This window comes from Vibrio sp. 947 (assembly GCF_033339115.1).
GTDB lineage: Bacteria > Pseudomonadota > Gammaproteobacteria > Enterobacterales > Vibrionaceae > Vibrio > Vibrio alginolyticus.
The window spans coordinates 1-115,343 of the sequence record NZ_JAWOTX010000012.1; the positions used below are offsets into that span (position 1 = coordinate 1).

General features: G+C 44.8%; 104 protein-coding genes, 1 tRNA gene and 1 pseudogene (1 of these 106 running past the window's edge). 44 read left to right on the top strand and 62 right to left on the bottom strand.

The genetic code is table 11. From position 1 onward, the window contains the following. Positions 1–663 precede the first annotated feature (663 nt). Positions 664–1,536, bottom strand: coding sequence for a Tim44 domain-containing protein (locus tag R7Q39_RS15790; RefSeq protein WP_005384268.1), 873 nt, complete (start codon positions 1,534–1,536; stop codon positions 664–666). 392 nt (positions 1,537–1,928) lie between these two features. Between R7Q39_RS15790 and R7Q39_RS15795 the strand changes: the two genes are divergently transcribed. The 3 genes from R7Q39_RS15795 to R7Q39_RS15805 all read left to right on the top strand — a co-directional run bounded on the left by R7Q39_RS15795 (position 1,929) and on the right by R7Q39_RS15805 (position 5,452). Continuing rightward, a complete protein-coding gene (locus tag R7Q39_RS15795) occupies positions 1,929–2,519 on the top strand; it encodes a TetR/AcrR family transcriptional regulator (RefSeq protein ID WP_005382308.1) in 591 nt (196 codons plus the stop codon). Positions 2,520–2,532: 13 nt separating this feature from the next. After that, positions 2,533–4,407: an MFS transporter gene (locus tag R7Q39_RS15800; protein ID WP_005382310.1), complete on the top strand. Its 1,875-nt coding sequence runs from the start codon at positions 2,533–2,535 to the stop codon at positions 4,405–4,407. A gap of 115 nt (positions 4,408–4,522) precedes the next feature. After that, positions 4,523–5,452, top strand: coding sequence for a YeiH family protein (locus tag R7Q39_RS15805; RefSeq protein WP_086013920.1), 930 nt, complete (start codon positions 4,523–4,525; stop codon positions 5,450–5,452). Here R7Q39_RS15805 and R7Q39_RS15810 read toward each other — a convergent pair. The 7 genes from R7Q39_RS15810 to R7Q39_RS15840 all read right to left on the bottom strand — a co-directional run bounded on the left by R7Q39_RS15810 (position 5,449) and on the right by R7Q39_RS15840 (position 12,960). Further along, entirely contained in the window at positions 5,449–5,637 is a 189-nt protein-coding gene (locus R7Q39_RS15810; RefSeq protein ID WP_005382314.1) for a hypothetical protein, read from the bottom strand. The two genes, R7Q39_RS15805 and R7Q39_RS15810, sit on opposite strands and share 4 nt — an antisense overlap. Positions 5,638–5,737: 100 nt before the next feature. Continuing rightward, a complete protein-coding gene (gene menE / locus R7Q39_RS15815; RefSeq protein WP_005382316.1) occupies positions 5,738–7,165 on the bottom strand; it encodes an o-succinylbenzoate--CoA ligase in 1,428 nt (475 codons plus the stop codon). Next, positions 7,150–8,139: an o-succinylbenzoate synthase gene (gene menC / locus R7Q39_RS15820; protein WP_005382317.1), complete on the bottom strand. Its 990-nt coding sequence runs from the start codon at positions 8,137–8,139 to the stop codon at positions 7,150–7,152. Before menC ends, menE begins: the two co-directional genes overlap by 16 nt. Positions 8,140–8,264: 125 nt before the next feature. Beyond that, the gene (gene menB, locus R7Q39_RS15825; RefSeq protein ID WP_005382318.1) at positions 8,265–9,131 is read right to left on the bottom strand and encodes a 1,4-dihydroxy-2-naphthoyl-CoA synthase; all 867 of its coding nucleotides are present in this window, start codon (positions 9,129–9,131) and stop codon (positions 8,265–8,267) included. Continuing rightward, positions 9,124–9,951, bottom strand: a complete 828-nt coding sequence (gene menH / locus R7Q39_RS15830) for a 2-succinyl-6-hydroxy-2,4-cyclohexadiene-1-carboxylate synthase (protein WP_054576732.1) — start codon at positions 9,949–9,951, stop codon at positions 9,124–9,126. The genes menB and menH overlap by 8 nt, the downstream gene beginning before the upstream one ends. Further along, complete coding sequence (menD, locus tag R7Q39_RS15835; protein WP_025766952.1) at positions 9,938–11,656, bottom strand: 2-succinyl-5-enolpyruvyl-6-hydroxy-3-cyclohexene-1-carboxylic-acid synthase; 1,719 nt, start codon at positions 11,654–11,656, stop codon at positions 9,938–9,940. Before menD ends, menH begins: the two co-directional genes overlap by 14 nt. Further along, positions 11,653–12,960, bottom strand: a complete 1,308-nt coding sequence (locus tag R7Q39_RS15840; protein WP_318076436.1) for an isochorismate synthase — start codon at positions 12,958–12,960, stop codon at positions 11,653–11,655. Before R7Q39_RS15840 ends, menD begins: the two co-directional genes overlap by 4 nt. Before the next feature lie 217 nt (positions 12,961–13,177). Between R7Q39_RS15840 and R7Q39_RS15845 the strand changes: the two genes are divergently transcribed. From R7Q39_RS15845 to R7Q39_RS15855, 3 genes are all read left to right on the top strand, one after another. Next, complete coding sequence (locus R7Q39_RS15845; RefSeq protein ID WP_005384283.1) at positions 13,178–14,392, top strand: pyridoxal phosphate-dependent aminotransferase; 1,215 nt, start codon at positions 13,178–13,180, stop codon at positions 14,390–14,392. A 90-nt stretch (positions 14,393–14,482) separates the two neighbouring features. Then, positions 14,483–15,067 (top strand): 5'-deoxynucleotidase, encoded by a 585-nt coding sequence (gene yfbR, locus R7Q39_RS15850; protein ID WP_017634778.1) that lies wholly within the window; start codon positions 14,483–14,485, stop codon positions 15,065–15,067. 15 nt (positions 15,068–15,082) lie between these two features. Continuing rightward, positions 15,083–16,405 (top strand): anti-phage deoxyguanosine triphosphatase, encoded by a 1,323-nt coding sequence (locus R7Q39_RS15855; RefSeq protein WP_318076437.1) that lies wholly within the window; start codon positions 15,083–15,085, stop codon positions 16,403–16,405. A 6-nt stretch (positions 16,406–16,411) separates the two neighbouring features. Here the strand turns inward: R7Q39_RS15855 and R7Q39_RS15860 are convergent, their stop codons facing one another. Continuing rightward, complete coding sequence (locus R7Q39_RS15860) at positions 16,412–17,026, bottom strand: tRNA-uridine aminocarboxypropyltransferase (protein ID WP_318076438.1); 615 nt, start codon at positions 17,024–17,026, stop codon at positions 16,412–16,414. 3 nt (positions 17,027–17,029) lie between these two features. Here R7Q39_RS15860 and rrtA point away from each other — a divergent pair, with 3 nt between their 5' ends. Continuing rightward, the gene (rrtA, locus tag R7Q39_RS15865; RefSeq protein WP_005382331.1) at positions 17,030–17,581 is read left to right on the top strand and encodes a rhombosortase; all 552 of its coding nucleotides are present in this window, start codon (positions 17,030–17,032) and stop codon (positions 17,579–17,581) included. Between the two features lie 98 nt (positions 17,582–17,679). On the opposite strand, the gene R7Q39_RS15870 is transcribed toward rrtA, so the two are convergent. The 8 genes and pseudogenes from R7Q39_RS15870 to R7Q39_RS15905 all read right to left on the bottom strand — a co-directional run bounded on the left by R7Q39_RS15870 (position 17,680) and on the right by R7Q39_RS15905 (position 27,104). Then, on the bottom strand, positions 17,680–17,964 hold the full coding sequence (locus R7Q39_RS15870; RefSeq protein WP_031777211.1) for a ComEA family DNA-binding protein: 285 nt from the start codon (positions 17,962–17,964) through the stop codon (positions 17,680–17,682). 255 nt (positions 17,965–18,219) lie between these two features. After that, positions 18,220–20,079 (bottom strand): peptidylprolyl isomerase, encoded by a 1,860-nt coding sequence (gene ppiD / locus R7Q39_RS15875; RefSeq protein WP_318076439.1) that lies wholly within the window; start codon positions 20,077–20,079, stop codon positions 18,220–18,222. Between the two features lie 201 nt (positions 20,080–20,280). After that, entirely contained in the window at positions 20,281–20,553 is a 273-nt protein-coding gene (locus R7Q39_RS15880; protein WP_005382341.1) for an HU family DNA-binding protein, read from the bottom strand. A 191-nt stretch (positions 20,554–20,744) separates the two neighbouring features. Then, positions 20,745–23,096 (bottom strand): endopeptidase La, encoded by a 2,352-nt coding sequence (gene lon / locus R7Q39_RS15885; protein WP_318076440.1) that lies wholly within the window; start codon positions 23,094–23,096, stop codon positions 20,745–20,747. A 130-nt stretch (positions 23,097–23,226) separates the two neighbouring features. Next, complete coding sequence (gene clpX / locus R7Q39_RS15890) at positions 23,227–24,507, bottom strand: ATP-dependent protease ATP-binding subunit ClpX (RefSeq protein WP_005382345.1); 1,281 nt, start codon at positions 24,505–24,507, stop codon at positions 23,227–23,229. 70 nt (positions 24,508–24,577) lie between these two features. Next, positions 24,578–25,204, bottom strand: coding sequence for an ATP-dependent Clp endopeptidase proteolytic subunit ClpP (gene clpP / locus R7Q39_RS15895; RefSeq protein WP_005382347.1), 627 nt, complete (start codon positions 25,202–25,204; stop codon positions 24,578–24,580). A 105-nt stretch (positions 25,205–25,309) separates the two neighbouring features. Further along, the gene (tig, locus tag R7Q39_RS15900) at positions 25,310–26,617 is read right to left on the bottom strand and encodes a trigger factor (RefSeq protein WP_005382251.1); all 1,308 of its coding nucleotides are present in this window, start codon (positions 26,615–26,617) and stop codon (positions 25,310–25,312) included. A 274-nt stretch (positions 26,618–26,891) separates the two neighbouring features. Next, a pseudogene (locus R7Q39_RS15905) lies at positions 26,892–27,104 on the bottom strand (hypothetical protein). 39 nt (positions 27,105–27,143) lie between these two features. Here R7Q39_RS15905 and R7Q39_RS15910 point away from each other — a divergent pair. The 3 genes from R7Q39_RS15910 (at position 27,144) to R7Q39_RS15920 (ending at position 30,552) form a co-directional block, all read left to right on the top strand. Then, a complete protein-coding gene (locus R7Q39_RS15910; protein ID WP_137281803.1) occupies positions 27,144–28,949 on the top strand; it encodes a sensor histidine kinase in 1,806 nt (601 codons plus the stop codon). Positions 28,950–28,953: 4 nt separating this feature from the next. Beyond that, the gene (locus R7Q39_RS15915; RefSeq protein WP_318076441.1) at positions 28,954–30,291 is read left to right on the top strand and encodes a sigma-54 dependent transcriptional regulator; all 1,338 of its coding nucleotides are present in this window, start codon (positions 28,954–28,956) and stop codon (positions 30,289–30,291) included. Positions 30,292–30,369: 78 nt separating this feature from the next. Further along, a complete protein-coding gene (locus tag R7Q39_RS15920) occupies positions 30,370–30,552 on the top strand; it encodes a hypothetical protein (protein WP_021034161.1) in 183 nt (60 codons plus the stop codon). Positions 30,553–30,585: 33 nt separating this feature from the next. Here R7Q39_RS15920 and R7Q39_RS15925 read toward each other — a convergent pair whose 3' ends face one another. From R7Q39_RS15925 to R7Q39_RS15985, 13 genes are all read right to left on the bottom strand, one after another. Further along, the gene (locus tag R7Q39_RS15925; protein WP_005382255.1) at positions 30,586–31,947 is read right to left on the bottom strand and encodes a TRAP transporter large permease; all 1,362 of its coding nucleotides are present in this window, start codon (positions 31,945–31,947) and stop codon (positions 30,586–30,588) included. Between the two features lie 3 nt (positions 31,948–31,950). Further along, positions 31,951–32,625, bottom strand: coding sequence for a TRAP transporter small permease (locus R7Q39_RS15930; RefSeq protein WP_005384308.1), 675 nt, complete (start codon positions 32,623–32,625; stop codon positions 31,951–31,953). A 70-nt stretch (positions 32,626–32,695) separates the two neighbouring features. Beyond that, positions 32,696–33,694 (bottom strand): TRAP transporter substrate-binding protein, encoded by a 999-nt coding sequence (locus R7Q39_RS15935; protein ID WP_017634784.1) that lies wholly within the window; start codon positions 33,692–33,694, stop codon positions 32,696–32,698. Between the two features lie 212 nt (positions 33,695–33,906). Then, positions 33,907–35,376 (bottom strand): protein adenylyltransferase SelO, encoded by a 1,470-nt coding sequence (locus tag R7Q39_RS15940; protein WP_170897193.1) that lies wholly within the window; start codon positions 35,374–35,376, stop codon positions 33,907–33,909. Between the two features lie 176 nt (positions 35,377–35,552). After that, a complete protein-coding gene (locus R7Q39_RS15945; RefSeq protein ID WP_170897194.1) occupies positions 35,553–36,365 on the bottom strand; it encodes a sugar transporter in 813 nt (270 codons plus the stop codon). 172 nt (positions 36,366–36,537) lie between these two features. Next, complete coding sequence (locus tag R7Q39_RS15950) at positions 36,538–39,522, bottom strand: M6 family metalloprotease domain-containing protein (protein WP_205390766.1); 2,985 nt, start codon at positions 39,520–39,522, stop codon at positions 36,538–36,540. 360 nt (positions 39,523–39,882) lie between these two features. After that, entirely contained in the window at positions 39,883–41,250 is a 1,368-nt protein-coding gene (locus R7Q39_RS15955) for a TrkH family potassium uptake protein (protein ID WP_171344880.1), read from the bottom strand. After that, positions 41,247–41,909 carry a potassium channel family protein gene (locus tag R7Q39_RS15960; RefSeq protein ID WP_005388291.1) on the bottom strand — a complete coding sequence of 221 codons (663 nt, stop codon included), beginning with the start codon at positions 41,907–41,909 and terminating at the stop codon, positions 41,247–41,249. The genes R7Q39_RS15955 and R7Q39_RS15960 overlap by 4 nt, the downstream gene beginning before the upstream one ends. Before the next feature lie 250 nt (positions 41,910–42,159). Further along, positions 42,160–43,368 (bottom strand): DEAD/DEAH box helicase, encoded by a 1,209-nt coding sequence (locus R7Q39_RS15965; protein WP_005382264.1) that lies wholly within the window; start codon positions 43,366–43,368, stop codon positions 42,160–42,162. A gap of 99 nt (positions 43,369–43,467) precedes the next feature. After that, entirely contained in the window at positions 43,468–44,208 is a 741-nt protein-coding gene (locus R7Q39_RS15970) for a transglycosylase SLT domain-containing protein (protein ID WP_017634789.1), read from the bottom strand. A 210-nt stretch (positions 44,209–44,418) separates the two neighbouring features. Beyond that, positions 44,419–45,663: an NAD(P)/FAD-dependent oxidoreductase gene (locus tag R7Q39_RS15975; protein WP_318076442.1), complete on the bottom strand. Its 1,245-nt coding sequence runs from the start codon at positions 45,661–45,663 to the stop codon at positions 44,419–44,421. 7 nt (positions 45,664–45,670) lie between these two features. Further along, complete coding sequence (locus R7Q39_RS15980) at positions 45,671–46,738, bottom strand: class I SAM-dependent methyltransferase (protein WP_005388297.1); 1,068 nt, start codon at positions 46,736–46,738, stop codon at positions 45,671–45,673. 27 nt (positions 46,739–46,765) lie between these two features. Next, a complete protein-coding gene (locus R7Q39_RS15985) occupies positions 46,766–47,164 on the bottom strand; it encodes a hypothetical protein (protein WP_005382272.1) in 399 nt (132 codons plus the stop codon). Between the two features lie 76 nt (positions 47,165–47,240). Between R7Q39_RS15985 and R7Q39_RS15990 the strand changes: the two genes are divergently transcribed. The 17 genes from R7Q39_RS15990 to R7Q39_RS16070 are packed head-to-tail and all read left to right on the top strand — an operon-like array spanning position 47,241 to position 62,455. After that, positions 47,241–47,969, top strand: coding sequence for a beta-ketoacyl synthase chain length factor (locus tag R7Q39_RS15990; protein WP_137281802.1), 729 nt, complete (start codon positions 47,241–47,243; stop codon positions 47,967–47,969). Then, a complete protein-coding gene (locus R7Q39_RS15995; protein ID WP_258483719.1) occupies positions 47,966–48,733 on the top strand; it encodes a lysophospholipid acyltransferase family protein in 768 nt (255 codons plus the stop codon). Before R7Q39_RS15990 ends, R7Q39_RS15995 begins: the two co-directional genes overlap by 4 nt. A 13-nt stretch (positions 48,734–48,746) precedes the next feature. Continuing rightward, entirely contained in the window at positions 48,747–49,007 is a 261-nt protein-coding gene (locus R7Q39_RS16000) for a phosphopantetheine-binding protein (RefSeq protein ID WP_005382278.1), read from the top strand. Positions 49,008–49,022: 15 nt separating this feature from the next. Continuing rightward, positions 49,023–49,280, top strand: a complete 258-nt coding sequence (locus R7Q39_RS16005; protein ID WP_005382279.1) for an acyl carrier protein — start codon at positions 49,023–49,025, stop codon at positions 49,278–49,280. Continuing rightward, a complete protein-coding gene (locus tag R7Q39_RS16010) occupies positions 49,280–49,840 on the top strand; it encodes a hypothetical protein (protein WP_151514614.1) in 561 nt (186 codons plus the stop codon). The genes R7Q39_RS16005 and R7Q39_RS16010 overlap by 1 nt, the downstream gene beginning before the upstream one ends. Before the next feature lie 4 nt (positions 49,841–49,844). Next, positions 49,845–51,245 carry an AMP-binding protein gene (locus R7Q39_RS16015; protein ID WP_315956910.1) on the top strand — a complete coding sequence of 467 codons (1,401 nt, stop codon included), beginning with the start codon at positions 49,845–49,847 and terminating at the stop codon, positions 51,243–51,245. Positions 51,246–51,255: 10 nt separating this feature from the next. Next, positions 51,256–51,624 carry a 3-hydroxyacyl-ACP dehydratase gene (locus R7Q39_RS16020; protein WP_053315508.1) on the top strand — a complete coding sequence of 123 codons (369 nt, stop codon included), beginning with the start codon at positions 51,256–51,258 and terminating at the stop codon, positions 51,622–51,624. Next, positions 51,617–53,323: a glycosyltransferase family 2 protein gene (locus R7Q39_RS16025; RefSeq protein ID WP_318076443.1), complete on the top strand. Its 1,707-nt coding sequence runs from the start codon at positions 51,617–51,619 to the stop codon at positions 53,321–53,323. The genes R7Q39_RS16020 and R7Q39_RS16025 overlap by 8 nt, the downstream gene beginning before the upstream one ends. Continuing rightward, on the top strand, positions 53,307–54,860 hold the full coding sequence (gene hutH, locus R7Q39_RS16030; protein ID WP_318076444.1) for a histidine ammonia-lyase: 1,554 nt from the start codon (positions 53,307–53,309) through the stop codon (positions 54,858–54,860). Before R7Q39_RS16025 ends, hutH begins: the two co-directional genes overlap by 17 nt. Then, a complete protein-coding gene (locus R7Q39_RS16035; protein WP_005388315.1) occupies positions 54,860–55,306 on the top strand; it encodes an acyl-CoA thioesterase in 447 nt (148 codons plus the stop codon). Before hutH ends, R7Q39_RS16035 begins: the two co-directional genes overlap by 1 nt. Then, the gene (locus R7Q39_RS16040; protein ID WP_017634795.1) at positions 55,306–55,926 is read left to right on the top strand and encodes a LolA family protein; all 621 of its coding nucleotides are present in this window, start codon (positions 55,306–55,308) and stop codon (positions 55,924–55,926) included. The genes R7Q39_RS16035 and R7Q39_RS16040 overlap by 1 nt, the downstream gene beginning before the upstream one ends. Continuing rightward, positions 55,898–58,240 carry an MMPL family transporter gene (locus R7Q39_RS16045; RefSeq protein WP_318076445.1) on the top strand — a complete coding sequence of 781 codons (2,343 nt, stop codon included), beginning with the start codon at positions 55,898–55,900 and terminating at the stop codon, positions 58,238–58,240. The genes R7Q39_RS16040 and R7Q39_RS16045 overlap by 29 nt, the downstream gene beginning before the upstream one ends. Next, positions 58,237–58,848: a DUF3261 domain-containing protein gene (locus tag R7Q39_RS16050; protein WP_158173734.1), complete on the top strand. Its 612-nt coding sequence runs from the start codon at positions 58,237–58,239 to the stop codon at positions 58,846–58,848. The genes R7Q39_RS16045 and R7Q39_RS16050 overlap by 4 nt, the downstream gene beginning before the upstream one ends. Before the next feature lie 20 nt (positions 58,849–58,868). Further along, positions 58,869–60,056 (top strand): beta-ketoacyl-[acyl-carrier-protein] synthase family protein, encoded by a 1,188-nt coding sequence (locus tag R7Q39_RS16055; protein ID WP_262606281.1) that lies wholly within the window; start codon positions 58,869–58,871, stop codon positions 60,054–60,056. Next, on the top strand, positions 60,049–60,513 hold the full coding sequence (locus R7Q39_RS16060; protein WP_158173732.1) for a hotdog family protein: 465 nt from the start codon (positions 60,049–60,051) through the stop codon (positions 60,511–60,513). Before R7Q39_RS16055 ends, R7Q39_RS16060 begins: the two co-directional genes overlap by 8 nt. Beyond that, positions 60,510–61,235, top strand: a complete 726-nt coding sequence (gene fabG, locus R7Q39_RS16065) for a 3-oxoacyl-ACP reductase FabG (protein ID WP_262606280.1) — start codon at positions 60,510–60,512, stop codon at positions 61,233–61,235. Before R7Q39_RS16060 ends, fabG begins: the two co-directional genes overlap by 4 nt. Continuing rightward, complete coding sequence (locus R7Q39_RS16070; RefSeq protein ID WP_021452981.1) at positions 61,232–62,455, top strand: beta-ketoacyl-ACP synthase; 1,224 nt, start codon at positions 61,232–61,234, stop codon at positions 62,453–62,455. Before fabG ends, R7Q39_RS16070 begins: the two co-directional genes overlap by 4 nt. Positions 62,456–62,640: 185 nt before the next feature. Here R7Q39_RS16070 and R7Q39_RS16075 read toward each other — a convergent pair. Continuing rightward, a tRNA-Arg gene (locus R7Q39_RS16075) sits at positions 62,641–62,717 on the bottom strand. Between the two features lie 203 nt (positions 62,718–62,920). Here R7Q39_RS16075 and folD point away from each other — a divergent pair. Next, positions 62,921–63,781 (top strand): bifunctional methylenetetrahydrofolate dehydrogenase/methenyltetrahydrofolate cyclohydrolase FolD, encoded by an 861-nt coding sequence (folD, locus tag R7Q39_RS16080; protein ID WP_005382297.1) that lies wholly within the window; start codon positions 62,921–62,923, stop codon positions 63,779–63,781. Positions 63,782–63,848: 67 nt separating this feature from the next. On the opposite strand, the gene R7Q39_RS16085 is transcribed toward folD, so the two are convergent. The 4 genes from R7Q39_RS16085 to R7Q39_RS16100 all read right to left on the bottom strand — a co-directional run bounded on the left by R7Q39_RS16085 (position 63,849) and on the right by R7Q39_RS16100 (position 67,640). Next, the gene (locus tag R7Q39_RS16085; RefSeq protein ID WP_005382298.1) at positions 63,849–65,048 is read right to left on the bottom strand and encodes a NupC/NupG family nucleoside CNT transporter; all 1,200 of its coding nucleotides are present in this window, start codon (positions 65,046–65,048) and stop codon (positions 63,849–63,851) included. A gap of 257 nt (positions 65,049–65,305) precedes the next feature. After that, positions 65,306–66,250: a LysR family transcriptional regulator gene (locus R7Q39_RS16090; protein ID WP_017634801.1), complete on the bottom strand. Its 945-nt coding sequence runs from the start codon at positions 66,248–66,250 to the stop codon at positions 65,306–65,308. 88 nt (positions 66,251–66,338) lie between these two features. After that, positions 66,339–67,310, bottom strand: coding sequence for a lytic transglycosylase domain-containing protein (locus R7Q39_RS16095; protein ID WP_033906907.1), 972 nt, complete (start codon positions 67,308–67,310; stop codon positions 66,339–66,341). 48 nt (positions 67,311–67,358) lie between these two features. Next, positions 67,359–67,640 carry a YcgL domain-containing protein gene (locus R7Q39_RS16100; protein WP_005382303.1) on the bottom strand — a complete coding sequence of 94 codons (282 nt, stop codon included), beginning with the start codon at positions 67,638–67,640 and terminating at the stop codon, positions 67,359–67,361. Positions 67,641–67,837: 197 nt separating this feature from the next. Here R7Q39_RS16100 and minC point away from each other — a divergent pair, with 197 nt between their 5' ends. The 3 genes from minC to minE are packed head-to-tail and all read left to right on the top strand — an operon-like array spanning position 67,838 to position 69,596. Beyond that, entirely contained in the window at positions 67,838–68,500 is a 663-nt protein-coding gene (gene minC, locus R7Q39_RS16105) for a septum site-determining protein MinC (RefSeq protein WP_005382304.1), read from the top strand. 17 nt (positions 68,501–68,517) lie between these two features. Next, the gene (minD, locus tag R7Q39_RS16110; RefSeq protein WP_005388331.1) at positions 68,518–69,330 is read left to right on the top strand and encodes a septum site-determining protein MinD; all 813 of its coding nucleotides are present in this window, start codon (positions 68,518–68,520) and stop codon (positions 69,328–69,330) included. A 2-nt stretch (positions 69,331–69,332) separates the two neighbouring features. Continuing rightward, positions 69,333–69,596: a cell division topological specificity factor MinE gene (gene minE / locus R7Q39_RS16115; RefSeq protein WP_005388332.1), complete on the top strand. Its 264-nt coding sequence runs from the start codon at positions 69,333–69,335 to the stop codon at positions 69,594–69,596. Positions 69,597–69,673: 77 nt separating this feature from the next. Here minE and rnd read toward each other — a convergent pair whose 3' ends face one another. The 7 genes from rnd to R7Q39_RS16150 form a co-directional block, all read right to left on the bottom strand. Continuing rightward, positions 69,674–70,792 (bottom strand): ribonuclease D, encoded by a 1,119-nt coding sequence (gene rnd / locus R7Q39_RS16120; RefSeq protein ID WP_080960103.1) that lies wholly within the window; start codon positions 70,790–70,792, stop codon positions 69,674–69,676. A 79-nt stretch (positions 70,793–70,871) separates the two neighbouring features. Next, entirely contained in the window at positions 70,872–72,563 is a 1,692-nt protein-coding gene (gene fadD / locus R7Q39_RS16125; RefSeq protein ID WP_005382216.1) for a long-chain-fatty-acid--CoA ligase FadD, read from the bottom strand. 106 nt (positions 72,564–72,669) lie between these two features. Then, positions 72,670–73,524, bottom strand: a complete 855-nt coding sequence (locus tag R7Q39_RS16130; RefSeq protein WP_047102882.1) for an alpha/beta fold hydrolase — start codon at positions 73,522–73,524, stop codon at positions 72,670–72,672. 6 nt (positions 73,525–73,530) lie between these two features. Further along, complete coding sequence (locus tag R7Q39_RS16135) at positions 73,531–74,088, bottom strand: Slp family lipoprotein (protein WP_005382214.1); 558 nt, start codon at positions 74,086–74,088, stop codon at positions 73,531–73,533. A gap of 41 nt (positions 74,089–74,129) precedes the next feature. Beyond that, positions 74,130–74,435 carry a hypothetical protein gene (locus R7Q39_RS16140; protein ID WP_047102883.1) on the bottom strand — a complete coding sequence of 102 codons (306 nt, stop codon included), beginning with the start codon at positions 74,433–74,435 and terminating at the stop codon, positions 74,130–74,132. A gap of 60 nt (positions 74,436–74,495) precedes the next feature. Further along, entirely contained in the window at positions 74,496–75,197 is a 702-nt protein-coding gene (gene tsaB, locus R7Q39_RS16145) for a tRNA (adenosine(37)-N6)-threonylcarbamoyltransferase complex dimerization subunit type 1 TsaB (protein ID WP_033906910.1), read from the bottom strand. 29 nt (positions 75,198–75,226) lie between these two features. Continuing rightward, the gene (locus tag R7Q39_RS16150; RefSeq protein WP_005382210.1) at positions 75,227–77,167 is read right to left on the bottom strand and encodes an ATP-dependent DNA helicase; all 1,941 of its coding nucleotides are present in this window, start codon (positions 77,165–77,167) and stop codon (positions 75,227–75,229) included. Positions 77,168–77,385: 218 nt separating this feature from the next. Between R7Q39_RS16150 and purU the strand changes: the two genes are divergently transcribed. Then, positions 77,386–78,219 (top strand): formyltetrahydrofolate deformylase, encoded by an 834-nt coding sequence (purU, locus tag R7Q39_RS16155; RefSeq protein ID WP_005382206.1) that lies wholly within the window; start codon positions 77,386–77,388, stop codon positions 78,217–78,219. Between the two features lie 74 nt (positions 78,220–78,293). Here purU and R7Q39_RS16160 read toward each other — a convergent pair whose 3' ends face one another. Then, positions 78,294–78,893 carry a VOC family protein gene (locus R7Q39_RS16160; protein WP_318076446.1) on the bottom strand — a complete coding sequence of 200 codons (600 nt, stop codon included), beginning with the start codon at positions 78,891–78,893 and terminating at the stop codon, positions 78,294–78,296. 220 nt (positions 78,894–79,113) lie between these two features. Between R7Q39_RS16160 and argS the strand changes: the two genes are divergently transcribed. From argS to R7Q39_RS16175, 3 genes are all read left to right on the top strand, one after another. Beyond that, complete coding sequence (gene argS / locus R7Q39_RS16165; protein WP_025517318.1) at positions 79,114–80,847, top strand: arginine--tRNA ligase; 1,734 nt, start codon at positions 79,114–79,116, stop codon at positions 80,845–80,847. A gap of 104 nt (positions 80,848–80,951) precedes the next feature. Beyond that, a complete protein-coding gene (locus R7Q39_RS16170) occupies positions 80,952–81,380 on the top strand; it encodes an HIT family protein (RefSeq protein ID WP_005382194.1) in 429 nt (142 codons plus the stop codon). Between the two features lie 150 nt (positions 81,381–81,530). After that, a complete protein-coding gene (locus tag R7Q39_RS16175; RefSeq protein ID WP_047102885.1) occupies positions 81,531–82,052 on the top strand; it encodes a YqhA family protein in 522 nt (173 codons plus the stop codon). A gap of 108 nt (positions 82,053–82,160) precedes the next feature. On the opposite strand, the gene R7Q39_RS16180 is transcribed toward R7Q39_RS16175, so the two are convergent. The 5 genes from R7Q39_RS16180 to znuA form a co-directional block, all read right to left on the bottom strand. Beyond that, positions 82,161–82,391 (bottom strand): FeoC-like transcriptional regulator, encoded by a 231-nt coding sequence (locus R7Q39_RS16180; RefSeq protein WP_318076447.1) that lies wholly within the window; start codon positions 82,389–82,391, stop codon positions 82,161–82,163. Further along, complete coding sequence (gene feoB / locus R7Q39_RS16185; protein WP_047102886.1) at positions 82,388–84,664, bottom strand: Fe(2+) transporter permease subunit FeoB; 2,277 nt, start codon at positions 84,662–84,664, stop codon at positions 82,388–82,390. The genes R7Q39_RS16180 and feoB overlap by 4 nt, the downstream gene beginning before the upstream one ends. Next, positions 84,664–84,891: a FeoA family protein gene (locus R7Q39_RS16190; RefSeq protein WP_005382190.1), complete on the bottom strand. Its 228-nt coding sequence runs from the start codon at positions 84,889–84,891 to the stop codon at positions 84,664–84,666. The genes feoB and R7Q39_RS16190 overlap by 1 nt, the downstream gene beginning before the upstream one ends. 833 nt (positions 84,892–85,724) lie before the next feature. Beyond that, positions 85,725–89,102 carry a helix-turn-helix domain-containing protein gene (locus R7Q39_RS16195; protein WP_318076448.1) on the bottom strand — a complete coding sequence of 1,126 codons (3,378 nt, stop codon included), beginning with the start codon at positions 89,100–89,102 and terminating at the stop codon, positions 85,725–85,727. A 202-nt stretch (positions 89,103–89,304) separates the two neighbouring features. Continuing rightward, the gene (znuA, locus tag R7Q39_RS16200; protein WP_033906913.1) at positions 89,305–90,192 is read right to left on the bottom strand and encodes a zinc ABC transporter substrate-binding protein ZnuA; all 888 of its coding nucleotides are present in this window, start codon (positions 90,190–90,192) and stop codon (positions 89,305–89,307) included. A 78-nt stretch (positions 90,193–90,270) separates the two neighbouring features. Between znuA and znuC the strand changes: the two genes are divergently transcribed. Both znuC and znuB read left to right on the top strand, forming a co-directional pair. After that, positions 90,271–91,059, top strand: a complete 789-nt coding sequence (znuC, locus tag R7Q39_RS16205) for a zinc ABC transporter ATP-binding protein ZnuC (protein WP_017634809.1) — start codon at positions 90,271–90,273, stop codon at positions 91,057–91,059. Next, positions 91,052–91,837, top strand: a complete 786-nt coding sequence (gene znuB, locus R7Q39_RS16210) for a zinc ABC transporter permease subunit ZnuB (RefSeq protein ID WP_318076449.1) — start codon at positions 91,052–91,054, stop codon at positions 91,835–91,837. The genes znuC and znuB overlap by 8 nt, the downstream gene beginning before the upstream one ends. Before the next feature lie 119 nt (positions 91,838–91,956). Here the strand turns inward: znuB and sucD are convergent, their stop codons facing one another. The 8 genes from sucD to sdhC all read right to left on the bottom strand — a co-directional run bounded on the left by sucD (position 91,957) and on the right by sdhC (position 101,666). Then, complete coding sequence (gene sucD, locus R7Q39_RS16215; protein ID WP_005382181.1) at positions 91,957–92,829, bottom strand: succinate--CoA ligase subunit alpha; 873 nt, start codon at positions 92,827–92,829, stop codon at positions 91,957–91,959. After that, positions 92,829–93,995: an ADP-forming succinate--CoA ligase subunit beta gene (gene sucC, locus R7Q39_RS16220; RefSeq protein WP_005382179.1), complete on the bottom strand. Its 1,167-nt coding sequence runs from the start codon at positions 93,993–93,995 to the stop codon at positions 92,829–92,831. The genes sucD and sucC overlap by 1 nt, the downstream gene beginning before the upstream one ends. Before the next feature lie 213 nt (positions 93,996–94,208). After that, a complete protein-coding gene (gene odhB, locus R7Q39_RS16225) occupies positions 94,209–95,417 on the bottom strand; it encodes a 2-oxoglutarate dehydrogenase complex dihydrolipoyllysine-residue succinyltransferase (protein ID WP_005382177.1) in 1,209 nt (402 codons plus the stop codon). Positions 95,418–95,445: 28 nt separating this feature from the next. Continuing rightward, on the bottom strand, positions 95,446–98,271 hold the full coding sequence (gene sucA / locus R7Q39_RS16230; protein ID WP_005382176.1) for a 2-oxoglutarate dehydrogenase E1 component: 2,826 nt from the start codon (positions 98,269–98,271) through the stop codon (positions 95,446–95,448). Positions 98,272–98,442: 171 nt separating this feature from the next. Continuing rightward, on the bottom strand, positions 98,443–99,153 hold the full coding sequence (locus R7Q39_RS16235; RefSeq protein WP_005382174.1) for a succinate dehydrogenase iron-sulfur subunit: 711 nt from the start codon (positions 99,151–99,153) through the stop codon (positions 98,443–98,445). Positions 99,154–99,168: 15 nt separating this feature from the next. Next, on the bottom strand, positions 99,169–100,935 hold the full coding sequence (sdhA, locus tag R7Q39_RS16240) for a succinate dehydrogenase flavoprotein subunit (protein ID WP_005382172.1): 1,767 nt from the start codon (positions 100,933–100,935) through the stop codon (positions 99,169–99,171). Beyond that, a complete protein-coding gene (sdhD, locus tag R7Q39_RS16245) occupies positions 100,936–101,280 on the bottom strand; it encodes a succinate dehydrogenase, hydrophobic membrane anchor protein (protein ID WP_005382169.1) in 345 nt (114 codons plus the stop codon). Further along, complete coding sequence (gene sdhC / locus R7Q39_RS16250; RefSeq protein ID WP_017634811.1) at positions 101,274–101,666, bottom strand: succinate dehydrogenase cytochrome b556 subunit; 393 nt, start codon at positions 101,664–101,666, stop codon at positions 101,274–101,276. The genes sdhD and sdhC overlap by 7 nt, the downstream gene beginning before the upstream one ends. A gap of 396 nt (positions 101,667–102,062) precedes the next feature. Between sdhC and R7Q39_RS16255 the strand changes: the two genes are divergently transcribed. Then, positions 102,063–103,352: a citrate synthase gene (locus tag R7Q39_RS16255; protein ID WP_005382163.1), complete on the top strand. Its 1,290-nt coding sequence runs from the start codon at positions 102,063–102,065 to the stop codon at positions 103,350–103,352. 92 nt (positions 103,353–103,444) lie between these two features. On the opposite strand, the gene R7Q39_RS16260 is transcribed toward R7Q39_RS16255, so the two are convergent. After that, a complete protein-coding gene (locus tag R7Q39_RS16260) occupies positions 103,445–104,203 on the bottom strand; it encodes a Nif3-like dinuclear metal center hexameric protein (RefSeq protein WP_025766984.1) in 759 nt (252 codons plus the stop codon). Positions 104,204–104,435: 232 nt separating this feature from the next. On the opposite strand from R7Q39_RS16260, the gene R7Q39_RS16265 reads away from it, so the two are divergent. Next, positions 104,436–105,209 carry a DUF1853 family protein gene (locus tag R7Q39_RS16265; RefSeq protein ID WP_025766985.1) on the top strand — a complete coding sequence of 258 codons (774 nt, stop codon included), beginning with the start codon at positions 104,436–104,438 and terminating at the stop codon, positions 105,207–105,209. Between the two features lie 61 nt (positions 105,210–105,270). Here R7Q39_RS16265 and pgm read toward each other — a convergent pair whose 3' ends face one another. Together pgm and seqA are read right to left on the bottom strand one after the other, a co-directional pair. Continuing rightward, on the bottom strand, positions 105,271–106,917 hold the full coding sequence (pgm, locus tag R7Q39_RS16270) for a phosphoglucomutase (alpha-D-glucose-1,6-bisphosphate-dependent) (RefSeq protein WP_318076450.1): 1,647 nt from the start codon (positions 106,915–106,917) through the stop codon (positions 105,271–105,273). Between the two features lie 92 nt (positions 106,918–107,009). Further along, the gene (seqA, locus tag R7Q39_RS16275; RefSeq protein ID WP_005382149.1) at positions 107,010–107,552 is read right to left on the bottom strand and encodes a replication initiation negative regulator SeqA; all 543 of its coding nucleotides are present in this window, start codon (positions 107,550–107,552) and stop codon (positions 107,010–107,012) included. Positions 107,553–107,644: 92 nt separating this feature from the next. On the opposite strand from seqA, the gene R7Q39_RS16280 reads away from it, so the two are divergent. The 3 genes from R7Q39_RS16280 (at position 107,645) to fldA (ending at position 109,328) form a co-directional block, all read left to right on the top strand. Further along, a complete protein-coding gene (locus R7Q39_RS16280; protein ID WP_005384988.1) occupies positions 107,645–108,412 on the top strand; it encodes an alpha/beta fold hydrolase in 768 nt (255 codons plus the stop codon). A 112-nt stretch (positions 108,413–108,524) separates the two neighbouring features. After that, positions 108,525–108,746, top strand: a complete 222-nt coding sequence (locus tag R7Q39_RS16285; RefSeq protein ID WP_005393038.1) for a DUF2788 domain-containing protein — start codon at positions 108,525–108,527, stop codon at positions 108,744–108,746. A 48-nt stretch (positions 108,747–108,794) separates the two neighbouring features. Continuing rightward, the gene (gene fldA, locus R7Q39_RS16290; RefSeq protein ID WP_005382146.1) at positions 108,795–109,328 is read left to right on the top strand and encodes a flavodoxin FldA; all 534 of its coding nucleotides are present in this window, start codon (positions 108,795–108,797) and stop codon (positions 109,326–109,328) included. A 52-nt stretch (positions 109,329–109,380) separates the two neighbouring features. Here the strand turns inward: fldA and R7Q39_RS16295 are convergent, their stop codons facing one another. Beyond that, positions 109,381–109,884 carry a DUF4442 domain-containing protein gene (locus tag R7Q39_RS16295; protein ID WP_005382144.1) on the bottom strand — a complete coding sequence of 168 codons (504 nt, stop codon included), beginning with the start codon at positions 109,882–109,884 and terminating at the stop codon, positions 109,381–109,383. A 200-nt stretch (positions 109,885–110,084) separates the two neighbouring features. On the opposite strand from R7Q39_RS16295, the gene fcrX reads away from it, so the two are divergent. Beyond that, complete coding sequence (gene fcrX / locus R7Q39_RS16300) at positions 110,085–110,534, top strand: ferric iron uptake transcriptional regulator FcrX (RefSeq protein WP_005382141.1); 450 nt, start codon at positions 110,085–110,087, stop codon at positions 110,532–110,534. A 222-nt stretch (positions 110,535–110,756) separates the two neighbouring features. Here fcrX and glnS read toward each other — a convergent pair whose 3' ends face one another. After that, positions 110,757–112,427 carry a glutamine--tRNA ligase gene (gene glnS / locus R7Q39_RS16305; protein ID WP_005382124.1) on the bottom strand — a complete coding sequence of 557 codons (1,671 nt, stop codon included), beginning with the start codon at positions 112,425–112,427 and terminating at the stop codon, positions 110,757–110,759. 276 nt (positions 112,428–112,703) lie between these two features. Next, on the bottom strand, positions 112,704–114,197 hold the full coding sequence (gene nagE, locus R7Q39_RS16310) for an N-acetylglucosamine-specific PTS transporter subunit IIBC (protein ID WP_005384985.1): 1,494 nt from the start codon (positions 114,195–114,197) through the stop codon (positions 112,704–112,706). Between the two features lie 489 nt (positions 114,198–114,686). Here nagE and nagA point away from each other — a divergent pair, with 489 nt between their 5' ends. Then, positions 114,687–115,343, top strand: partial view of an N-acetylglucosamine-6-phosphate deacetylase gene (gene nagA / locus R7Q39_RS16315; RefSeq protein WP_025766987.1) — the 5' portion only. 480 nt of this gene lie beyond the right edge of the window; 657 of the gene's 1,137 nt are visible here — the first part of the coding sequence; its start codon is at positions 114,687–114,689; the stop codon falls past the right edge of the window.

The following is a 115,343-nucleotide window of genomic DNA, read 5'->3' on the forward strand; positions in this document are numbered from 1 at the left end:
GAGTGGCCAAAGGGAGCAGACTGTAAATCTGCCGGCACTGCCTTCGATGGTTCGAATCCGTCCCCCTCCACCATATTGAAGAAGCCAGCTCATTGAGCTGGCTTTTTTCGTTTCAGGATCTTGATAGCATAGTCCTACTACAACGAACCCTTTCACTCCTAACCGAAACTCTTCTCGATTGAATACCTATCACGGTAAATAAGTGTTCAGAAATAGCGTAGGGAAAATGCTTGAGAACAAGGCGCAATTTTTCGATAAGTAGTTATTCTACAATCAAAAATTGCAACGCAGTTATCGAGTATTTTAACAAGCTAGAATGACCAGTTATTTACTACGATTGGTATAACCTATACTCAATCTCACTAAAGCAACCAACCCCATGTGAAACTCCACAAACAAAAGGCTGAGGAGCAGATCTTTACCCTACAAACAATGTACTAGCTATTTTGATTTTGTTAGTTCGTATGGCCTTAATATGAATGTTCAATATAAATAGGAAAACACTTGAGGACTTACTAGAAAAAGTGGGCTCGCAAAATTACCAAACGGACTCAATTAGTGATGTTTGCATAAAAACACGTACAAGAAATATAAATGATAGATACAAAAAATCCCGCAGGGGATGCGGGATTTTTACTAGTGACTAAATTGGTTTAAAGGTGACTAGCCTTGAATACCAACGATTAACCATGGCGCATTAGGCGCAGTCAAGTCACGCTCTAGGTGCCAGATATCTTCGATTTCTTCTTCAACACCTTCTACTGTGTCACGGTAACGACCGCTAAACTGCAGACTAAGCTGTGCTTTATTTGCATCGTAATCAGCACGGACGATCTCCGCATCAACGTACATTACGTCAGTATGCTGCTCACCGTCGAGCTTCGCGCGCTCTGCTTTTAGGTCTTCAAACAAGCTTGGAGAAACATATTCTTCAATAGTTTCTAGCTGGTTGTGATTCCACGCACCTTGCAGGATTCGATAGTGTTCACGAGAACCATTAATGAACGCTGCTTGGTCAAAACCCGGTGGGTAGTTATGTGGTACGTCTGTTTGAGCGCCAAAACCACCAAAGCCACCATTATTTGTGTTTGGTTGTTGCTCAAAGTTTTGCATGTTTGGTTGCTCAAACTTAGATGCGTTGCCACCAAATGCAGGCTGTTGACGATGCTGGTTCATACTGCCCTGCTTCGCACCTAGCATACCGCGCATTAGTTTAAAGATGACAAAGGCAATCAAACCAATAATTAGGATATCCATAAACTGGATACCTTCAAAAGCACCGCCAAAGAATGCAGCAAGTAGACCACCAGCAAGAAGTCCGCCTAGCAGCCCCCCCATAAGGCCTTTCTTACTTGAAGACTTTGTCGTCTGATCTTTGCCGACCGTATTGGTGTTTTGTTGCTGTTGTTTCGGTGCTGGTGCAGTTTTGTAGCTCTTACCGAAAGACTTACTGCCACCAAACTTCTTCGCTTCCGCGATAGGCGTTACAGCAACAGTAAACATCAATAAAGCAACAATAGAAAATAAACGTTTCATCGTTATCCTTAAAGTTAGCTATCTAAGATAGTGCCCCATTTTCAAGACGAAACAATCGTTGTTTCAAACAGTAGCACGCCAAAGATGATTTTTAAGTCATCATACTCTGTATACCGATTGATGAAAATAGCTTATAGAAGCTGACATGTATCAGAATATTGCCAAAAATGCAGACTGCTCACACTGCTTACAATTCAGCTGAAGGCGCTTGATCAATGTAAAAAAAGTATGGAATAAGTTCACTAATACTCCAGATTGTTTTACTTGAATTAGAATCAGTGACACAGCTCAGAATCCTACACCTTGAGGGCACTTGGACACATTGCCTTGTTGACGGTTAATAGGTAGCTGACTATCATATTGAACGATGTTCAATAAAGTAGTTTGAGAGTATGGCGCGCAGAAACGATCACACCCGAGAAGAGTTAGTGAATTTGACCTTAACAACGGTCAAAAACTTTTTAGATGAGAATTCTTACCACGAACTCAGTCTTCGTAAAATCGCTAACATGATTGGTTACGTGCCAAGCACATTGGTAAATGTTTTTGGTAATTATAATTTGTTGTTGCTTCATGTTGTCGCTCAAACTTTAGATGAGTTATCTCAAGAAGCACGCAAAGCGACTAATGACAGCAAAGACTCCCATCAAGCGCTTTTTGAACTCGCTTATTGCTACCACGATTTTGCTCAAAAACACCCATACCGTTGGCAGTTAGTGTTCGAACACAACATGAATGGAGCAGAACTTCCGGAATGGCATGCCAAACGTATCGATGGTATGACGGGAATGCTAGAGTCACTATTGGCTCAAATCGCACCACATCGTACTGAATCCGAAGTGATTCAAGCGAGTCGAGTCCTTTGGTCTGGCGTACATGGCATTACTTTACTCAGTGTTGATGATAAGTTTTTCTCTAGTGAACCGATTGATGGCAAAGAATTGATCAGTAATCTTCTTTCTAACTACCTCACGAACTGGTAACAAAGGATTATCCATGTCATCCGACAGACAGCCGTCCTTACTTACGCAGAGAAAGTTCCTGCCCTATTTCATTACTCAGTTTTTTGGCGCTTTCAACGACAATATTTTTAAAAACGTTTTGCTGTTGTTTGTCGCATTCGCTGGCTCCAGTGCACTACCTATTTCGAGCAATTTGTTCATCAACCTTGCGGCAGGCTTGTTCATTCTACCGTTCTTTCTGTTCTCTGCTTCCGCTGGCGTATTAGCCGACAAATATGAAAAGTCATGGTTTATTCGTAAGGTCAAACTATTTGAAATAGCCATCATGCTGTTAGGTGCCATCGGATTCATAACCGAAAGTTATGGTGTGCTTTTATTGCTACTGTTTTTAATGGGCACACAGTCAGCATTTTTTGGCCCAGTTAAATATGCCCTTTTGCCTCAAAAGTTAAATGCTAAAGAGTTAGTGCCCGGCAACGCTCTTGTTGAAGCTGGTACCTTTATCGCCATCCTTATTGGCACCTTAGGGGCTGGGATTATAGCCTCTGCAGACAACGCAAAATACCTCGCCGCATTTTGTGTCGTGATCTTCGCATTGTTAGGCTACTTGTCGAGCCGCTCAATCCCCTTTGCTGCAGCCAGCGCACCCAATCTCTCTTTTCGTTGGCAACCATACAAGCAAACCAAACACACGCTCTCTATCGCCAAATCCGATCGAGTTGTTTTTCAATGCATAATGGCAATAAGCTGGTTTTGGTTTTTAGGCGCCGCATATCTAACACAATTCCCGAATTTCACTAAGATTTACCTAAATGGCACCGAGAGTGCGGTGTCTTTCTTGCTCGCTCTATTTTCCATTGGTATCGCGCTAGGGTCGCTACTTTGCAATTGGATCTCAAACCATCGTATAGAAGTCGGTGTTGTGCCAATTGGTGCCTTTGGCATTACGGTATTTGGGTACCTAATGGCCACTTCCATTCCCAATGATCTACCTACTTTCCATAACTTTGTAGACTTCTTTAGATATGAGCCTTTTTGGCCATTATTTTTCTACCTATTGATGATTGGTGCTTCGGGCGGTTTGTTTATCGTGCCTCTTTACGCATTAATGCAGCATCGAGCAAAGGAAACCGAACGTGCTCAAGTCATCGCAGGGCTCAACATCTTTAACTCTCTGTTTATGGTCGGCAGCGCTGTCTTAGGTATTGTGTGCCTAAGTGTAATCAAGATGACAATTCCTCAACTGTTTGCATTGTTAGCCATTTTAAATTTCTTAGTCGCCGCTTACATCTTTTTGCAAATTCCTATTTTTGTTGTTCGCTTTGTCATGTGGATGCTTACGCACACCATCTATCGAGTTAAGCATAAGAATCTACACAACCTACCCGAGCATGGTGGGGCATTGATTGTATGTAATCATGTAAGCTACATGGATGCATTGCTACTTAGTGCAGTATGCCCAAGGTTGATTCGTTTTGTGATGGAGGAAGATTACGCCAACCTACCTCCATTAAGGCGCTTTTTACGTCGAACTGGGGTAATTCCAATTTCAGCGAGTAACAGAAGCTCTATCAGACGTGCATTTAACGATGTGGAAGCCGCGCTAAGCGAAGGTCATATCGTCTGTATTTTCCCTGAAGGAAGATTAACTTCAGATGGTGAAATGAATGAATTCATGCGCGGTATTGATATCATTCTACGTCGTAGCCCAGTACCCGTCATACCTGTTGCACTTAAAGGCTTATGGGGAAGCTATTTCAGCCGCGCAAAAGGTCGCGCATGCTGTGGCTTACCGACTCGATTTTGGTCAAAGCTAGAAATTGAGGCAGGACAACCGGTGCCACCAAATGAGGCAACGGCAAAAACAATGTTCGATAAAGTGCATCAACTCAGAGGCGACTGGCGATAAAATACACTTGAACACATGTTTAGGATAACTGAACATGTGTTCAAATCATTAAGACAAACTGACCACACCCAGTGCGATATACTCTCCCTTTCATTCACAACAGCGAATAAAAACCTTGAATAGAAACTACCTCCTGTTTGGATTGGCGTTACTTTTTTGTTTAACCCCCCTTGCCTCCTCTCCCATTGCTCTAGTTATCGGTTTTCTACTCGCAAGTTTTGGTTTTGTGCCTTCCGAGCTGCCCATCGCTTCTTTTACTAAAAAGCTGCTGTCTTACTCGATTATTGGCTTAGGCTTTGGCATCAACTTTGAGCAAGCACTTGCAGTCACATCGGATGGTATCGGCCTGATCATCGCCACTATTACAGGCACACTGATCATGGGCACTCTCATTGCCAGGGTACTTAAATTGGAGCGAGTAACCGCTTACTTAATCTCATCAGGTACTGCAATTTGTGGTGGTAGCGCAATTGCTGCTGTGGCACCGGCCATTAAAGCGAAAGACGAGCAGATTGGATTAGCACTGGCAACGGTATTTGTCCTGAACTCAATTGCACTCTTTGTGTTTCCTGTGATTGGACATGCTTTAGGGCTAGATCAACACACGTTTGGCACATGGGCTGCGATTGCCATTCATGACACATCTTCTGTTGTCGGGGCTGCCTCGGCCTTTGGGGAAGAAGCACTAACGACGGCAACAACATTGAAACTCGCGCGCGCTTTATGGATCATTCCTGTTGCTTTGATCAGTGCCGTCATCTTTTCAAGAGGCCAAAAAGAGAATGGAAAGAAAAAACTAGCTATCCCTTATTTCATTTTTTGGTACTGTGCAGCTATCGCGTTTAGCGACTTATTTCCTCAATTTGAAATGGTCTATCACGGCATTTTCATTGGAGCAAAGCAAGCGTTGGTTGTATGTCTGTTCTTGATAGGTTGTAGCATTTCAATTTCAAAACTAAAGTCTGCTGGAGCTAAGCCACTGTTGTTTGGTGTGACTCTGTGGGTGTTAATTTCGACCACTTCTCTAAGTTGGTTACTGTTTTAGATATTGGTGGTCTGCTTATCGCGTTGAGGGGACGGCATTTCCCGTTTGCTATTTTTGTATATAACGACCAACGCAATAGCGATCAAAAATGCCGTTAGCTCTGCAAGAGAGCGGGCTAGCCCTTCACTACTTATCGCGATACCAATTTGTAGTGCTACTGCCGCAATTAAAACTAGCTTTGCCATCCTGAACCTTATGCATTTTCTCTCCACGAAGAAGCATAATTATGATTCAGAGTTATAAAGATACGAAATTCTCTTTATGACTAATACATAGCAAAATTGACTAATGCTGAAGTGATGACAGTAGCCACTCTTTCACGGCCTTACGTGAAATTTTGATCCCACCTTCTAGTAGAGTTAGTGGCATTACATGGTATTCCACTGGCCATTTAAACTTCTCTAACTTTGATTGCAAGTGCTGGTCATACTCCGACTTGCTGCGCAATCCATTGGTCTGAATCACAGCTACTGGTCTATGACCAAACTCCGCGTCTTCGACTGGAACCACTATACTCTGCACTACACCATCAATTTGGTTCAAAGCGGCTTCAATCTCTTCACAATGGATATTCTCACCACCAGAGATAAACTGATTGTCGGCACGGCCGATTATCTTTAATTCATCACCTTGCCACTCGCCAAGATCTTTGCTGTCAAACCAGCCTTTCTCATCCAGAAATGGGGTAACATGTCCTTGATGGAAATACCCTGCCGCTAATGTCTTACCGCCAATAAAAATGCGTTGGTCAACTAATTTTATCTTACGGTGCTTCAATACATGCCCAGCATTACTGGTGCAGTCAATTCTCTTTGCGGTAACGGTAGAGGCCGCCTCCGTCATCCCATAACCTAACCATGTCTCAATGCCTTGCCCTGTTGCTCGTAGTGCCAACTCGTGATCAACGTGGCTGCCGCCCAGTAGCACATGTGTCAATGACAAATGTGCATCATCATCCAATAACCGTTTTAGCTGAGTCGCAACCAAAGAAGCGTGTGATACGCCCTGAACATCATCAACAAGTTTCCCTGAACCGACCTTTAGTGTTGCTCCGACATATAGCCAACGATAGACAATCGCTAATCCAGAGACGTGATACAGCGGAAGCGATAATAGCCAAGCATCTTGCTGAGTGAAAATGAACTCCTGCAACAAGCCCTCTGCAGACGCAAGATGCTGTCGATGTGTATGGACCACAGCTTTAGGCTCCCCTGTAGAGCCAGAAGTAAATACTACTGAAGCTAGCCGGTCATGATGATAGCTATCTTCAGTCAACGAATCACTCTCTTGCTGTGATACTACAGGCGGTGAAAGCAATGTTGCCTTGAGTTTTTGTATATCATGTTCAGAAAAGGTCGAAGCGCACTCCTGAGAAAACCAGATAAACCGAGTTTGATCAGGCCTGTAAAGTGCAGCAAGCTTACCCTGCAACTTATCTAGTGGTTGTTCCATGGTCAGCGCAGCGAGCGCGCCTAACTGTTTGGAGGCAAGATAAAACAACAGTGTTTCTACTTGGTTCTTGCCAACCAAAGTCAGCACATCCCCCCGAGTTACACCCAAGTCATTCAAATAGTGAGTGTATTGGTCAATACGCTTCGAGAGTTGTTGCCAGTTTAATACTTCTGTTGATGTCTTGAGTGCAATAGAAAAAGGGCTCGTTTGAGCCCAATATTTCCATGGTGCCTTCGCAATATTGTCTACGCAGAATGCCACACAATCTCCTGGTCTTTTAGAGGAAGAACGGGAAGTTCACACTTAGGCCAGCCCTGCTCTAGCTGAGCTTTGAATAAGCCAATCGTATCCAAACCTGGAACTTCATCAGGCAGCTGCCATTGGGCAAAGCGCGCTAATTGAGTTAAACCGAGACTGGATTCAATGCTCGAGCTAATCACTGCTTTCATCCCCAGTGACTTCGCTTTCTCTATCAGTGTAATACAAAAATCCACTGAACCAATGAGTGTGGGTTTGATGATGATCGTTTTCACACCAGTTAGATCTTCAAGACGGAAATCTTCACGACGAACCGCATCTTGCAATGTTTCATCCCAAGCGATAGCAATACCAGTATTAATCGCAAAAGAGAGACTATCGCCAGGAGAGCGGCACGGCTCTTCTAGAAACGTGATTCGTTGACGCAGAGACGGGGCAATGTACTTAGCGAACTGCTGCGCTTTTTCTGGTGTCCAAGCGCGATTGGCATCGAGTCGAAGCGTTAATTGAGGGATTGATTCAAGAAAAAGGTTCACAAGCATGCCATCGCGAATTGGCTCATAAAGTCCAACTTTCACCTTAGCGACTTTCTCACCTTCCATTTCGTTCAGCTTTGGAATGAGCTCATCTGGGTCGCCAGTGCATAGTGGCGCTGTTTGGTATTTACCTTGTTGTGGTAAACCACCAGCTAATTCAAGTTGTGCCATCGATAAACCAAACGCAACCGACGGGTACATATTGGCATAATCCACATCCAACTCTGCTACCCAACGCTCCGCCTGTTCTTGTAGCTGAACACCCGCATCTTCGGTGCTCTCTAAGCTAAAACCAGGAAGAGGAGCGACTTCTCCAAACCCTGTTTTACCATCTTCGGAAAGCGCAACAACATAACCAACACGTTCGGTTAGCTTGTTGTCACGTAGGATGACACCACTATCCATGAGCAAGCTATAACGATAAATTTTCGCTTCACGCATAATTCAAGTCCTATGTAATGCCGTATATTTGAGCATTCTGACGAGCAATCCCACCAGCCTCCCAGAGGGCGAGGCGCTCAGGAAAAAAGGAACAGAGGAGCTAACACGCTCCTCATTTAGACGGATTATGGGTTGCGAGGGAATTTATCGAAGTCTGGACGACGTTTCTCGTTGAATGCGTTACGACCTTCTTGGCCTTCATCTGTCATGTAGAACATCATAGTCGCGTTACCCGCCAGTTCTTGCAGACCCGCTTGGCCATCACAGTCCGCGTTCAACGCAGCTTTCAGGCAACGCAATGCCATTGGGCTGTGTTGCAGAACTTCACGACACCAACGAACGGTTTCTTTCTCTAGATCCGCTAGTGGTACAACTGTGTTTACTAGGCCCATGTCTACCGCTTCTTGAGCATTGTAGAAACGACATAGGAACCAAATTTCGCGAGCTTTCTTTTGGCCTACGATGCGAGCCATGTAAGATGCACCCCAACCGCCATCAAATGAACCCACTTTAGGGCCTGTTTGACCAAATTGAGCGTTGTCAGCTGCAATCGTTAGGTCACACATCATGTGCAGAACGTGACCACCGCCAACAGCCCAACCCGCTACCGATGCGATAACTGGTTTTGGACAAGTACGAATATCGCGCTGGAAGTCCAATACGTTTAGGTGGTGCGTACCTTGGTCGTCTTTATAGCCGCCATAGTCGCCACGGATCTTCTGGTCGCCGCCAGAACAGAATGCGTCTTCACCTAGACCTGTCAGAATGATCACGCCAACACCAGAGTCGTAACGCGCATCTGCCAACGCATCAATCATCTCTTTTACCGTTTGAGGACGAAACGCGTTACGCACTTGAGGACGCGCAATGGTGATTTTCGCGATACCATCTTCAGACTTATGGTAATGAATGTCCTCGTATTTCTCGCCGCAATCTTTCCATTGAACCGGAGCGTAAAGTTCTTCTTCAGAAATGCCTACTGTTTTAGCCATGGTGATTCCCATTGTTCTCGTTACTCTCACCAAAGTGAGACTGAATTATTTGCTTGGTATGTATCGCAAACTGTTTGGGCTGCTCTTGATGGACGTTATGACCAGCGCCTTCAACTTGTCGATACGCCAACCCGCTATGTTGTGCCAGTTGGCTAAATTTTTGGTCTTTCTCACCACACAAGTAATACACTGGTATGTTCTGCTTTTGCAGTGAGGGCAACAAATATGCCTGTTTGGCTAACGATGTCGCCATCAACATATTCGCCACCGCTGAGCCAAGATTATCACTTCGCTTCGCAATGAATGTTTGTCTTTGCTCATGGTTTAGTGAAGAAAACACCGCTTGTTGGTACCAATCGTTCAAAACACGTTCAAGTGGTTCAGTTTTGAAACGCATTGCCCAGCGAGCATCATTCTCTAATCTCACCTGTTTCTCTGACTCAGTTTGAAGCCCGAAGTTTCCCCCTTCAACAATCGCGCCCGCAATATTGAGATCTGGAAAGCATTGATGGGCAATACCATGCATCGCAATGCGGCCGCCCATAGAGTAACCAATCAAAATAAGTGGTTGTTGTGAGGGAAATAATAAAGATAGTGTGGAACCAAGAAGTTTGCAGCAATCATTCAGATCGCTGCAAGAAATAGATTGGCTGTGCCCATGACCAGGGAGGTCAACCGTAACACGTTCATACTCGGGTAACGCGTTGATACACGCTTGCCAATCTTCACCGCTACCAAGCAAGCCATGCAAAAACACCAAAGTGGGCAACGTTCTACTTTGGTGTTTTTCTAATACAGGGAAACGTTCAAAGTAAAGCATTCAGACTCTTATTAAATGCCTTGAGTGTCTCAGCAGCTTGATTAGGTGGGGTTTGAACCTCGACCAGCAACGTTCCTTGGCGGTGACATAAATGCTCTTTTACAGATGATTGGAATTGCTCCAGTGTAGAAACATGCAAATACGCCAAACCAAACTGCTTTGCCGCGTGTTCAAACTGATAACCATGAGGCATTTGATAATATGTCGTCCTGCGCTCTGGTGGTACTGGCAACATATCAAAAATCGCACCGCCGTCATTATTAGTAACAACAAGTACCGCCGGCAGTTTATTGTGAGAAAATAGCGCCAGAGAATTGAGATCATAAAGTGCTGCTGTGTCACCGATATACATTAGTAACGGATTACCTCTTGCCCGTTGCACGCCTGATGCCGCAGCAAACAAACCGTCAATCCCTGATGCGCCTCGATTAGTGAAAACCTCTACACCATCCAATTTTCCGTACATATCAACAAGCCGAACAAACAAGCTATTACCCAAGAAAACATCTACGTTCTTTGTGCGCTCGTTGATGTCTGCTGCCAACGCAATTTCGTCAATGGCAGACGCTGAATCAGATAGGAAGGCTTCTTCGATACGTTGATGAACTCGCTTAACGTCATTCGCTAACCTATCAGCCCACCCAGCAAATATTGACTTCTCAAAACTAATGCGAGAAACCCACGTTTTAGGAGGCTCAACCCAGTGCATTTGCGCCAGATGATTTTGGTTATTCCGGTCCATACAAGGTGAGACATACCAATACTGAACGTCTTTACTTTGTTGATTTTTCGATACTTGTTTATCAATCCATTGGTTCAAACGTTTGGAGATGATTCGGCTACCAAATTGGATAATAAGTTCACAAGATTCAAGCTCGTTTGCGAACTCGGGAAGTTGAAGCCATACATCGTAATACGCCCAATCCGAACTGAGACCACTTTGCGGGTCTGCAAGTACTGGCCATCCCATCTTTTGTGCAAATGCCTGCGCCGACTTCGCTTGTTCAAGCGGTAAGCTGCCAATCACAACCAAGCCTTTTTTGTCTGAAAAAGGCGGGATGTTCGCCTGTGACAAATGGCTAAAACGCTGAGTATAAGTGCCGCTTCCTTTTCGCCATCCGGCGACCGAATCTAAGTAGGTTTGATAATCCGCTTTTGCGCCGTTGGAATACAAAGGCTCTGGAAATGCACAATTAATATGAACGGCACTACCCTGCAATTGCTGAGTAAACATCACTTCGTCAACAGAGGTCAGCAACCAGTTAAGCGACGTTGCTAAATTTGGGCTTGGTAAATTCAAACTGGCCGAAACATGATGTGAAAAAATACCCAATTGATTTATCGCTTGGTTTGCACCACAGCCGACAAGTTCTACTGGACGATCTGCTGTCAGCAGCACCAGTTTTTCACCAGTAAGTTTGGCTTCGGCAACCGACGGTAATAAGTTCGCCACTGCCGTACCAGAGGTAACGATAATTGCCACGGGTTCCTGAGTAGCTTTCGCTAAACCAAGAGCCATAAAGCCCAATCCACGCTCATCAAAATGAGTATGAATGGAAAAGTCGGACTGTTCTGCCGCTTCTAAAGTCAAAGGCGTAGAACGAGATCCGGGAGCGATACAAACATGCTTAACGCCAAATCGCTGAAGCTCAATCAATATGGTTTCTGACCAAACTCGATTGAGCACCGCTTGGTCATGACTCATGATGCGACTCCCAATGGCGGATGATCAGAAATCAGCGTAAGTAACGTCGACATTTTCTTATCAAGTTCTGCCCACTCATGTTCTGCCACAGAACCAGGCACAATACCTGCGCCCGCAAACAGTTGTACTTGATCACCGAGCACAAGCGCGCTTCTGATTGCGACACAAAACTCTGCTCGTTCATGGCTTATGTAACCCATTGACCCCGCGTACCAGCCGCGTGCAAAGGGCTCATTATCAAGAATAAACTGCATGGACTCTTGTCGGGGTAAGCCAGCAACCGCCGCTGTTGGCTGAAGCGCCGATAACAACTGAACACCATTTATCCCCGCTCTTAGACTAGCGTGAATATTTCGCTTAAGGTGCTGCACTTTTCGTAGTCTGACCAAACTCGGTTCAGCTTCCACTTCAACCATTTCAGAATGCGGTGATAGACGCTCAATGATGTCGTCCACCACATACTGGTTTTCGTTGAGGTTCTTTTGGTCTTGGGATAACCAATTCGCCAACTCCATATCTTGAGTGGCATTGTCCCCCCGACCAATCGTACCTGCTAACGCTTCGGTATGTAGCTCATGCCCTACGCGAGAATACAAACGTTCTGGCGTAGACCCCATAAAACTGTGCTTACTGTCTAAGCTCAGCATGAAATGGAAGCTATGATGGTTATTTAAGTAACTTGCTTTAAGTAGCTGTGCAGCACTTAATGTGTTATCAAGCTGCACGGTAGAGCGACGCGCTAAAACCACTTTCTTAAAATCATCATTCTCTATACCAGTCAGAACCTTATGAACTAACTCATTCCATTGAGGCTGACTTGGCGTATGAACAATAGAGCAGATGTGAGACGAAATTGGAGCTAAGGTCGCGACCTCACAAACCAGTTTATTCAACCCAGCTAGAGTTCGCGCTTTGTCTTCTGAAATATTAACTGCGAGAGACCACTGTTGGTCAAAACGAATTAACTCAATTTGAGGCAAAAAGAAAAAAGAAGGCATACAGCGACGATTCTTCTCATGCTGCCCATCAAAAGAGCGCCCGCCCCAAACTCTTTGCCCTTTACCTAGAATGGTATAAGCAGGACCTGGCTCAACAAAAGCGTGCAATTGCCCTAGTGCAACGACCTCTTCACGTGTATCGCGGGACTGCCAATAAAACTTAGGGAAAAGTGGTTGTGCATCAAGCCAATCAATAAATGAGAAATTAGGTTTCTCGCTAAGGGGCTCGACCAGACGTGTTTGATTGCCTTCCGATTGCTGAACTCGCTCGATAATTCTCTTTACGGCTTGATGGAACTGTGACAAATCAACCTCGTTGTATGTGAGGATAAATGGTAACTGACGGCTACTCTAAGTTTAGACCCAAAGCAAATCAAGGTCGTATGCGATCTTTTGCAAAATCCTGTGATAGCAAGCGAGCAAAACTTAACCAGCAGACAGATTATTTACAGATATATATTCTAATAAAAAACAAATTATTGTATTTTAATAAAGAAATTAACGAATTTTTAGGAATTAAACAATGCAAAATATCGGGATGTCGTCAAAACTCGACAATGTCTGCTACGACATTAGGGGTCCTGTACTCAAACATGCTAAGCGCATGGAGGAAGAAGGGCATAAAATCCTAAAGCTAAACATTGGTAACCCTGCCCCATTTGGTTTTGACGCCCCTGATGAGATTTTAGTCGACGTGATTCGTAATCTGCCGACTTCTCAAGGCTATTGTGATTCCAAAGGCATTTACTCTGCTCGTAAAGCTGTGGTCCAACACTATCAGCGTAAAGGTATACGCTCGCTAGATGTCGAAGATGTGTATGTAGGTAACGGCGTGTCTGAGTTGATCGTAATGGCCATGCAAGCGCTATTAAACAATGGCGACGAAATGCTGATCCCAGCACCAGACTATCCGTTATGGACAGCTTCAGTTGCACTATCTGGTGGTAAGCCGGTTCATTATCTATGTGATGAAGAGGCTGACTGGTACCCAGATCTTGAAGACATCAAAAAGAAAATCACACCAAAGACACGTGGCATTGTTCTGATCAACCCGAACAACCCGACAGGTGCGGTATACAGCCGTGACTTCCTACTTGAAGTGATTGAGATAGCACGCCAGCACAAACTGATCATTTTCGCAGATGAGATCTACGACAAAGTGTTGTACGACGGTGCAACACATACCTCAGTCGCTACACTCACTGAAGACGTGCTAGTCATGACATTCAATGGCCTTTCAAAAGCCTACCGTGTTTGTGGTTTCCGTGGTGGCTGGATGTTCCTAACGGGGCCTAAACATCTAGCTCAAGGATACGTGAATGGCTTGGAGCTGCTTTCATCGATGCGTTTATGTGCAAACGTACCAATGCAACATGCCATTCAAACCGCGTTAGGTGGATACCAGAGTATCAATGAACTGATTTTACCAGGCGGACGCTTATTAGAGCAGCGCAACCGAGCGTATGAACTGATCAATCAGATTCCTGGTGTTTCTTGTGTTAAACCTAAGGGTGCGATGTACCTCTTCCCGAAAATCGACACTAAAATGTACAACATCAAGAACGATCAGCAGATGGTTTTAGATTTCTTAAAACAAGAGAAGGTCTTACTGGTGCAAGGTTCCGGTTTTAACTGGCCAAAACCAGACCACTTCCGCATCGTGACACTACCGCACGTTGAAGATCTAGAAATCGCCATTGGACGTTTTGAAAGATTCCTATCAACCTACAGCCAGTAATGAATCACTGGTAGTAATTAGTGCTGATCTCTCATATGCTTAGAGGAACTCCTAGTGAGTTCCTTTTTTACACCAGAAACGGAGAAAGCCATGAAAGAAAGCCATTTTTTCGCCCACCTGGCTCGAATGAAGCTGATCCAACGCTGGCCTTTAATGCGGTCCGTCTCACCAGAAAACGTTTCAGAGCATAGCTTACAAGTTGCTTTTGTCGCTCATGCCCTTGCCCTCATTAAAAACAAAAAGTTCGGCGGCAACCTTAATCCAGAACGCATCGCTATTCTTGCCATGTACCATGACTCCAGCGAAGTATTAACGGGTGATCTTCCAACTCCAGTGAAGTATTACAATCCTGAAATTGCCAAAGAATATAAGAAGATAGAATCGGCAGCGGAACAAAAATTACTCTCCATGTTACCGGAAGAGTTCCACGATGATTTTGCCCCCTATCTTCTTTCTCACTCTGCACATGAAGAGGACGCAAAAATCGTTAAGCAAGCCGATTCCATCTGTGCCTATTTAAAATGTCTCGAAGAACTAAGCGCCGGCAACCATGAGTTCGCTCTGGCAAAAAAACGCTTAGACGTCACTTTGCAAGAACGCAGAACGCCTGAAATGGATTACTTTCTCAATACCTTTGCCCCAAGTTTCGAATTATCGTTAGATGAAATCAGTTAGCTTACGGAGATAATCGTGTCGTTTGAATTACACCCGCAATGGCAAGAGCGCCATGATGATGAGCATAAAATCCGTCGAGACGACCATCGGAGCCCGTACCAACGAGACCGAGCGCGCATTCTTCACTCGGCTGCATTTCGACGCCTACAAGCAAAAACCCAAGTACACGGCAATAGCTTGGAAGACTTTCACCGCAGTCGGTTAACGCACTCCTTAGAAGCGTCGCAACTCGGGACCGGTATCGTCGCCCAGTTAAAGAAAAAACAACCAGAGTTCCGTGAACTATTACCATCAGACAGCTTAATTGATTCATTATGTTTGGCTCACGACATCGGGCATCCTCCATACGGTCATGGGGGAGAAGTCGCTCTAAACTACGTAATGCGCGAACATGGCGGCTTCGAGGGGAACGCCCAAACCTTTCGTATCGTCACTAAGTTAGAGCCTTATACCGAGCATTTCGGAATGAATTTATCACGCCGCACACTGCTTGGTTTGATTAAGTACCCTGCCCTCATTAGTCAAACACGCTCCGTCAAGTTGCCTCAACCAGCCGAGCATCAACGTAAACTAAAAGCAAAAGATTGGAGCCCAGCTAAAGGCATTTATGATTGTGATAAAGACTTATTTGATTGGGTAATTGCACCGCTTTCTGACAACGACAAGGCATTGCTTAGTCTGATGCGTTCAACGCCAGAATCGGAGTTTGAGCACAGTAAAACGCGTTTTAAATCACTCGATTGCTCAATCATGGAGCTAGCAGATGATATCGCCTACGGTGTTCATGATTTAGAAGATGCAATCGTACTTGGTATGGTGACACGTCAGCAATGGCAAGAAGGCGCAGCAAGTCAATTAGCGGACTGTGGCGACCCGTGGTTTGAAGCTCATATCGATTCCATCGGACAGATGCTATTTAGCGGTAAGCACCATGAGCGGAAAGATGCCATCGGTGGTATGGTTAACGCGCTACTGACCAGCATTTCAATCAAAGCGGTGGATGAGCCGTTTAATAACCCGTTACTGTCTTGGAATGCGTGTTTAGAGCCACAGATGGCACGTGCACTTGATGTACTCAAGCACTTTGTCAGCACTTTTGTGATCCAAGTCCCGCAGGTCCAGATCGTTGAGTATAAGGGTCAGCAAATTATTATGGATATTTTTGAAGCGTTAACAGCAGACCCTGAGCGATTACTACCCGTTCATACAAAAGAGCTGTGGTGTCAGGCGAAGAGCGAAAGCAATAAGATGAGGGTCATCGCCGATTACATTTCTGCAATGACCGATGGTCACGCACAAAAGCTACACCGCCAACTTTTCTCTTCCATCGTTCTTTAGTAACACTCAACCTTTCAAATAATTCTTTTCAAAAACGCCCGGAGGCATCTGGGCGATTTGGAATTCGATCATATTTTCAAAGGCATGCATAAGCGGTGTAAAGTCGCGCTCGGGTTCAAGCAAGCGAAGCGAATGATAACCTGCCTCGACTGTCGATAAGCTATTCTCAGAGGGCGCCTTACGAATGGTGTAGTGCCCTTGTAGTTGCTTAGGCAACTGCACGGTTGGGAGTGGATGTAAGTTGCTTGAGAGTTGCCACATTTTGTACGCTTTTTTCCACGTACCATCGAGCAAAATCAAACGTATTTTCTTAGATACACTATGACTCGCTTGAGTGATTTCAGAAATGCATCGTGACCCTTCTGATGGGTAAAGAACAAAATGTTGATATGACTCATCCGCTAATAAGTGATTTAAGACATCATCACAAGAAAAGTCCTCTCCTATCAAACAAATACAGTTATCTAAACTCAAATTGAGAATCCGTGCCGTACCAAGCGGACGATGTTCTTCACTCGTGTGCTGAAGAATGATAAGTTCTACCTCGCTTGCCAGCGGTACAATCCATTGGCAAATACACGCTTTTTGCGATTTTCTACAACGAGAACAATAACGAGACATAGAGTGAACCTTTATACCTTGCTGAGTATTATCAGCGTGATCTGTTTGATACTTCAATTTGAACCAATGGCAAGCCTAACCGAGTGGCACAGCTACAATATACGCCATGGTGAATGGTGGCGAATCGTAACAGGAAATCTCACACATACCAACTTTGCGCACTTAGGAATGAACCTCGCCGGATTGTGGATCATTACTTTTATTTTTCGCCCAAGCACTCGTAACTTCCTTATCGTTTTTTCAATCTTATGTGCATGTGTTGGTGCGCTGAATTTGTTTACCAACATGTCGGTGTACGTGGGTTTATCCGGCGTATTACACGGATTGTTTGGATTTTGGGCGCTCAGAGAAGTCTTTGAAAGTAGAAGAAGCAGTGTGTTGTTAGTCGGAGGGCTAATCGCCAAAGTAGCATGGGAGCAGGTCTATGGCCCATCAAGCAGTACTGCTGAGCTTATCGGTGCAAACGTTGCTATTGATGCTCATATGTTTGGCGCACTCGGTGGGTTAGTAATGGCTTTACTGGAAAAAGGCCTTCGCCGTCGTTTATTCGGATAAAAAATCCCGAACCACGAAAGAGGTGCTGGTTCGGGAAAGCAGTAATAGGGAAGCAGATATTGTTCTGAATTCAGACTCAATATCTGCAATACATCAAGCTACAGTAAAATGCGGTCTTCGTTTTTCTTAACTGTCGCTTCACCAATGCCTTTTACGCTCTTCAAATCTGCTGCCGTTTTAAAAGGGCCATGTTCCTCGCGGTAGTCCACTATACTCTGCGCTTTCTTCTCACCTATACCTTTCAACATGGTCGCAATTTCTTCAGCAGTGGCCGTGTTGATATTTACAGTAATTTCAATTCCTTCATATTTGTCAGTGGCTGAATCCGCAGCCATGCTAAAAGGTGCAAAAACAAATAAGCACAATGTCAAAATCCATTTCATATTGAACATACAATCTCCAAAATAGTAGGCTAAAAACAGTCATCGAGAGCGAGTCACTATCAAGTTTGCAATGGAAAGCAATATGGTTATGCATTTAACAAACTGAGATGACCCGGAATTCACAACGGCCGCTATCACTTAAACGCGCACTAATTTAAGTAATGCCTATTGATGATAGAAGTTCATAAAGACAAAAATAAAACGGACCGCTTATGCGGTCCGTTTTATTCAACATACAAATTACACTAATTGTGCTTAGTTGCTCACAACAAAGTACTCAATGTCAGTATTTGCACGCAGTACGGCTAGTACAGATGATAAATCTTGCTGAGAAGATGCACGCTGCATTTGCATCGCAACTTGATCTTCTAACTCACTATCTAGCTCTGCGTTTACAGCAACAAGCTCGATGATAATGATGTTACCTTCAAGATCTTTAGACTGACCGTATACTGGTTTACCATCGACTGGTTTTGCCATCGCGAATACCGTTGTTGCCAACGGAGAACGACGATCTACTGTCTCTTGTTCACCAAAGGCAAGATTGTTTTCAGCAAGCACGTTGGTCTTACCTTCTTTCAATGCCGCAACGACTTGTGTTCCAAGCTCCATCGCTTCTTGCTCACCTTTAACACGAGATAGCTCTGCAACAACCTGATCTTTCACTTCTTCTAGTGGAAGAACTGTCTCGTCACGCGCATCTTCAACACGAACAACGATAACATGCTCAGGCGCAACTTCGATAGCTTCAGAGTTTAGGCCATCTTCTTTAACTTCAGGGCTTAGGATAGCTTGCATTACCGCAGGGCTACGAAGCACTTCAGGTGCATCAACCTGAGAAATAAAGTCTGTTGTCTTCACTTCTTGGTTAACCGCTTGAGAAGCATCATACAATGAGTCTGGGTATTCAAACGCTACGCGCTCAAGCTCATTTTGCAACTCGTAGAATTGATCGATAGCTTGTTGGTCAACCATCTCTTGTTTGATTTCAGCAGCGACTTCTTCAAATGGCTTCGCCACAGAATCTTTTAGCTCTTCAAGCTTGATAATGTGATAGCCAAAGTCCGACTTTACTAGACCCGACGTATCGCCAGGATTCTTCAGTGCGAATGCCGCTTCTTCAAAAGCAGGGTCCATCACATCACGCTCGATCCAACCTAAGTCACCACCGTTTTCAGCGCTGCCAAAATCGTCAGATTTATCTTTAGCAAGCGTCGCAAAGTCTGCACCCGCGTTTAGCTCATCTAGGATAGCTTGCGCTTTTGCTTCATCGTCCCCTTCTACAAGAATGTGAGCGACACGGCGTTGCTCTTCTGAAGAGTATTTGTTTAAGTGCTCGTCGTAGTACTTTTTCACCTCAGCATCAGAAACATTAACTTGTTCCTTTAGCGCTTCAGCTGACAGTTCGATGTAAGAGACTTTAACCTGCTCTGGACGTGTAAAGTTGTCTGGGTTTGCTTTGTAGTACTCTTGAATTTCTTCGTCGGTCAATTCAATATTTTTCGCAAACTCCGCTAAGTCGATCTGAATCGTGCGAATATCACGAGTTTGAGTGAACAGCTTGCCTTCTGCTTGTACTTCACCCGGCAGAATAAATTCACTGTTTTGTAGCGCATTCAGCAGTTGCTCACGAACCAATTCACGACGCATGTACTCAGCAAAAGAGTCTGGCGAAAAGCCTGCACGACGCAAAGAAGCTTGATAGATCTCTTGATCAAACTGACCATTAGATTGGAACTGAGGCATGTCTAGAATAATGCTACGCACTTGAGTGTCGCTGATTCGCAGACCCAAAGCTTCAGCTTGTTGGTCAAGCAACACGTCATTGATCATTCGATCTAAAACGGATTTGCGGAAAGATTCAACATATGCAGGGTCAGCCAGCATTTGAGAGAAGTAGTCACCCAACTGAGCTTGCATACGGTTACGCTCATTTTGGTATGCCATCTCGAACTCACCACGAGGAATCTCAGTGTTACCGACTTTCGCTGCAGAGTTGTTGCTACCACCAACGATGTAGCTACCTACACCTGCAAATACGAAAGACAGGATGATAAGTCCAAGGATAATTTTGACCGCGATGCTATTCACGCCTTCGCGTAGTCGATCCATCATAATTTAACTGCTCTCCACAATTGAAGCCTACTGCTTCTATCTAATAGAAATAATGGCGCAATAATATCAGAAAAAGAAATGCGCATCAGTATGATGCGCATAATTTAAGAAAGTTCGGCTCGAAGTTTGTAAATTTTTGTTCGAAACTTATTGTTTGAGCAAAAGTTAAGCAAATGGCCGGTTACAGAAATAACGCCGTGATTAGTTACAAGCGTCTTTCAGTGCTTTACCAGCTTTGAAAGCTGGTACTTTTGCTTCTGCGATTTGGATTTCTTCACCAGTTTTTGGGTTACGACCAGTACGTGCAGCACGAGTGCGAACGCTGAATGTACCAAAGCCAACTAGAGCGACTTGATCACCAGATTGAAGAGTTCCGCTTACTGCTTCGATGAATGCATCTAGAGCACGACCCGCTGACGCTTTAGAAATATCTGCATTTTCTGCGATTTGTTCTACTAACTGAGTTTTATTCACTGTAATTTCCCCTTTGTGTCATCTGTGATTATTTTTGTGATGACTTTCGTTCCATTGTTAAGAAAATATGCTCCACCCCTTATTCATCAAGGGCTGGCAGCTATCGAAACTAACTTAGCGCCCAAAAAAAACGCTGACAAGCCTTTTTGGGCTTATCAGCGTAAACTTTTACTTATTTTTGCTACACATCACTATTTTTGAGACTCAAACTCAACGCCCGTCGGGTCTCGCTCTAGTGCGACTTTCAGTACTTCATCAATCCACTGTACAGGGATAACTTTCAGATCAGCGATAACATTATCAGGAATCTCTTCCAGATCACGCTCGTTATCTTTTGGAATTAGCACTGTCTTAATGCCACCACGGTGTGCCGCAAGTAACTTCTCTTTTAGGCCGCCGATAGGTAGAACCTCACCACGCAGTGTGATTTCACCCGTCATCGCTACTTCTGCTTTCACAGGGTTGCCTGTTAGAGAAGAAACCAATGCTGTACACATTGCTGTACCCGCACTTGGGCCATCTTTTGGTGTCGCGCCTTCCGGGACGTGTACGTGAATATCTTTCTTCTCGTAGAAGTCAGTATTGATACCTAGCTTTTCTGCACGAGAGCGAACCACTGTCATTGCTGCTTGGATAGACTCTTGCATCACATCACCAAGAGAACCCGTTTGTGTCAGCTTACCTTTACCTGGCATTGATTGAGTTTCAATCGTTAATAGATCGCCACCCACTTCGGTCCAAGCTAGGCCAGTTACTTGACCAATTCGGTTACTTTCATCCGCTTTACCGTAATCGAAACGTTGAACACCTAAGTACTCTTTTAGGTTGTCCATCGTTACCGTTACTGACTTGATGTCCTTATCCAGCAAGATGTTCTTCACCGCTTTACGGCAGATCTTAGAAATCTCACGCTCTAAGTTACGGACACCCGCTTCACGCGTGAAGTAACGAATGATGCCAATAATCGCAGAATCTTCAATGACGATCTCATCCGCTTTCAAGCCATTACGCTTCACTTGTTTATCAACAAGGTGACGTTTTGCAATGTTCAGCTTCTCGTCTTCGGTGTAACCAGATAAACGAATAACTTCCATACGGTCTAACAATGGACCCGGGATGTTCATCGAGTTCGATGTCGCAACAAACATAACGTCAGAGAGATCGTAATCCACTTCTAGGTAGTGATCGTTGAACGAGTTATTCTGTTCAGGATCAAGTACTTCTAGCAGAGCCGATGCCGGATCACCACGCATATCGGAAGACATTTTGTCGATTTCGTCCAATAAGAACAGCGGGTTCTTCACACCAACCTTCGACATCTTCTGGATCAATTTGCCTGGTAATGAGCCGATGTAAGTACGACGGTGACCACGAATTTCCGCTTCATCACGCACACCACCCAACGCCATACGAACATACTTACGGCCTGTAGCTGAAGCAATTGAACGACCAAGAGACGTTTTACCTACACCAGGAGGACCAACAAGACAAAGGATAGGACCTTTTAGCTTGTTGATACGGTTTTGAACCGCCAGGTATTCAAGGATACGTTCTTTGACGCGTTCTAGACCGTAGTGATCTTCATTAAGAACCTCTTCTGCTTTCGCTAAGTTTTTCTTAACTTTTGAGCGCTTAGCCCAAGGAACGCTGACCATCCAATCGATGTAGCTACGAACCACTGTTGCTTCAGCAGACATTGGAGACATCATCTTAAGCTTTTGCAGCTCTTGCTCTGTCTTTTCACGTGCCTCTTGAGGCATTTTTGATTCGTCAATCTTCTTCTGTAGCGTTTCGAACTCGTCTGGTGCGTCTTCCATCTCACCAAGTTCTTTCTGAATCGCTTTCATTTGCTCATTCAGATAATACTCACGCTGAGATTTTTCCATTTGCTTTTTAACGCGACCACGAATTCGTTTTTCAACTTGCAGCAAGTCGATCTCTGATTCCATCTGGCCCATCAGGAATTCCAGACGCTCAGTGACGTCAACAATTTCAAGCACTTGCTGCTTATCCACCAACTTTAACGGCATATGAGCCGCAATGGTATCCGCTAAGCGTGCGGCTTCGTCGATACCATTAAGTGACGTTAGCACTTCTGGTGGAATCTTCTTGTTTAGCTTAATGAACCCTTCAAACTGATTAATCGCGCTGCGCACAATCACTTCTTGCTCACGCTCATCCAATTCTGGCGTAACAACAAATTCAGCTTCCGCTAGGAAGAAGTCACTCTCTTTAAAGTGATTGATTTTTGCTCGCTGCTGGCCTTCGACCAATACTTTTACTGTGCCATCCGGAAGCTTCAAGAGCTGGAGAATGGTGGCTACCGTACCTACGTCAAATAGGTCGTCAACCGTAGGCTCGTCAGTATCCGCTTGCTTTTGTGCCACAAGAAGAACTTGTTTGTTGGTTTCCATCGCCGTTTCTAGACAGCTAATCGATTTCTCACGACCAACAAACAATGGAATAACCATGTGTGGGTAGACCACTACGTCACGTAGAGGTAGTACCGGGATCTCGATACGCTCGGAACGTTCCAAGTTCATATAATTCTCTCTTCCGCTTTCACGTTTAACGTATTACTTAAGGCAGTATATGGGGGCTAATTGTTTGGATTCAATAAGAGAAATAAAAAAAGGAGGTAATTACTTACCTCCTTTTTCATTATGGCTGAATTTACTCTGCTCCAGCTGCCTGATTGTCTGCGTTACTGTAAATAAGCAGTGGCTCTGACTCGCCATTAATGACGGACTCATCAATCACGACTTTACTAACGTCTGTTGCAGATGGTAATTCGTACATGGTTTCAAGTAGCACGCCTTCAAGAATCGAGCGTAAGCCACGAGCACCTGTTTTACGCTCCATTGCTTTTTTCGCGATAGCGCGCAGCGCATCTTCACGGAATTCAAGTTCGGCGTTTTCTAGCTCAAACAATGCTGCATATTGCTTGGTCAGTGCGTTCTTCGGTTCACATAGGATCTGAATCAACGCTTCTTCATCAAGCTCAGTCAGTGTTGTTGTTACAGGTAGACGACCAATGAATTCTGGAATGAGGCCGTACTTCACTAAGTCTTCAGGTTCAACTTGAGTAAATAGCTCACCTACCGTCTTCGATTCATTCTTCGAACGAACTTCAGCACCAAAGCCAATACCTGTACCTGTTGCAACACGCTGCTCAATCACCTTGTCTAAGCCAGCAAAAGCACCACCACAAATGAACAGGATCTTAGATGTGTCCACTTGTAGGAATTCTTGCTGAGGATGCTTACGACCACCTTGAGGTGGAACCGATGCAACCGTACCTTCGATAAGTTTTAGTAGCGCCTGCTGAACACCTTCACCAGATACGTCACGCGTAATAGATGGGTTTTCAGCTTTGCGTGAAATCTTATCAATTTCATCAATGTAAACGATGCCGCGTTCCGCTTTAGCTACATCGTAATCACATTTTTGCAGAAGCTTTTGGATGATGTTTTCAACGTCTTCACCTACGTAACCGGCTTCGGTTAGTGTCGTCGCGTCTGCCATTGTAAATGGCACATCCAAGAATCGAGCTAATGTCTCCGCAAGTAGTGTTTTACCGCTACCTGTAGGACCAATTAGAAGGATGTTACTCTTACCAAGCTCCACACCTTCGCTCGTTGTATCACCATTGCGTAAACGCTTGTAGTGGTTATATACCGCAACTGCGAGCACTTTTTTCGCGTAATCTTGCCCGATCACATAGTCATCAAGGTGTTCACGGATCTGTTTTGGCGTTGGTAACGCTTCAGATTCTTTCTTAGGGAGAACATCCTTGATTTCTTCGCGAATAATATCGTTACATAAGTCGACACACTCGTCGCAAATGTACACTGACGGACCTGCGATTAGCTTGCGAACTTCGTGCTGACTTTTGCCGCAGAAAGAACAGTACAGCAATTTACCGCTGCCACTTTCTTTGCTTTTATCTGTCATTCGCTAACCTCTTAGCCTTTACTCTTCATGAATGAGTGTATATCAATTTTTGCCAAAATGCGCTGGCAAATTACTCGCCACGGTGGCTTAACACTGCATCCACGATACCGTATTCCACAGCCTGCTCTGATGACATGAAGTTATCACGATCAGTATCGCGCTCAATGACTTCAAGAGGTTGGCCTGTATGTTCTGCTAACAACTTGTTTAGCTTCTGTTTAATCGTCAGGATTTCCTGAGCATGGATTTGGATATCAGAAGCTTGACCCTGGAAACCACCCAATGGTTGGTGGATCATTACACGAGAGTTAGGCAGTACGTAACGCTTACCTGGCGCACCACCTGCAAGCAGGAAGGCACCCATTGAACATGCTTGACCCATACATACTGTGCTCACATTTGGCTTAATGAACTGCATGGTGTCGTAAATAGACATACCTGCTGTTACGCTGCCGCCTGGTGAGTTGATGTATAGGAAAATATCTTTATCTGGATTTTCAGATTCTAGGAAAAGTAGCTGAGCCACGACAAGGTTTGCCATGTGGTCTTCCACTTGACCCGTTAAAAAAATCACGCGCTCTTTCAGCAGACGTGAGTAGATGTCGTAAGAACGTTCGCCTCGGGAAGTTTGTTCAACCACCATTGGTACTAGCGCGTCCATAATTGGCGACATTGCATTTTTTTCTTGGTAGCTCATATTCTTATGTCCCTAAAATAAATGGCCCGGATGATGACTATCATACGGACCATTGTTAGCAGAATAGTTAACGTTAAGTCAACCTTCTACGCAAGATATTGCTTATTAAGCAGCAGGTTGTTGTTGGTTAAGTAGCTCGTTGAAGCCTACTTCTTTCTCAGAAACCTGTGCTTTAGCGATGATCGCGTCGATTGCTTGCTCTTCTAGAGCTACGTTGCGCATGTTGTTCATCATTTCTTCGTTTTGCTCGTAGTAAGCAATAACTTCTGATGGATCTTCGTATGCAGTAGCCATTTCTTCGATTAGCGCTTTAACTTTCTCGTCGTCCGCTTTTAGCTCTTCAGATTTGATTACTTCACCTAGTAGAAGACCAACAACTACGCGACGTTTAGCTTGTTCTTCGAACAGTTCACGTGGAAGCTGAGCAGCAGCTTCTGGGTTACCACCGAAGCGTTGTGCAGCTTGTTGACGTAGAACTTGGATTTCTTGCTCGATAAGCGCTGATGGTACGTTGATGTCGTTTTGCTCAACTAGACCGTCAATCGCTTGCTCTTTGATGCGGTTCTTAACAGCTTGCTTAAGTTCGCGTTCCATGTTCTTACGAACTTCAGCTTTAAGTGCTTCAACACCACCTTCAACAACACCGAACTTAGCAACGAACTCGTCGTTTAGTTCTGGTAGTTCACGAGCTTCAACTTTGTTCACTTTGATTGCGAACTTAGCTGCTTTACCTTTTAGGTTTTCAGCGTGGTAATCTTCTGGGAAAGTCACGTCGATGTCGAATTCCATACCAGCAGTTTTACCTGCGATACCGTCTTCGAAACCAGGGATCATGCGACCAGCACCCATTTCTAGAGGGAAGTTCTCAGCTTTACCACCTTCGAACTCTTCACCGTCGATAGAGCCAACGAAGTCAATGCTTACGCGTTTGCCATCTTCTGCTGCTTCTTCAACTTCAACCCAAGTTGCTTGTTGCTTACGTAGAGTATCGATCATCTCTTCTACGTCTGCATCTTTAACTTCTGTTAGTGGTTTTTCAACAGTGATGCTCTCTAGGCCTTTAAGCTCAACTTCTGGGTAAACTTCAAAAGTTGCAGTGAAAACTAGGTCTGAACCTTCTTTGTTCTCTACAGGAGCGAAAGTTGGAGCGCCAGCTGGGTTGATTTTCTCTTTAACGATAGCTTCGATGAAGTGGCGTTGCATTACTTCACCAAGAACGTCTTGACGTACTGCTTTGCCGTACATCTTAGCAACCATTTTTAGAGGCACTTTACCCTTACGGAAACCATCGAAACGACGGTTTTTAGCGATGTTGCGTAGTTCAGCTGTTACAGCGTCTTCGATGTTTGCAGCTGGAACAGTAATGTTTAGACGGCGCTCTAGGCCCTCTAGCGTTTCAACAGTAACTTGCATTATATATAAACCTCTAAAGTGGCTCGGTTTTCCGAGCGTATGAGCGAAACTCAGAGGAGCTTACGCTTCATCCTTGTGTAGTGTTCTGTCCGAACACCTAATTTAAAATCGAGTATCGATACTGGTTGTCAGTACCGGACTAATCAGTGATATCTTCGATAAAATAACCAAAGGTATCTCCTATTAGCCTCAGGACAGAATTTTTAGACGCGACATTCTAGCGATCTGTCGCAACCCTGTCGAGCCAATAGCCACTATGTGGACATTGTCTGCGCTAAATTCTCGAATGCTGACCCATTTTTTCTTCAAAAATGCGATTCAGACACCGTCTAAGCATCGCCAGCATATCTAGAATGGGGACAATAGCGACTTTTTCAAGAGAATCGACCGGTTTTTTTATCGAAAAGCCTAAAAAGAGATCTTGCTCTTGTTTTACTCCACAGAGTTGAAAACTAAATCCCTAATCCTTCCTACAAACTATTAACATTTTCTTACGTGACCAAAGGAAGTTGTAAGGAGTGTAAGGATGTCGCAAAAAAAACGGATTCTGCTGACATTTTTTGCTTTCTATTTCCTGTGCGCAATTATCGGTGGCCATTGGGTTTGGCAGACCAGTTATCAATCTCTACTTGATAAACACCAATCACAGCTGGAGCAGTTTTCTGGCCATATAAAAAATAAACTCGATAAGTACGCCCATATCCCAAATCTTCTCGCTAAAGATGATCCTCTTTATCAAGCGCTTCTGCACCCCAACAACAGTGCGCAACTGGAAATCACTAATCGGTATTTAGAATCCGTTAATGGCGTGATTGAAGCAGCGGATACGTACTTAATCGATCAATGGGGTACAACGATCGCAGCCAGCAACTGGCGTAAAGAGCGCTCCTTTATCGGGCGAAATTTTGCATTTCGCCCTTATTTCAAACAAGCCATTGTAGGCAAAAGAAGCCAATACTACGCACTGGGCTCAACATCTGGTAAACGTGGCTACTACTATTCTTATCCCATCGTATACGCTGGCGGTGTACTTGGTGTCGTCGTGGTGAAGATGGACCTAAGTAAGATAGAGGACAACTGGCAGCAACCTAACAGTGTTTTTGTCGCCAGCGACCCATACGGAATTGTTTTCATGAGTAGCCGAAGTGAATGGCTACTCAAAAGCTTACAACCACTGACAAAAAAAGAGAAAAAGCAAGTTTGGGCAAGCCAACAATATCTTGATGCGCCAATTGAAACGCTTGGATTAGTGGGTAGTTTGGACGAGGTGCATTCTGAGCTTAAACAGGGTTACCCATACAATAAAGGAACCTTGGTGGTCTCTTCGCTGCCCCTTCCCGAACTCAAACTGACAATTCGTGTGCTGTCTCCTAAACAGTCGATCGTTTGGTTCACCATGGGTTACATCTTTGTACTCACTCTAGCATTCATGGTTTTGTTTTTAATTGGTCAGCTTATTTATCACCGTCAACAGCGTCACTTGCAAATTGAACGAATTCAACAAGAAGCCAATCAAAAGTTGGAATATCAAGTCATGGCACGGACTGCCGAGTTGCAAGCGGAGATCGCACAGCGTATCGATACCGAGCAAACTTTACGCGTTACTCAAGACGAATTGGTGCAAGCAGCGAAACTCGCGGTGTTAGGACAAATGTCGGCCAGTATCAGCCATGAACTGAATAATCCACTTGCGGCAATTCGTAGCTTTGCGGAGAACGGCAAGCTGTTTCTAAAAAAAGAAAAATATGAGCGAGTGGAAGATAATCTCACTCGCATTTCTGCTCTCACTGACCGTATGGCAAATATCAGTCAGCAACTTCGCTCTTTCGCCAAAAAAACCAGTGGTGACGAGTTGGCTCAATCTCGACTGTTCCCTGTTATTGCCTCTGTAAAAGAACTGATGAAGCCCGCATTTAAATCAGGGCGCGTCACGTTAGAAACAAATTTGCCAGAGCATGATGTTGAAGTGCAGATCAATATTATTCAACTGGAGCAAGTGTTGGTCAATTTACTGACTAATGCGATAGAAGCACTCAAAGAGCAACAAGACAAACAGGTAGAATTATCTGTAGAACACGATGAGCACACTGATTTGGTTTGGATTCATGTTGATGATAATGGCCCAGGGCTTGGCTCTTTCTCACTTTCTGATTTATGTGAACCGTTTCTAACCACTAAACTGAACGGTTTAGGTTTGGGTCTCTCTATCTCGCAACAAATCTTAGCCAGTATGAATGGAAAATTATGTGCCCATAATCGAGAACAAGGCGGCGCTCGATTCTCATTGTGTTTACCTATCACTTCTTACAACACTGAACCATCAAAAGGATAAGATCATGTGTCAGGTGTTTTTTATTGATGATGAGGCCGATCTCAGAATCGCTATAGAACAGACCTTTGAACTGGCGGATATCGACGCCAAGTTTTTTGTGGATGCAGAATCGGCTTTAATAGCGATGCAGCAAGGAGAAGAAGCTGGCGTCGTGGTCACTGATATCTGTTTGCCGGGCATTTCTGGTATGGATATGCTGACAACTTTGACTCAACGCGATGCAAACTTACCCGTCATCATGATCACTGGACACGGTGATATTTCCATGGCTGTGCAAGCCCTTCATCAAGGCGCTTACGACTTTATTGAGAAACCTTTTGCGCCAGAACATTTGGTTGAAACGGTTAAGCGGGCGATTGAGAAGCGCAAACTAACCAATGAAAATGAAAAACTGCGCCTGTCACTTAAAGCCAGTAAAACCCTTGGTCCACGAGTTATTGGTGAAACCTCTAGCATCCAAATATTACGAGAGACCATCACCCAAATCGCCGATACCGACGCCGATATTTTATTGTTTGGTGAAACCGGTACAGGGAAAGAGTTAATCGCTCGTTCTTTACATGAGCAAAGCTCTCGCCGGAACCAAAACTTTGTCGCCGTAAATTGTGGAGCGGTTCCAGAGAACTTAATTGAGAGTGAACTCTACGGCCATGAAAAAGGCGCATTCACTGGCGCCGAAAGCCGTCGTATCGGTAAATTTGAGTTTGCACAAGGCGGCACACTTTTCTTGGATGAGATCGAGTCGATGCCTATCCAAGCCCAAATTCGTTTATTGAGGGTATTACAAGAGCGCGTGATTGAGCGTGTCGGTTCAAATGAATTATTGCCTTTAGATATTCGAGTGATTGCCGCAACAAAGGTCGATTTAAAACACGCAGCTGAAGAAGGTACTTTCCGTCAGGACCTCTATTATCGGCTCAATGTCGTGACCCTGGATCTCCCGCCACTACGCGAACGAAAAGAAGACATTCCCGCCCTCTTTCACCACTTTCTGTTGGTAGCAGCTTCACGTTATGGCAAAAGCTCACCTAGCTTGTCACCCCAAGATCTAGCGCAACTGATGAGCCATGACTGGCCTGGCAATGTTCGAGAACTCAGAAATGCTGCAGAGCGTTTTGTGCTATTGGGTAAGTTAATTCAGTTGGGAGAATCGAACCCAGTTGCTAAGTCTTCCTCAAGCCTTGCAGAGCAAGTGGCGGAGTTTGAGAGAGCAGCCATTGAAGGCGCTTTATTAGAAAACAGCGGTAGTATTAAACAGACAATGTGCCAATTGAATGTGCCAAGAAAAACTCTTTACGACAAGATGCAGCGCTACCAAATAAATAAAGACCTTTACAAATAAAACACGTTCAAATAGCTGGCATTATATTCAACTTGAATCATAATTTTTAACAACGGGTTTATCATGGTTGTTATAGATATGAACGAAAAAGTGAGAATACCGATTGTTACAGATACCGTGCTCGTAGACGGTTGCTATCAAGAAGAGAGAAGATTCGGTGAAGAGCGTCGCAAAAATAAAAAGAGGTGGCGACACTATGAACGTCGAATTAATTCAGACCCGCGCAAAACTTGTTACAAGTCAATAGACGAAGAGGTGTGAATTCTCACACCTCTTTCTACTTTCTGGCTTCCATTACTTGGTAATGATCTCCGGCCCCATCAAGGTAGTAGGCAACCAAGTCGAAACCCATGGTACATATGTGACGATAATTAGGAATAAGAACATCACTCCAACCCAGGGTAATGCTGCCTTCACTACATTCATCATCGACATTTTGGCAACACCAGCGGTCACAAATAAGTTAAGACCCACGGGCGGCGTTATCATTCCTATCTCCATATTCACCACCATCATTATGCCCAAATGAATTGGGTCTATGCCTAATGCAATCGCAATTGGGAACACGAGCGGCGCAACAATGATCAACAAGCCTGATGGCTCCATGAACTGACCACCAATCAACAACAAGACGTTCACCACAATCAAAAAAGTGATTGGTCCGAGACCAGCCGAGAGCATCGACTCGGTGATCATTTGCGGGATGCGTTCTTCCGTTAAAACATGCTTCAAAATTAAGGCATTAGCAATGATGAACAGAAGCATGATGGTGAGTTTACCCGCTTCATACAGGGTGTGTTTGGTGTCTTTATGAACAAAGGTTTGGAAGATTTTAACGAGCGCAGGTTTAGTGTTTTTCTTGTCTGCAAATGGCCCCATGTCTTTGTATACAAAGTTAGCAATAAAGAATGAGTACACAGCAGCAACCGCAGCGGCTTCTGTCGGCGTAAAGATACCGCCATAGATACCACCAAGAATGATGACGACCAACAACAAGCCCCAGCTTGCATCCTTGGCGGCATCGAAGGTTTCTTTCCAACCAACAAAAGGTTGTTTTGGAAGGTTCTTGATTCTCGCGGCAATGTAAATCGCGATCATCAACATGACACCCGCCAGCAAACCGGGAATCACACCACCAAGGAACATACGTCCAACTGACACATCCGTTGCGGCTGCATACACCACCATCACAATCGAAGGTGGGATCAAAATCCCTAGCGTACCTGCGTTACAAATTACCCCAGAGGCAAACTCTTTTGAGTAACCGTTTTTGATCATACCTGCGATAACAATACTACCTATGGCAACAACCGTTGCAGGTGAGGAACCTGACAACGCGGCAAACATCATACACGCGACAACCGAAGCCATCGCCAAACCGCCGCGGAACCAGCCTACAATGGCAATGGCGAAACGAATGATCCGCTTTGCTACGCCACCCGTCGACATAAAGCTTGAAGCCAATATAAAGAATGGAATAGCCAATAGCGTGTAGTGGCCCGCGAATGCATTAAACAGCGTTTGAGCAACTGACGCTAAAGAGGCATCCGAATGCATTAAAAGGAAAAGAACACTGGAAAGGCCCAGCGAAATAGCAATTGGCACGCCAACCAGCATAAAGCCAATTACCATCAAAAATAGAAATAAGATATCCATGGCTTATTGCTCCTTGTTTTTAGCGTCTTGCGAGGCCTTTGGAGCCATTACGTCTTCAGCGTCACTCATCTCAGCTTTAAGAGATTCGAGCTCTTCCTCCGCTTCATGTCCTGCAATCAAGCGATCGAGCTTACCAGTAGCGATTTGCCACGTGACTTGAACAAATCTAAACGTTAGTAGCGCCATTCCAAGTGGCAAAGCGAAGTAAGGAATAAAACGTGGCAGCTTTTCATAACGCTCTCCCTCATTTAGCCAGTCGGCCATGAACTGGAGTATTTCAGGCATCGGAATATCGTCCGTTTCATACCACGCTCGGTCAGTAGCGAACGGATACCAGTAGTTCCAAGCGCCAATTAACAGCAAAATAGAGAAGGCTAAGCAACACATTGCTGCAAAAAGCGCCAGGGCTTTTCGTTTACCTTCCGGAACGATGTTAATAATGACATCGACACCAATATGAAAGTGTTTTTTCACACCATAAGATGCGCCAACCAACACCATCCATGCGAACATGAAAACGGTGAGCTCAAGCGCCCAAAGAATATTGTCGTTAAAGACATAACGAAAGATGACATTGGCAAAGGTCAGCAAGGTCATGGCACCCAAGAAGAAAGCAATCAAAGTCTCTTCAATGGCATCGGTGATTCGTCCAGCCTTGGCAAAAAAAGTCTGTTCCATAATTACATCACGTCGTCTGTAGGGGGAAAGAGCCCCCTCAGTTTGAGAGGGCTAAATGTGCTAGGTGTTATTATTTTTGGTTAGACGCCAAAGCGGCTTCGATTAGGTCAGAACCAATGTCTTTTTCGAACTTCTTCCATACTGGTTGAAGTGCAGTGACCCATTCTTGGCGCTGTTCTGGCGTTAGAGTACGAACCACACCACCTGCCTCGATGATATTGTTCTTATTCGCAAGGTTTACTTTGGTTGACTCAGCATTACGCTGCGCAGTTACCTCTTGAATAATGGTATTTAACTGCTCGCGCTGATCATCTGGTAGGTTTTTCCAGAAGTCGTTTGACGTCACAACTAAGTAATCCAGAATTCCGTGGTTCGTTTCCGTAATGCCATCTTGAACTTCGAAGAATTTTTTGCCGTAAATGTTTGACCAAGTATTTTCTTGACCATCAATAACCTTAGTTTGCAAGCCGCCGTAAACTTCTTTGAACGACATTTTTTGTGGGTTAGCACCTAGCTGCTCAAACTGAGCAACGAGTACATCAGACGCTTGAACACGGAACTTAAGTCCTTCAGCATCAGTTGGAGAAATGAGCGGCTTGTTGGCTGACATTTGCTTCATGCCGTTATGCCAAAACGCAATGCCTTGTAGGCCACGACGTTTCATTGAATTTTTCAGCTTTTCACCCGCTTCCGAGTTTTGGAAACGGTCAACCGCGTCGACATCATCGAACAAGAAAGGAAGATCGAAAAGGCGGTACTTCTTGGTGAATTTCTCAAACTTAGAAAGAGAAGGAGCAGCGAGTTGAACATCACCATTCAGTAGCGCTTCCAACACTTTGTCATCATCATAAAGTGTTGAGTTAGGAAACACCTGCATACAGACTTTACCGTTCATCTCTTCGTTGACGCGCTTTTCAAGTAACGAAGCCGCGATGCCTTTAGGGTGTTTGTCCGCGTTCGTTACATGGCTAAACTTGATGACCGTTTCACCCGGGTCACAATTTGCGGCAGCATTAAAACTGGTAACAGCAAGTGCAGAGACAGATAGTAGAGTTAGAGGCTTAAACATTATTATTCTCCTTGTTGAATCACATCCCATCCCGTCCATGAGTAACTAGGTGTTAGGCGATGGGTACGGATGTTCAACAAAGAGCAATTAATGGACCATGTTAAAATTTATATGTATTTCAATAAATTAACATGGCCCATTAACATGAATCCGAAGTGTAACGAGTGAATTCCACCCAAGAAAAAGATAAAAATGGGTGGAAAATGACCCATTTATGAAGAACAGCTTATCTCCATTTTCTTCCCCCATTCCGGCGGCAATTTCGCGTAATCATCAAACTCGGGTTGCTCATCAAATGGGCGTTTTAACAGTTCGGCCAATCGGTGTAATTCGCTAAGGTCCCCTTCTTCCGCTTTATCAATCGCCAACTGAGCCAAGTAGTTACGCAAGATGTATTTGGGATTGGCTTGACGCATCTGTTTGCAACGCTGTTCGGTTGAAATCAGGCCCCCTAGTTCATCAACCTCTAGCTCACACCGAGCTAAGTACAGATCAAGCCAAGCTCGCGCAGCTTCTTGGTCGAGAAATAAATCGATTACGGCTTGGGAAGGCGCATTATCAAGGTTTGAAAGTGTTCTGAAGAAGCGAGTGTAGTCCGTTTTGTTCTGGTGAAGAAGCTCAAACATAGCTTCAAACAAACGCCCGTCTTCCGCTATCTTGGTTTTTAAGCCCAACTTCTCACGCATGAGGCCGCTGAACTGCTGGCTTAAATGAACTTCAAATTGACTCAACGACGATTCTAAATCTTCTCGTTCAACGAGTGGCGATAGCGCATGCGCCAGTGCTGACAGGTTCCAAAGCGCAATTCTAGGCTGTTGATCAAATGCGTAACGACCCTGGTAGTCTGAATGATTACAAATGTATCCCGGCTCATAATCATCAAGAAAGCCAAACGGACCATAGTCAAAAGTTTGCCCAAGAATTGACATGTTATCGGTATTCATCACACCATGCGCAAAACCAAAAGCTTGCCAATATGCGATCATCTCGGCTGTTTTAGTCACGATGGCGTCAAACATCGCGGCATATGGTTTCTCCGCCGATGCACAATCAGCAAAGTGCCACTCAATCACCTTATCCGCCAACAGCTTCTGCTCTGCTAACTGGTTGGTGTAAAAGAAATGCTCAAAGTGACCGAATCGAACATGGGTTTCAGCCATTCGAAGTAACAAAGCGCCCGATTCCGTTTTTTCTCGATAAACAGGTGTATCACTGACCATCATACCGAGAGCACGTGTCGTGGGAACCCCAAGGCCCGCCATGGCTTCACTGCACAGGTACTCACGGATAGTTGAGCGTAATACCGCTCGCCCATCTCCCATTCGCGAGTAAGGCGTTAGCCCTGCACCTTTGAGGTGAAGATCAAACCAAGTACCATTCTGATGCTCAATTTCTGCCAACAGTAATCCACGTCCATCGCCCAAATCTGGGTTGTAAACGCCAAACTGATGGCCTGCATATTTCATCGCAAGAGGACGAAATTGTTCGAATTCACTTAGCCCAGAAAAAACCGCCAATAACTCATCGTTTTGCTCTTCTGGTAAACCAAACTGCTGTGCAAACTCACCATTCCAAGCGACCCAGCGAGTGTTGTCCAAGGGTTGTGGCTCGACCAACGTATAGAACGCTGACGGTAATTGACTAAAGCGATGGGTGAAATTGACCCGTTGCCAAATGGACATGTAGGGTTCCTTAATAAAAAGAAGTACTGTTGTGAGTATACGTGTGAATGTCCCTGTCATTCAGCCATGAAATGGGCATGGGTATTTTGCGTGAATAACGCGAAGGCGGCAGGAAGGTATCAACCTGCCGCAGACCGTCTCCTAAACGGAGGTAGCATGTAAAAACGATCAAAGGGTTAAGCGGAAAATTCTTCACCCGTTTTTGGTGGCTGTGATGGCGTATCAAAACGAGCGCGTTCGATATCCACTACCGTTTTATAGCTCAACGATAACAATGCCAGCTGGTACGCGCCAAAAATACCATAGGCCACACCGACGAAGCTCAACATAAAGAGATTCGTAAAGTGGCTAAAGATCAGCTGACTGAGCAAGCCCGCACCCAATGGAATTAGTCCCATCAAAATGAATACTTGTTTGTTGTATGCTCTGCTCTGGTTCCACGAACGACGCAAACTGCGCGGCTGATGATCCATTGCAGTCGCTGGCAACACAAATGACCATCGCGCCATTACCCAATAGCCAGGAATGCTTGCAATCGTTGTGATAATAGCCATAGCAACAAAGTCGGCTTCACCACTTTCTGCAATGTAGATAAACGACAACACAAAGATCGGCATACCAATAACGAGCATCATCATCAGTCCAAACAGTATCCACCAGCCTATGAAACGGAATTCTCGAGCTGACAAACGAAATACATCCAACGCAGAGTGCATGTAATCGCTGGCTAAATAAATTCGATGCACACGCACAGCCGCCATAGCGGCAACAAGTGGGTACAAAATAATTGTGACGAAATAAAATCCTGCGACATTGCCTTCTTGAACGTTCGCTTGATCTTGCCCCGTCATTTCAGGATACATAAAAGCAAAAATTGAGTGCACGATAATCAACGGAATACAAGCAATAACAATTGCGAGTAGATTCCTTCTGACCATCACTGCCGCTTCTCGGCATATTTCCGAAACAGAAAAGCCCTCGGTAGACATATAACATCCTTAGTTCATAAAAATCGGCCCCTAGGGTAACCGCAGAGTAGAAAAATCGCTTTAAAAATAATGAGAAACACATCTCATAAGACAATGAGAACGAAACCAAAATAGATCAGATAAAAAATAAGCCACTCAATGTGAGTGGCTTATACCGCAATTCAATACCGTTTTAGACGCGACGTCGCCAGCCTAATGTTGCAAGTAACATCAAAGCCCAATAAGAAACACTGCCGCTACCTTCAGAGTTCTTGAATGTCGTTGTCTTCAAAGAAGCAACAACCGTCACGATAACTTCCCCCGTAGCAGTGGCACCATGACCGTCTGAAACCGTATATTGCAGCTTGATGCCGTCAGTAGGGCTATCCGGTGCTTGAAAACGGATTTTGCCATTCTCTACACTCGCACTTCCCACACCCGTTACGTTCTGTACGCTTTCTACAACCAGTTTATCGCCGTTCACATCCGAATCATTGCTCGCTGCATCAATCAGAATACTTTCACCAACGGCAACGGTCGCCGTATCTGCAAGCGTAAGTGGCGCTGCGTTTTTCATGGTTAAATCGACGGTAGCACTGGACGTTTCATTACTAGGATCAGTCACGGTTAAACGGAATGTCAGAACCTCACCCGCTTTTGCACCTTGAGGCACCGTAAAGCTTGTGCTAACACTGGTTGCATTGCCAAGAGAAACTGAAGTGCCAGCCAACTGCTCCCATTTATAACTCAACACGTCACCATCAGCATCCGTACTATTTAACGCAGACAACGTGACTCGCTGCCCAACCGTCATGTCTTTATTATCAACATCAATCACGGCCACTGGCGCTTCGTTGCTGCCAAGCACTTCCACCTGCACATTCACGATTGAAGATGAGTACGCACCATCAACCGACAACAAACGATATTGGAAAGTGTCCAGACCAACGAAGTTAGCTTCAGGTTGGTACTGGTTGCCAGAGATGGTGCCGTGCTCAGGCTTCTGCACAATGTCCACATTGAACTGATACCCTACCGCCATGAAATCATTGTCCATCAGGTTCAGTTTGATTGGCGTATTTTTATTGGTTTGTAACGAATCAGATTTCGCTTCAACCAAGTTGCTCGCATCCACATTTAATAATGCTGCAAACGGAATATAAGAGAACCCGGCTTTTTCTAGACCAAACGTGCCAATCTCACTGTAATCACCAGTCCACATTACAGGTAGGGAGGCTTTTTCAGTTTTTAGCAAGCGGCCGAAGTCAAAGTTTGCATCAAATTGACCGCCTTCCAATTCAACGACCAATAAATGCTGACCCGCACTCAATTGGCTTGATTGAGGGAATAAAATTCGAGATGACTTTTGGAAGTTACCTTGCTGTAAAAGCTCAGCGTTGTTTTGATTCAATATTAATCGATAGCCAATGTTTCCAGAAAATGGGAATCGCCAAACTCGATAAGTCATGTCACTTTGAGCGCTATCTCTTTGCGCGTAAAGTTGAAGGCCATCAAGCTCTGTATCACTATTCAAGTCCAGTGACACCGCCAGAGTGTTACTCCCACTCGCGTACACATAACCTTGATGAAGAGAGTTCAGCCATGCTGATTTATTTGGTTCGTTTGTATGCTCAAGAGAAAAGCTACCGCCGTTGGTGTTGCTGGCAATGTTGGAAATACGAACCCCAGTATCAAACCCTGTGATCGCTCTCAGACCCGGGGTCGATGTATCTGAAATGACATCGCCACCATTAGGGTACAAATCGTCAGCGTCACTCCTACCATCATTTTCTAACTCATTCAGACCATCAGCCTGCATGATTTGAACCTGCATCGCGCCAACATCATTAAAGCGGTTCTGGACATTGACCGACGTCGCCAGGATACCTTCAGCCGCCAATGCTCGGTCGTAACCGCTAAAGGTGCGATTTTCCAAGTAAACACGTGGGCCAAACTCTTTCAAGTACGGGTCGAGATACACCAGCTTGACATCGTCGTTGTTCACAGAAATAGGCGCTGGACTTTCATGAGTTACCGTTGGTACAACAAAACCAGCAGCGTGTTTGCTCCATGCACTCATGTTCACCGGAGTGTCACCAGCGTATGAATCTCCCGGTTTCTGCGCCCATGAACCGCCACCCATCACGCCCCAAGAGCCGATCGAGGCATCACTGTTCCTTGCGTACAAATCCGGTAAGCCAAGCATTAAGTGGCCAAGCTCGTGTACGATCACGCCCAAGGTCGCTTGATGATCAACTTGATAGTCAGCGAACACACAATAGTCTGTGATCTTTTTACCATCTAGTGTGACATCATCGTGAGAGAATTTGTGCGGCCAAATAGCAGGACGGTTGAGAACCCCTGTTGAACGATCGCCCCCCGCAAAAATAAACATGACAGAGAGTTCTGACGGTTCTACGGTACCATTTTGATTGCTGTCGTAGGCCGAAAGATTAAAGTATGGATCCAGTTTTTGATAAGCCTCGGTGAAAACCGCATTCAACTTGGCGGTGCATGTTTTATCAGTCGAACTAGAGTGACAGTTAGGGTGGCTTTGTGCCACAGTCACATCTATCACACCGTCATTGGCGGTGCCGTAACTCTCAAGTGCAGGAACAACTTTGAATTTACCTTGAGAGTTTTTATCAAAGTAATCCACAACGCTTTGACCATTGGTATTAAATACGCGTTGCTCAAAATCATGCACCATTGCTTGGTCATCAAACGAAACTTGCACAACCAATAGGGGCTGCTGCTTCACCGTTGAACTGCTCATCGCCTGGTAACCTTGCGCCGAACGCAGTAGGTTTTTTCGTGCCATCGGTTCAATGGTTTTTAGAGAAGATAATTGCGGTTTAACTTGTAAATCCGGGCGAAACCTCGCCGACTCAGGTGGCTCACTCGACTGCGTTTTCACCACACCTGTCGAGATCAATATTGGCGTGTCTGACTCGCGCTGAATCTGCGCGAAAAACCAAACGCCGTCTTCCTGAAGTAAGGCATTGCCCTGCTTATCTTCAAACCAGTGGAAATCTGCCGTTCCACGTAGAATTGCCTCACTGGAGCTACCATCGCTCAACGCAATAGTATGCCAAACCGGTGATGGCGGAGTAGTTGCCATGCTCTTCCCTGCAAGAAGCGCAGTTAGCATAGCCATGGCGAGTGTGTTGAATTTCAAAGTACGACTCCATCTTTTCGATTCGTTAATTAATACCAAGCACAACAAGCACAAAGTAACCCTATGGGCATAGAGTAAGACTGAGTGACTATTGACGAAGGCTGGTATCAATTCGCTCAGATAACACGACGTAGTTTGGTGTCACACTACAAAAGCGTCGGATTCCAAAACGCTGTTATGAGCGTAGCTTCTGAGAATATAAATTGAGTGAATGAATAGTATCGAAACGAAAGGAAGAAGAAATGAACTTCTACGAATTTGTAGGTAAAACTGGGCAACATTCCACATATTCTATAAATGTACGAGCACTGCTATTAATCAATGCTCGTAATGGTCGGGCGGCCATTGTTTAACGCTATATTAACCTGTAAGAACGGCGTCTTCTGGGTATTTGACCAAGGTAGGTTCAGGACGTGCCAACATGTAGGCAAGCGTGAGCGGCCCAATACGACCAATGATCATCACCACGATCATAATGTATTTACCAGGTTCAGAAAGTTCCGCAGTCAAACCGGCGGTGAGCCCCACTGTGGCAAATGCGGAAATGGTTTCAAACATAACCTTATCAAAGCTGGCCTTCTCGGTAAGCATCAATAAAAACATTGCGCTTGTCAGGATGGCTCCGCTCACAACGATAATTGCCAATGACTTAGTCACAGTTTGCCAATTTATGGTTCGCTTAAACATAACCACATGTTTCTTTTGGCGTAAAAAGGTCCACGTAGCCATAAACGCAACAGCAAATGTGGAAACTTTAATACCGCCCCCCGTTGAGGTGGAACCCGCTCCAATTAACATTAGAACAATCATGACCAGTAAGGCTGGCTGGGTAAACAACGCCAAGTCAACACTATTAAACCCTGCCGTTCGAGCACTCGCAGATTGAAAGAATGCCGCCAACCATTGCCCTGTTGCAGGTAAAGACGCCATTGTGTTTGGGTTGCTTCGCTCAAGTAACCAAAACATCATCGTTCCGACTAAGAGCAATATCGGTGTCGCAATCAGCATGATTTTGGTGTGAAGATGCAAAAAGTGGAAACCTTTGCGCCAGTTTAGCCAGATGTCACCCACAACAGTAAAACCAAGCCCGCCAAAAATGAATAGCCCCGCCAGTGTAAAGACAACCAACGGATCATTCACAAAGCTCATCATACTGTCAGAAAACAGCGCGAACCCAGCGTTGTTAAATGCAGAAATTGCATGAAACAAGGCGTAAAACATACCAGTCTGCCAGCCCATTTCAGGGACCCAGCGGATAGAGAGAAAAATAAACCCGATCGTTTCTGCAACAAGCGCGAAAACAACAATCCGCTTTACTAGTCGGTTTAGATTGACTTGCCGATCTTGCCCTAATGCTTCTTTCGCCAGCGCTTGTTGACGCAAACTCAAACGCACGCCGAACATATAGAGTAAGACCGCCGACAAAGTCATCTGCCCCAACCCACCGATTTGCATTAAAAACATCAGCAAGATTTTACCCGCAAGCGTAAAGTGTTGCCCAGTATCGACAACACCAAGCCCTGTCACACTAATAGCGGACGTTGCAGTAAACAAAGCATCCGTTATCGACAGGCCCGTAACAGAAAAAACTGGCAAGGTTAGCAATACCGCAGAAGGCAGTAAAACACCGAGAAAACTGAGCAATATAATTCGCGGTTCGTTGCCTTTCGCTTTCTCTTGTTTACCATCTGGTGCGTAAAAAACACCTTTCTGATGAAAATACGTCATAGCGATTTTAATTTATTTGCGAGCGCATCTTGAGGGCCGACCACAATAATTAGGTCACCAATTTCTAGTGTGGTATTAAGGTCAGGTGCCTTGGTAATTTCTGGGCCCCGTTTAAACCCTAGCACTTGCACGCCATCGACTTTGCACAGAGCCAAATCACTTAGTGTCTTACCCATCCAACGAGAGCCAATCACAAACTCCGTCATAGCTAAGCCACTGCCTAATGGGTGGAACTCAAGAACCCGTTTATCGAGCATTTTACGCGCGACACGTATCCCCATGTCACGCTCAGGCATGATAATGTGGTCTGCGCCAATTTTTTGCAGAACACGAGCTTGGAAGCGGTCGTTGGCTTTAACCCATACTGACTTTACTCCCGCCTCTTTAGCAATCAATGTCGCAAGAATACTGGCATTGACATCCGCTCCGATGGCAATCATCACCATGTCGTAATCATCAAGTTTGAGCTCAGCAACCGTCTCTTCGTGAGTACAGTTAGCCACAACCGCCTGACTAACAAAACTGGCAGCTTCTTTAACTCTGTCTTCGTTGATGTCAACGGCTAAAACTTGAGCGCCTGAATCTTGTAACTCTTTACACACTGCCAAACCAAATCGGCCAAGACCAATAACGGCGAATTGCTTATCACCTGTTTTCATTTGTGCCCCATCTTATGCATTCATTAGCAAGCAAAAAAGTTTGCGCCCATTCCTTACCTTGTGCAAACCTGCGGACAGATAATTGACAAAAGCTTAACGCACCTTGATTCACTTTACGTGTTAAGCGTATGACACTGATTAACTTTTTTCCTCATTACCGAATAGAAACCGTCGCGATGGCTACATTATTGGATGCCTAAAAACGCAAAAAGCCGCAAGAATGCGGCTTTTAGATCATGGGATAAACTGGCTATTTTGATTCGCGCTTATCGTGCGGTTTACGTTTATTCTTAGGCACGTAATTTAAAATTGAAATTGGTACTGGCTTTCTTGGCGCAAAACCTTCAATTTCCACTCGCTCTAGCAAGTGCCCTAAACGGCTTTCAATCATGCAGAGGTTCTTAAAGTCGTCTTTTGAAACCAGTGATATCGCCTCACCTTTCGCGCCAGCACGACCTGTACGACCAATACGATGTACATACTCATCCGCTGGGTAAGGTAAATCGTAGTTGATGACAACTGGCAGATTATCAATATCAATACCGCGCGCAGCAACGCCGGTTGCGACTAAGTACTGGATTTCACCCGCTTTAAACTTTTCTATTAATTCCTGGCGAACACGCTGATTACGGCCACTGTGGAATGCTTCTGCCACAATGCCACGTTTCTCAAGTTGGCTTACCAGTTTGGCTGCACCGTGTTTAGTTTCAATAAATACCAGTACTTGCGACCAGTCATTTTCTTTAAGCAAGTGACTTAACAGCGACGACTTCATGTCTTTATCGACGGTCGTGATCCACTGTTTAATATTTGATTTTGAGGCACTGTGCTTTGCAATCGTGATCTCTTCAGGATCAATAATCGCATTTTTCGCCAAGTCACGAACAGGGTTAGATAACGTCGCTGAGAACAGCAAACTTTGCACATGTTCTGGCATACAGTCGACGATTTTGTCGATCGCATCGATGAATCCCATATCCAACATTTTGTCGGCTTCATCAAGCACTAGCATTTCCACTTCATCAAAGTGAATCGCGCGTTGACCGTACAGATCAATCAAGCGCCCAGGCGTGCTTACCACAATATCGACACCCTCGATCAAGGCTTGTTTTTGTGGTGCATAATCCACACCACCAAACATCGCCATTGAGCGTAATGGTAAGTTTTTACCATAAGCTTCAATACTTTGATGAACCTGAAGCGCAAGTTCGCGTGTTGGCGTTAGGATAATCGCACGAGCGCGTTTTTTACGTTGCGTTTCGCCTCGACTAAGCTTTTCTAAGATTGGCAGAACAAAACTGGCCGTTTTACCTGTGCCCGTTTGCGCTGCTGCAATTAAATTGCGGCCACGCAATACGATTGGAATGGCTTTTTGTTGGATAGAAGTGGGTTTTTCATAACCTAGCGCTTTTACTGCATCAGCAATCGATGCGCTTAAACCAAGCTTAGAAAATGGCATAGAAAGGTCTCAACAGAGGAAATGGGCGCGTAGTGTATCAGAATCCCCGTGAAGTAACAGAAGGATTCATGCGCGAAAAACTAGGAACATGACACAATCTTAGCCCAGGAAATTGGGCTGCAAACCTTTTTCTAATTTTTTCCTCACTTTGTAGGAAACATCATTAAGCGTGATTTTCCCCGTTTTGTGGCGGTCGATACCTGCATTCTGTCGATAGGCAATTGAGCCTTGTCTGAACAAAACGAAAGACGGCGGTTTACCAATCGCAGCAGGGTAGAGAATGGCCATGTAAGCATCTTCTAAGCTATTAATTTTATTTCGATAGGGCCAATAGTACGCTTTCACATAGTCAAGTTGTTCAAGCGCGCTCATTCTCGCAAGAGTCTTTGTGTTCACTCCTAATGACTCTGCGGTAGAGGGCATAAATTGAATTAACCCTGTAGCCCCGCTTCCGGAACCATTTTTGATGCTTGGACTGAAAGTTTCAGCAGTTTCAAATGCCATGCACGCCATAAGATGATTAGGATTGATCTTTAGCTCTTTACTAATACGGATGACTTTAGATTTGAACTCTGGAGAAACTTTACCTCCCCACGCTACCGCGTTCTCGGGATCTGCAATCGAAGAGACCGTTGATGCGTCATGTTCTTCGACAATTTTAGAAAGTAGAGGAAGCGTTTGGCGTAGTCGATGGCTCGAACTCACCAAGCGAATTGATTTGGTAAGAAACTTGTCTTTTTTTTGGTGTAGTTTTTGGAACTTTACTAACTTATACAGTTGCTTATAAACCGTTTTCACAACGAAGCCGGATGTAGGGAACACTCCCAGAATGTAATCCATTTCCTACAAATTTAATATAAATATCAGCAACAGGAATTCTAGATGTGATCAATGTCACCATAAAAATTCTCAAATTCGATACACACCGATGTAAGTGGTCAATGTGTCTCCAACACGCTAGAAGTAAAAGTAAAGAGGCATTAAAAAGGTCTTACCAATTTTTTGGTAAGACCTAGGTTTACTGATTCTCGGATAAGCGAATGTATATTCTTACAGTTCAGCTTCCCGAACCAGTTCTGCAAGCGTCGACAAACGCTGCTCACTTTGTTTTACGTAAGGATTATTCGTATCCCAAGCATATCCAGCCAAAATCGCACTAATCATCTGTTTAATACGTGGATTCGGGTTTTGATAGAAAATCACATCTTGCAACGTGCCGTTGTACCAGCCTTCCACATAAGTGCGGAATGTGTTCACTCCCACCATTAAGCGTTGCGAGTACTCTTCTTGCCAATCAACCTTTTCACCATTCAGCTGACGAACCACGCAGTCCGCTGCAAACTCTGCCGATTTCATGGCGATAGTGACACCCGATGAAAATACAGGATCAAGAAACTCACCTGCATTACCAAGCAACGCGTAGTGCTCTGCCGCTAAACGTTTGACGTTAGCAGAATAGCCACCCAACTCGCCTGCTGGATTCGGGTAATTCGCGTTTCGCAATAAAGCAGCCAAACCCGGCTCTTCATTGGCTAACTGCTGCAACGCTGCAATCTTATCTTCTGGGTATTTTTCGAAAAATTCTGGCTCACCCACCACACCAAACGAACAGGTACCATTAGAGAATGGGATTAGCCAGTACCATACGTCGTGATTTTCAGGATGAACTGAAATTAAAATTTTGTTGCGATCGTATTCCGGCTCTTGGGGAGAGATATGATCTTCGATATGGGTAAAGATCGCTTTTCTAGGCGGAAGACAAGAAGGTTCTTCTAGCTCCAACAAGCGTGGTAAAACACGCCCAAAGCCACTTGCATCCAGCACAAAATCTGCTTCGATTTGATAAGCCTTCTTATTTGAGTCGAGCACTTCTAATCGAGACTTTTTCCCTTCAAACACTAGGTTGAGCAGCTCATGCTGATAACGAATCTCTACGCCTTGCTCTTCAGCGCTATCTGCCAATACTTTATCAAAGTTGGCACGTTGAACCTGAAACGTCGTGCCCGGTCCTGGTGTGTATTTGTTTGTAAAGTCGAACTGGGTGTATACGCCATTACGACGAAATGCAGCACCATCTTTATACTGGAAACCAAACTGCTTTACTGCATGAGTCATTCCTGCTTGTTCAACAACTTCCATACATGCAGGGAGTAGGCTTTCTCCTATGGAAAAACGTGGAAAAGTCGCTTTTTCTAAGACAACAACATCTATGCCACGCGATTTTAATAACGCAGAAACGGTTGAACCTGATGGCCCCGCTCCTACGACAACAACTTGCTTGAGCTCTGTTTTCATTCTGAATTTAGTTTGCTTGTAGTTTTAATAAGGTATGACCAAGGCCAATATTGTCGGTTCTTTCAACGACAGATAAACCTGCCGCTTCGACAATTTCTAAGAAATCATCACTGCGATAAAAGCGACTATTACCGTTAGCTAAACAGGTAAAATAGAGAGAAGTGGCATTAAGGCTATAGGAAGCTCCCGCGTATTTTTGAGCATCCCAAAACAGCTCCAATACGTAAATAGTATCTCCCTTCGTTAACTGGGCTTTAACTTTTTTAAGGATATTGAGGATCTCAATTGGGGAAAAGCAATCCAAGAACTGGCTCATCCACCATACGTCAGCGTGTCCAGGCAATGTTTGTGCTTTATCCAGCATGTTTGCAGGGTATGGACGTACACGCTCGACGAACTGGTTTTCTGAAACATTCTTCATCGCTACTTCTAATTGCTGTGGTAAATCAACAATCGTCACTTGAACGTCAGGGTCATGTTTACAACACTGAATCGCCCATTTTCCCGTATTTCCGCCAATATCCACAAGATGCTTTGGCTTGCTTGCAAATACTTCTTTAAGCAGAAGTGGGAACGAGCGATCCGAATAGAAATGATCGAACTTAAACCAGCTCTGTTTGGCTTGTTCTGGTAACGTCGATAGACCTTGATAAATGGTCTCCCAATTGCCCAACTCTTTCAAACCTGACGGTTTACCTTCTTGAATTGCTTCCGTCAAATGCATCATCGCGGCGTAACAAACATCTGCCGTAAAATCCATGTTTGCATTCGTCATACCATCATGAAGAAGGTAAAAACCAAGGTTTGCAAGCGAATAGTTAGGTCGTTCCCATAAAACAATATGCGCACTAATCGCCATATCCAACAGTACTTTAACACCATATTCTGATACTCCCGTTTTCTCGGCAATATCTGTGGCACTCATGCCTTGAGCGCCAGCGCTGTCTAAAGCGGCTAAAATACCTAAATCTCGAAGCGTTTTGGCGGTCTGGAACACGATTGGTGCAAAAGATAACTTCTGAGCTTCTGTCTTCGCTTCAAAAGCATTAAAAGGGTCATTATTTTGATTTAACACGGAAAAACCTAACTGCAATTAATAGTTTTATTGTTGAGATTGATTGCCCAACAATGCAATAGCTCGCTGAATATCAACATTCAAGTTGTTTACCCAACGATTGTAATTGCGGTGGATTTTGCCATCACTTGCTTTGAGATTTACTGAGTTGAGATAAATAATTGAGTAATATTTATTATTGTATGGGATTTTTACTTCTGCAGAGTGTTTACGAACGTGGATTTTTGCAATAAGAACACCAGGGCTTACTTCTTCGATCGTCCAGCCTCGGTTAGTTGCTGATTGCACTATGGCCATTTTTACTTGTTTATTTTGAAGATCATAAGCAACTGGAGTATCCTCCACATTCATTACAGGTTGTACTCGTCCACAACCAACAAGAAGCAAAGTTAATAATAACGAGACATACAGCTTAAAACGCGACATGATAATTTCCTTTTTATTGTGAATTTGGGTCAACCCCAATTTGTATCGAGCTGTAAAATAAACAATTTAACCCAATATGCCAAACTCGAAGATCAACATTTCGTTCAATATTGATGCGTGGACAGCGAATTCATTCGGTTTATCCGAATCCAATGAATGGAAACAATGGGCAACAGAGATAAAATGGCCAGAAGATGGCAAAATCAATGTTGCAAATATTCCTGCGATGATGCGCAGAAGAATGAGCCCACTCAGTAAACTGGCGGTACAAACTGCAATCGAAATGCTTAATCAACATCAAGTTGATTACCTTGTATTTTCAAGCCGTCATGGTGAACTGCATCGCAGCGTCGCACTAGTTGAAGATATAATTAATGGAGAAGAGGCGTCTCCGATGGCTTTTTCTCAATCGGTGCACAATACCGCCGCAGGGCTTGCCACTATCGCAACTAAACAACCCATTCCCCTAACTTCTATCGCTGCGGCAGAAAACACATTCCAAAGCGCAATATTAGAAGCATGGCTGTTTTTGTCCGACAATCCTGACAAAAAAGTACTGCTTGTTGATTTTGATGAGCCTATGCCTGACTCTTACTTAGAATATGAAAACCAACAATACAAAGGGTTTGGACTTGGCTTGATACTTTCTCATGGAGATGGCTTCACGGTGCAAAGCGGCATCAGTGCAAAATGCTCAAACCACCCGTTGCCACAAGGCTTAGCGTTTTTGCAACACTACTTGTCAGATGAAAATCAGTGGACTATTCACGCTCCGAAACAAATTTGGGAATGGCACAAAAAATGACTCGCTTAAATCAGTATTGGCGTGTGCTAGCAACAGGCTTTTGTTTTTCAGTATTTGGGTTAGGTGGTTTAGTACTGAGTTTCATTGTTATTCCGACCATTCGTATTTTTGTTTCAGACCAAACGGAACGCGAATATAAAGTTCAGGGTGCGATTCGATATTCATTCAACACATTTTGTAAATTGATGAAGCTAAGTGGCGCAATCGATTATCAAATTATTGGTGCCGATATTCTTCAAAAAGATCGTAATTGTTTAATTGTTGCCAACCACCCTAGTTTAATCGATTACGTTCTCATTGCTTCACAATTAAATCGCTGCGACTGTTTAGTAAAATCGGCAATATGGTCGAATCCTTTTATGAAGCACATCGTAAAAGCAGCCGGATATATTCCCAATGAAGCACCGGATGATTTATTAGCACTTTGTGATGAACGATTTAACAAAGGCAACGTGTTGCTTATATTTCCTGAAGGAACAAGAACAACACCAGGTGTAGAGCCGAAATTACAACGCGGTGCAGCACAAATTGCGGTAAGAACAGAACGAGATTTAAGAGTTGTCCATATTACGGTAACGCCAAGTTTCCTCACAAAAGAGAAAAAATGGTATCAAGTACCGGCAACAAAGCCCTTTTTCAGGGTTGAAGTTAAGGATAAAGTTGAGATTACCCCCTTTATAAAGCAAACTACGTCGCCGACAATAGCGGCGCGACGCTTACAACAGCACCTAGCTGAAAACATTTTTCCAGAAAACTTTTATTAATAAGCAGGTCCCAGTGGAACAGTTACACAACGACATTAAGCAACTTATTATTGATGCTTTAAACCTTGAAGATTTAACCGTAGATGATATCGAAACGGATGCACCACTTTTTGGTGATGGACTTGGCTTAGATTCTATCGACGCGCTTGAGCTTGGACTCGCAATAAAAAAACAATACAACATCGTTATTGATGCCGACGACTCAAATACGCGCGAACACTTTGCTTCTGTAGCAAATCTAGCGAAATACGTTTCTTCTCAAACTAATGAATAAGTTGTAGGTATATTCATGACTGATGTAAATAAAGATCAAGTATTTGAACAAGTTAAAGATGCGCTTGTTGAGCTGTTCGAAATTGACGCAGCCGACATTCAATCAGATGCGCACTTATACCAAGATCTCGATCTTGATAGCATTGACGCCGTTGATTTGGTCGTACACCTACAGAATGTCACTGGCAAAAAAATCAAGCCAGCAGAGTTTAGTGCAGTAAGAACCGTTGACGATGTGGTTAACGCTGTCACTGAGTTATTGAAGGAAAGTTAATGCGCCAATTGCTGACTGGTCTGTCTGCAATTGTACTGTTTGCCTACCCCTTCGCCGTCTATTTCGGTATAGATAAATTTGGCTTGAACTTAGTTGGGGGCTTGTTAATTGCTGCGTTACTTTTGCGTGTTTTCGTCGCAAATAAGACCCCACTAAAAGAGTTTAAGTTCTTGGCGCTCGTTACGGGCGCTGTTGGCATTGTTCTCATTACGCTTGGCATGGTGTTTAAACAACATGGGTGGCTTCAGTTTTACCCTGTCGTTGTCAATGTATGTATGCTGTGTATATTTGGACTGAGCTTAAAACAGCCGCAATCGATCATAGAGAGGCTTGCTCGCTTGCAAGAACCCGACCTTCCGGCTAGTGGCGTGGCTTACACTCGCAAAGTGACGATGGTTTGGTGCGCCTTTTTTACGCTCAACGCTGCCGTTGCACTCTATACCTGTTTCCTACCAGTAAAAATATGGACGCTTTATAACGGCCTCATCAGCTACTTACTTGCTGGTGGCTTGTTCGCTGGAGAATGGATCGTGCGTCAATTTGTTCGAAAGGAACACTAATCGTATGAATACAACGTATTCGAGCTTTACCTCCCTTGCGACCTTGTTCATCGCAGAGAGGTTTGAGCAATCCCCAGTCTCTTACGATCGCGACACGGTTATCACGTGGGGTGATTTCCAGCAGCACGTCGCAACACTTGCTCAGCAGTTAGAAACCCAACCAACGCAAAACATTGCGTTGTGTTTTGGCAACAGCTACCTGTTTGCCGTTGGCTTTTTTGCTTGTTGTTATACAGGAAAATCCATTGTATTACCTGGTAATTACCAACCAGAAGCACTCAAAGAGCTCAGTGAGCACTACGATTTGTTGCTGCATGATGCCGATGTCTCGGTTCCAGAATTGGTGAGCTCGCTTTTGATCGAAGCTCAATCATTGCTAGAAACCACCGTGATTAACGAGCCAGAGGCCAAACAACCTTATTTTTGGCGAGAATTAAACCTAGCGGAAATACCGGTAACGCTATTCACTTCGGGTTCAAGCGGCACACCAAAAGCCATTGCAAAAACGCTGAAACAGCTCGATATCGAAGTTGCTATTCTAGATAACCTGTGGGGCGACACGGTTGCCAGCACACACGTTGAAAGCACCGTTTCTCATCAACACATTTACGGCTTGCTGTTCCGCGTATTGTGGCCTTTGTGCTCCGCACGTCCATTTTCAGCACACAACCTTGAGTTCCCAGAGCAAATTGTCCATCACGCTGATGCTGACACCACGCTAGTAAGCAGCCCTGCGTTACTAAAACGACTCAGTGAAGAGCACAATCCGGTTGCGATTCGGTGCGTATTTTCTTCTGGTGGTCCCTTGCCAAACCAAGCCGCGCAGCACAGCCAGTTGTTGTTTGGGTCACTTCCTATTGAAGTGTTTGGCAGCACAGAAACCGGCGGCATCGCTTACCGTCAGCAGCACGAAGCCAGTACTCCCTGGACGTTATTCCCTGGTATTGAAGCCGAGCTTAACCATGAAAATTGTTTAAAGCTCCGCTCGCCACACATTGATGAAAACACTTGGTACCAAACTGCGGATGAATGCTATTTCCATGATAGTATTTCTTTTGAATTGCGTGGACGCACTGACCGAATCGTCAAAGTCGAAGAAAAGCGTATTTCCCTTGTCGAAGTGGAAAAACGTTTAGAGCAATTGCCGTGGGTTCAAGAAAGCGTGGTGATCCCAATGGAAAAATCTGGTCGCCTCACGTTAGTCTCGATCATCGTACTTAACGATCAAGGCAGCGATGTGCTTAATGAACTTGGTAAAGGCAAATTTTGGCTTGAGCTTCGCAAGGCACTGCGCAATTGGCTAGAACCGATCGCTATCCCGAGAAAATTCCGAGTGGTCGACGAAATTCCATTGAACAGCCAAGGCAAACGCCAAGTTGCTGAAATTGAAAAACTATTCCAATAAAGCTAGTAACATGGATAAAAGAAAACCAACTATTCAGAATATTGAAGTGAGTGACCATACCGCGGAGCTGTCGCTGCGAGTGGATGCTGACATCTTAGATTTCCAAGGTCATTTCAATCACTTCCCTCTTTTACCCGGCGTCACTCAAATTGATTGGGCGCTGTTCTACGCCGTTCAACATTTGAATACTCCCAAGGTATTTAAAGGAATGGAAGTCATCAAATTTCAAGAGCCGATTCTGCCAAACGCAGCCGTTTGCCTCTCACTCTCTTGGGACAATGAGCGCGAGAAATTGACCTTTAAGTACACATCGAAAAACGGTGAAACCTTGGTGACTCACTCGTCAGGAAAAATGAAACTGGGTGAGTCACGTGAGTGATTATCGTCCCTGCTTTTTAATTCCTTGCTACAACCACGGCAGCACAATTGCAGACGTGGTTGCGTCGTTATCCTCTTTCGCTTTGCCAGTGCTGGTCGTGGACGACGGCAGCAATGAAGACACCAAACAAGCGCTTTCTGCTTTGAGTGAGCAAGGGCTGATAAAACTGATTAGTTTGAGAGAAAACCAAGGCAAAGGTGGCGCGGTGATGGCAGGCCTACATCAAGCTCACCAACTTGGTTTTACGCACGCCATTCAAATCGACGCAGATGGTCAGCACGACCTAGAAGCATTGCCGAAATTGCTCAGCGCCAGCGAAACAAAACCAGATAACCTGCTTTCGGGCCAACCGATATACGACGAGAGCGTACCTAAATCCCGTTTGTATGGTCGCTACGCTACGCACGTTTGGGTGTGGATAGAAACCTTGTCACTGTCTATCAAAGACAGCATGTGTGGTTTTCGCGCCTACCCAGTGGCGAAAACGGTCGCCGTGTTGAACAAGTACAACATCGGCAAACGCATGGATTTTGATATCGAAATTCTGGTGCGAATGTACTGGGAAGGCGTCGATATTGATTTTGTTCCAACGCGCGTGATCTACCCTGAAGGTGGCATTTCCCACTTCGACGCATTGTGGGATAACGTCAAGATAAGCTGGATGCACACTCGCCTATTTTTTGGCATGTTGCCGCGCATTCCTTCGCTACTCGCCAGAAAGCGCCGTCACACAGACGACAGCAATGCCCACTGGTCGAAACGAAAAGAACAAGGCACGATTTTAGGCATCAAAACCTTGCTCGCGGTTTACCGCTTGTTCGGCAGAAAAGCGTTCGACCTGATTTTAAAGCTAGTCATGCGCTACTACCACTTCACGGGTAAATCAGCCCGCGAAGCGTCTGAGATTTACCTGCAAAACTTGCAGTACTACGCAGCGCAGCAGAACATCACACTACCAAAACAGTTGGACAGCTATCATCATCTGCTTTCTTTTGGGCGAACCATGCTCGACAAACTGGCAGCATGGCAAGGTGACTTTAATGTCGACAACCTAACCATTCACGGCCAACATCATTTCGAAGAGATGGCGCAGAAAAAACAAGGCGTGCTCATATTAGGCTCGCACCTTGGCAATATCGAACTCTGCCGCGCGCTTGGTCGTCGACACTCTCATGTCAAAATCAATGCCTTGGTATTTACCCAACACGCTGAACAATTTAATGCGGTAATGAAGGCGGTAAACCCAAATTCGGAACTGAATCTGATTCAAGTCAGCTCAATGGGACCAGACACCGCGATTCTGCTTCAACAAAAAATCGAGCAAGGCGAATGGGTAGTGATCGTTGGCGATCGCACTTCCACCAGTAAAGAAAATCGGGTCGTTTGGGCAGATTTTCTTGGTAAACCTGCACCATTCCCGCAAGGCCCATTCATGCTGGCCTCGGTATTAAAAGCGCCGGTTTACTTACTCTTCGGCCTACGCGACGATGAAGCGAACACTCCGCATTTTAATGTGTACTTTGAACACTTTAGTGACCAAGTCACGCTACCACGCAAGGAGCGTCAGCAGGCACTAGAACGCGTTGTTCAACAGTACGCACAAAGATTAGAACACCACACACTGCAAGCGCCGTTACAGTGGTACAACTTTTTTAACTTCTGGACTTTAAGTAATCAGCCACATGACAAACAACAATAATCACAACATCACTTTTGGTGCCCAATCTTTAACCATCGAAGATGTCGTTGCCATTGCTCAAGGTGCAAAGGCAAACATGAACACCTCGCCAGAATTTACCGCGAAAATTGATCGTGGCGTGGCGTTTCTGGAACGGTTACTGAAAGAAGAAGGCGTTATTTACGGCGTGACCACGGGTTACGGCGATTCATGTACTGTGGCGATTCCACCCGCTCTTGTGGATGAACTTCCGTTGCACCTTACACGCTTCCATGGTTGTGGCTTAGGTCAAATCCTTTCTCATGAGCAAGCTCGCGCGGTGTTGGCAACACGTTTATGTTCATTGTCGCAAGGCGTATCTGGCGTGTCTCACGATCTGTTAAACCAAATCGTTACGCTTATCAATCACGACATTGCGCCGCGTATTCCACAAGAAGGCTCGGTGGGCGCAAGCGGCGATTTAACGCCTCTTTCTTACCTAGCGGCGACCTTGATTGGCGAGCGTGAAGTGCTTTACAAAAGCGATGTGCGACCAACACAAGAAGTGTTCGCAGAGCTGGGCATTGAGCCAATTTGCCTAAAACCAAAAGAAGGTTTGGCGTTAATGAACGGTACATCCGTGATGACGGCCCTCGCCTGTCTTGCCTACAAACGTGCAGAATACCTAGCGCAGCTTTGCACCAAGATTACCGCAATGGTCTCTGTAGGTATGCAAGGTAACGATTTCCACTTTGATGAAGCGTTGTTTGCGGTAAAACCTCACCCTGGTCAACAGCAGGTTGCAGCTTGGCTGCGTGATGATCTCAATGCTGAGCGTCCGCCACGCAATAGCGACCGACTGCAAGATCGTTACTCGCTGCGTTGTGCGCCACACGTAATTGGCATGGTGCAAGACTCACTGCCTTGGCTACGTCAATTGATTGAGAATGAACTAAATAGTGCCAACGACAATCCAATTATCGATGGCGACAACGAGCGCGTTCTCCACGGCGGTCACTTCTACGGTGGTCATATCGCAATGGCGATGGATACGTTGAAAGTGAACATTGCCAACTTGGCTGATTTGCTGGACCGTCAGATGGCGCAACTGATGGATTACAAGTTCAATAACGGCCTGCCGTTTAACTTAACCGGTGCAGAAGGCGAGCGTAAACCGATCAACCACGGCTTTAAAGCGGTTCAGATTGGTATCTCAGCTTGGACGGCAGAAGCGTTGAAAAACACCATGCCAGCGAGCGTTTTTTCTCGCTCAACCGAATGTCACAACCAAGACAAAGTGAGCATGGGCACCATTGCGGCTCGTGATTGCTTACGCGTACTTGAGTTAACAGAGCAAGTTGCTGCGGCTTCACTCCTAGCAAGCGTTCAAGCGGTTGAGATTCGTCGTCGTCATAACGAATTGGACGAACACCACATGAGTCAGAGTTTGCGAGTAATTCGTGACGCCGTGCTGAGCGAGTTTGAGTTTGTGATTGAAGATCGCCCATTGGAAGAAGATTTGCGTCATTTCATTGAACGCATTCAGCAACGTCATTGGCCACTCTACGTGGAGGTATAATGCAAGAGCAGGTTCTCTACCCATTAGAAGCGGAGGTGACTATGGTCACCTCTTTTCAAGATGCTGACCCGATGGGCGTGATTTATCACGGCAACTTCTTTCGGTATTTTGAAGAAGCGCGTCGTGTGCTGATGGAGAAGATCCAATACAGCTATCGCGATATGCAAGACTCTGGGTATATGTGGCCGATCATCGACACGCGCGTTAAATACGTCAAGGCGATTCCGTTTAATCACACCATTCGCATTACCGCGCAACTCACGGAGTGGGAAAACCGCTTGCGTGTGGATTACGTGATTTACGACGCCGAAACGAATCAACGTATGTGCAAAGCGCATACAACGCAAGTCGCCGTATCCATTGAAAAGCAAGAGATGTGCTTTGTTTCTCCAGCAGTCTTTTTAGATAAAGTAGAGCAATGGCACAACCATGGGAGCCTGAACTAATGCAAAAGTGGTTACTCTCTTTTTTGTTGATATTTTCTGTTCCAGCACTGGCCACACCGACAGCAAACGTAACGGATTTGGCATCGCTTCAACAGCAGTTGTCTCAGCATGAAATCGTACGCGGAGATTTTACGCAGCAGCGTCATCTGGAAATGTTTAGTCAACCTTTAACCTCTAAAGGTCAGTTCACACTGAGCAAAACACATGGCTTGTTGTGGCAACAAACTGAACCTTTCGCAGTCAATTTGGTATTGACGGAAAACAAACTTCGTCAGACTTTTGCCGACCAAGCTCCGAAAACGATTTCTGCTGAAGAAAACCCAATGGCGTTCTACTTTAGCCATGTGTTTTTATCCGTGTTCCACGGGGATACTTCTGCACTGCAAGAACAATTCACACTCGATTTTTCAGTTGAGAACAATCAATGGCAGCTCGTTTTAGTGCCAAAACAGTCGCCATTAAATGCGGTGTTTCAATCCATCACTCTTTCCGGTAAAACGCACATTGATCGCCTAACCCTACAAGAGCTGCGTGGCGATAAGACCGAAATCACGTTTACGAACCAGACCTCTCTACCTCAGGAACTCACGGATGCCGAAGACGCTCAATTCCGTTTCTAAACTCAGTCTTGGCACTCATACCTTTGCTCTGGTTTGGCTCAATCTCGTTGTTTTAGCGGGCGCGTTGCTACTCAAACAATGGGTTTGGAGCGCAGAATCTCCGATTGAGACCAACATTTTAAAACTGTTGCCGAAGAACCAACAAAACCCAGTGGCTGAGCAAGCCTTTGAGTCGGTCTCGGCAAGTATGAGCGACAAAGTCATTTTCGTGATCACAGCGCCGGACAAAAATGCCCTTTTTGCAGCGGCCACTGAATTTGATAAGGGGTTACGACAAAGTAATCATTTTCGCGATGTGGTGGGAAAAATCTCACCTCAAGAGCAGCAAGCTTGGGCGAGTTACTACTTTAAGCACCGTTTCCAATTGCTGACGCCTGAACAACGAGAGCGTTTAAGCCAAAATCCAGAACAGCAAGTGCAGCATGTGATTCAGTCTCTGTACAACCCGTTTTCTGGAGTGACTGGGCAAGAGTTACAAAATGATCCTTTCTTGCTATTTCGTGATTATTTAAGCCAAGTTACCCAGCAATCGTCCTCTTTCCGATTGGATAACGGCTATCTGTCCGTCGAAAAAGACGGTGCTCAATACTTGCTTATTACTGCTGAGCTAAAAGACTCGCCTTATAGCCTAACTGGGCAGCTTGCCGTCCCTGACATTCAAGCGCTAGAGCAAAGCGTCGCGCAGAAATATGGCGCTAAAGTGGCACATACTGGCGTTCTATTTTACGCCGACTTTGGTACGCAAAGTGCCAAATCGGAGATCAGTACCATCGGTGTGTTCTCTCTGCTCGGTATCATTGCATTGCTCGTGTTGGTCTTTCGTAGTGTGATGCCACTGTCTCTGGCACTGCTTTCCATCACCATTGGTTTGCTCGTTGCGCTGTCCGTTACGACGTGGATTTTTGGAAAAGTCCATCTGTTCAGCTTAGTGTTTGGCGCAAGTTTAATCGGTGTGTCTATCGACTACGCATTCCACTACCTAACGGAACGTCTTGCGGCGGGAAATGAATGGGATAGCGAGCAAGGGTTAAAGCATATTTTCATCGCTATCACACTGGGCTTAATCACCAGTTTGATCGGCTATTTGGGCATGTTAGTGGCACCGTTTCCTGGTTTGCAGCAGCTTGCGCTGTTTTCATCCATTGGTCTGATTGCCGCTTACATCACAGTGGTGGCTTGGTATCCGATACTGGCTCGTAACCCATCGCGCTCCATTTCGAATTTACCGGGACAATCACTGTTGGCGAAATGGTTAACGCTTTGGAATCAACCTCGAATTAAAGTCGGATTACCGATGTTATGTGTGGTTGCGAGTGGCTTTTTCTTGCTGCAATTGAACTACGATGACGACATTCGTCTGCTGCAAACGATGCCGAACGATCTCAAGCAGCAAGAAACCTTGATTACGACGCTCAGTGGCATGCAATCTTCGCAGCAAATGTTGGTCGTTACCGCCGACGATGACGAAAACCTAATGAAAAAACTGGAGTCTTTGACGCCAACATTAGAAGCGTGGAAAGCGGACAGCACCATCGAAAGCTACCAGAGTCTGAGCCGCTACTTGAGCTCAGTTGAACGTCAGCAACACGACTATCAATTGATTCACGACCTTTACGCGACACAATCCAGCCCACTTGCATCCGGACTGGGCTTAAATAAAAAGCCGAAAATGGACGCCGACTTTATCCCTGTCACGGTTGATCAGTACTTGCAAAACCCAGTATCAGCGCCTGTGCGTTTTCTCCATTTGGGTAAAATTAAAGGAAAATCGGCAACGGTAGTGGTGTTAAACCAATTGCAAGACTCCGCCGTTGTTAAGTCTTTTGCCAAATCGCAGCCTGACGTTGTCTACCTAAACAAAGCAGAAGAAATTTCCGCCCTATTTGGTGAATACCGAATCAAAATCATGGAGCTGTTGGCAGCCGCCAGTACTGTGATCTTTCTGGTGTTAATCAAGCGGTACGGTCTGCAACACAGTTGGCGAGTTTTACTGCCATCATTGATTGCTTGCGCCTGCGGTCTGGCAACTGCTGTCGCGATGGGAACAACATTAAACCTGTTCAACTTGCTTGGCTTGGTGCTCATTCTTGGTATCGGGATCGATTACACTCTGTTCTTTGCCGAGAAAGCCCGCAGTGTGAGTACACTATTGGCGATCACCCTTTCGGCAATGACCACTGTGTTGTCATTTGGGTTGCTGTCACTCAGCCAAACTCACGCGATTCATAGTTTCGGCATTACGGTATTAAGTGGTATTTTTGTCGCTTGGCTGCTCTCTCCGATTGCAATTAAAACAGAGGAAACGACGTCATGATTTTCAATCACGCCTTTCGCTGCGCGACGTTATTCGCACTGAGTCTGTTATTAAGTGCATGCAGCTTGGTACCTCACCAATCGACGCCTCAGGTCGACATTGACGAGCACACCCAAGTTAGCTTACCCACTCCCGCAAGCTTGGGCTATCAGTTGTCTGCCAGTCAGTTAATTACGGCTTCTTGGGCAATAGATGGTAAAACCACATCTGAGCAACTTCCGGTACAACTGCAAGTGACCAACAACGAAGTGGTGTTGGCAGGCTTTTCATCCTGGGGGACAAGAGTACTCTCACTGTCTTACGATGGAGAACAAATTCAAACCGAAGTGCTCAACGGTTTACAAGGTTCGCTACCGCAGCCAGAACAGGTATTATTTAACCTGATGATCACGCTCTGGCCGAGTTCCGCTTGGGAAGGATCGTTAAATGAGGTAAGGTGGCGAATTATTGATAAAAATAATTCTCGCGCCATCTTTGATAGCGACGGTGAAAAGATCATTGAGATTCAATACAGCTCTTCTAACAAGTTAGAGGGTAAGATTGATTTTCATCACCTCAAACATCAGTTTTCAATTTCTATTCAAACACTGCAACATCAGATTAATTAAGAACAATTTAGAATAACAATATGCCTATTCGCTCTTCTCAACCTTTGTATATTCAGGCCTGTGGCTTTCACTCTGCCATGGGACAAGATGATGCGCTCATCCACCAGTGTTTATCGGGAGCGAAGCCATCCAACATGGTGGTTGACCGAGATATTTTAAATTCAGGCCGCCAAACAGTAATCGGTCGAATCGCACAGACGTTACCGCAATTACCACCCGCACTCAGCCAGTTTGATACGAGAAACAACCGCCTCGCACTTTCGGCTTTGCAGCAAATCGAAGGCGACGTGCGTGACGCCATTGCTAAATATGGTCGTGACCGTATCGCAGTCGTGATCGGCACCAGCACATCTGGCATTTCAGATGGCGAAATCGCATTTGGTGAAAAGCTGGCAAAGGGTAATTTTCCTGCCGACTACCATTACACCAAACAAGAGCTTGGCAACTGCAGCGATTTTATTGCCGCCTACTTTGATTTGAGCGGCCCACATTACTCAGTTTCAACCGCCTGTTCTTCTAGTGGCCGTGTCTTTTTAACCGCGCAACGCCTGATTCGCTCTGGCATTGTTGATGCGGTTATTGTGGGTGGTGTGGATACCATTTGTCGCCTCACACTAAACGGCTTTAACGGTTTAGAAGCTCTATCCGATAGCCTTTGTAAGCCGTTTGACCAACATCGCAACGGCATCAATATCGGTGAAGCCGCAGCATTAATGTTGCTAAGCAAAACACCTGCGCCCGTTGCTCTTCTCGGAGCTGGCGACAGCTCAGACGCACACCATATTTCCGCACCACATCCAGAAGGGTTAGGCGCAGAAGAAGCGATGAAAAAAGCGTTGGCCAATGCAGGACTTACAGCGCAAGACATTGGTTACATCAACGCGCATGGCACAGCAACGCCGTTAAACGATGCGATGGAAAGCAAAGCCATTCATCGCTGCTTTGGTGACTCCGTTCCCGTAAGCTCGACAAAGCCACTTACCGGACACACATTAGGCGCAGCAAGTGCAACGGAAGCCGCGATCGCTTGGCATATTCTCAAGTACAACCTTGATTTGCCAATACAACACTGCGAAACCAAAGCAGACGATATCCATATATCGTTAGTTGAGACGCCAACCAAACTGGATAACAAAGCGATTCTCAGCAACTCTTTTGCTTTTGGTGGCAATAATATTAGTCTTATTTTTGGTTACGCTCATGACTAAACTTCCTCCCATCGAACAACTTTTGCCACACGACAAACCAATGATCTTGGTTGATCGTGCTTTGGATGTTCAACAAGATACGATTCACTGCCAGGTTGATATCGGAGAACACAACCCGTTCTTCGACTCGGCCTCTCAAACTGTGCCAGCTTACGTTGGCATTGAGTTTATGGCGCAATCTGTCGCGGCGTGGTCTGGTTACCACGCATTAATGAAAGAACAAGCGCCACCGATTGGCTTTTTGCTTGGTAGCCGTCGATACACGTCTGAATGCGATACGTTTTCTCGCGGACAAATGCTCGATGTGTATGCCGAAAAAATCATGGAAGATAACGGTATGGCGGTTTTTTCAGCCCGTATTGAGCTACAAGGAACTGTTGTAGCGACTTGCCAATTGAACGTTTACGTTCCATCAGAAGAAAAATTACAAGAAATGAAAATCAGGAGTCAACAATGACCCGACAAGTCCTCGTTACAGGTGCCAGCAAAGGCATCGGTAAAGCCATTGCCGTTCAATTAGCCAAAGATGGTTTCCAAATCATTGTCCATTACATGGGCGATCAACAAGGCGCGCAAGACACCCTAAACACCATCGAACAGCATGGTGGTAGCGGTCGTCTTATCCAATTCGACATCAGTGACCGTGCAGATTGTCGTGAGAAGCTCGAAGCCGATATCGCCGAACACGGCGCTTACTATGGCGTAGTAAACAACGCTGGCATCACAAAAGATACCGCTTTCCCTGCGATGACCGAAGAAGAATGGGATGGCGTGATTCATACCAACCTAGATAGCTTCTACAACGTTCTTCACCCTTGTGTTATGCCAATGGTGCAAAGGCGTAAAGGTGGTCGAATTGTTACCCTTGCATCAGTCTCTGGCCTGATGGGTAACCGTGGTCAAACCAACTACAGCGCAGCAAAAGCGGGTGTAATTGGTGCGACAAAATCACTCGCACTTGAACTGGCAAAACGCAAAATCACCGTTAACTGCGTTGCACCGGGACTTATCGACACAGGCATGGTAGACGAACACGTAAAAGAACACGCGATGCCGCAAATTCCTTTGCGCCGCATGGGAGAACCAGAAGAAGTCGCTGGTTTAGTCAGTTACCTTATGTCTGACATCGCAGGCTATGTAACTCGCCAAGTCATTTCGGTAAACGGAGGCCTAGTATGAACCGTCGAGTCGTTGTAACCGGAATGTCGGGCGTGACTGCGTTTGGTAACGATTGGCAATCTGTCGAACCAAAACTGCGTGACTGCCAGAACGCGACGCAATACATGCCTTCTTACGAACAGTATGATGGTTTGAACACCAAGCTCGCGGCACCAATTTTAGATTTTGAACTGCCAAAGCACTACAAGCGCAAGCAAGTACGCGGCATGGGGCGTGTTTCTAAATTGGCGACCGTCGCAACAGAAAACGCACTGAGCCAAGCAGGTTTGATTGGTAACGACGTACTCACCAATGGTCAAACGGGTATCGCATACGGCTCATCAACAGGCAGTACTGACGCAATCGGTGCATTTGGTGTCATGCTGAATGAGAAAACCACCAAAGCGATCACCGCAACGACTTACGTGCAGATGATGCCGCATACCACAGCAGTGAACGTTGGTCTATTTTTTGGTTTGAAAGGCCGAGTGATCCCAACCAGCAGTGCATGTACCTCTGGCAGCCAAGCAATCGGCTACGCCTACGAAGCGATCAAACATGGCTACCAAACGGTAATGGTTGCTGGTGGCGCTGAAGAATTGTGCCCAACGGAATCCGCTGTCTTCGATACCCTTTTTGCCACCAGTCTGAAGAATGAAGACCCGAAAAGCACACCAAGACCTTATGACTCCGATCGCGATGGTTTGGTGATTGGTGAAGGTGCGGGAACGCTAGTTCTGGAAGAGTACGAACACGCCGTCGCTCGTGGCGCGAAAATCTATGCAGAAATCATCGGTTTTGCCAGCAACTGTGATGCCGCACACGTCACTCAACCACAGATGGAAACCATGCAAATCTGTATGGAAATGGCTTTGCAAAACGCGGGCATTCCTGCTGAGAAGATCGACTATGTATCTGCTCACGGCACTGCCACCGACCGCGGCGATATTGCGGAAAGCAACGCAACAGCGAATGCTCTGGGCAAAGTGCCAATCAGTTCACTCAAGAGCTACTTTGGCCACACACTAGGCGCCTGTGGCGCGATTGAAGCGTGGCTAGGTTTAGAAATGATGCACACAGGTTGGTTTAACCCAACGCTCAACCTAGAAAACCTCGACGAGCAATGTGGCGATTTAGACTACATCGCCGGACAAGGCCGAGAGCTGGACGTGAAATATTTGATGAGTAACAACTTCGCCTTTGGCGGCATCAACACCTCCATCATCTTTAAAAAGATGTAATGCCCTTAGTAAATGCAAAAGCGCTGGTTAACCAGCGCTTTTTTGTTGGTGGCTATCCAGATTGCTAGAAATTGCAATGGCTAGAATGCCATTCAAAAGTTGTAGATAGAGTGGCAATTACAGCCAAAAACCTAAAAACGACAAAGCCCCGACAACTCAAAGAGTTATCGGGGCTTTTGAATAAATGGCACGCCCTATTGGATTCGAACCAATGACCACATCCTTAGAAGGGACGTGCTCTATCCAGCTGAGCTAAGGGCGCGCTACAGGGACAGGATTATACGAGTTCAAACGGGTAAATCAACGGGTTTTCATAACATTCTGATCTGAATGCCTAAAAAAAGTCCATTAAAACGCTTAATGTTCAAAAACACCACAAAGCAAACGTTTGCGTATGGATGTTGATAAGAAATTCTGCGACAATGCGCCGCAGATAATCTGCCTTCTTAATTTATAAGGAAAGTCATGACTGCTCAAAATATAGACGGAACTCTCATTTCCCAAACTGTTCGATCCGAAGTGGCTGCACGTGTTAAAGCACGTGTTGAAGCTGGGCTACGTGCTCCTGGTTTAGCAGTGGTTCTAGTTGGTGAAGATCCTGCCTCTCAGGTTTATGTCGGTAGCAAACGCCGCGCATGTGAAGAAGTTGGGTTTGTTTCTAAGTCTTTTGACCTTCCTGCGTCTAGCTCAGAAGAAGAGTTACTAGCGCTGATTGATGAATTAAACAATGATGATGAAATTGACGGCATTCTAGTGCAATTACCCCTTCCTGCGGGCATAGACACAACACATGTTTTAGAGCGCATTCACCCAGAGAAGGACGTGGATGGCTTCCACCCTTATAACGTTGGCCGTCTTGCGCAACGTATTCCAAAGCTTCGCTCTTGCACGCCAAAGGGCATCATTACCCTACTCGACCGTTACAACATTGAGCTACGTGGTAAGCATGCGGTTGTGGTTGGCGCATCAAACATTGTTGGTCGTCCAATGACACTTGAGCTGCTGCTTGCGGGCTGCACAACAACAACATGTCACCGTTTTACCAAAGACCTAGAGAGTCATGTGCGTCAAGCTGACGTTGTCGTGGTTGCGGTTGGTAAACCTAACTTCATCCCTGGTGAGTGGATTAAAAAAGGCGCAGTGGTGGTCGATGTCGGTATTAACCGTCTTGATTCAGGCAAACTAGTTGGCGACGTGGAATACGACAAAGCACGTGAAAGTGCGAGCTTTATTACTCCTGTTCCTGGTGGCGTTGGCCCAATGACCGTCGCAAGTTTAATTGAGAACACGATGCTCGCTTGCGAACAGTTCCACACAGACAAATAACGTAAATTTCAGATACGAAAAAGGCTCCGCAAGGAGCCTTTTTGCTAATTGTTGATATCTATTTCAATTACAGACTTAAAATCACGCCCGCAATAGAAGCGCTCATTAAGTTCGCCATGACACCAGCGATAATCGCACGGAAACCATGCTTAGAAACAAATGCACGCTTTTCTGGTACCAAAGAGCCCAACCCACCAATCAGCATCGCCATGCTTGAGATATTTGCAAAGCCACACAAAGCAAACGTCACGATTGCTTGTGAGTGTTCACTAAGTTGAGACTTCACTTCTGCAAGCTGGATGAAAGCGACGAACTCATTCACCACAATCTTGTTACCAATCAGCGAGCCTGCTGTGGTTGCTTCTTGCCATGGTATACCCAACAACCAAGCGACTGGCGCAAACACAAAACCTAGGATGAGCTCAAAACTTAATGGTGTCCCAATCAGATCACCTATCCAGCCTAACATGCCGTTTAGCATTGCAATGACACTAATAAACGCCAGTAACGTACCACCGACCGATACAGCAATGCGTACACCCGCCATGGCACCATCGGCTAATGCTTCTACTACGTTGGTTGCACGTGGAATTTCAACTTGGCTAATGTCGATATCTGCTGCTTTATCCGTATCTTCTGGCATTAAAATTTTTGCCATCAACAAGCCGGCAGGTGCCGACATAAATGCAGCAGCAATAAGATAGTTGAGGTCGACACCCAGTGATGCGTAACCAACCAACGTTCCGCCAGCAACTGACGCTAAACCACCTGTCATAACTGCAAAGAACTGCGAGTCAGTCATGTGTTTTAGGTAAGGCTTTACCATTAATGGTGCTTCAATGGTGCCAACAAAGATATTCGCCGTAGCAGACAAAGACTCAGCACGACCGATACCCAGCAGCTTTTGAATACCACCACCGATAAAGTTAATGATTTTTGGCATCACACCAATGTGATAAAGACCTGAGATAAGAGAGGAGAAGAAAACGATGATACCCAGAACATTGATCGCAAAGGTGAAGCCCCCTGTCGCCAAATTACCGAATAAAAACGCAATGCCCTCTTGACCATAGTTGATCAAATTCGACACAACACTGCTCACTGAATTCAGCGCATCTCGTCCTGCTGGTACATATAAAACCAACAACGCAAACAGTACCTGCAAAGCAAACGCAAACGACACCGTTCTCAGCTTTATATTTTTTCTATTTGTAGAAAGTAGCCATGCTAGGAATAGTATGGCTACGATACCAATAATTGAGTTCATAAAATGAATCCGACAGAAGGGGGATATAGAAGGCACCGGATTGTATAGCGGACTCAAAATGCTGCAAGTTGAGGATGTTAACAGTGTGAAAAGTTTAAGCGACCAATAACTAACCAACAAAATAACCAATTGAATTTATTGAAGATAAACGTTTGCTTATTTTAATTGTTTCCATATGGAAAATATGTTTCTGATTCAGGAAAAATTTTTGTGAAGTGAATCACCTTATGTGTCGTTCTACAACGTCATTGATCCTGTTATTTAGGAATAGAGATGTAAGGCGCCAAACGTTGGTCCCAATGACAAGGGTTGCCGATCTTCTGTTTGATAAAGTTAATCACTGCGGATATTTTTTTTGGCATATGCTGGCGGCTTGGGTATACCGCATAAAACGGCATCGACTGGCTGGCTTTCCAATCAGGTAACAGCTGTATTAACTTACCCGTTCTGAACTCATCACCCAGCAAGTAAGTGGCAAGGTAGGCAATACCCCAACCTGCAATAGCCGCATCCCGAACGGCTTCTGCCAGATCTACTGAATAGTTACCCGAGACTTTTACGTTCAATTCTTGCTGATCTTTGGTAAACGCCCACCCCGTATAGTCACGCTCCCAGCTTCTGTATATGAGGCAGTTGTGAGCAGATAGGTCATCCGGTTCTGTTGGCGTGTCATGTTTCAATAAGTAATCTGGCGATGCCGCAACAACAAACTGGCAATCCGTCAAACGCTGCGCAATGTAACCTTCAGGCAAATGCTCGTTGTTGGTTACCCATAAATCGAGCCCTTCGGCTAACATATCGACCTTATAGTCAAACAGATGTACTTCCACTTGAAGTTGAGGATACAGTTCGCGTAACTCTTGAATCGCTGGAATAATGTGTAAGGTACCAAATGATTGCGACAACCCAAGACGTACCAAACCTGCCACTTCATCCCGCTGGGTTTCCATCTCTAATGTGGCGCTGCTCACCGCTTGTACCACTTGCTCACAGTGATGAAAAAAGGTTTTCCCTGCCTCAGTCGGCGTAAAGCTTCGCGTAGTGCGTTGAACAAGCTTGATACCAAGAGACGCTTCTAACTGACTCAACTGTTTACTCACATGAGACACCGACACGCCTAAGCTCTTTGCAGCAGCTGTGAAGCTTTTGTGTTTAAGAAGAGCGGAGAAAATCACCATTTGTGCGGCACGTTCAGATAACACGCTTTACCTCGATTTGGTTATAGAAAAAACAAAGGGCTCCGAAGAGCCCTTGTATTGAAGACTGAATGCCAAATTGTTTGATGGCAGATCAGTATTTAATGCGGTCAGCCAAGTGACTCACAGCAAGTGCGAAGTAGTAAGAGCGGTTCCACTTCATCAATACGTTGTAGTTATTGTAAACCAGATACGTACGACCATTCTCGTCGTCCGGCATGATCAACCATGCTTTGATGTCTTCATCCAGTTTTGGCAACGGGCTACCGTCATATTTTGTGATACCTAATTGGCTCCACTCTTGAAGGTATTTGCCTTTTTCAGCCGTGCGCCCTTCTAGGCTGCGATCAATATTTTTAGGAACCTTAACTTGGCGACCCCAAGTATATTTATCATCCCAACCAGACTTGCTCAAATAGTTAGCGGTTGATGCAAACACGTCCGCTTCAGATTGCCATATGTCTTTTTTACCATCACCGTTGCCGTCAGCAGCAAAACGAAGGAAAGAGCTTGGCATAAACTGGCATTGACCCATCGCACCAGCCCATGAGCCTTTAAAGTTCTCTAGCTCAATATGGCCTTGATCGAGGATCTGAAGTGCCGACATAGTCTCTTTACGGAAAAACTCTTCACGACGGCCTTCAAATGCCATTGTGGATAGTGCATCAATCACTTTAAAGTTGCCGGTAAACTTACCAAAGTTACTTTCAACTCCCCAAAGTGCCACAATAAAGCGCGGGTGGACACCGTACTCATCGCCTATACGCTTTAGCTCGGTGTAATGCTCTTTGTAGAGTTGTCTGGCTTGCTTCACCTTCCATTCAGGCACCGCGCGAGGAATGTACTCATCCAATGTCAGTTTCTTTTCTGGTTGGTTTCGGTCCGCTTTTACTGCTCGGGGCTTGTACTCAACATTAGCAAAAGCAGCACTAATGACCTGCTCTGAGATACCTTTATCACGAGCTTCAGCACGCAGCTTATTCAAGTATTCATCAAAACCCTCGCTACTTGCAAAAACCGAGGTACACATACCAACGCTAAGCATGGTAGCCAGTATCTTTTTCATATTGCCCTCCTTGAGCAAGGCAGAAATCCCAGATGAAAAACGATGACGTTATTCGCCTTTCTGCTGGGCTTTTTGTTCTTTGTACTTTTCTAATAGGTTCTCCGGCGGCGGTGGAACCTGAAGAAAGAAGCCATCATTTTGTAATGAAGCCTTCACTTTTTCGATATCAACTTGTGCCAATTTACGGCCATCAAGTTTAATCGTCATGACAGCGATAGGCTTACCGAACATCTGCATTAAGGTGTCAGGAACCTGTGAAAAGTCATCCTTTTTCGGAATATAGAGATAAGTACCTTCTTTTTTCGAGCTTTTATAAATAGAACAAAGCATGACACGCCTTTTATGCTGATTTAGCCGCGTTGAGTGCGGATTAGGTTGAAAACGTCAAATTCTCGCAAACTTAATAGCAAATTTGAGATTAATTCACCTATTTACCCACGAGAGAACTTGCTGCGTCAAAGGATGAAATATAACATGACATACCTAGTTTAAGGCAACGCTCTTTCAATAAAGGCAAGAAGTCCACGATGACCCATTCACCAGACCTTAAAGGTAGCAGTTTTACATTGTCAGTTTTACACCTTTCTGACAATGAGATCGCAAAGACTGTCGAATTTTTGCAAGAAAAAGTTTCTCAAGCACCTTCTTTTTTTGCATCCGCGCCTTTGGTAATCAATATAGCAAAAGTACAAGGCGACATTGATTTCCCTAAGCTTAAACAAGGCATCTCAGATGCTGGTTTTATTCCGGTCGGTGTAACGGGCTGTAAAGACAAGCGTGTACAAAACCTTGCTTCCGAAGCTGGCTTCGCCATTATGTCGGCGAGCAAATCGCCAAGCCAAGCACCTGCCAAAATGGCACCAACGAAAGTAGTTCGTACGCCTGTCCGCTCAGGACAACAGATCTACGCAAAAGATGGTGATTTGGTGGTGCTAGCGCACGTAAGTGCAGGTGCTGAAGTCATTGCTGACGGCTCTATTCATATCCATGGCACACTTCGAGGTCGTGCGATTGCAGGAGCAAGTGGTCAGCAGGAAGCGCGTATTATTTGCCACGATTTACAAGCAGAACTGGTATCCATTGCGGGTGACTACTGGTTAAGCGATCAAATTGAAAGCGAGTACTGGCAAAAGAAAGTAATGATCAGTAAAGCCGATGAATCATTACATTTAGAAGTTCTCGCGATTTAATCTAAAAAGGAAAAAAAATGGCACGCATTATTGTAGTAACGTCTGGTAAAGGTGGCGTTGGTAAAACCACTTCAAGCGCAGCCATCGCCTCTGGTCTAGCTCTTAAGGGAAAAAAGACCGCGGTGATCGATTTTGACATCGGTTTGCGTAACCTCGATCTAATCATGGGCTGTGAGCGCCGCGTCGTGTATGACTTTGTGAACGTCATTAACGGCGAAGCGACATTAAACCAAGCGCTGATCAAAGATAAGCGCACGGACAACCTATTTATTCTTCCTGCTTCTCAAACTCGTGATAAAGACGCACTGACAAAAGATGGTGTTCAGCGCGTATTCGGCGAACTTGATGAAATGGGCTTTGATTTCATTATTTGTGATTCACCAGCAGGTATCGAGCAAGGCGCGTTAATGGCCTTGTACTATGCCGATGAAGCCATTGTCACAACGAACCCAGAAGTCTCTTCTGTACGTGACTCTGACCGCATTCTCGGTATTTTAGATTCTAAGTCACTGCGTGCAGAGCAAGGGCTAGAGCCAGTAAAACAGCACCTGTTACTGACTCGCTACAACCCATCTCGCGTCACTCAAGGCGAAATGCTAAGCGTTGAAGACGTAGAGGAGATCTTACATATTCCACTACTGGGCGTGATTCCAGAAAGCCAAGCCGTGCTTAACGCGTCAAACAAAGGTGTGCCAGTCACTTTTGACGATAACACCGATGCGGGTATGGCTTATTCTGACACCGTTGATCGCTTATTAGGCAATCAGGTTGAATTTCGTTTCCTTACTGAGGAGAAGAAAGGACTCTTTAAACGACTCTTTGGAGGCTAGACATGTCATTATTAGAATTTTTCCGTCCACAGAAGAAAACTTCTGCGAATCTAGCTAAAGAGCGTTTGCAAATCATTGTCGCAGAGCGCCGCAGCCAAAATGATCCTGCGCCGTCTTACTTGCCTCAATTAAAAGAAGACATCTTGAAGGTGATCAGCAAGTACGTGGCAATTGATCCAAATATGGTTGACTTAACATTTGAGCACAAAGACGACGATATCTCAGTTCTTGAGCTGAATGTGAAGCTACCAGACGAAGAAAAGTAATCAGTTTCTCTCGCCAGACGAATGCTCTAATTAGAACGAAAAAGGTTGGCATCGAGGCCAACCTTTTTCATCTTTCATTACTTTAATGCTTTATTCATCTTGTCGCCGAGTAAATCCAAACGCCACCCTTGCATCAAATCAGGCAATACTTCTGAGTCACGATCTTTTTTCCAAACCCAACTGATCAACTGATTGATCTGCTTTTTAGAGGCAAGGAACTCCGTGGCTAAACCTGACTTCTGCGAAGCCGATTTCACCAAGTCTTTCATATTTTTGAAGACCTGCTTGTAACCCGGATAGTCCATTAAACGCTCAATTTTCGCAGGATACTCTTCAGAAGGTGTTTGCTTCGCTTGCTTAACAATCGCGGCAATCTTCGCGCCATGGCGGTTAATCGCTCGGATATCAATATCTTCTGCTTCCATCTTCTTAAAGTTCGTTAAACCAAGACGAGCGACCGTTAATAGATCACCTTCTTTGAAGATAAAGTTCAGCGCTAAATCTCGTTTGATTGCTTCACGATAACGCCACGTCGCCAATGGCTTTAAAATAGCCAGCTCAGAAGGTTTTAATTGCCAAGCGCCCTTAATATCAAGGTAGGCATTCTCTTCATTGGTTACGCGAATACGTTTCGAAACGAGTAAATCACTTTCTTGCTGTACAGCTTCCCACCAACCTGCTTGCGTCACCTTATCGAACAGCTTTTCGTATAACGGTAACAAGTAATGAACATCTGCGGCAGCATAATCTAATTGCTTTTGTGTCAGTGGACGAGCCATCCAGTCGGTACGTGATTCACTTTTGTCGAGCTCTACGCCTAAATATTCTTCCACCAGCGATGCGAAGCCTGTCGATAGGCCGTGACCGAGAAAAGCGGCCATCAGCTGCGTATCCACCATAGGGAATGGTGTACAACCAAAAGCGTTTTGGAAAACTTCTAAATCTTCACCACATGCGTGCAGCACTTTTAGCACAGAAGTATCTTTTAATAGCGCTACAAACGGCGTCATATCCGTTAATTCAGTCGGATCAATCAGCGAGAGGCGATTACCATCGAAAAGCTGAATCAGACCTAACTGCGGGTAGAAAGTGCGAATACGAACGAATTCGGTATCCAGCATCACTACGTCTGCCTCTCGGGCATGAGTGCAAACCTCTTCTAGGTCTTTGTTTTTAGTAATAATTTGATAGTTCACATACTTCTCGCTATAAAAAATGCCAGCAAAACGCTGGCATTCTATCATTTTTTAAATCTCTCGACTCGACGAAATCGGCTTATGCGCTTTTCTTCGCAAGTTCAGCGTCATTCTCTTCGCGTAAAACACGACGCAAGATCTTACCGACATTGGTTTTAGGTAAGTCTTCGCGGAACTCAACCAACTTCGGAACTTTGTAGCCAGTTAGGTGTTCTCGACAATGCGCGATCACTTCGTCTTTGGTCAAGCTCGGATCGCGTTTCACGACATAAATCTTCACTAATTCACCAGACACTTCATGCGGCTGACCAATAGCAGCAACTTCAAGTACTTTGCCGTGAAGTGCTACAACGTCTTCGATTTCGTTCGGGTAAACATTAAAGCCTGATACTAAGATCATGTCTTTCTTACGGTCAACGATATGCAGGAAGCCTTCGTCATCGAACTTAACGATGTCGCCAGTTGATAGCCAGCCGTCTTCGTTAATCGTATCTTTCGTTGCTTCAGGTCGTTGCCAGTAACCTTGCATAACCTGAGGACCACGAACTTGAAGTTCACCAGTTTCAGTATTCGCAAGAGCGTTGCCTTCTTCATCCACGATACGAACTTCTGTTGATGGTACCGGCAGACCAATAGAGCCATTGTATTCAACAAGATCATGCGGATATGCCGCCACCAACGGAGAACACTCTGTTAGACCGTAACCTTCGAGCAAATAGCAACCCGTGGTCTTTTGCCATCTTTCTGCCACTGAGCGCTGCACTGCCATGCCGCCGCCAACGGCTAAACGTAGATTACTGAAATCCAACTCGTGGAAATCTTCATTATTGACCAATGCATTAAATAAGGTATTCACGCCCGTAATCGCAGTAAACGGATGCTTTTGTAGCTCTTTCACGAACCCTGGAATATCTCTTGGGTTGGTAATAAGTAAGTTACGACCACCCATTTCAACAAACAGCAGACAGTTTACGGTAAGAGCAAATACGTGATACAGCGGTAACGCTGTCACGACTAATTCACGCCCCGGAGATAAAACCGGTCCGTACGCGCCTTTTGCCTGTAGAACGTTCGCAATCATGTTGCGGTGAGTCAGAATCGCGCCTTTCGCGACACCTGTCGTCCCCCCCGTATATTGCAGGAATGCAATGTCATCCCCAGACATAAACGGTTTAACGTATTGTAGACGACGACCTTTACGTAGAGCCTGACGCATTGAGATTGCACCAGGTAAATCGTACTTAGGCACCATGCCCTTAACGTACTTCACGACAAAATCGACAATCGTACCTTTCGCTCGTGGCAGCATTTGACCAAGACTGGTTAACACTACGTGTTTGACTGGTGTTTTATCGACAATTTGTTCTAGCGTGTTCGCAAAGTTAGACACAATCACAATCGTCGTCGCACCTGAGTCATTCAATTGGTGTTCAAGTTCACGAGGAGTGTAAAGTGGGTTAACGTTTACGGCGATACAACCTGCACGCAAAATACCAAATAATGCTACTGGGTATTGCAGTAAGTTTGGCATCATCAGAGCAACGCGGTCACCCTTTTGCAGTTTTAACTCGTTTTGCAGATACGCTGCGAATGCGCGACTACGCTCTTCCAATTTACGGAAGGTCATAACCGAGCCCATGTTCATGAATGCTGGTTGGTCTGCATATTTTTGTACAGACTGTTCAAACATTTCTACCAAAGACTCATATTGCTCTGGATTAATGGTTTCAGGTACGTCACTTGGATAACGTGAAAGCCATGGTTTATCCACGATGTTACTCCTCGTTTATAACTGGCTAAAAAATAGCGTCCTTTTTATTTTGAAAGCTATTACAGCACAGCGAACGTGCTTGAGCACGCAACTCTCAAACACTTGTTTAAATTTTGTTAACTACACCAAGAATTCGCGTTGCGACCTCGAGTATTTGCTCTAAATGACAGTGATGACCACCCTTGACAGAAACCACTTGCGGTGGGTTCTCTCCCCAATCAGCTTGGTTAGATGGTAAATTCTGAAATCCTTGATCGCCTAATACAATCAAATGAGGACAACGTATTTGGCTGGTAATCGAGTTAGCATGCGCTTGCGCCATTCGGTAAAGCGACGCACATTTTAACTTGGCGTCATGCCGCCAATACCATTTATCTCCTCGCTGCTCTGTTCCACGCTCGACTATCGGTAGAAGCTGCTCAGCGGTTAATTGGTTGGCTTGCATGCGTAATTTTAACGCCAGATCGAAGGAGGCAATGGCTCGCTCTGGCTTGTTTTGCTGTCTTATTCGACTTAAAACGCCATCGCGAAGACGAGGCAAACTGTTAATAGGCTCTTCAGTAAGAGGTCCTGCTCCCTCAATTTGCACAAGACCTTCGACCTGCTCTGGAAACGCAGCACTATAGCAACTTGCGATTAAAGCACCAAGTGAATGCCCTACTAATATCAGTCTGTTTGGTGATAATTCGTCCAAAAACTGATACAAATCGGCAATATAGTCGTGAAAGGGGTAATAATTATCGTGAGATTTATGACTCGATAAACCGTGACCAAAATGATCGATGGCGAGGAGGTGTAAGTGAGGATTAAGTTGATTCAACTGCTCCATGAGCGCTTTAAAGCTGCCCGCATTATCTAACCACCCATGAAGAAAAACGACTGACAAGTCAGCCGTTTTCTCGTTCCCTATCTCAAGGGCTGCCATTTTGCCGGCAGGAAGCTCGAATTGACGCTCATGCATCGCAGATTATTTGACCTGTTTTATCACTTTACCGTCTTGTGGGAAATCATTACGCCACATGCGGCAGTTAATCGAGTAACATGGGTAAAAGTAGGTTGGCGAGTCATACATGCGTACACGTTCTTCAATTTTCCATAAACGGTACCCTTCCCCCTTAATTACCGGGAAGATGTAACCGTGCTCACCGATCTTTCCTTCTTCTTCCCCTGCTCCTTTGCCTACAACCGTCACCAAACGGCCTTCACTAAAGGCGACAGGCTCTAAATAGCCATCAAAATAGGCGACAAAACGCCCCGTAGGCTCTTCATCAATATCAGGTTTACCAGACTTACTGATAGGAAGGTTTACAATCTCTAGACGCGTTTTATCTTTAAAGTTATCCACTTTAGCGATGATTCCACCAAGGCGAACATCTTCACTCACTTGCCCCTGAGACTCAGCAAAAGCTTTATAGTCTGTAACGACCAATTCTGTGCTTGCATTTAGCTCCTCTGGCAACGAGCTACACGCAGACAAACCAACCGTAGCAAATAATGCGAGAAAAAACCGTCCAAAAACCTTCATAAACCACCTTTCAATATTAGTAACCCCAAGCTGGGGAGATCTCACACGTAAATATCGACACCAAGTAATTGAGCCAGTTCCTCTTTTTTAGCTCGATTCATGACATCCATGTACTGCTCCATTGCTTTACGTGCGCCCCCTTCAGGAAGGTCATATTGCACTTGAGCTCGGTGAATTTGGGACTCATCCACGTGTTTTATGGAGTGCGCCACGGCGTTAGCAACCTTTGAAGGCTGACCTACAGGCTGCTTTGTTTGTGATTTATTTACCTGCTTCTTTTGACTGGCTTTATTAGTGCGATTTGCACCGGGAATCAAAGAAGGAGGCAAGCCATTAATCGACGCCATAGCACTCCGTAAAAATACAGGGCAAACGCCCTGCTTTTTGTCAGGTTAATGAAAAACGGACTATTCGCGACCAGGAAGTTTTTTCCATGTCACATTATCACGTAAATAAACAGGGCTCGAATCTTCGACCGGCACGGTATTACCCTTTTTAAATTCTTGTTCAGCAAGAATCACAATGTCTTGTGAATCAGGGTACAGAACGTCACCATGCGTCAAATTAAACGGTAGGTCTGCTAATACTTCTTGGTAAGCATCCCAACCAGTACCTGCTGTCGTCCACGTTTTGTCGTCTGCTTGTGCTTCTTCAACTAGACGTGCTGGTGGAATTACGCACTCTGCATCCATCTCTGCCCACTCACCGTTTGCTTGGCGAGTGTAACGTGCCCAGTAAACTTCACCCATACGTGCATCAATGGCCACAGCGACATCGGTCACACCATGTAAGCGATAGCTACCTTGAGCCATTGCAGCCAGCGTTGAAACGCCGATCATAGGTAAGTCAGCACCGAACGCCAAACCTTGTGCGATACCAATACCGATACGAACGCCAGTAAAGCTACCTGGACCACGTCCAAACGCTAACGCATCCAGCTCTTGTAGAGTCAGGCCAGCTTCTTTGAGTACTTCATCAACCATTGGCAGTACTTTTTTGGTGTGATCGCGTGGTGCAACCGCGCTACGTGAAATCACTTGATCATTAGCCAACAACGCAACTGAACAGTTTTCAGTCGCTGTATCGATAGCAAGAATTTTTGCGCTCATTTAACTCTCTACAACTTTCATTTATTGGGTTATGCCTCAGCACTTGCGTCTGTGACAGATTGTTCTGCTTTCAGGAATGCTTTGATTCCATCTAAGTCTCGCGTCCTTGGGATAGGTGGTAGGCTTCCGAGGAAAATACCACCATAGTCTCGCGTGACGAGGCGATTATCACAAATGATCAACGCACCGTGATCCTTCTGATCTCGAATTAATCGCCCTACTCCCTGCTTTAACGTAATCACTGCATCCGGGATTTGTACTTCAGCAAATGGTTCACCGCCACGTAATCGACAATCCTCGATACGGGCTTTGAGTAACGGATCGTCAGGGGCGGTAAACGGTAATTTGTCGATAATAACACAGCTCAGCGCATCACCTCTAACATCAATCCCTTCCCAGAAAGCGCCCGTCGCCACGAGTAAAGCGTTACCCAATTCCATAAACTCCGCCAAGGTTTTCTGCTTACTCATCTCCCCTTGCATTAACACAGGCAGCTCAAGTACTTCTCGGAACTTCTCACCTAGTTCACGCATCATGCTGTGCGAGGTACATAAAAAGAAGCAGCGACCATCATTTTCTTCAATCACCGGAGCAAGCATTCGGACTAACTTATCCGCTAAGCCGTTACTGTTTGGCTCTGGCAAATACCTTGGCACACAAAGGCGCGCTTGTTTTTGATAATCAAAGGGGGACGGCAGAGAAAATTGCTTTGTAGGCTTGAGGCCAAGGCGCTCAGTAAAGTGCTTGAAGTCGCCCGATACAGCTAGGGTTGCTGACGTGAAAATCCACGCGCCTTGTTTAATCTCTATTTGCTCATGGAACTTGTCCGCGACAGAAAGAGGCGTAATGTGCAGAGCGAAATGACGAGGCGAGGTATCGTACCAGTATGAGTAACCGGTAATATCGACATCACAGACGCGGTCGATGCGGCCTTTGATCAAATTGGCTCGTTCAAAAGCGGTATCCAGTAATTGACTGCGCCCTAAAGCTATTTTGAGTACATCAATCGCCAATTCGAGGCTGTCAGTTAAGCGCAATAATTCTCGCTTAATAGAACCTGATTGCAACGCCTCACGCCAGTTGCCACGAAAGCCTGGCTCACCCAATACAATCCGCATGTCCATTGCGCTTTGCATGAGTTTGTCGCCCACTTTTTGCAATTGACGCATATCTTTGGCTTCGGTGCGGTAGGCTATTTCAATGTCTTTGGCAAGATCGTGAATTTGGCGGCTTGAAACTGACTGGCCGAAATATTCGCTCGCAATATCTGGCAACTGATGAGCTTCATCAAAAATAAACACATCGGCTTCTGGAATCAGTTCACCGAATCCTGTTTCTTTGATCGCTAAATCAGCAAGAAACAAGTGATGGTTCACTACAACAATGTCGGAATCCATGGCTCGCTTACGCGCTTTCAATACAAAGCAATCAGTGTAGCTCGGACATTCTTTACCTAAACAGTTATCATTGGTTGAGGTGATAGTCGGAATGATCATGCTGTCTTCTGGCAGATCATCACAATCACCAAGGTCACCTGTTTTGGTTTCTGATGACCAAGCACGCACTTTAACCAGTTGAGTTAATAACGTCGGGTCAGATTCATTAGTGTGGCTTTCGACCATTTGGCGGCTCAAACGATCCAAACACAGATAATTAGAACGCCCTTTTAATAACGCCACTTGACCATAAAAACCAAGCGCATTGACCATGAGCGGTAAGTCCCGATGGTACAACTGCTCTTGCAAGTTTTTCGAGCCTGTACTGATAATCACTTTTTTACCGCTCAACAGCGCAGGGACTAGGTATGCGAAGGTCTTACCGGTTCCGGTTCCTGCCTCCACCACCAACTGGGTTTGATCTTTGATCGCACTGCTGACGGCTTCCGCCATATCGATTTGTGGCTGACGAGCTTGAAAGCCAGGAATGGCCTTACCTAACGCGCCATCAGAGGAAAAAGTTTTTGCGATCATGCTTAGTATTGAGTTTGAAAAATTATCGAGAGTATATCAGAGGAATAGGAGTGACATCAGCCCACAATCTGACCAGCTTGCGGCGACACGCGGATATTTTGTTGAAACCAACGTAAGAATAGATTATTTATGGTGAAACATGGCAGTACAGTTACACCCGCCAGGGAATAATAACAAATTCGTACGCTAAAATATTAATGCATGGAAGTACCTGATTTATGGAAAAGAAAACACTGTTGACCCACTGTTCTGACGCCCCGGGTCTCATCTCGAAAATTACTAATATCTGTTACAAGCACCAACTCAACATCGTTCACAATAACGAATTTGTTGATAATACCAGTGGCCACTTTTTCATGAGAACGGAGTTGGAGGGGTACTTCAACGATCAAACGTTTCTTGCCGACTTGGACCAAGCTCTCCCGCAAGGTGCTAAGCGTAAATTGGTTGGCTCTCGCCGTAAGCGCATCGTCATTCTCGTCACAAAAGAAGCGCATTGTTTAGGCGATATTCTGATGAAAACCTACGATGGAAGCCTAGATGTTGAGATCGCCGCTGTGGTGGGGAATTACGACAAACTGCAAACTCTCACTGAACGCTTCGACATTCCTTACCACCATGTGACCCATGAAAATCTTAGCCGTGAAGAACACGAGCAGAAGATGCTAGAAGTGATCGATCAATACGATGCTGACTTTTTGGTGCTAGCTAAATACATGCGCGTATTAACGCCGACGTTTGTTGAGAAATACCACCACAAAATCATTAATATTCATCACAGCTTCTTACCTGCTTTTATTGGCGCGAAGCCATATCAACAAGCTTACGATCGCGGTGTGAAAATCATCGGTGCAACAGCACACTTCGTGACTAATGATTTAGATGAAGGGCCGATCATCAAGCAAGACGTAATTCCTGTCGACCATACATTCAATGCCCAAGATATGGCGCAAGCGGGACGGGATGTAGAGAAGAACGTATTGAGTAAGGCTTTGAATAAAGTGATCAATGACCACGTCTTTGTTTATGGGAATAAGACAGTGATCCTTTAAGTTCATCGCTTTTGAATGAAAGAAAGGGTTGCTCATTTGCAAACCTTTCTTCTTTCTAGTCGTTCAAAACTTGCTTATTCAGCCTGCTCAGACTCCACAATACGCTTAAGTGAATGCGGGTGCAGTTTGATACAAATGCCTTGGTACTTAAACGCCACGGTTGGGTTGTTCAAGCGTTCGCGATCCCCTTTCGGGCTCGACAGTTTGATCTTCACACCCAGCTCTTCCAACTCATTAAAACGCGCGCCAAACGCTGGGTAAGTGTGTTTCAAATCAGCAAGAAACTCGTCTGCAGTTTCGGCATGAGACGGAATCACAAACTCCACATGTTCCCAGCTTTCATTTGGGTAGATTTTGCCTTCCGCAGGGTATGGCAGTTCCAGACACTCAATCTTCCAACCACGGCTTTCCAACGCTTTGTCGAATTCGATAACGATGATTGGACGACCGTTGATTTTCGCTTGTGAAATCACCTTACCGTATTGATTCCATGCTTCATGCGCGGCTTTTGCTGTTTCAGTATCATTAATTCGCAGCGCAATATGGTCAGCTTGAGCAAAGCTCAGATCCAGTTTTAACAGGGATGCAAGCTCTTCAATCTTCGCCATAAATTCATCCAGATCTTGGATCATCAATTTAGGCGCTAGGCGTTTTTCAACTAGTTGAGTCGTCATTGTGGCTCTCTTATGGGGCGATTTATCTCATTACTCTGAGCGCAATAGTAAACGCAAACCAAACCACATTTCCATTCAATCGAAAAAGTATAAATTTCCCCAATTCCTCTCTGTATGAAAAGCAATAAAGTTGTTATCATTAGCCCCATTTTTGTGAACTCCAACAGAACTCGGCACTTACTTCGCCGAGTTCTTCGTCCTTGAATTGAAGGAAACGCGTGTGAATATCCAAGCACTTATTAATGACAAAGTATCTCAGGCTCTAGAAGCCGCTGGCGCACCTGCAGGCAGTCCTGCGGCAGTACGCCAATCAGCAAAGCCACAATTTGGTGACTACCAAGCAAACGGCGTAATGGGCGTTGCTAAAAAACTGGGTACTAACCCACGAGAATTTGCACAGAAAGTACTGGATGTTCTAGACCTAGATGGTATTGCAAGCAAGACAGAAATCGCTGGTCCTGGTTTCATCAACATTTTCCTAAGCGAAGAGTTCCTAGCAAAACAAGCGGAAGCAGCACTGGCTGACTCACGTCTTGGCGTTGCAGCAGACGAAGCTCAAACTATCGTTGCTGACTACTCTGCACCAAACGTAGCTAAAGAAATGCACGTTGGTCACCTACGTTCAACCATCATCGGTGATGCGGTAGTACGTACTCTTGAGTTCCTAGGTCACAAAGTGATCCGTGCGAACCACATCGGCGACTGGGGTACTCAGTTCGGTATGCTCATCGCAAACCTTGAGCGTGTACAACAAGAGTCTGGCGAAGTTTCTATGGAACTTGCGGACCTTGAAGGCTTCTACCGCGAATCGAAAAAGCTGTACGATGAAGATGAAGAGTTCGCAGTAAAGGCGCGAAACTACGTGGTAAAACTGCAAAGCGGTGACGAGTACTGTGCAGAAATGTGGAAAAAACTCGTTGATGTAACCATGATCCAAAACCAGCGCAACTACGACCGTCTAAACGTGTCACTGACTCGTGACGACGTGATGGGCGAGAGCATGTACAACGACATGCTTCCTAAGATCGTTGCAGACCTAAAAGAACAAGGTCTTGCCGTTGAAGATGATGGCGCGCAAGTTGTATTCCTAGATGAATACAAGAACAAAGATGGCGAACCAATGGGCGTTATCGTTCAAAAACGCGATGGCGGTTTCCTATACACAACAACAGACATCGCATGTGCAAAATATCGTTATGAAGAGCTAAGCGCAGACCGTGTGCTTTACTTCATCGACTCACGTCAACACCAGCACCTAATGCAAGCTTGGACAATTGTTCGTAAAGCAGGCTACGTACCTGAGTCAGTATCTCTTGAGCACCACGCGTTCGGCATGATGCTTGGTAAAGATGGTAAGCCATTCAAGACTCGTGCGGGTGGTACCGTTCGCCTTGCCGACCTTCTAGATGAAGCAGAAGTTCGTGCAGCACAACTGATCGAATCTAAAAACCCTGAGCTAGATGCGGAAGAAAAAGAGAAGATCTCTAAAACAGTTGCAATGGCAGCGGTTAAATACTCTGACTTATCTAAACACCGTACGACTGACTACGTGTTCGATTGGGACAACATGTTAGCGTTTGAAGGTAACACAGCACCATACATGCAATATGCATACACTCGCGTAGCTTCTATTTTCGCTAAAGCTGGTGTTGCTATGGACGCTCTCCAAGGTGACATCAAAATCACTGATGAGAAAGAGAAAGCACTTATTGCTAAACTTATGCAGTTCGAAGAAGCGGTTCAATCTGTCGCTCGCGAAGGCCAACCGCACATCATGTGTAGCTACCTATTCGAACTAGCAGGTCAGTTCTCTAGCTTCTACGAAGCATGCCCTATCCTAGTTGCTGAAGATGAAGCAGTGAAACAAAGCCGTCTGAAACTAGCAGCGCTAACAGCGAAGACCATCAAGCAAGGTCTGTCTCTACTAGGTATTGATACTCTAGAGCGTATGTAAGCGAATCGAGAATCGATATGATTTCGAAAGGTTGACGTGAAAGCGTCAACCTTTTGTTTTATCTGGCGTATACTGATGTAATTCAATTCAAATCGGATAATATAATGAGTTTTGAACTGCACCCTCAATTGGCAAAAGACACTACCGTTATCGGTCACTTCCCACTGTGTGTGGCGCTTCTGCATAAAGACAATGCCGTGCCATGGGTTATCTTGGTACCAAAACGTGCAAACCTAAAAGAGCTTCACCACTTGCCAATGCAAGAACAGCAACAGTTTTTGCTAGAGTCTCAAGCGGTAAGCCAAGCACTGGAAGCAACATTCCGTCCAGACAAGCTAAACCTTGGTGCGCTAGGTAATATGGTGCCACAGCTGCACATTCACCATATTGCTCGCTTCAAAGATGACGTAGCATGGCCGGGACCGGTTTGGGGTAACACCAAAGGTGAATTCCGTACAGAAGAAGAGCAAAACGAATTGCTTGGTCGTATTAAGAACGTGTTATCACTGAGCTCTATTTTCCAAAAAGCATAAGCACTGCAAGCGAAAATAATTCGCCTTTGAATACGGCTGAAACAGACAGAGAAAGATTAATACGTATTTGTAACAATCTTTCTCATTTTTCTGGGATTATCACTAAAATAAAACTTGTTTAGACTACCAGCTCAGTTAGAGAGGGTCATCATGAAACAAGTCTTCAACACATTCCGATACGTCAGCTGGATCGCCATCATCTGTTCTATGGCTGCTTCATTCTTGCTTTTTCTTATGGGTGCAGCAAAAACCTATTCAGCATTTGCGGTCTTCATTCTTAATCAAACACCTCCAGAAGCACTCGCACATTTAGATAAAGCAGACATCGCGATCGCTTATTTGATCAAGTCACTGGATACGTTTCTTGTCGCACTAGTTTTGTTCATCTTTGCTCACGGCATCTACACACTATTTATTTCCAACAAAGCTAAAGCGAAAACACAAGAGCAGTCGGTTTTGCATTGGATCAGAACCCCAAACATCGGCCATCTAAAAAACATTTTGGCTGAAGTCATCATCGTGATCTTGTTTGTGAAGTTCTTAGAGCTCGTGCTGATTAACTTCTACAGCTTAGATTGGACGATCTTAACATTACCTATTTCGATTTTAGTTTTAAGTCTTGGTTTGAAGTTCCTAGGGTTAGGCGCGACTAAACACTCTGAAGAGCATTAATTTCGCTGTATTCACAAACAATAACCAGCAAAATAAAAGCCGCATCATTGCTGATGCGGCTTTGTCGTTTTTACGTGATAATTTTTAGGTGACTAATTTTGATAGTCGCTACATGGTGACTGTCAGAGACAAACCATCTTGTTTAGTCACTGAGTAGCGAACTCGAGTCACGCCATGAGCTTTATTGGTGTCAACTAGGCGGCTAATTTTGCCCTTCTTAATCCACACACTTAACATCGCGTCAGCACCATCTTCACTCATCCCAAACTGCTTAGCCAGATCTGACTGGGAAACGGTTCCTTTATCTGCAATGTATTGATAAAGCTCTTTTAAAATCATGCTACTTGCGCCTCTAATACACCGTTTTGTTTCTTACCAACTCGTTTGAACACACGGTATGTGCCAAAGAAGATAGCTACGATCACTGCCATCCAAATGCCACTTGTCACTGGGCTATCTGCGAAATGCGTCAATTGGTTGTAGAACGTCGCACATAGGTAAGCCAAGCCCATTGTCCAAACCGCGATAAAGCGTGCGAACTTATGACCAAACTCACGTACGTAAGCCCCCATCGCCGCCACACAAGGTGTGTACAGTAGGATAAAGATTAGGTAAGCAAATGCGGCATTACCAGAAGCAAACTGCGATTTAATGTTACCGAAGATAGAAGCATCGACTTCTTGTTCTTCGGCAACGGCATTTGAGTCAGTTAAGTCACCCACTTCAATGCCTAGTGGATCTGAGTAGCTCAAACCGGCTAAGTTTTCAGGGATACTCATTACTGCCTCTTCTAGGCTGCCCATTAGATCAAATTCTGCGTCTTCACCGTCACTTGGCGTGGTGTATAGACTGTTAAGCGTACCAACTACCGCCTCTTTTGCGAAGATGCCGGTAATGATACCAACCGTCGCTGGCCAGTTATCTTCTTGAACACCGATTGGCGCGAATACTGGAGTTACAACTTGCGCAGCTTTAGAAAGCACCGAGTTTTCGCTGTCTTCATTACCAAAACTGCCATCAGTACCCAATGAGTTGAAGAAACTCAGAATAGCAACAACGATAACGATGGTTTTACCTGCACCAAGTACAAAGCGCTTTAGCTTTTGCCAAGTTTTGATCACCACGTTTTGTAGCGTCGGAAGCTCATAGTCTGGCATTTCCATTACTAGGCTATCACTGCTACCTGGGTAAAGCGTATGCTTAAGGAAGAGACCCGTAAAGATCGCTGCCACAATACCAAGTAGGTAAAGTGCGAATACAATGTTTTGACCTGAGCCTGGGAAAAATGCCGCAGCGAATAGCGCGTATACAGGCAGACGAGCACCACATGACATAAATGGTGCCATAGAGGCAGCCAGTTTACGCTCACGTTCTTGGTCTAGAGTACGAGTTGCCATGATTGACGGTACGTTACAGCCAAAACCAAGAACCAACGGTACAAATGCTTTGCCCGGTAGGCCGATCTTCTGCATCACTTTATCTAGTACGAATGCTGCACGAGCCATGTAACCTGAGCTCTCAAGTACCGCTAGGAAGAGGTACAAACACGCGATAACCGGAATGAAGGTTGCAACCGTCTGGATACCACCACCGATACCATCAGCAAGAACCGTCACTAACCACACAGGCAAATGACCGTCTAACAAGTGATGCCCACCATCAACCAATAATGCGCCCACACCAATGTCAAAAAAGTCGATAAATGCACTACCGATGTTAATCGAGAACATAAACATCAGGTACATAACAACAAAGAAGAAAGGAATTCCAATCCACTTGTTCAAAATAAACTGGTCGAGTCTTTCAGTCACACTACGACTTAACTTGCCTTCGCTTCGGCGAACTTTTTTACACTGTTCATGCAGATGCGTGTACTTAGTATCCGCGACATGCAAATCGATATCCAAATCTAACGTCGTAATGACTTCCAAGACTTTGCTTCTATCAATATCAGAAAGACTATTGAGCACCATTGTGTCTTTTTCAAGCGCACGAATCGCTAGTGCACGATGAGCGACGTTTTGGTCGTTAAAAAGTGCGGAAACCGTTTGAATTGCCGACTCCATCTTCTCACCGTAATGCAAAGACAATTCTTTAAGTGGCACTCCTTGAACGATGGATTTATGGAGCTTTTCTTTAAACTCTGCCACTTGAGTTTTATTGGTTGCAGATAAACTGACAACCGGACAACCTAACGTTTTCTCAAGCTCTGCAACGTTAATCATCTGACGTTCACGCTTTAGCGCATCCATCTTGTTGAGGACAACAATCATAGGGCGACCAAGTTCGCGAAGTTGCAGCGTCATGTATAAGCTGCGCTCTAAACTTGTAGCATCCACCACGTTAATAATGAGATCAGCAGGATGAGTTAGAACCGCACGCGATGCGATGGATTCATCAATACTATTACTATCATTACCACTGTCTAATGAGTAAATACCCGGAAGGTCAGTGAGCAAAAACTCATCCCCAGCATGCTTGAATTGTCCTGTTTTCTTTTCAACCGTGACGCCTGCCCAGTTACCAACTTGCTGTTTTGCGCCAGTTAAACCATTAAATAGCGTCGTTTTACCACTATTAGGGTTACCTACGGTTAGCACTTGATATTGCATTACACTCGCTCCACTTCAATTTTCTGAGCAATTGTTTCTCGCAATGCGACAGACACACCACGGACTTCGACTTGTAAAGGATCGCCCATTGGCGCACGTCGAATCACTTTGACTTCTGTATTGGGAAGCAGCCCCATTACCATGAGTTTCTTTCTGATATCTGATGAAAGACCATCTAACAACCGAATCGTCACCGTATCGCCAGGATTAATCTCTGATAACTTCATAGTGGCCCTTAAGAGTATTGCTAATGAGAAATATTATTATTTAATAAGTTTAGGTTGCCAATATTACTCCCCTATACCCCTTCAATCCTTGTGTGAAATCAAAGATTCCGTAAATGTTTTCACGCTTTCAAACGTTAACTTCGTAAATTTCCTCTCGTTATTTACGTCAAAATTAACAATTAAAAATGACACCTAACGAAACAAAAATGTCACAAACCAAGATAGAAAACAAAAAATACAAATTAAAACAATTAGTTAAGTAAAAAACCAAACGTTGTCGCTTTTCTCATATAAACATGGCGTTATTTTTATAAGAAAAATAAGTAACCTCTCGTATAGTTACTCCATCGAGAGGGCAACCTCTCTAATAAATTCCAGAGGTGGCATGGCAACATGTCACTCCGGCAGCAAGCGAAGGTGTCCTTGACACCCGTGGTATAGTCCCCCCGGCTATACCACGATATTTTTTTTCACCTCTTTCAAAACTTCTTTACCTTATTCATCTTTTCAACACAGTTTTCGTTTTCACGAATGTCGCACACCATCATTCACCCAAATGAACAACGCTCTTTTGATACAGCAATACAACTGTCATTTATTTGTTGCAACTATCAATAAATCATTCTCTTGAAGCCATTTATGCTTATTGCTATGAACATCGCGACTAACAGATAGAACGTGATCGTGCTTACGTGTTGAGAATGGATTTGTAGGCTAGATGTGATGAAGAAACAATGAAACTCACTGCGTTAGCAACTGCAGCAATAATAGAGCACTGTATGCAGCTCCCCAGCATCTTAACTATTAACTAGGGAGCGTATAATGAAGGTTTTCTAGTTAATTTCTTGGCTTTCTTGAGTCAAAGCAAACTTGGATGGGGGCAAACCAAAATGCAGCTTAAACTTTTGGCTAAAGTAAGATGGATCATTAAAGCCAGAGTTAAAGGCGACTTCACTGATTTTCTCACCCGCCAATAACTTTTCACACGCCGTTTCCAAACGAACCTCTGTGACATAGTCTTTTAACGTTCTTGACGAGGCAGATTTAAAACGTCTCTGCAAAGAGCGTTCAGACATATACAGCATTTTAGCGGCTGACGCAGTGCCAAATTCAGGATCATGGTAATGCTCTGCCACTAATTGATAGACTTTTTGCAACCACTCTTTCTCTGGTGTGACTTGATCTTCTGCAATAGTTACAGGATTGAGTTCTTGCTGCGGTTCATCCAGATAACTCCTTTCCTTCGCAGATGGCCATGTAATCTCGACTTTGTTTTGAGCATCAGAAGAGAAGACAGCCAAATAACCACCACTCGTTGTCACTAGTTGGGCAAGGTGGTCAATACTCAACTCAGAGTGATTTAAGTTAGATGGAAGCCCAGTCGCGACTTTATTAGGTAATTGCGTCCTGTAATCAAGAAAGCTCAATGACACAATATCATGCCCCTTTTCTAGCATAATTCTAACCGTTTGACCTCGGAAAGAGCGCTTGATGATATTGGCAAAAATGCTATTGAAAATAACATCAAGATTAAAACTTTCCAGAGCAACCCGGCTCTGCTTGCTCTCATCTTCTAGCTCTACCAAAATACCCGCTTTTGCAAAGTCATCTTGCCATACATCAACCACTGACTGAGTTATCTGACTCAAGTCGTAGTTCTGACTCCCACCACTTACATCACTTGGAACGCTTTTGAGTTCATTTAACTGCCAATTCGTTTTAGCCAAATGATCCTCTGTCGCAGTGTCCAGAGGCATAGGTAGTTTCGCCACAATAAAGTCGACGCTTGATTTTATGGATAGAGCTACATGGTCTACGAGTAGGTTTCTAACTTGAATCTGTTTACGTAATTGCTGGTTGCTCGTAAGCAACACTCTACTTTGATGTCTTAACTGATTCGTTTTGAGAGTCACTTGAGCTGCTAGATCACGGTTAGCCTGTACAACGTAGCGAGAGCGCCAGAAAACAAGTAATGCGACGACCGCAATACTAGCTACGACAAAGCCTAAAATAGCAAATCGCGATAGATACCAAGGATGAAGGACGATAAAGTGAGATTCTAAACCAACGACTCCAGCGGCAACTTGAGACGCATTACTGACCTGCAAGTGATATTCACCGGAACTAAGGTGCTCGAGTGTCAGTTGGCCCCCCTCTAACGTTTGCCATGGGTCATCGTTGTTCAATCGATAGTACAAATTTTGACTGTCTGGTTTTGGCATCACACCGAATAAAAAACTCAGCGAAGATCCATATGGCAGTGTGAGCCCATTCAGATCGGCACTACCAACTTGCAGAACTTCATTTTCAAGCACAACTTGGCTAACAATAAACTTAGACTCTGGGGGATTAGATACAAGCAGCTTGGATGCTTCTGCTTTTACGAGTCCGTACTTCGACCCCAGAACAAGCTCTCGCTCACCAATTTCTGTCTGCTGTATAACGCTACAAATACCAGGGAGGAACTCATTGTTCATTAAGCCTGATGACGATGAGTAATGTTTCACTAACTCACCCGAAAGGTGGTAATAGCTTAAACCGACAGAGGAAGCTAACCATACACCTTGCCTGTCTCTGATCAAGCAAGCAGGTCTGGCGTTGGGTTCACTCATTTCAACAACACGTTTTTCATCGCTTCGTGTATCAGTTTTAAACACACCATAAGATGAAGCAAACCACTGGCTGCCATCAACCGCCGTGGTCATGTCTAATGATTCACCAAACTTTTCTGAAAAACGGATAAACTGGATGTTGTCATTACTGTATTGGTATACGCCATGATCGGTGCCTATTAATAGGGCATCTTCAATATCATATAGGCGCGTAACCTTAGCAGGCAAATACTGACTTACTAGCCACTCACTTCCAAAGTTTCGTACGCTTTGTGCAGCAGTATCAACATTGTAAAGATGGTATCCGCTTGATACCCAAAGACGGTCATCACCATCAACGGTCACATGCTCTACGGCATGTCCGGCCATAACCTGTAAATAAGGAAATGTAATCTTGTTGAGACCATTTAGATCAAATATTTCCAGCCCTTTTGAGGTTGCAAGCCAAAGCATGCCGTTTTGAAACGCAAATTCATTGATCTGCGACTCCAACTCTAAGACTTGGTTAATCCCACTCTTTCCTGAACGATAAATCTTTCGGTCATCAGCAAACCAAAGCGCACCATCAGGACCTTCAATAGTTTGCCGAATTCGTCCTGATAGGGTGTGTGAGTCATAACTACTAAAGGTCACTCGTTCAAATTTTTTACTAAATAGCGAGTAATAACGAATACCTTGGTTAGTCGCAATCCACATCCCTCCTATATTGTCGCTCAACAACGAATAAATCTTCGTGTTGTCTAACTCTAACTCAAGAAAACTTGCAGGCGCGACTTCGGTGACCTCACCTGAAAAAAATGAGTACAAATAAAGGCCATGCTCTGTCCCCACCCAATACTCTTGATTTGTCTCTGCGAATGTCAAAACATGTGAGCCGCCAATTCTAATCACTTCTTTATCAGGCTGGTAAATGTTGAAAATTAAAGCGCCACGCAATGTACCTATCAAAATTTCTCTTCGCGTGTGTGAATAATAGACTTTCTCAATGTAGTTTTGACCTGAGGCAGCGACATGGTCAAACTTATCACCTTCAGAAAGATAGAAGCCGGAAGTCGTTGCTAGTGCCCACTTCGTTTCAACTAGCACCGCATCATTAATGTAAACGTAGCTATTATTACTATGTTGATAGAGCTGCAATAGAGAGAAAGAGTTTAATTCGCTAGTGTCGATATTGTAGGTATAGAAATGCGCGCCATCACTCACCCAAATATAGTTCTTTGAAGACCCTATTTTTCTTATTTGTGAGCCTGGATTTAAACTAAAGACTAAACGTCGTTCCTGATTTGGATAGGTTCGATAGACCTCATTTTCAATAAAGGTCCAAAAAGCACCTTTATGATAAGCCAACTGCTTAGCCGACGTTTGTAGGAAGCTACCTGATTTAGGTAATATAGTTTGACCATCGTAAAACAGGACTCGTCCGTGTACGTCATGAATCCACAAACCGCCCTTTTCACCCAAGAACAACTTTTTAGCCGCGATAAAAGTACCCTTTGCCTGAGTTGGCAAAGGGTAAAAGATTGCATTTGCATTATGAAGCGCAAATGCTTGGTAGGATAAGACAAAGCCCAACAGAGCAAGGGCTAATTGGCGTAGCAAGACGAAAACCTTTTGTATCAATTTGTGCTCGGAAAGTGACCGTTCATCGTTTGTAAAGCATGGATTGATACGGTTATTTTGAGCTGATAATTATTGGTAATGATATCTCAATTACTTTCTGAGAAAAGGCTCGCCTTACCAAAGGTTGTAATTCTTACTACTGGATCACGTTAAAAAGACTACTCCTACATTACGACAGCACTTAATCTGACTTTTTGTTCAAGCATTGCTCAAAACTATTCGCCATATTGTTGAGAAAAGTAAAGTAACTGCCAGGTTTTGCTTCAATTGTACTCCCTAACGGGTCAAGCTCGCCTTTAGCGACGTCACTGCCTCTCATTACGCTCTGAACGACAGCCGGGGTAAACTGAGGTTCAGAAAATACACAAGCCACATCTCCACCACTTAGCTTTTGACGAATTTGAATTAAGGTCTTCGCTCCTGGCTTTCGTTCTGGGCTCACAGTAAAATGCCCCATTTGATTTAGTTCATAACGATCTTCGAAATAACCGTAAGCATCATGGAATACAAAGTAACCTTTGTTTTTTACTGGTGCCAGCTTCTGCTTTATCTGTTGGTCAGTGTCTTTTAGCTCGAGTTCAAACTTTTTGAGGTTCGCTTGATATTGAGCTGCATTTTCCGGATCAAGTGATACAAGTTGATTCACAACAGCCTTGGCCACTTGTTGTGCTTGGCTTACACCTAGCCAAAAGTGCGGATCATGTGAGCCATGATCGTGCCCATCATGGTCATGGTTGTGCTCACTATCAAATTCACGCAATTCTAGATTTGGAATTTGACTAATAGTCAAAGTATTCGATCTATCCGAAACAACTTTCTCTAGAAACGGTTCAAGATCATGTCCGTACCAAATAACCAAATCAGCCGAAGCGACCTTTTTAACATCCGATGGACGCAAAGCATAGTCATGGGGTGATGTGTTAGACTGCAATAGCACGTCTGGTGAAGTTACTCCTTGAGTAAGCTCTGTTACTAACAACTGAATAGGTTTGATACTCGTCAGTACCGTTACTGCCTGTGCTGGAAGTGTTAACATTGCTGAGGCAGCAAGAATTAATGCTCTTTTCATAGTTTTACTTGGGATATGGCGTGGAAAGTGAGATAATGTTACATTATAACATTATTGATTTGCAAATGAGTTTCATTCATGTCTTCCTTAGTCCATCTTGAGCAGTTATGTGTCGAGTTCGATGGCCGCAGAGTTCTCGATAACATTAGTATGGAATTAGAAAAGGGCAAAATAACTACCCTAATTGGTCCCAATGGAGCGGGAAAATCAACGTTAGTCAAAGTTATCTTAGGTCTTCAAAAGCCAACTAGCGGCAAGTTGAACCGACAAAGAAAACTGAAAATTGGTTACGTTCCTCAAAAGTTGAAGCTCAATGACTCCCTTCCATTGAATGTAACCCGCTTCCTAAATTTAGCAGGAAAATACAGTAAGCAGGAGTGCATTGATGCATTAAGGCTTGTTGGCGCTGAACATTTACTTAATAGTAATATGCATCGCTTATCCGGTGGTGAAAACCAACGAGTGTTACTGGCGCGCGCTCTGCTTCAGCGTCCTCAGCTGTTGGTATTAGACGAACCAGCTCAGGGTGTGGATATCCAAGGTCAAATCGATCTCTATGACTTAATTGAGAGCATTCGTCACCGCTTTGATTGTGGCGTATTTATGGTGTCGCATGACTTACATTTAGTGATGGCGAAAACGGACGATGTTATTTGTCTGCATCACCATGTTTGCTGCTCAGGTTCACCTGCCACTATTACTCAGCACCCTTCTTACATCGCACTATTTGGCAATGCTGCGAGAGAGTCTCTCGCGTTTTATCATCACGACCATGAGCATCATCATCACGATTTATCCGGAACGCCAGTAAGCGGTGATGCGATATCATGCTCCCACCATAAACACGGACATCACCATCATGATTGAGTTTCTCCTACCTTCTATTCTTGCTGGTATTGGTATCGCGATCATTGCCGGTCCGCTTGGGTCATTTGTCGTTTGGCGTAAAATGGCTTACTTCGGAGATACCCTAGCTCATGCATCATTAATGGGCCTAGCGCTGGGTTTTTTGCTCAATGTAAATCTCTACCTTGCCCTACTCGTCTGCTGTTTAGCTCTGGCCGTTTTGCTTGTCACTCTGCAAAAGCAACAACTTGTGGCTACAGACACGTTGTTAGGTATCTTGGCACACAGTGCACTCTCTATCGGTTTAGTATCGGTTAGCTTTTTGGAAAACGTGCGCGTCGATTTAATGAGCTACCTATTTGGGGACTTACTTGCCGTCTCTCCACAAGATCTGATGTTTATTTACGCAGGTGTTGTTGCGGTAAGTGCGTGTTTGTACGTCTTCTGGCGCCCACTGCTTTCTAGTACTGTTAGTGAAGAACTTGCCGCTGTTGAGGGCGTGAATACAGACTTAGTTAGATTGGTGTTAATGCTAATGGTGGGTATAGTAATCGCAGTAGGTATGAAGTTCGTTGGCGCGTTGATCATGACTTCGCTCCTAATTATCCCAGCAGCAACAGCACGTAAAGTCTCTTCATCACCAGAGCAAATGGCATTGTTCGCATCCATTATTGGCTCAGTGGCAGTACTGATGGGGCTTAGCCTATCATGGCACTTCGATACACCGGCCGGCCCTTCCGTAGTGATCAGCGCAACATCCTTATTTATGCTGAGCCAGCTGATTAAAAGCAAAGCATAATCGCATTGAGCATTAAACGCGAAAGACCTTGCTAACAACAAACATAAATCCACGGAAACGGAAAAAGAAAAGCCTGCGAAATCGCAGGCTTTTTAATACTTATTAAGTAGTGTGGTCGATTACCAACCCGTCACTTCACGTAGACCTTGGCCAATCTCTGCTAGAGATTTCACAGTTTTAACGCCAGCCGCTTCTAGTGCAGCAAATTTGTCTTCAGCAGTACCTTTACCACCAGAGATAATCGCACCAGCATGGCCCATACGCTTACCAGGAGGCGCAGTTACACCAGCAATGTAAGAAACCACTGGCTTCGTTACATTTTCTTTAATGTATGCTGCTGCTTCTTCTTCTGCAGTACCACCGATCTCACCGATCATAACGATCGCTTCTGTCTCAGGGTCTTCTTGGAACAGTTTTAGGATATCAATGAAGTTTGAACCCGGGATTGGGTCACCACCGATACCAACACAAGTAGACTGGCCGAAACCTTCGTCAGTGGTTTGTTTAACTGCTTCGTAAGTTAGAGTACCGCTACGAGATACAATACCTACTTTGCCTTTCTTGTGGATGTGACCAGGCATGATACCGATCTTACACTCATCAGGAGTGATAACGCCCGGACAGTTAGGACCAATCATGCGAACGCCAGTTTCTTCTAGCTTCACTTTTACGTCGATCATATCTGTAGTAGGGATACCTTCAGTAATCGTTACGATTAGCTCGATACCCGCGTCAATCGCTTCTAGGATTGCATCTTTACAGAAAGGTGCTGGTACGTAGATGACTGTCGCTGTTGCGCCAGTCGCTTCTACTGCTTCACGAACTGTGTTGAATACAGGAAGACCTAGGTGAGTTTGGCCACCTTTACCTGGAGACACACCGCCAACCATTTGCGTACCGTATGCGATAGCTTGCTCTGAGTGGAAAGTACCTTGACCACCAGTGAACCCCTGACAGATTACTTTAGTGTCTTTGTTAATTAATACAGACATTATTTAGCCTCCGCAGCAGCAACAACTTTCTGAGCAGCATCAGTTAGCGACTCAGCAGCAATGATATCAACATCAGAATTAGCAAGAACTTCGCGACCTAGGTCAGCGTTAGTGCCTTCAAGACGAACAACAACAGGTACGCTTACGCCTACCTCTTTAACCGCGCCGATAATACCTTCTGCGATCATGTCACAACGTACAATACCACCGAAGATGTTAACAAGTACCGCTTTCACATTGTCATCAGATAGGATGATCTTGAATGCTTCAGCAACACGCTCTTTCGTCGCGCCGCCACCTACATCTAAGAAGTTAGCTGGTTTGCCGCCGTGTAGGTTTACGATATCCATCGTACCCATTGCTAGGCCTGCACCGTTAACCATACAGCCAACGTTACCGTCTAGTGCTACGTAGTTCAGCTCCCACTGAGCTGCGTGTGCTTCACGCTCATCTTCTTGTGAAGGATCGTGCATTTCACGAAGCTTAGGCTGACGATACAGTGCGTTTGAGTCGATGTTGATCTTACCGTCAAGACATAGCAAGTTGCCTTCACCAGTAATCACAAGTGGGTTGATCTCTAGCAGAGCAAGATCGTACTGAGAAAACATAGTGCCAAGACCCATAAAGATCTTAACGAATTGTTTGATTTGGTCGCCTTCAAGACCAAGTTTGAACGCTAGCTCACGACCTTGGTAAGCTTGTGGACCTACTAGTGGGTCAATTGCTGCTTTGTGGATGAGTTCCGGCGTTTCTTCCGCAACTTTTTCAATTTCCACACCACCTTCGGTAGAAGCCATGAAAACGATCTTACGGCTAGCACGGTCAACTACCGCACCTAGGTATAGTTCGTTCGCAATATTTGAAGCTTCTTCAACAAGGATTTTTGTTACTGGCTGACCGTTAGCGTCAGTTTGGTAAGTCACTAGGTTTTTACCTAACCACTTCTGTGCAAACTCTTTAACGCCTTCTTTTGTATCGTGTAGCTCTACGCCACCCGCTTTACCACGGCCACCAGCGTGAACCTGACATTTAACTACTTTCTTGGCTGTACTAATACGGCCTGCGGCTTCAAAAGCTTCTTGTGGTGTATCACACGCGTAGCCTTCTGGCACAGGCAAACCGAATTCTGCAAACAGCTGTTTGGCTTGGTATTCATGCAAATTCATTTCGATATTCCGTTTGTTTTTCCCTTAAGGGATTTATTATTTCCATAACGCTGCAGTCTTGGCTGCTTGTACGTCTGTAGGGTCTTCTCAAATCAATCCTTCATCATGAGTTCTCATACTGAAGGATTCAAATGAAGGCCAAACGTTGAGCTAGTCTAGCCATTGAAATTTTTAACGTCTAGCTACCTACGATAACTAGACGTTTTAGCGATATTAAACGTCTAATAGGAGACGTGCTGGGTCCTCTAGTAACTCTTTAATCGTTACTAGGAAGCCAACTGATTCACGACCATCAATTAGGCGGTGATCGTAAGATAACGCTAGGTACATCATCGGCAAGATTTCAACTTTGCCATCCACTGCCATCGGACGCTCTTGGATCTTATGCATACCAAGAATCGCTGATTGAGGTGGGTTGATGATTGGTGTAGACATTAGTGAACCGAACACACCACCGTTTGTGATAGTGAAGTTACCGCCCATTAGCTCGTCTACCGTTAGCTTGCCATCACGACCTTTAATAGCCAGCTCTTTGATGCCTTTTTCAACATCAGCGAAACCAAGCTTGTCACAGTCTTTTAGGACAGGTGTAACTAGACCACGTGGAGTTGATACCGCCATGCTAATGTCGAAGTAGTTGTGGTAAACAATGTCATCGCCATCAATCGAAGCATTTACTTCTGGGTAACGCTTAAGCGCTTCTGTTACTGCTTTCACGTAGAAAGACATGAAGCCCAAACGAATACCGTGACGCTCTTCGAACTGATCTTTGTACTGCTTACGAAGGTCCATGATTGGTTTCATGTTCACTTCGTTAAACGTCGTTAGCATTGCCGTGTTGTTCTTCGCTTCTAGCAGACGGTTAGCGACTGTCTTACGAAGGCGAGTCATTGGAACACGCTTCTGACTGCGAGCCGCTGCCGGCACGTCAACCACTGCTGGCGAGTCTTCTTTTGACGCAGATTTAGCGTTCGCAAGATGCGCTTCAATATCTTCACGCGTAATACGACCACCAACACCAGTGCCTTTCACTTGGCTTGCTTCTAAGCCATGTTCAGCCAACAAACGGCGCACTGCTGGGCTTAATGCGTCATTACTTTCTTCGCTAAGCGCAGCTTTGTGACGCTTATCAGGAGATGCTTCAGTACCTTCTGTTTTGTCTGCAGTTGGTTCACCTGCAACTGCGCCTGGCTTCAATTTAGCAATGATTTGTTTAGAAAGTACTGTCGCACCTTCTGCTTCAACAATAGCTTCTAAAACGCCAGCTTCCGGAGCTGGAACTTCTAGCACAACTTTGTCTGTTTCGATGTCAACCAAAACCTCGTCACGCTCTACTGCGTCGCCTGGTTGTTTGTGCCATGTCGCTACGGTTGCGTCAGCAACTGATTCAGGTAAATCTGGAACCAGAATTTCAATTGTCATATCTGTTTCTTCCTTTAACTTCTAATTCTTAATTCGAAGTTTTTGAGTTCACGTTCAGAGCGTCTTCAACCAACGCTTTTTGTTGTTTCAAGTGCACCGACATGTAGCCAACTGCTGGCGAAGCAGAAGCTGGGCGACCTGCGTATTTAAGATTTGCACCTGCAGGAATAGCGGCACGGAAGTTATGTTGGCTACAGTACCAAGCACCTTGGTTCTGAGGTTCTTCCTGACACCACACGAAGTCTTCAACGTTAGTGTATTGAGCAATTGCTGCTTGTACTTCTTCCATTGGGAATGGGTAAAGCTGTTCAATACGCACGATAGCAACATCGTCTTGCTCGTTGTTACGGCGCTGCTCTAGTAGGTCAAAGTAAACCTTACCAGCACAGAACACGACACGTTTCACTTTGCTTGGTTCTAAATCATCTACTTCTGGAATTGCAGATTGGAATGTACCATCCGCCAAGTCTTCAATCGTTGAAGTACATAGAGGGTGGCGCAGCAAAGATTTCGGCGACATAACAATGAGAGGTCGACGCATTGGGCGTACAACCTGACGACGAATCATGTGGTACACCTGAGCCGGTGTTGAAGGAACCACAACCTGCATATTTTGCTCAGCACAAAGCTGAAGGTAACGCTCTAAACGTGCAGATGAGTGCTCAGGGCCTTGACCTTCATAACCATGAGGTAGAAGCATAGTAAGACCGCACAAACGCGCCCACTTTTGCTCGCCTGACGAGATAAACTGGTCGATAACAACTTGTGCACCGTTGGCAAAATCACCAAACTGTGCTTCCCAGATAGTTAAACCACCTGGTTCGGCTGTTGCGTAACCGTATTCAAACGCCAACACAGCTTCTTCTGACAATACTGAGTCAAAGACTTGGAATGGCCCTTGGTTGTCATGAATATTCGCTAATGGAATGTAAGTGCTTGCATCGGTTTGGTTATGAAGAACCGAGTGACGGTGGAAGAAAGTACCACGACCCGAGTCCTGACCAGAAAGACGAATACGCTTGCCATCGTCAACCAATGTAGCATACGCCAATGTTTCAGCCATACCCCAGTCAATGGCTTTTTCACCGGTCATCATTGCTAGACGATCGTTGTATAGCTTATTAACACGGCTTTGCAGTTTATGGCTTTCTGGGTACTGACACAGACGATTGCCTAGCTCAATAAGGCGTGTCTTGTCGTATTTTGAATCCCACTCCATATCCCATTCGTGCCCTAAGTAAGGGGACCAGTCTACAGAGTGCAACGCCATTGGACGCCATTCTTTAACAACCACTTCACCGCGATCTAATGCATCGCGATACTCATTGACTAACTGAGTCGCTGTCTCGATATCTGATTCATTTTTATCGATCAGAACATCTGCATACAATTTGCGTGGTGTAGGATGCTTTTTGATTTTCTGGTACATCAAAGGCTGAGTCGCATTTGGCTCATCCGCCTCATTGTGGCCGTGGCGACGGTAACATACAAGATCGATCACGACATCGCGCTTGAACTCGTTACGGTAATCCAATGCAATGCGAGTAACAAAAGCAACTGCTTCTGGGTCATCTGCATTTACATGGAAAATTGGCGCCTGCACCATCTTCGCGATATCGGTACAGTACATCGTAGAACGCGTGTCACGAGGATTAGACGTCGTAAAGCCTACTTGGTTGTTGATGACGATACGTACCGTACCACCGACTTGGAACCCACGAGCAAGAGACATGTTGAACGTTTCGGCAACCACACCCTGACCAGCGATTGCAGAATCACCGTGGATGGTGATAGGAAGCACTTTGCTACCTTGATTATCACCCAAGCGATCTTGACGTGCTCGAACTGAGCCCATGACTACTGGGTTTACGATTTCTAGGTGCGACGGGTTAAATGCAAGTGCTAAGTGAACATCACCGCCAGGAGTCGCAAAATCAGCAGAGAAACCTTGGTGATATTTCACATCACCCGTACCCCAAGTTTCGTCGTGTTTACCGGCGAACTCATCAAACAGGTCTTGAGGTTTCTTACCAAGTACGTTCACCAGCATGTTCAAACGACCGCGGTGAGCCATACCGATAACCACTTCACGCATTCCACTTGTACCCGCATGACGGATCAACTCTTTCGTCATCGGAATCAGCGCATCACCACCTTCTAAAGAGAAACGTTTTGCACCTGGGAATTTCGCCCCGAGGTAACGCTCCAAACCTTCAGCGGCTGTTAGCTCTTCTAGGAATGTGCGCTTCTCATCTTTGTTGAATGATGGCTGGCCTACGACAGACTCAAGGCGTTGCTGAATCCAACGCTTTTGCTCTGTGTCAGTCATGTGCATGTATTCAGCACCGATGGAACCGCAATAAGTTTTGTTGAGGGCTTCATAGATATCTTTCAACTTCATGGTTTCTTGCCCAACAGCAAAAGAACCTACGTTGAAAGTTTCTTCGAAGTCATCTTCGGTAAGATTATGAAAAGCAGGGTCTAACTCCGCCACTGTTGGGCGTTGCCATAGACCTAGTGGGTCTAATTCTGCAGCTTCATGCCCGCGGAAACGGTATGCGTTGATTAGCTGTAGAACTTTTACTTGTTTTGCATCGACATCTGGGTCACTAACTTGGACATTGTAATGCTTTGTTTCTCTAGCGAGTCGTCGGAAGTAGTCACGGACACGTGAATGTGGTTGTTCTGCCACTTCTTCTGATGGCTTAGGCAAGCCTTCAAAAACACGTTTCCACTCCTCACTTACCAGATCGGGATCACTTAGATACAGTTCGTAGAGGTCCTCTACATACGTTGCATTGGCGCCAGCCAAGTGTGAAGACTCGAGCCATGCCTTCATCACGCCGTTGTGCATATTTTCCCTTAACCAGTAGTTTTCACGTTTGCTTCGGTCTTTGCCGAGCTATAAGAGCCGACTAAAAATACGGTCGGCAATTTTTGTATTCTTTACTCGAATATTACTGAAGCAGTGAAGCGGTCATATCGGGTGATCCGCAACACTGCGACATTCCTAAGAGCGAGTAAATTAAACCGAACGATTAACCAACATCGACTTAATGTGACCGATGGCTTTCGTCGGATTTAATCCCTTAGGACAAACACTTACACAATTCATGATGCCATGGCAACGAAAAACGCTAAATGCATCATCAAGATCAGACAAACGTTCATCTGTTGCCGTATCGCGGCTATCAATTAGCCAACGGTACGCTGCGAGAAGACCAGCTGGGCCGATGAATTTATCAGGGTTCCACCAGAATGATGGGCAAGACGTTGTACAACATGCACACATGATACATTCGTACAATCCATCTAAATGCGCACGATCATCAGGCGATTGTAGGTTCTCACGTGATGGTGGTAATGCACCATCATCAATCAAGAATGGTTTAACTTTCGCATAGTTATCATAGAACTGCGTCATGTCAACGATAAGATCGCGCACGACAGGTAACCCTGGTAGTGGACGAATAACTATCTTATCGCCTTGTAGAGCAGATAACGGTGTGATACACGCTAGGCCGTTTTTACCATTCATATTCAAACCATCAGAACCACATACCCCTTCACGGCATGAGCGACGGAACGCGATGCTTGGATCTTGCTCTTTTAGCAGAATCAATGCATCAAGCACCATCATGTCTGAGCCTTCGTCTACCTCAAGGGTATACTCTTTCATGTAAGGCTTGGTATCCACATCCGGATTGTAACGGTATAAAGAGAAGTTTAATTTCATAGTCGTATCCTCCCTTTAGTATGTACGTACTTTCGGCGGGAAAGCTTCACGATGCGTTGGCGTCATGTTCACATCACGCTTAGTCATCGCTTCTGTTTCCGGATTGTAGATAGAGTGGCATAGCCAGTTCTCATCATCACGCTCAGGGAAATCGAAACGAGCATGTGCGCCACGACTCTCTGTACGGTAGTTTGCTGCAACGGCAGTTGAAAACGCGGTTTCCATCAGGTTATCAAGTTCTAGACACTCAATACGCTGCGTGTTGAACTCTGAAGACTTGTCCGCTAGATGCGCATCTTTCAAACGTTCGCGAATCACTTTCAACTCTTCTAGACCGGTTGCCATCGCATCGCCTTCACGGAATACCGAGAAGCTGTTTTGCATGCATGCTTGTAGGTCTTTACGAATCTGAACTGGATCTTCACCACCAGTGCTGTTTTCCCAACGCATAGTACGCGCTAGAGACGCTTCAATATCAGATTCTGTTGCAGGACGAGCTTCTGCTTGCGCTGCTAGCGTTTCGCCAAGGTGCAAGCCAGTAGCACGACCAAATACGACCAAGTCTAGTAATGAGTTGCCGCCCAGACGGTTAGCACCGTGTACCGATACAGAAGCAATCTCACCACATGCGTAAAGGCCTTGTACTTCCATCTCGCTACCGTCGGCCTTCTGCTTAATTGCTTGGCCAGAGACTTGAGTAGGTACACCACCCATCATGTAGTGACAAGTTGGAATTACTGGAATTGGCTCTTTCACTGGGTCAACGTGTGCAAATGTACGAGACAGTTCACAGATACCTGGTAGACGTGATTCAAGTACTTCTTTACCAAGGTGATCAAGTTTCAACTTGATATGTGGACCCCAAGGACCATCACAGCCGCGGCCTTCACGAATTTCAATCATCATTGAACGAGCAACCACGTCACGACCAGCAAGGTCTTTCGCGTTTGGTGCGTAGCGCTCCATGAAGCGTTCACCATCTTTATTTAGAAGGTAACCACCTTCACCACGACAACCTTCCGTCACTAGAACACCCGCGCCAGCAATACCTGTTGGGTGGAACTGCCACATTTCCATGTCTTGCATTGGAACGCCTGCGCGAAGTGCCATACCAACGCCATCACCCGTGTTGATGTGCGCGTTAGTGGTCGATGCGTAAATACGACCTGCACCACCTGTAGCTAGAATGGTTGCTTTCGATTTGAAGTAACAGATTTCACCCGTTTCCATACAAATCGCAGTACAACCCATGATTGCGCCGTCTTGGTTTTTCACAAGATCCAAAGCGTACCACTCCGAGAAGATGGTTGTTTTGTGTTTTACGTTTTGCTGGTAAAGCGTGTGAAGAAGTGCGTGACCAGTACGGTCTGCAGCAGCGGCTGTACGAGCAGCCTGCTCACCACCAAACTCTTTAGATTGGCCACCGAATGGACGTTGGTATATGGTACCGTTATCAAAACGAGAGAATGGAAGACCCATTTTTTCAAGCTCGATAACTGACTCAGGACCATTTTTACACATGTATTCAATCGCGTTCTGGTCACCGATGTAGTCGGAACCTTTAACGGTATCGTACATGTGCCATTGCCAATCGTCTTTGTGCGAGTTACCCAGAGCAACGGTAATGCCGCCCTGTGCAGACACAGTATGAGAACGTGTTGGAAATACTTTTGACAACAAAGCACATGATAGGCCTTGCTCTGAAATTTGTAGTGCAGCGCGCATACCTGCACCACCAGCGCCGATTACTACGGCATCAAACTCACGAACTGGAATAGACACTTACGCACCCCACAGAATAAATAGACCAGAGAAGACATAGCCGAATAGCACGGCAATAACACCAAGTTGTAGTGCGCCACGTAGTTTCGCGCACTTAATGTAATCAGTTAATACTTGCCACAAACCAACCCAAGCGTGAATCAGGATCGAGACAAGTGCCAACATGGTGAATACTTTAGTGAAGGTACCACCAAAGAATTGGGTCCAAGATGCGTAAGAGATATCTGAAAATGCACAGAAGCTAATCAGATAAATCGTGTATAGCGTCATAATGATTGCAGTTGCACGAATTAGTAGGAAATCGTGTACACCATTACGACCAAATGAAGATACGTGTTTTACCATACCAAGATCCCCGCCAATAATGATAATACTGCTGTTGCACCAAACGCGACTTTAGCGCTCATCGTGCCTGAATCTAGTTCTTCAAAGTGACCTAGATCCATCAATAAGTGACGGATACCACCTGCGATGTGGTAGGCAAGTGCAGTAAGAATTCCCCACAGGATGAATTTTACGAAGAAGCTATCGACGATGTCAGCGGCTTCCATAAAACCCATTGGGGATGACAGAGAAATGGATAGTAACCACAGTAATATACCCACCGCAACAAACGTAATTACCCCAGACACACGGTGTAGGATGGATGCGATTGCTGTGATAGGAAAGTGGATGGTCTGTAAATCTAAATTAACAGGTCTTGACTTTCTTTCTTTCACGGGCTTGCTCACTCAGCTCCATTGAGCATTTATTGTTATAACCAATTTCAGCTTCCAAACGTACAAAAGTTAACATCTATTTAACAAATATCGCGAGTAACCACTCAGATAATTGTAAACAAGTTGTTAACAAACGGAATCCAGCAACAAACCTCACTCTTTGTTTCTAGCCCCGAATTTATAAGGATTTAACTAAAATTTTCTTTGCCAATATACGGCGAGCAACATTCTAATACAATTGGTGTAACAAATTATGCTACATAGAACAGATTTTTAACGATTTTCATGAGAAAAATCATAACAAGTGCACACAAAGATGGAGAAAAATTGACTTTAAGCTTTAACAACAGTACAAAAATGGCACATAAACATCCTGGACGGATTAAATAATAAACAAAGGAGATTGTTATGGCGGATAAGAAAGCGACCCTTCATGTTGAAGGTCAAGCGCCAATCGAACTGCCAATTATGGACGGTACGCTAGGTACACCTGTAATTGACGTTCGTAAGCTGGGAGCCAATGGTTACTTTACTTTTGACCCAGGTTTTCTTGCCACTGCATCTTGTGAATCATCAATCACGTACATCGATGGCGGCAAAGGTATTCTTTTGCACCGCGGTTTCCCGATTGATCAATTAGCCAATAACGCAGATTACTTAGAAGTATGTTACATCCTTCTTTATGGTGAAGCCCCTACCCGAGAACAATACGAGCAATTCAAAACGACCGTTACTCGTCACACAATGGTACACGAGCAAATCGCAAGCTTTTTCCATGGCTTCCGACGCGATGCTCATCCAATGGCGGTAATGTGTGGTGTAGTTGGAGCACTTGCAGCCTTCTATCACGACTCTCTTGACATTAACAACGACGAACACCGCGAAATTGCAGCGTACCGTCTGCTGTCAAAAATGCCAACACTGGCGGCGATGTGTTACAAATACTCTATCGGTCAGCCATTTATTTACCCTCGTAACGACCTTAGCTACGCAGAGAACTTCTTGCATATGATGTTCGCAAACCCTTGCGAAGAGTATGAAGTAAATCCTGTGGTTGCCCGTGCGATGGATAAGATTTTCACTCTACACGCGGATCACGAACAGAATGCGTCGACATCAACTGTTCGCCTAGCTGGCTCTTCTGGTGCGAACCCATTTGCATGTATTGCCGCTGGTATTGCATCCCTTTGGGGGCCTGCTCACGGTGGCGCAAACGAAGCCTGCTTGAGAATGCTAGAAGAGATTGGCAGCGTCGATAACATCCCTGAATATGTAGACCGCGCGAAAGACAAAGATGACCCATTCCGCTTAATGGGCTTTGGTCACCGCGTTTACAAGAACTACGACCCACGTGCGACAGTAATGCGCGAAACGTGTCATGAAGTTCTCAAAGAGCTAAACATTCAAGACCCTCTGCTAGACGTTGCAATGGAACTTGAGCGCATTGCACTTTCTGATGAGTACTTCGTGTCTAAGAAGCTGTACCCGAACGTAGACTTCTACTCAGGTATCATTCTTAAAGCGATTGGTATTCCAGTTTCTATGTTTACGGTTATCTTCGCGATTTCTCGTACCATCGGCTGGATTGCTCACTGGAACGAAATGCACAGCGATCCACTGAACCGCATCGGTCGTCCTCGTCAGCTATACACTGGCGAAACACAACGTGAGTTTTCTCCACTTCACGAACGTGAATGATCTTTTAGTACGAAGATAGACAAACAAAAGGGTTGAGATTTTCGTCTCAACCCTTTTTTCTTTTTTGCGTTTAACGTTATTAATGGAGAACGCTAAACCGGATTATCAATATCGATAAACTCCACATGTAGGCCATATTCATCCGCTAGCCATTTGCCTAAGGCCTGAACACCATAACGCTCAGTAGCATGATGACCTGCAGCAAAGTAATGAATGTCCATTTCACGAGCAGTATAAGTGGTGCGCTCTGAAATTTCTCCAGAGATAAATGCATCCAGCCCGTGCTGTACAGCAAGTTCAATGAAATCCTGCCCTCCACCAGTACACCAGCCGACTGTCTCAATCATCTTATCAGTATTCTCTGGAGCGATATGCAGAGGCTCTCTTTCAAGAACTTGGTTGATCTTACTCGCAAATTCAACACCAGACATCGGCTTTTTCAAGCGCCCAAACATAGCAACTGACTGAGGGTGCCCTTCAAGCCCACCTTCTACTTCGATTTCAAGTAAGCGAGCTAATTCAGCGTTGTTGCCTAGCTCTGGATGAATATCTAGAGGAAGGTGATAACCATATAAGTTGATATCATTTTTGATCAGGCTACGAATTCGTTTACCTTTCATGCCACGAATTGGCTCAGGCTCACCTTTCCAAAAATAGCCATGATGAACAAGCAATGCGTCTGCATTAAGCTCAATCGCTTTATCGATTAAGGCTTGAGAGGCGGTTACGCCAGTGATAATACGCTTTACGGCTGGCGTCCCTTCTACCTGTAACCCGTTTGGTGCGTAATCTTTAATTAACTGCGGTGACAGTTTGTCATTAAGAATCTGTTCTAGCTTTAAGTTATTCATTATTACTTCCAATTTCTAGCGCATGTAAACCTAAATAACCTCTCGATGAAATCAGACCGAGAGTGTGCAACCTAGTTGATACAACAACGTTTTGACATCTGGCACCTTGATATCATTTAGGTATTTAAAGTGTATCTCGAACCCTAATATCGATGCTAGCCACCCTACCCTCAAAAGCAAATTTAGTTACAATAACAAAGCTTGTCGCCTCACCATACATTTAGGGATACGGATGAACCAACTGCAACGCTTTTACCAATGGATCGCCACTTCACCTCCTCTTTTCAAGTTACGCCCTCCGTTTGCAACCTTAGAGGATCTTACGGTAACGCCTTTAAAGAACACTGAGCAATACAATGGTAATCCAAGATTGGGCTTTTTATATCAGCACTTATGCACTGCAGTTCTCTCTAGTTCAGAACGATATCAGGTTATCGCGGAAGAGGTTCAGTTAAACGACATCGAAGGTAAGACCATTGGTGCTATAGATTTGGTGTTGCGGAATACAGAATCAAATCAAATAGAACACTGGGAAGTGGCGATTAAGTTTTATCTTCTTTATAACGGCGTTTGGTATGGTCCGAATGCTCACGACCAGCTGCATACAAAACTGAATAGAATGCTTACTCATCAATTGAAAATGAGCGATCGCCCGGAATTTCAAAAAATAATTCCGTTAAACGACGCCCCACAAGAGCATCTATTGATGCAAGGACGACTCTATATTAATCCGTTTACTCCAGAGCCAACTCCTAGCGAGTGCTTGGGTTATGAACTAAATCCAAGTCAGATTAGTGGTTACTGGTGCTACCAGAGCCAATGGGAGTTAATCGGTAAGCCACTTTATCATTTACACAAACCATGCTGGGCGATTGGTATGGACGATTTATCTCGACCCATTGAAAAGCCTTCAGACCGATTTGTACATGCACAAACGGAGGACGGTCAATTCTGGTTTGTGGTACCAGATTCATGGCCCGGAGATAAAGCGGTTCGGGGCACTTAAACATGAAAGGGTTGATGTTTTCACATCAACCCTTTGCTAGATACATTGACCATTGGATGTTTTACAAACCAGCGGCTGCAAACACTTGATTAACGATCTCTTGTGCTTCAGCTTCGATTTGTTTCAGATGTTCTTCACCTTTGAAGCTTTCACAGTAAATCTTGTAGATGTCCTCTGTGCCTGATGGACGAGCAGCGAACCAACCGTTAGCTGTCGTTACTTTAAGGCCGCCAATCGCAGCACCATTGCCTGGTGCATGCGTTAGACGAGCAGTGATAGCATCACCTGCTAGAGTTTCAGCCGCAACCATTTCTGGTGACAACTTCTTCAATACGTCTTTTTGTGGGCCATTTGCTACAGCTTGAATACGGTTGTACTTCGACTCACCGTGCTTCGCCGCTAGCTCTTCATAGTAATCTTGAGGGTTCTTACCCGTTACCGCAGTGATCTCTGCTGCTAGAAGGCATAGCAAGATGCCATCTTTGTCTGTTGACCAAGGCGTGCCATCTTTACGAAGGAAAGACGCACCAGCACTTTCTTCGCCGCCGAAACCAAACTTACCAGTGTACAGACCGTCTACAAACCATTTGAAACCAACAGGCACTTCACATAGCTCACGACCTAGATCCGCAACAACACGGTCAATCAGCGCACTTGAAACTAGTGTTTTACCAACAGCGACGTCTTTACCCCACGCGTCACGATGACGGTACAAGTAGTCAATACAAACGGCTAAGAAGTGGTTCGGGTTCATCAAACCTTTTGGCGTAACGATACCGTGACGGTCGTAGTCAGGATCGTTACCAAATGCTAAATCGTATTCGTCTTTCAGTGCCAATAGACCCGCCATTGCGTAAGGAGAAGAACAGTCCATACGCACAACGCCGTCTTTATCTAGCGACATGAATTGGAAAGAAGGATCGATCGATTCACTTACTAGCGTTAGGTCTAGGTTGTATGCCTGACCAATTTGACGCCAGTAATCGATACCGCTGCCACCCAATGGATCTACACCAATCTTCAGGTTCGCTTTTTGGATTGCTTCCATATCGATAACGTTCACCAGGTCATCAATGTATGGCTTCACCAAGTCCATCTCTACAAACAGATCCGATGCTTTTGCTTCTGCTAGTGGTAGGCGTTTAACACCTTGTAAACCTTCAGCAATCAATTCGTTCGCACGATCTTCGATAGCTTGAGTCAACTCAGCTTCTGCAGGACCACCATGTGTCGGATTGTATTTGATTCCGCCGTCTTGTGGTGGGTTATGTGATGGGGTAATAACGATACCGTCTGCTTTTTCATCGTGTTTGATGTTGTAAGTCAGAATCGCGTGTGAAATACCCGGTGTTGGCGTGTAACCGTTGTCTTGCTGGACAATCACTTTCACACCATTTGCAATCAATACTTCAATCACACTTGAAAAAGCAGGCTCAGATAGCGCATGCGTGTCTTTACCCACAAACAACGGGCCAGTTGTGCCTTGCTCAGCACGAACTTCTGCTACCGCTTGAGCGATCACTAAAATGTGGTTTTCGTTAAAAGTGTGCTTGTCTGCAGTACCGCGGTGGCCAGAAGTACCAAATTGAACTTTGTGTTCTGCGTTTGCCGCGTCTGGTTGAAGTAAGAAGTAGTTAGCAACGAGTGCTGGGATATTGTGAAGATCTTCCTGCTGCGCTTTTTGCCCAGCACGAGGGTGCATAGCCATGTTTGACATCCTTTCTTTCAATACAAATAAAATTAAAAAAGCCTCATAATATCCGCTCACTGCGACGCATTATGAGGCTTCTATCAGGTTTCTTAGATTGAACCTGTTACTTTTTCTATTAAGTCAGGTTGGAACCCCATGTGTGCCATCACTTGTTCAACCATCTGTCTTTTACGACTTGTATTGTTATTCGTGATAACCCAAAACGGTGTGCCAGGAATGGCTTTTGGCTTGGTCGTATTACCGTTTGCTAGCAAGGTTTCTTCATTATCTGCAAAGTACACGCGTTTGCGTCCTTTTACATTCGTAGCCTGGGCGAAACCTTCTGGATTCAATTTATGTAAGGTCGATAATACCAACATAAAGCGATCAATCGCTTTTTTTAGACCGGCAAACTCATCAGAAATAAGCAGCGAACGCATTTCTTTCACTACATCAACAGATTCCGTTTTACCCGCATCTTTACTTACTACAATCCCTTGTGGCTTCTCTACTACAGGCGCGGCTTTAGCTTCCTGCAACTGACCATCAAGGTTTAAAAGGCGTCGCAAAATATCCGAGGCGCTTTCACCGATATGCTTAGTTTGACTAGCTATATAACGGTATAGATCCTCATCAACCTCAATTGTTTTCATTCGCTTTTCACATTCTCAATGTTTAAACTCTGGGGGATTATAACGAGATCCACGCGGATACTCCACGTTAAACCCATCACGAATAAGATAAAATGTCAGCATTACTCAACTATAAGCAGGAAGGCCAAGGCCAAACAGTTGTTTTGATTCACGGATTGTTTGGTAGTTTAAGTAATCTGGGTCTACTCGCCCGCGATCTTATTAAAGATCACACGGTGATCAGTATTGATCTGAGAAATCACGGCCTCTCTTTCCACTCCGAAGTCCATAACTATACCGATATGGCAAACGATGTGGCTCAGCTCCTTCAGCACTTAAACGTTGAGCCATCTATTGTTATTGGTCACTCCATGGGCGGAAAAGTCGCGATGGCTCTTGTGGACATTGCTCCAAATGTAGTCAAGCAGTTAGTCGTTCTCGACATGGCGCCTGTAGCCTACACTACGAACCGTCACGATAATGTTTTTAACGGCTTACATGCTGTTATTAATGAAAAACCAGCAAATCGACAGCAAGCCATGGATATCCTAGCTCAACATATTGAACTCGATGGTGTAAGACAATTTCTCTCTAAATCACTGTACAAAAATGGCGATAAGATGGATTGGCGGTTTAACGTACCGAGCCTTTTTGAGAATTATGACCAAATTATTGGCTGGCAAGAAATCACACCAACAGATATCCCAACTTTATTTATCAAAGGCGGCGACTCTGACTACTTAATGCCAGAACATCAGCCGGCAGTGAAGCGACAATTTAACCATGCTAAAGCACACATTATCGCTGGCACTGGTCACTGGTTACACGCCGAGAAACCGACAGAAGTAATGAGAGTCATTCGAAAATACATTTCGAGTTAACAAATTCGAAAAGCAACACTAGATTATTGAAATAACCCTTCTTGTAGTGCATTAACTTTACCGTTTAACAGTGGTATAGTGCGCCCAAGATTTTTCGGCATGAAGGGCTAAAATGCTTTACGACTATATGGATATGCTCGAGTCTATTGGGCTCGATCTTCTTTTTGCTGCTATCTTTTTTTTCATCGGGATGGCGATAAAAGATGTGCTAAAGCAAGGCAATGTACCTGTTTTTGGTCGTCGTATTGTGTGGTTAGTCCTTTTCCTAGGCTGTGCTGGCTTTATTGCAAAAGGTGTAATTCAGCTAACTTGGGAAGGCTCAGGGTTAGGTTAAACCCTTAGTAGCATCGCCAATAACAAACAATGTAAAGGTATAGACTCTATGGCAAGTGTAGGTATCTTCTTCGGTAGCGACACAGGTAATACTGAAGCCGTTGCAAAGATGATTCAAAAGCAACTAGGTAAACATCTAGTTCACGTTCAAGACATCGCGAAAAGCAGCAAAGAAGACATTGATAACTTCGATCTTCTTCTTCTAGGTATCCCAACTTGGTACTACGGCGAAGCACAATGTGATTGGGATGACTTCTTCCCTGAACTTGAGCAAATCGACTTCTCTACTAAGCTAGTGGCTATCTTTGGCTGTGGCGACCAAGAAGACTACGCAGAATACTTCTGTGACGCGATGGGCACAGTCCGTGATATCGTTGAATCTAAAGGCGGCACAATTCTTGGCCATACCTCGACAGAAGGCTACGAATTTGAAGCGTCTAAAGCACTTGTTGAAGGTGACGAAAGCCAATTCGTAGGTCTATGTATTGATGAAGACCGCCAACCAGAATTGACTGACGAGCGTGTTGAAAGCTGGGTTAAACAGATCTATGAAGAGATGTGTTTAGCTGAGCTAGAAGGCTAATCAAATTGAATGATGCAAAGACCTCCACTTGGAGGTCTTTTTGTATGTATTGTCACACAGCATCGGTAAGTACTTCCTCTTCGCGATACTGAGGTTTCTTTCTTACATAAAGCTTGCGTTGAACCTCTGAAACCACATTCCCCTGTTTATCTTTTACATGAGTAATAAACTCAGGAAAGCACTTTTCTCCATTCCGTGTCATTTGATAAATGTTTTCCAGCATCCCTTCAGTGACCTCAAATTCTGCAAACAAATCACTTTGCCCCGGCTTAATAAAGTTAATGCTTGCCTCTTTATCCCACACATAATATTCCTCTCGTAGAATCCCCATCAGCATCAACGAGTAAATAGGATCAGTTAAAGAGAAAATACTGCCGCCATATTGGGTGCGATTGGCATTTTTATTCCACCAGCGAAGCTTTAAACGTACCTTTACAGTACGGAAGTCTTGAGAAATATGTAAGATTTTAATACCCGCCCCCCAAAAAGGAGGCCAAATATTGAGTGCGAACTTTACAATTCCTGGTTTGTATATCTTCGCTAGTCGCCTATTCATCGCTATCCCTGCCCTCTCCAAGCTTAATGTTACACAATTGTAACTGGTCAGAGCTGTAATATAATGGACCTGTTTCTAATTTACAAAAAGATTCTATTAACCCTTTGAAGTTCGTGGTTTAATGTTCCGAACGCTTATCCTATAATGGTAGGAAGATTGAATTCTGTTAAATCGCTGCAGATGATCCAACGGGAAAGTATATGTCAGATAATAATCAGGCGCTGAAGGATGCGGGTTTAAAAGTAACCCTTCCGAGGCTAAAAATTCTAGAAGTACTTCAGCAGCCAGACTGCCAGCACATCAGTGCTGAAGATTTGTACAAAAAGTTGATTGATCTAGGTGAAGAAATTGGCCTAGCAACTGTTTACCGAGTTCTAAACCAGTTCGACGATGCTGGTATTGTAACTCGTCACCACTTTGAAGGTGGAAAGTCAGTCTTCGAATTATCGACTCAACATCACCACGACCACCTAGTGTGCCTAGACTGTGGTGAGGTAATTGAATTTTCTGACGATCTTATTGAAGAACGTCAAAAAGAGATTGCAGCTAAGTACAATGTCACACTAACAAACCACAGCTTATACTTGTACGGCAAGTGTAGCGATGGTGGTTGTAAAGACAATCCAGATGCACACAAACCGAAAAAATAAGGGTTTGTTAATTTAAAAAGTAAACGTCAGCACATGCTGGCGTTTTTTGTTTCTAGAAGTCAGTACCTTAGACGTCAGTACTTTGGTTACAGAACAAAAGCTACTAAACACCCAGCTTTTTTCTCCACAGTTTTGCACATCTATATAGCACTCTGTGGGATTAGGTATAAAAAATGCCAGCGTTTGCTGGCATTTTTTCATCGTTCTCAGCATTAATTGAGATTATTGATTCTCAATTTTTGCCCAGGTATCACGTAGACCAACCGTGCGATTGAATACTAGATTATCTGCTGAAGAGTCTTTCGAGTCTGCACAGAAGTAACCCATACGTTCAAACTGGTAACCTTTTTCTGCTTCTGCAGAAGCTAGGCTAGGCTCGACGAAGCCATTGATCACAACTAATGATTCAGGGTTGATAGTAGAAGCAAAATCTTCCGCTGCGCCTGGGTTTGGCACCGTAAATAAACGATCGTACAGACGAATTTCCGCTGGAAGAGCTTTATCAGCTGACACCCAATGAATAACGCCTTTCACTTTACGACCATCTGCTGGGTTTTTACCTAGCGTATCTGCATCGTAAGAACAGAAGATCGTTGTGATGTTGCCTTCGGCATCTTTTTCAACGCGCTCAGCTTTGATCACGTAAGCACCACGTAAACGAACTTCTTTACCTAGCACTAAACGCTTGTACTTTTTGTTCGCTTCTTCACGGAAGTCTTCACGCTCAATCCACAATTCACGCGTGAATGGCACTTCACGCACGCCCATTTCAGGTTTATTTGGGTGGTTGGCAACTGTCAAGTTTTCTACTGCGCCTGCTTCAAAGTTTTCGATAACAACTTTAACAGGATCCAGTACAGCCATTGCACGCGGAGCGTTCTCGTTTAGGTCATCACGAATACAAGATTCTAATGAACTAAACTCGATCATATTTTCTTGCTTCGTTACACCAATACGCTTACAAAACTCACGAATAGATGCAGGTGTGAAGCCACGACGACGCAGACCTGAGACAGTCGGCATACGTGGATCATCCCAACCATTAACCAGTTTTTCAGTAACTAGCTGGTTAAGCTTACGCTTAGACATCACTGTGTATTCAAGGTTTAAACGACTGAACTCGTATTGATGTGGACGGCTTTCGATCGTGATGTTGTCTAGAACCCAATCGTACAGACGACGGTTATCCATGAATTCAAGCGTACAAATAGAGTGCGTAATGCCTTCTAATGCATCAGAAATACAGTGCGTAAAGTCGTACATTGGGTAAATGCACCACTTATCACCAGTTTGGTGGTGCGTAGCAAAACGCACACGGTATAAAACTGGATCGCGCATGACCATGAATGAAGAACCCATGTCGATTTTAGCACGAAGACACGCTTTACCTTCTTCAAATTCACCAGCGCGCATTTTTTCAAACAACGCCAAGTTCTCTTCAACAGAACGGTCACGGTATGGACTTGGTTTACCTGGCGCCTTTAGTGTGCCGCGGTATTCACGAATTTGCTCTGGACTTAGCTCATCTACGTACGCTAAGCCTTTGTTAATCAATTCAATTGCATATTCGTAAAGCTTATCGAAGTAGTTTGATGAGTAACATACTTCACCACTCCACTCAAAGCCCAACCAGTTTACATCTTTCTTGATAGACTCAACGTATTCGATGTCTTCTTTTTCAGGGTTTGTATCGTCGAAACGCAGATTACATTGACCCTGGTAGTCCTGAGCAATACCGAAGTTCAAACAGATAGACTTAGCATGACCGATATGCAGGTAGCCATTTGGCTCCGGCGGGAATCGAGTATGCACGCTAGTGTGTTTACCATCCGCTAGATCTTTATCAATGATCTGGCGAATAAAGTTTGATGGACGAGCATCAGCTTCACTCATCTATAGCACCTCAAAAATATTAGTATTGTCAGAGAAAACGGAACCCTGTATCCAAGTATGGTTTCACAGAGTACATTGTTCCTAATGATCCACAATTCTAAGCAATTAGACAACAAGAACTCGCTCTAAAACGACAATATTTATTGAGTTGGCGTGAAAGCAAAGCAGATTCAAAGGGCCTAAACGAAAAAAGGCCTCCTGCGGAGGCCTTTTGCGATGTTGTAGTATCAATTGTTTGCAATACCAATAACAAACAATCGCACCACTATTAAACAGTTAAGCTGGTAACTGAACACCACTTAAGTCTTCATCTTTAGATACATTCTTCATCTCACCAGCAACAATCTCTGCTAGTGGACCAAGGATAACTTGTAGGTTGTTTGTACCTAGCTTCACAACTCCCATAGCTCCAAGATCTTTCAGAGTTTTCTCATTGATAACGCTCATATCTTTCACAGAAAGGCGCAAACGAGTAATACAGGCATCGATAGAACTTAGGTTGTCATGACCGCCAAGTGCTTTCAAGTACTGACGAGCAAGCTCTGAAGAATTGCTTGATCCAGCCACGTTAGATGAAGCTTCTTCATCATCTTCACGTCCCGGTGTTTTAAGGCCAAACTTAACAATCACGGTACGGAACACGAAGTAGTAAACCGCAAAGAAACCAAGACCTTGTACAATGAGCATGTACCAGTTTACCGCTAGCGGGTTACGAGTCGACAATACTAAGTCGACTAAACCAGCAGAGAAACCGAAACCTGCAATCCACTGCATTGATGCCGCGATATAAACTGATAGACCAGTCAGCGCTGCGTGAAGAACGTACAGTCCTGGAGCAAGGAACATGAATGCAAATTCAAGTGGTTCTGTTACACCTGTAAAGAATGAAGCAAACGCAGCCGCAATCATGATAGATGCCACTTTCTCTTTATTCTTTGATTTCGCAGTATGGTACATCGCTAGAGCAGCGCCTGGTAAACCAAACATCATGATTGGGAAGAAGCCCGCTTGGTACATCCCCGTAACACCTACCGTTGCCGTGCCTTCAGCTAATGATTTCGCACCGCCAAGGAAGTTTGGAATGTCATTAATACCAGCAACATCAAACCAGAACACTGAGTTTAGTGCATGGTGCAGACCAACAGGAATTAGAAGACGGTTGAAGAATGCATAAACACCTGCACCTGCTTCACCCATACCTTGAATGCTTTCGCCAAAACTGACCAGACCGCCGTAAACTGATGGCCAAACGTACATCAGGATGAACGCAATAACGATACCAGCAAAAGACGTTAGGATAGGTACAAGACGCTTACCAGAGAAAAACGCCAGTGCTTTGTGCAGCTCTACGTGAGAAAAACGGTTGTACAACTCAGCAGAAACAATACCAACCAAGATACCTACGAACTGGTTATTGATTTTACCAAATGCAGCAGGTACTTCACTTGGGTCAATGCCTTGAATTTGTGATACTGCACCAGGGGCCAAAAGCGTTGTGACAACTAAGAAGCCCACGAAGCCTGAAAGTGCAGCGGCGCCATCTTTGTCTTTAGACATTCCGTAAGCAACACCAACAGCGAACAATACTGACATGTTGTCAATGATCGCTGCACCAGCTTTAATAAGAAATGCAGCAAGTGCACTGTTTGCGCCCCAGCCATTTGGGTCGATCCAGTAGCCAATACCCATGAGTATTGCTGCTGCAGGAAGTGTGGCAACCGGCACCATAAGCGCCTTACCCACCTTCTGGAAGTATCCGAGAATGTTCACCTTAAGTTCCCCCTATAGGATTAGATGTTATGTTGAATGACTTATTTCAGCCGTCCAATTTAGTCATCCTAAGTTTATGATATTAATTTTACTCCGCAAATTAAAAGCTCACCGTTTGTGATCATAATCACCACAATTTGCCCTTTCGGAAGGTTTTTGCTAGCGAGATCATAAAACTTATTTTATTATACGAAAAAATGGCGTTTTAAAGATAATATTCTCGCACTTTATGCAAGGCAGAATCAGTGTTATTTTGGTATCTAGGCGGGTAAATCACTGTAACTTTGCTCTGAAAAAGAATCATAAAAAACCATACAATTATTACTTTTCAGTTAGTTACTATGACAATAACATCGATAAAACGCGACTTGCTGTATGTGACTCGTTATCTAATTCAGTGATACAAACTAAGTACCCATATGACTGAAGCAGTCTCTACTTAGATAACGATATAGAAATTGAATTCTCATCTATAAGGACTAGCTGACTATGTACGCGCTAAGTAACTGTAAAATTTATACCGGTAGTGATGTTCTTACCGATCATGCGGTCATCATCGAAAACGATCTTATTCAATCTATTGTGCCGGTTTCTGAGCTACCTCAAAGCATCGAACTAAAAGACCTTGCAGGCGCTAATCTAAGTCCAGGCTTTATCGATCTGCAGTTGAACGGTTGTGGCGGTGTAATGCTAAACGATGCAATTACCCCTGAAACCATGCAAATCATGCACCAGGCAAACCTCAAATCTGGCTGTACTAGCTTCCTGCCAACACTCATTACGTCATCTGATGAAGATATGCGAACTGCAATTGCCGCAGCTCGTGAGTACCACAACAAGTATCAAAATCAATCGCTTGGTTTACACCTCGAAGGTCCTTACCTTAACGTCGCGAAAAAAGGCATCCATAACGTAGATTTTATTCGCCCATCAGACGAAAGCATGATCGACCTTATCTGCACAAACGCCGATATCGTAGCGAAAGTAACACTAGCACCTGAGCATAACGACCCAGAGCATATTGCGCGATTAAAGGCTGCTGGCATCGTAGTTTCAATTGGCCACACAAATGCAACCTACGCCGAAGCACGTAAAAGCTTTGAAGCAGGCATTACTTTTGCTACACACCTCTTTAATGCAATGACA

Coding starts and splice junctions, on each gene's coding strand:
- R7Q39_RS15920 (WP_021034161.1), top strand. CDS start 30,370: ATGAACGAAAAAGTGAGAATACCGATTGTTACAGATACCGTGCTCGTA.
- seqA (WP_005382149.1), bottom strand. CDS start 107,552: ATGAAAACAATTGAGGTTGATGAGGATCTATACCGTTATATAGCTAGT.
- R7Q39_RS15925 (WP_005382255.1), bottom strand. CDS start 31,947: ATGGATATCTTATTTCTATTTTTGATGGTAATTGGCTTTATGCTGGTT.
- R7Q39_RS15800 (WP_005382310.1), top strand. CDS start 2,533: ATGTCATCCGACAGACAGCCGTCCTTACTTACGCAGAGAAAGTTCCTG.
- menH (WP_054576732.1), bottom strand. CDS start 9,951: ATGCTTTACTTTGAACGTTTCCCTGTATTAGAAAAACACCAAAGTAGA.
- sucD (WP_005382181.1), bottom strand. CDS start 92,829: ATGTCTGTATTAATTAACAAAGACACTAAAGTAATCTGTCAGGGGTTC.
- R7Q39_RS15930 (WP_005384308.1), bottom strand. CDS start 32,625: ATGGAACAGACTTTTTTTGCCAAGGCTGGACGAATCACCGATGCCATT.
- R7Q39_RS16035 (WP_005388315.1), top strand. CDS start 54,860: ATGCAAGAGCAGGTTCTCTACCCATTAGAAGCGGAGGTGACTATGGTC.
- R7Q39_RS15860 (WP_318076438.1), bottom strand. CDS start 17,026: ATGTCTCGTTATTGTTCTCGTTGTAGAAAATCGCAAAAAGCGTGTATT.
- R7Q39_RS16265 (WP_025766985.1), top strand. CDS start 104,436: ATGAACCAACTGCAACGCTTTTACCAATGGATCGCCACTTCACCTCCT.
- fcrX (WP_005382141.1), top strand. CDS start 110,085: ATGTCAGATAATAATCAGGCGCTGAAGGATGCGGGTTTAAAAGTAACC.
- R7Q39_RS15995 (WP_258483719.1), top strand. CDS start 47,966: ATGACTCGCTTAAATCAGTATTGGCGTGTGCTAGCAACAGGCTTTTGT.
- R7Q39_RS16150 (WP_005382210.1), bottom strand. CDS start 77,167: ATGATCGCAAAAACTTTTTCCTCTGATGGCGCGTTAGGTAAGGCCATT.
- R7Q39_RS16005 (WP_005382279.1), top strand. CDS start 49,023: ATGACTGATGTAAATAAAGATCAAGTATTTGAACAAGTTAAAGATGCG.
- R7Q39_RS15945 (WP_170897194.1), bottom strand. CDS start 36,365: ATGTCTACCGAGGGCTTTTCTGTTTCGGAAATATGCCGAGAAGCGGCA.
- R7Q39_RS16040 (WP_017634795.1), top strand. CDS start 55,306: ATGCAAAAGTGGTTACTCTCTTTTTTGTTGATATTTTCTGTTCCAGCA.
- R7Q39_RS16060 (WP_158173732.1), top strand. CDS start 60,049: ATGACTAAACTTCCTCCCATCGAACAACTTTTGCCACACGACAAACCA.
- R7Q39_RS16280 (WP_005384988.1), top strand. CDS start 107,645: ATGTCAGCATTACTCAACTATAAGCAGGAAGGCCAAGGCCAAACAGTT.
- R7Q39_RS15960 (WP_005388291.1), bottom strand. CDS start 41,909: ATGAAAACAGGTGATAAGCAATTCGCCGTTATTGGTCTTGGCCGATTT.
- R7Q39_RS16260 (WP_025766984.1), bottom strand. CDS start 104,203: ATGAATAACTTAAAGCTAGAACAGATTCTTAATGACAAACTGTCACCG.
- tig (WP_005382251.1), bottom strand. CDS start 26,617: ATGCAAGTTACTGTTGAAACGCTAGAGGGCCTAGAGCGCCGTCTAAAC.
- R7Q39_RS15990 (WP_137281802.1), top strand. CDS start 47,241: ATGCCAAACTCGAAGATCAACATTTCGTTCAATATTGATGCGTGGACA.
- R7Q39_RS16135 (WP_005382214.1), bottom strand. CDS start 74,088: ATGAAGGTTTTTGGACGGTTTTTTCTCGCATTATTTGCTACGGTTGGT.
- R7Q39_RS16285 (WP_005393038.1), top strand. CDS start 108,525: ATGCTTTACGACTATATGGATATGCTCGAGTCTATTGGGCTCGATCTT.
- R7Q39_RS16235 (WP_005382174.1), bottom strand. CDS start 99,153: ATGAAATTAAACTTCTCTTTATACCGTTACAATCCGGATGTGGATACC.
- R7Q39_RS15915 (WP_318076441.1), top strand. CDS start 28,954: ATGTGTCAGGTGTTTTTTATTGATGATGAGGCCGATCTCAGAATCGCT.
- minC (WP_005382304.1), top strand. CDS start 67,838: ATGACCCATTCACCAGACCTTAAAGGTAGCAGTTTTACATTGTCAGTT.
- minD (WP_005388331.1), top strand. CDS start 68,518: ATGGCACGCATTATTGTAGTAACGTCTGGTAAAGGTGGCGTTGGTAAA.
- hutH (WP_318076444.1), top strand. CDS start 53,307: ATGACAAACAACAATAATCACAACATCACTTTTGGTGCCCAATCTTTA.
- R7Q39_RS15940 (WP_170897193.1), bottom strand. CDS start 35,376: ATGTCCATTTGGCAACGGGTCAATTTCACCCATCGCTTTAGTCAATTA.
- odhB (WP_005382177.1), bottom strand. CDS start 95,417: ATGACAATTGAAATTCTGGTTCCAGATTTACCTGAATCAGTTGCTGAC.
- R7Q39_RS16170 (WP_005382194.1), top strand. CDS start 80,952: ATGAGTTTTGAACTGCACCCTCAATTGGCAAAAGACACTACCGTTATC.
- lon (WP_318076440.1), bottom strand. CDS start 23,096: ATGAACTTGGAACGTTCCGAGCGTATCGAGATCCCGGTACTACCTCTA.
- folD (WP_005382297.1), top strand. CDS start 62,921: ATGACTGCTCAAAATATAGACGGAACTCTCATTTCCCAAACTGTTCGA.
- glnS (WP_005382124.1), bottom strand. CDS start 112,427: ATGAGTGAAGCTGATGCTCGTCCATCAAACTTTATTCGCCAGATCATT.
- R7Q39_RS16095 (WP_033906907.1), bottom strand. CDS start 67,310: ATGAAAAAGATACTGGCTACCATGCTTAGCGTTGGTATGTGTACCTCG.
- R7Q39_RS15795 (WP_005382308.1), top strand. CDS start 1,929: ATGGCGCGCAGAAACGATCACACCCGAGAAGAGTTAGTGAATTTGACC.
- R7Q39_RS16085 (WP_005382298.1), bottom strand. CDS start 65,048: ATGAACTCAATTATTGGTATCGTAGCCATACTATTCCTAGCATGGCTA.
- feoB (WP_047102886.1), bottom strand. CDS start 84,664: ATGCAATATCAAGTGCTAACCGTAGGTAACCCTAATAGTGGTAAAACG.
- R7Q39_RS16020 (WP_053315508.1), top strand. CDS start 51,256: ATGGATAAAAGAAAACCAACTATTCAGAATATTGAAGTGAGTGACCAT.
- R7Q39_RS15965 (WP_005382264.1), bottom strand. CDS start 43,368: ATGCCATTTTCTAAGCTTGGTTTAAGCGCATCGATTGCTGATGCAGTA.
- R7Q39_RS15970 (WP_017634789.1), bottom strand. CDS start 44,208: ATGGATTACATTCTGGGAGTGTTCCCTACATCCGGCTTCGTTGTGAAA.
- R7Q39_RS15985 (WP_005382272.1), bottom strand. CDS start 47,164: ATGTCGCGTTTTAAGCTGTATGTCTCGTTATTATTAACTTTGCTTCTT.
- minE (WP_005388332.1), top strand. CDS start 69,333: ATGTCATTATTAGAATTTTTCCGTCCACAGAAGAAAACTTCTGCGAAT.
- R7Q39_RS15870 (WP_031777211.1), bottom strand. CDS start 17,964: ATGAAATGGATTTTGACATTGTGCTTATTTGTTTTTGCACCTTTTAGC.
- menD (WP_025766952.1), bottom strand. CDS start 11,656: ATGAGTCATGACCAAGCGGTGCTCAATCGAGTTTGGTCAGAAACCATA.
- R7Q39_RS15845 (WP_005384283.1), top strand. CDS start 13,178: ATGCAAAATATCGGGATGTCGTCAAAACTCGACAATGTCTGCTACGAC.
- R7Q39_RS15910 (WP_137281803.1), top strand. CDS start 27,144: ATGTCGCAAAAAAAACGGATTCTGCTGACATTTTTTGCTTTCTATTTC.
- R7Q39_RS15975 (WP_318076442.1), bottom strand. CDS start 45,663: ATGAAAACAGAGCTCAAGCAAGTTGTTGTCGTAGGAGCGGGGCCATCA.
- R7Q39_RS16070 (WP_021452981.1), top strand. CDS start 61,232: ATGAACCGTCGAGTCGTTGTAACCGGAATGTCGGGCGTGACTGCGTTT.
- R7Q39_RS16045 (WP_318076445.1), top strand. CDS start 55,898: ATGCCGAAGACGCTCAATTCCGTTTCTAAACTCAGTCTTGGCACTCAT.
- R7Q39_RS16100 (WP_005382303.1), bottom strand. CDS start 67,640: ATGCTTTGTTCTATTTATAAAAGCTCGAAAAAAGAAGGTACTTATCTC.
- znuC (WP_017634809.1), top strand. CDS start 90,271: ATGTCTTCCTTAGTCCATCTTGAGCAGTTATGTGTCGAGTTCGATGGC.
- R7Q39_RS15790 (WP_005384268.1), bottom strand. CDS start 1,536: ATGAAACGTTTATTTTCTATTGTTGCTTTATTGATGTTTACTGTTGCT.
- menB (WP_005382318.1), bottom strand. CDS start 9,131: ATGGCTAAAACAGTAGGCATTTCTGAAGAAGAACTTTACGCTCCGGTT.
- znuA (WP_033906913.1), bottom strand. CDS start 90,192: ATGAAAAGAGCATTAATTCTTGCTGCCTCAGCAATGTTAACACTTCCA.
- R7Q39_RS16050 (WP_158173734.1), top strand. CDS start 58,237: ATGATTTTCAATCACGCCTTTCGCTGCGCGACGTTATTCGCACTGAGT.
- sdhD (WP_005382169.1), bottom strand. CDS start 101,280: ATGGTAAAACACGTATCTTCATTTGGTCGTAATGGTGTACACGATTTC.
- R7Q39_RS15810 (WP_005382314.1), bottom strand. CDS start 5,637: ATGGCAAAGCTAGTTTTAATTGCGGCAGTAGCACTACAAATTGGTATC.
- R7Q39_RS16160 (WP_318076446.1), bottom strand. CDS start 78,893: ATGACGACTCAACTAGTTGAAAAACGCCTAGCGCCTAAATTGATGATC.
- R7Q39_RS16255 (WP_005382163.1), top strand. CDS start 102,063: ATGGCGGATAAGAAAGCGACCCTTCATGTTGAAGGTCAAGCGCCAATC.
- ppiD (WP_318076439.1), bottom strand. CDS start 20,079: ATGATGGATCGACTACGCGAAGGCGTGAATAGCATCGCGGTCAAAATT.
- tsaB (WP_033906910.1), bottom strand. CDS start 75,197: ATGAGCGCAAAAATTCTTGCTATCGATACAGCGACTGAAAACTGTTCA.
- R7Q39_RS16175 (WP_047102885.1), top strand. CDS start 81,531: ATGAAACAAGTCTTCAACACATTCCGATACGTCAGCTGGATCGCCATC.
- znuB (WP_318076449.1), top strand. CDS start 91,052: ATGATTGAGTTTCTCCTACCTTCTATTCTTGCTGGTATTGGTATCGCG.
- fldA (WP_005382146.1), top strand. CDS start 108,795: ATGGCAAGTGTAGGTATCTTCTTCGGTAGCGACACAGGTAATACTGAA.
- menC (WP_005382317.1), bottom strand. CDS start 8,139: ATGCGTGAAGCGAAAATTTATCGTTATAGCTTGCTCATGGATAGTGGT.
- R7Q39_RS16010 (WP_151514614.1), top strand. CDS start 49,280: ATGCGCCAATTGCTGACTGGTCTGTCTGCAATTGTACTGTTTGCCTAC.
- R7Q39_RS16015 (WP_315956910.1), top strand. CDS start 49,845: ATGAATACAACGTATTCGAGCTTTACCTCCCTTGCGACCTTGTTCATC.
- R7Q39_RS15935 (WP_017634784.1), bottom strand. CDS start 33,694: ATGTTTAAGCCTCTAACTCTACTATCTGTCTCTGCACTTGCTGTTACC.
- fabG (WP_262606280.1), top strand. CDS start 60,510: ATGACCCGACAAGTCCTCGTTACAGGTGCCAGCAAAGGCATCGGTAAA.
- clpX (WP_005382345.1), bottom strand. CDS start 24,507: ATGACAGATAAAAGCAAAGAAAGTGGCAGCGGTAAATTGCTGTACTGT.
- R7Q39_RS16295 (WP_005382144.1), bottom strand. CDS start 109,884: ATGAATAGGCGACTAGCGAAGATATACAAACCAGGAATTGTAAAGTTC.
- clpP (WP_005382347.1), bottom strand. CDS start 25,204: ATGAGCTACCAAGAAAAAAATGCAATGTCGCCAATTATGGACGCGCTA.
- R7Q39_RS16180 (WP_318076447.1), bottom strand. CDS start 82,391: ATGATTTTAAAAGAGCTTTATCAATACATTGCAGATAAAGGAACCGTT.
- pgm (WP_318076450.1), bottom strand. CDS start 106,917: ATGGCTATGCACCCTCGTGCTGGGCAAAAAGCGCAGCAGGAAGATCTT.
- R7Q39_RS16190 (WP_005382190.1), bottom strand. CDS start 84,891: ATGAAGTTATCAGAGATTAATCCTGGCGATACGGTGACGATTCGGTTG.
- sucA (WP_005382176.1), bottom strand. CDS start 98,271: ATGCACAACGGCGTGATGAAGGCATGGCTCGAGTCTTCACACTTGGCT.
- sucC (WP_005382179.1), bottom strand. CDS start 93,995: ATGAATTTGCATGAATACCAAGCCAAACAGCTGTTTGCAGAATTCGGT.
- purU (WP_005382206.1), top strand. CDS start 77,386: ATGGAAAAGAAAACACTGTTGACCCACTGTTCTGACGCCCCGGGTCTC.
- R7Q39_RS16140 (WP_047102883.1), bottom strand. CDS start 74,435: ATGGCGTCGATTAATGGCTTGCCTCCTTCTTTGATTCCCGGTGCAAAT.
- R7Q39_RS16130 (WP_047102882.1), bottom strand. CDS start 73,524: ATGCATGAGCGTCAATTCGAGCTTCCTGCCGGCAAAATGGCAGCCCTT.
- R7Q39_RS15955 (WP_171344880.1), bottom strand. CDS start 41,250: ATGACGTATTTTCATCAGAAAGGTGTTTTTTACGCACCAGATGGTAAA.
- yfbR (WP_017634778.1), top strand. CDS start 14,483: ATGAAAGAAAGCCATTTTTTCGCCCACCTGGCTCGAATGAAGCTGATC.
- R7Q39_RS16055 (WP_262606281.1), top strand. CDS start 58,869: ATGCCTATTCGCTCTTCTCAACCTTTGTATATTCAGGCCTGTGGCTTT.